Origin of the sequence: Bacillus sp. CGMCC 1.60114, assembly GCF_042676365.1 — a bacterium.
GTDB classification, from domain to species: domain Bacteria; phylum Bacillota; class Bacilli; order Bacillales; family Bacillaceae_G; genus Bacillus_A; species Bacillus_A rhizoplanae_A.
The window spans coordinates 57107-160290 of the sequence record NZ_JBHTHG010000014.1 but is presented as its reverse complement, the minus strand read 5'-3'; the positions used below and the strand labels follow the sequence as shown (position 1 = coordinate 160290).

At 35.6% G+C, this 103184-nt stretch carries 93 protein-coding genes, 3 pseudogenes, 1 riboswitch and 1 other annotated feature (1 of these 98 cut by a window edge); of the genes and pseudogenes, 19 read left to right on the top strand and 77 right to left on the bottom strand.

Translation table 11 applies throughout. The annotated features are described in order from the left end of the window. Nucleotides 1-345: 345 nt before the first annotated feature. Nucleotides 346-3687, bottom strand: coding sequence for a carbohydrate-binding protein (locus ACFQZ1_RS08400; RefSeq protein WP_377881674.1), 3342 nt, complete (start codon nt 3685-3687; stop codon nt 346-348). Between the two features lie 362 nt (nt 3688-4049). Beyond that, nucleotides 4050-7415, bottom strand: a complete 3366-nt coding sequence (locus tag ACFQZ1_RS08395) for a trifunctional glycoside hydrolase family 18/polysaccharide deacetylase/glycosyltransferase family 2 protein (RefSeq protein ID WP_483861717.1) — start codon at nt 7413-7415, stop codon at nt 4050-4052. Between the two features lie 893 nt (nt 7416-8308). On the opposite strand from ACFQZ1_RS08395, the gene ACFQZ1_RS08390 reads away from it, so the two are divergent. Continuing rightward, nucleotides 8309-8887 (top strand): DUF2087 domain-containing protein, encoded by a 579-nt coding sequence (locus tag ACFQZ1_RS08390; protein ID WP_377881671.1) that lies wholly within the window; start codon nt 8309-8311, stop codon nt 8885-8887. Between the two features lie 42 nt (nt 8888-8929). Then, nucleotides 8930-10135: an MFS transporter gene (locus ACFQZ1_RS08385; protein WP_377881686.1), complete on the top strand. Its 1206-nt coding sequence runs from the start codon at nt 8930-8932 to the stop codon at nt 10133-10135. Nucleotides 10136-10231: 96 nt separating this feature from the next. Here the strand turns inward: ACFQZ1_RS08385 and ACFQZ1_RS08380 are convergent, their stop codons facing one another. From ACFQZ1_RS08380 to gltB, 4 genes are all read right to left on the bottom strand, one after another. After that, on the bottom strand, nt 10232-12463 hold the full coding sequence (locus ACFQZ1_RS08380) for a transglycosylase domain-containing protein (protein ID WP_377881670.1): 2232 nt from the start codon (nt 12461-12463) through the stop codon (nt 10232-10234). Between the two features lie 95 nt (nt 12464-12558). Continuing rightward, nucleotides 12559-12783 carry a hypothetical protein gene (locus ACFQZ1_RS08375; RefSeq protein ID WP_377881669.1) on the bottom strand — a complete coding sequence of 75 codons (225 nt, stop codon included), beginning with the start codon at nt 12781-12783 and terminating at the stop codon, nt 12559-12561. Nucleotides 12784-13324: 541 nt separating this feature from the next. After that, a complete protein-coding gene (locus ACFQZ1_RS08370; protein WP_377881667.1) occupies nt 13325-14800 on the bottom strand; it encodes a glutamate synthase subunit beta in 1476 nt (491 codons plus the stop codon). Between the two features lie 12 nt (nt 14801-14812). Then, nucleotides 14813-19378, bottom strand: a complete 4566-nt coding sequence (gene gltB, locus ACFQZ1_RS08365) for a glutamate synthase large subunit (protein WP_377881666.1) — start codon at nt 19376-19378, stop codon at nt 14813-14815. Between the two features lie 130 nt (nt 19379-19508). Between gltB and gltC the strand changes: the two genes are divergently transcribed. Next, on the top strand, nt 19509-20426 hold the full coding sequence (gltC, locus tag ACFQZ1_RS08360) for a glutamate biosynthesis transcriptional regulator GltC (protein ID WP_377881665.1): 918 nt from the start codon (nt 19509-19511) through the stop codon (nt 20424-20426). A 96-nt stretch (nt 20427-20522) separates the two neighbouring features. On the opposite strand, the gene ACFQZ1_RS08355 is transcribed toward gltC, so the two are convergent. From ACFQZ1_RS08355 to ACFQZ1_RS08340, 4 genes and pseudogenes are all read right to left on the bottom strand, one after another. After that, nucleotides 20523-21836: an ammonium transporter gene (locus ACFQZ1_RS08355; RefSeq protein ID WP_377881664.1), complete on the bottom strand. Its 1314-nt coding sequence runs from the start codon at nt 21834-21836 to the stop codon at nt 20523-20525. A 1-nt stretch (nt 21837) separates the two neighbouring features. Continuing rightward, the gene (locus tag ACFQZ1_RS08350) at nt 21838-22200 is read right to left on the bottom strand and encodes a P-II family nitrogen regulator (RefSeq protein WP_377881663.1); all 363 of its coding nucleotides are present in this window, start codon (nt 22198-22200) and stop codon (nt 21838-21840) included. 720 nt (nt 22201-22920) lie between these two features. Then, nucleotides 22921-24318 carry an amino acid permease gene (locus ACFQZ1_RS08345; RefSeq protein ID WP_377881662.1) on the bottom strand — a complete coding sequence of 466 codons (1398 nt, stop codon included), beginning with the start codon at nt 24316-24318 and terminating at the stop codon, nt 22921-22923. Nucleotides 24319-24503: 185 nt separating this feature from the next. Further along, nucleotides 24504-25493, bottom strand: a pseudogene (locus ACFQZ1_RS08340) (beta-ketoacyl-ACP synthase 3). Between the two features lie 148 nt (nt 25494-25641). On the opposite strand from ACFQZ1_RS08340, the gene fabZ reads away from it, so the two are divergent. Then, entirely contained in the window at nt 25642-26073 is a 432-nt protein-coding gene (gene fabZ / locus ACFQZ1_RS08335) for a 3-hydroxyacyl-ACP dehydratase FabZ (RefSeq protein ID WP_377881661.1), read from the top strand. A gap of 231 nt (nt 26074-26304) precedes the next feature. Here fabZ and ACFQZ1_RS08330 read toward each other — a convergent pair whose 3' ends face one another. The 7 genes from ACFQZ1_RS08330 to ACFQZ1_RS08300 all read right to left on the bottom strand — a co-directional run bounded on the left by ACFQZ1_RS08330 (nt 26305) and on the right by ACFQZ1_RS08300 (nt 33978). Continuing rightward, nucleotides 26305-27699, bottom strand: a complete 1395-nt coding sequence (locus tag ACFQZ1_RS08330) for a PepSY-associated TM helix domain-containing protein (RefSeq protein ID WP_377881660.1) — start codon at nt 27697-27699, stop codon at nt 26305-26307. Nucleotides 27700-27911: 212 nt separating this feature from the next. Then, nucleotides 27912-28562, bottom strand: a complete 651-nt coding sequence (locus ACFQZ1_RS08325) for a CPBP family intramembrane glutamic endopeptidase (protein ID WP_377881659.1) — start codon at nt 28560-28562, stop codon at nt 27912-27914. Between the two features lie 378 nt (nt 28563-28940). Beyond that, entirely contained in the window at nt 28941-29231 is a 291-nt protein-coding gene (locus ACFQZ1_RS08320) for a GYD domain-containing protein (RefSeq protein ID WP_377881658.1), read from the bottom strand. A gap of 192 nt (nt 29232-29423) precedes the next feature. Beyond that, nucleotides 29424-30686, bottom strand: coding sequence for an MFS transporter (locus tag ACFQZ1_RS08315; protein WP_377881657.1), 1263 nt, complete (start codon nt 30684-30686; stop codon nt 29424-29426). Between the two features lie 133 nt (nt 30687-30819). After that, nucleotides 30820-32448: a YndJ family protein gene (locus ACFQZ1_RS08310; RefSeq protein WP_377881656.1), complete on the bottom strand. Its 1629-nt coding sequence runs from the start codon at nt 32446-32448 to the stop codon at nt 30820-30822. Beyond that, entirely contained in the window at nt 32436-33065 is a 630-nt protein-coding gene (locus ACFQZ1_RS08305) for a DUF4166 domain-containing protein (RefSeq protein WP_377881655.1), read from the bottom strand. The genes ACFQZ1_RS08310 and ACFQZ1_RS08305 overlap by 13 nt, the downstream gene beginning before the upstream one ends. A gap of 4 nt (nt 33066-33069) precedes the next feature. Continuing rightward, on the bottom strand, nt 33070-33978 hold the full coding sequence (locus ACFQZ1_RS08300) for a DoxX-like family protein (protein ID WP_377881654.1): 909 nt from the start codon (nt 33976-33978) through the stop codon (nt 33070-33072). Between the two features lie 217 nt (nt 33979-34195). Continuing rightward, nucleotides 34196-34383: riboswitch (Lysine riboswitch) on the top strand. Nucleotides 34384-34616: 233 nt separating this feature from the next. Here ACFQZ1_RS08300 and ACFQZ1_RS08295 point away from each other — a divergent pair. Next, nucleotides 34617-35846, top strand: coding sequence for an aspartate kinase (locus ACFQZ1_RS08295; RefSeq protein WP_377881685.1), 1230 nt, complete (start codon nt 34617-34619; stop codon nt 35844-35846). 797 nt (nt 35847-36643) lie between these two features. Here ACFQZ1_RS08295 and asnA read toward each other — a convergent pair. Next, a complete protein-coding gene (asnA, locus tag ACFQZ1_RS08290; RefSeq protein ID WP_377881652.1) occupies nt 36644-37627 on the bottom strand; it encodes an aspartate--ammonia ligase in 984 nt (327 codons plus the stop codon). Nucleotides 37628-37700: 73 nt separating this feature from the next. Then, nucleotides 37701-37961 (bottom strand) — a binding site (T-box leader). A 219-nt stretch (nt 37962-38180) separates the two neighbouring features. Between asnA and ACFQZ1_RS08285 the strand changes: the two genes are divergently transcribed. After that, nucleotides 38181-39377, top strand: a complete 1197-nt coding sequence (locus ACFQZ1_RS08285) for an MFS transporter (RefSeq protein ID WP_377881650.1) — start codon at nt 38181-38183, stop codon at nt 39375-39377. An 80-nt stretch (nt 39378-39457) separates the two neighbouring features. On the opposite strand, the gene ACFQZ1_RS08280 is transcribed toward ACFQZ1_RS08285, so the two are convergent. Beyond that, nucleotides 39458-40351, bottom strand: coding sequence for a sigma-70 family RNA polymerase sigma factor (locus ACFQZ1_RS08280; RefSeq protein WP_377881649.1), 894 nt, complete (start codon nt 40349-40351; stop codon nt 39458-39460). Nucleotides 40352-40509: 158 nt separating this feature from the next. After that, nucleotides 40510-41361 (bottom strand): NAD-dependent epimerase/dehydratase family protein, encoded by an 852-nt coding sequence (locus ACFQZ1_RS08275; RefSeq protein WP_377881648.1) that lies wholly within the window; start codon nt 41359-41361, stop codon nt 40510-40512. Nucleotides 41362-42028: 667 nt separating this feature from the next. Between ACFQZ1_RS08275 and ACFQZ1_RS08270 the strand changes: the two genes are divergently transcribed. The 4 genes from ACFQZ1_RS08270 (at nt 42029) to ACFQZ1_RS08255 (ending at nt 45984) form a co-directional block, all read left to right on the top strand. Beyond that, nucleotides 42029-42205 carry a DUF3934 family protein gene (locus ACFQZ1_RS08270; protein ID WP_020060606.1) on the top strand — a complete coding sequence of 59 codons (177 nt, stop codon included), beginning with the start codon at nt 42029-42031 and terminating at the stop codon, nt 42203-42205. 464 nt (nt 42206-42669) lie between these two features. After that, the gene (locus tag ACFQZ1_RS08265; protein WP_377881647.1) at nt 42670-44313 is read left to right on the top strand and encodes a peptide ABC transporter substrate-binding protein; all 1644 of its coding nucleotides are present in this window, start codon (nt 42670-42672) and stop codon (nt 44311-44313) included. A 195-nt stretch (nt 44314-44508) separates the two neighbouring features. Continuing rightward, nucleotides 44509-44934, top strand: a complete 426-nt coding sequence (locus ACFQZ1_RS08260) for a MarR family winged helix-turn-helix transcriptional regulator (protein WP_377881646.1) — start codon at nt 44509-44511, stop codon at nt 44932-44934. Nucleotides 44935-44937: 3 nt separating this feature from the next. Further along, nucleotides 44938-45984 carry a beta-carotene 15,15'-monooxygenase gene (locus ACFQZ1_RS08255; protein ID WP_377881645.1) on the top strand — a complete coding sequence of 349 codons (1047 nt, stop codon included), beginning with the start codon at nt 44938-44940 and terminating at the stop codon, nt 45982-45984. A gap of 257 nt (nt 45985-46241) precedes the next feature. Here ACFQZ1_RS08255 and ACFQZ1_RS08250 read toward each other — a convergent pair whose 3' ends face one another. The 5 genes from ACFQZ1_RS08250 to ACFQZ1_RS08230 form a co-directional block, all read right to left on the bottom strand. Beyond that, the gene (locus tag ACFQZ1_RS08250; RefSeq protein WP_377881644.1) at nt 46242-47174 is read right to left on the bottom strand and encodes a response regulator; all 933 of its coding nucleotides are present in this window, start codon (nt 47172-47174) and stop codon (nt 46242-46244) included. 5 nt (nt 47175-47179) lie between these two features. Next, nucleotides 47180-48490: a sensor histidine kinase gene (locus tag ACFQZ1_RS08245; protein WP_377881643.1), complete on the bottom strand. Its 1311-nt coding sequence runs from the start codon at nt 48488-48490 to the stop codon at nt 47180-47182. 95 nt (nt 48491-48585) lie between these two features. Further along, nucleotides 48586-50319 (bottom strand): oxaloacetate-decarboxylating malate dehydrogenase, encoded by a 1734-nt coding sequence (gene malS, locus ACFQZ1_RS08240; protein WP_377881684.1) that lies wholly within the window; start codon nt 50317-50319, stop codon nt 48586-48588. A 51-nt stretch (nt 50320-50370) separates the two neighbouring features. Further along, nucleotides 50371-51810: an aspartate ammonia-lyase gene (gene aspA / locus ACFQZ1_RS08235; protein WP_377881641.1), complete on the bottom strand. Its 1440-nt coding sequence runs from the start codon at nt 51808-51810 to the stop codon at nt 50371-50373. 176 nt (nt 51811-51986) lie between these two features. After that, nucleotides 51987-53258 carry a cation:dicarboxylate symporter family transporter gene (locus ACFQZ1_RS08230; RefSeq protein ID WP_377881640.1) on the bottom strand — a complete coding sequence of 424 codons (1272 nt, stop codon included), beginning with the start codon at nt 53256-53258 and terminating at the stop codon, nt 51987-51989. A 646-nt stretch (nt 53259-53904) separates the two neighbouring features. Here ACFQZ1_RS08230 and pyrH point away from each other — a divergent pair. Beyond that, nucleotides 53905-54648 carry a UMP kinase gene (pyrH, locus tag ACFQZ1_RS08225; RefSeq protein WP_377881639.1) on the top strand — a complete coding sequence of 248 codons (744 nt, stop codon included), beginning with the start codon at nt 53905-53907 and terminating at the stop codon, nt 54646-54648. A gap of 218 nt (nt 54649-54866) precedes the next feature. On the opposite strand, the gene ACFQZ1_RS08220 is transcribed toward pyrH, so the two are convergent. Further along, on the bottom strand, nt 54867-55535 hold the full coding sequence (locus tag ACFQZ1_RS08220) for a nucleoside/nucleotide kinase family protein (protein WP_377881638.1): 669 nt from the start codon (nt 55533-55535) through the stop codon (nt 54867-54869). Nucleotides 55536-55723: 188 nt separating this feature from the next. Next, nucleotides 55724-56935 (bottom strand): phospholipase D-like domain-containing protein, encoded by a 1212-nt coding sequence (locus tag ACFQZ1_RS08215; RefSeq protein ID WP_377881637.1) that lies wholly within the window; start codon nt 56933-56935, stop codon nt 55724-55726. 124 nt (nt 56936-57059) lie between these two features. On the opposite strand from ACFQZ1_RS08215, the gene ACFQZ1_RS08210 reads away from it, so the two are divergent. Next, complete coding sequence (locus ACFQZ1_RS08210; RefSeq protein ID WP_377881636.1) at nt 57060-58004, top strand: esterase/lipase family protein; 945 nt, start codon at nt 57060-57062, stop codon at nt 58002-58004. Between the two features lie 56 nt (nt 58005-58060). Here ACFQZ1_RS08210 and ACFQZ1_RS08205 read toward each other — a convergent pair whose 3' ends face one another. The 11 genes and pseudogenes from ACFQZ1_RS08205 to ACFQZ1_RS08155 all read right to left on the bottom strand — a co-directional run bounded on the left by ACFQZ1_RS08205 (nt 58061) and on the right by ACFQZ1_RS08155 (nt 69367). Beyond that, a complete protein-coding gene (locus ACFQZ1_RS08205; protein ID WP_377881635.1) occupies nt 58061-59206 on the bottom strand; it encodes an ABC transporter permease in 1146 nt (381 codons plus the stop codon). Between the two features lies 1 nt (nt 59207). Then, nucleotides 59208-60317, bottom strand: coding sequence for an ABC transporter permease (locus ACFQZ1_RS08200; RefSeq protein WP_377881634.1), 1110 nt, complete (start codon nt 60315-60317; stop codon nt 59208-59210). A 36-nt stretch (nt 60318-60353) separates the two neighbouring features. Further along, nucleotides 60354-61289: an ABC transporter ATP-binding protein gene (locus ACFQZ1_RS08195; protein ID WP_377881633.1), complete on the bottom strand. Its 936-nt coding sequence runs from the start codon at nt 61287-61289 to the stop codon at nt 60354-60356. A gap of 133 nt (nt 61290-61422) precedes the next feature. After that, nucleotides 61423-62526 carry a sensor histidine kinase gene (locus ACFQZ1_RS08190; RefSeq protein WP_377881632.1) on the bottom strand — a complete coding sequence of 368 codons (1104 nt, stop codon included), beginning with the start codon at nt 62524-62526 and terminating at the stop codon, nt 61423-61425. A gap of 4 nt (nt 62527-62530) precedes the next feature. Beyond that, nucleotides 62531-63169 carry a response regulator gene (locus ACFQZ1_RS08185; protein ID WP_377881683.1) on the bottom strand — a complete coding sequence of 213 codons (639 nt, stop codon included), beginning with the start codon at nt 63167-63169 and terminating at the stop codon, nt 62531-62533. Between the two features lie 421 nt (nt 63170-63590). Next, the gene (locus ACFQZ1_RS08180) at nt 63591-64478 is read right to left on the bottom strand and encodes a Vgb family protein (protein ID WP_377881631.1); all 888 of its coding nucleotides are present in this window, start codon (nt 64476-64478) and stop codon (nt 63591-63593) included. Between the two features lie 266 nt (nt 64479-64744). Then, the gene (locus tag ACFQZ1_RS08175; RefSeq protein WP_377881630.1) at nt 64745-65992 is read right to left on the bottom strand and encodes a DUF445 domain-containing protein; all 1248 of its coding nucleotides are present in this window, start codon (nt 65990-65992) and stop codon (nt 64745-64747) included. Between the two features lie 197 nt (nt 65993-66189). Continuing rightward, a pseudogene (locus tag ACFQZ1_RS08170) lies at nt 66190-66828 on the bottom strand (potassium-transporting ATPase subunit KdpA); the annotation flags it as partial. A gap of 17 nt (nt 66829-66845) precedes the next feature. After that, nucleotides 66846-68294, bottom strand: coding sequence for a recombinase family protein (locus ACFQZ1_RS08165; RefSeq protein WP_377881629.1), 1449 nt, complete (start codon nt 68292-68294; stop codon nt 66846-66848). Between the two features lie 71 nt (nt 68295-68365). After that, nucleotides 68366-69226 (bottom strand): helix-turn-helix domain-containing protein, encoded by an 861-nt coding sequence (locus ACFQZ1_RS08160; protein ID WP_377881628.1) that lies wholly within the window; start codon nt 69224-69226, stop codon nt 68366-68368. An 18-nt stretch (nt 69227-69244) separates the two neighbouring features. After that, the gene (locus ACFQZ1_RS08155; protein ID WP_377881627.1) at nt 69245-69367 is read right to left on the bottom strand and encodes a DUF3961 domain-containing protein; all 123 of its coding nucleotides are present in this window, start codon (nt 69365-69367) and stop codon (nt 69245-69247) included. A gap of 155 nt (nt 69368-69522) precedes the next feature. On the opposite strand from ACFQZ1_RS08155, the gene ACFQZ1_RS08150 reads away from it, so the two are divergent. Further along, nucleotides 69523-69759, top strand: a complete 237-nt coding sequence (locus tag ACFQZ1_RS08150; protein WP_377881626.1) for a helix-turn-helix domain-containing protein — start codon at nt 69523-69525, stop codon at nt 69757-69759. A 23-nt stretch (nt 69760-69782) separates the two neighbouring features. Here ACFQZ1_RS08150 and ACFQZ1_RS08145 read toward each other — a convergent pair. Then, nucleotides 69783-70019, bottom strand: a pseudogene (locus ACFQZ1_RS08145) (replication-relaxation family protein); the annotation flags it as partial. A 245-nt stretch (nt 70020-70264) separates the two neighbouring features. On the opposite strand from ACFQZ1_RS08145, the gene ACFQZ1_RS08140 reads away from it, so the two are divergent. Genes ACFQZ1_RS08140 through ACFQZ1_RS08130 form a run of 3 tightly spaced genes read left to right on the top strand, consistent with a single transcriptional unit; the run spans nt 70265 to nt 72331 of the window. Then, on the top strand, nt 70265-71041 hold the full coding sequence (locus ACFQZ1_RS08140; RefSeq protein WP_377881625.1) for an FRG domain-containing protein: 777 nt from the start codon (nt 70265-70267) through the stop codon (nt 71039-71041). A 13-nt stretch (nt 71042-71054) separates the two neighbouring features. Beyond that, nucleotides 71055-71927 carry a ParA family protein gene (locus ACFQZ1_RS08135; RefSeq protein WP_377881624.1) on the top strand — a complete coding sequence of 291 codons (873 nt, stop codon included), beginning with the start codon at nt 71055-71057 and terminating at the stop codon, nt 71925-71927. A gap of 17 nt (nt 71928-71944) precedes the next feature. Continuing rightward, entirely contained in the window at nt 71945-72331 is a 387-nt protein-coding gene (locus ACFQZ1_RS08130; RefSeq protein WP_377881623.1) for a hypothetical protein, read from the top strand. Nucleotides 72332-72502: 171 nt separating this feature from the next. Here ACFQZ1_RS08130 and ACFQZ1_RS08125 read toward each other — a convergent pair whose 3' ends face one another. The 28 genes from ACFQZ1_RS08125 to ACFQZ1_RS07990 form a co-directional block, all read right to left on the bottom strand. Continuing rightward, entirely contained in the window at nt 72503-73330 is an 828-nt protein-coding gene (locus tag ACFQZ1_RS08125; protein WP_377881622.1) for a M15 family metallopeptidase, read from the bottom strand. Then, nucleotides 73330-73536 carry a hypothetical protein gene (locus ACFQZ1_RS08120; protein WP_377881621.1) on the bottom strand — a complete coding sequence of 69 codons (207 nt, stop codon included), beginning with the start codon at nt 73534-73536 and terminating at the stop codon, nt 73330-73332. Before ACFQZ1_RS08120 ends, ACFQZ1_RS08125 begins: the two co-directional genes overlap by 1 nt. 73 nt (nt 73537-73609) lie before the next feature. Next, a complete protein-coding gene (locus tag ACFQZ1_RS08115) occupies nt 73610-74152 on the bottom strand; it encodes an NUMOD4 motif-containing HNH endonuclease (protein WP_377881620.1) in 543 nt (180 codons plus the stop codon). Between the two features lie 130 nt (nt 74153-74282). Continuing rightward, the gene (locus ACFQZ1_RS08110; protein ID WP_377881681.1) at nt 74283-74573 is read right to left on the bottom strand and encodes a hypothetical protein; all 291 of its coding nucleotides are present in this window, start codon (nt 74571-74573) and stop codon (nt 74283-74285) included. A 79-nt stretch (nt 74574-74652) separates the two neighbouring features. Beyond that, complete coding sequence (locus ACFQZ1_RS08105; protein WP_377881619.1) at nt 74653-74796, bottom strand: hypothetical protein; 144 nt, start codon at nt 74794-74796, stop codon at nt 74653-74655. Between the two features lie 27 nt (nt 74797-74823). Next, entirely contained in the window at nt 74824-75309 is a 486-nt protein-coding gene (locus ACFQZ1_RS08100; protein WP_377881618.1) for a hypothetical protein, read from the bottom strand. A 214-nt stretch (nt 75310-75523) separates the two neighbouring features. Further along, on the bottom strand, nt 75524-76258 hold the full coding sequence (locus ACFQZ1_RS08095; protein WP_377881616.1) for a hypothetical protein: 735 nt from the start codon (nt 76256-76258) through the stop codon (nt 75524-75526). Between the two features lie 252 nt (nt 76259-76510). Continuing rightward, on the bottom strand, nt 76511-79387 hold the full coding sequence (locus tag ACFQZ1_RS08090; protein WP_377881615.1) for an SGNH/GDSL hydrolase family protein: 2877 nt from the start codon (nt 79385-79387) through the stop codon (nt 76511-76513). Between the two features lie 45 nt (nt 79388-79432). Further along, on the bottom strand, nt 79433-80554 hold the full coding sequence (locus tag ACFQZ1_RS08085; protein WP_377881614.1) for a siphovirus ReqiPepy6 Gp37-like family protein: 1122 nt from the start codon (nt 80552-80554) through the stop codon (nt 79433-79435). Further along, on the bottom strand, nt 80551-81456 hold the full coding sequence (locus ACFQZ1_RS08080; RefSeq protein WP_377881613.1) for a hypothetical protein: 906 nt from the start codon (nt 81454-81456) through the stop codon (nt 80551-80553). Before ACFQZ1_RS08080 ends, ACFQZ1_RS08085 begins: the two co-directional genes overlap by 4 nt. Nucleotides 81457-81483: 27 nt before the next feature. Beyond that, entirely contained in the window at nt 81484-82350 is an 867-nt protein-coding gene (locus ACFQZ1_RS08075) for a phage distal tail protein (RefSeq protein WP_377881612.1), read from the bottom strand. Beyond that, nucleotides 82347-87047 carry a phage tail tape measure protein gene (locus ACFQZ1_RS08070; protein WP_377881611.1) on the bottom strand — a complete coding sequence of 1567 codons (4701 nt, stop codon included), beginning with the start codon at nt 87045-87047 and terminating at the stop codon, nt 82347-82349. The genes ACFQZ1_RS08075 and ACFQZ1_RS08070 overlap by 4 nt, the downstream gene beginning before the upstream one ends. 15 nt (nt 87048-87062) lie before the next feature. Beyond that, nucleotides 87063-87209 (bottom strand): hypothetical protein, encoded by a 147-nt coding sequence (locus ACFQZ1_RS08065; RefSeq protein WP_377881687.1) that lies wholly within the window; start codon nt 87207-87209, stop codon nt 87063-87065. A gap of 2 nt (nt 87210-87211) precedes the next feature. Next, a complete protein-coding gene (gene gpG, locus ACFQZ1_RS08060; RefSeq protein WP_377881610.1) occupies nt 87212-87580 on the bottom strand; it encodes a phage tail assembly chaperone G in 369 nt (122 codons plus the stop codon). 59 nt (nt 87581-87639) lie between these two features. After that, nucleotides 87640-88200 carry a major tail protein gene (locus tag ACFQZ1_RS08055; RefSeq protein WP_377881609.1) on the bottom strand — a complete coding sequence of 187 codons (561 nt, stop codon included), beginning with the start codon at nt 88198-88200 and terminating at the stop codon, nt 87640-87642. 13 nt (nt 88201-88213) lie between these two features. Continuing rightward, the gene (gene gp17, locus ACFQZ1_RS08050) at nt 88214-88576 is read right to left on the bottom strand and encodes a tail completion protein gp17 (RefSeq protein ID WP_377881607.1); all 363 of its coding nucleotides are present in this window, start codon (nt 88574-88576) and stop codon (nt 88214-88216) included. After that, nucleotides 88573-89007, bottom strand: a complete 435-nt coding sequence (locus ACFQZ1_RS08045) for an HK97-gp10 family putative phage morphogenesis protein (RefSeq protein ID WP_377881606.1) — start codon at nt 89005-89007, stop codon at nt 88573-88575. Before ACFQZ1_RS08045 ends, gp17 begins: the two co-directional genes overlap by 4 nt. Further along, nucleotides 88995-89342, bottom strand: coding sequence for a phage head closure protein (locus ACFQZ1_RS08040; protein ID WP_377881605.1), 348 nt, complete (start codon nt 89340-89342; stop codon nt 88995-88997). Before ACFQZ1_RS08040 ends, ACFQZ1_RS08045 begins: the two co-directional genes overlap by 13 nt. After that, nucleotides 89339-89587 (bottom strand): head-tail connector protein, encoded by a 249-nt coding sequence (locus ACFQZ1_RS08035; protein ID WP_377881604.1) that lies wholly within the window; start codon nt 89585-89587, stop codon nt 89339-89341. Before ACFQZ1_RS08035 ends, ACFQZ1_RS08040 begins: the two co-directional genes overlap by 4 nt. Before the next feature lie 13 nt (nt 89588-89600). Then, nucleotides 89601-89891 (bottom strand): fibronectin type III domain-containing protein, encoded by a 291-nt coding sequence (locus ACFQZ1_RS08030; protein WP_377881680.1) that lies wholly within the window; start codon nt 89889-89891, stop codon nt 89601-89603. Further along, nucleotides 89878-91071 (bottom strand): phage major capsid protein, encoded by a 1194-nt coding sequence (locus ACFQZ1_RS08025; RefSeq protein ID WP_377881603.1) that lies wholly within the window; start codon nt 91069-91071, stop codon nt 89878-89880. Before ACFQZ1_RS08025 ends, ACFQZ1_RS08030 begins: the two co-directional genes overlap by 14 nt. Next, entirely contained in the window at nt 91068-91823 is a 756-nt protein-coding gene (locus ACFQZ1_RS08020; RefSeq protein WP_377881602.1) for a head maturation protease, ClpP-related, read from the bottom strand. Before ACFQZ1_RS08020 ends, ACFQZ1_RS08025 begins: the two co-directional genes overlap by 4 nt. Then, the gene (locus tag ACFQZ1_RS08015; protein WP_377881601.1) at nt 91801-93015 is read right to left on the bottom strand and encodes a phage portal protein; all 1215 of its coding nucleotides are present in this window, start codon (nt 93013-93015) and stop codon (nt 91801-91803) included. The genes ACFQZ1_RS08020 and ACFQZ1_RS08015 overlap by 23 nt, the downstream gene beginning before the upstream one ends. 26 nt (nt 93016-93041) lie before the next feature. Further along, nucleotides 93042-94820, bottom strand: a complete 1779-nt coding sequence (locus ACFQZ1_RS08010; protein ID WP_377881600.1) for a terminase large subunit — start codon at nt 94818-94820, stop codon at nt 93042-93044. Then, a complete protein-coding gene (locus tag ACFQZ1_RS08005) occupies nt 94795-95121 on the bottom strand; it encodes a phage terminase small subunit P27 family (RefSeq protein ID WP_377881599.1) in 327 nt (108 codons plus the stop codon). Before ACFQZ1_RS08005 ends, ACFQZ1_RS08010 begins: the two co-directional genes overlap by 26 nt. 99 nt (nt 95122-95220) lie before the next feature. Next, nucleotides 95221-95565 carry an HNH endonuclease gene (locus tag ACFQZ1_RS08000; RefSeq protein ID WP_377881598.1) on the bottom strand — a complete coding sequence of 115 codons (345 nt, stop codon included), beginning with the start codon at nt 95563-95565 and terminating at the stop codon, nt 95221-95223. A 68-nt stretch (nt 95566-95633) separates the two neighbouring features. Further along, a complete protein-coding gene (locus ACFQZ1_RS07995; RefSeq protein ID WP_377881597.1) occupies nt 95634-95786 on the bottom strand; it encodes a hypothetical protein in 153 nt (50 codons plus the stop codon). 7 nt (nt 95787-95793) lie between these two features. Beyond that, nucleotides 95794-96021, bottom strand: coding sequence for a hypothetical protein (locus ACFQZ1_RS07990; RefSeq protein ID WP_377881596.1), 228 nt, complete (start codon nt 96019-96021; stop codon nt 95794-95796). 296 nt (nt 96022-96317) lie between these two features. On the opposite strand from ACFQZ1_RS07990, the gene ACFQZ1_RS07985 reads away from it, so the two are divergent. Next, complete coding sequence (locus ACFQZ1_RS07985; RefSeq protein ID WP_377881595.1) at nt 96318-96542, top strand: hypothetical protein; 225 nt, start codon at nt 96318-96320, stop codon at nt 96540-96542. 1325 nt (nt 96543-97867) lie between these two features. Further along, on the top strand, nt 97868-98047 hold the full coding sequence (locus tag ACFQZ1_RS07980; protein ID WP_377881593.1) for a DUF8096 family protein: 180 nt from the start codon (nt 97868-97870) through the stop codon (nt 98045-98047). Nucleotides 98048-98101: 54 nt separating this feature from the next. On the opposite strand, the gene ACFQZ1_RS07975 is transcribed toward ACFQZ1_RS07980, so the two are convergent. The 10 genes from ACFQZ1_RS07975 to ACFQZ1_RS07930 form a co-directional block, all read right to left on the bottom strand. Beyond that, nucleotides 98102-98536 carry a DUF3908 family protein gene (locus ACFQZ1_RS07975; protein WP_377881592.1) on the bottom strand — a complete coding sequence of 145 codons (435 nt, stop codon included), beginning with the start codon at nt 98534-98536 and terminating at the stop codon, nt 98102-98104. A gap of 529 nt (nt 98537-99065) precedes the next feature. Next, entirely contained in the window at nt 99066-99593 is a 528-nt protein-coding gene (locus tag ACFQZ1_RS07970; RefSeq protein ID WP_377881591.1) for a hypothetical protein, read from the bottom strand. A gap of 194 nt (nt 99594-99787) precedes the next feature. Next, entirely contained in the window at nt 99788-100330 is a 543-nt protein-coding gene (locus ACFQZ1_RS07965) for a site-specific integrase (protein ID WP_377881590.1), read from the bottom strand. Further along, nucleotides 100330-100812, bottom strand: a complete 483-nt coding sequence (locus ACFQZ1_RS07960; protein WP_377881589.1) for an ArpU family phage packaging/lysis transcriptional regulator — start codon at nt 100810-100812, stop codon at nt 100330-100332. The genes ACFQZ1_RS07965 and ACFQZ1_RS07960 overlap by 1 nt, the downstream gene beginning before the upstream one ends. Before the next feature lie 23 nt (nt 100813-100835). Next, nucleotides 100836-101006, bottom strand: a complete 171-nt coding sequence (locus tag ACFQZ1_RS07955; RefSeq protein ID WP_377881588.1) for a hypothetical protein — start codon at nt 101004-101006, stop codon at nt 100836-100838. A 115-nt stretch (nt 101007-101121) separates the two neighbouring features. Beyond that, a complete protein-coding gene (locus ACFQZ1_RS07950) occupies nt 101122-101244 on the bottom strand; it encodes a DUF3983 domain-containing protein (protein ID WP_377881679.1) in 123 nt (40 codons plus the stop codon). A gap of 40 nt (nt 101245-101284) precedes the next feature. Further along, nucleotides 101285-101449 carry a hypothetical protein gene (locus ACFQZ1_RS07945; protein ID WP_377881587.1) on the bottom strand — a complete coding sequence of 55 codons (165 nt, stop codon included), beginning with the start codon at nt 101447-101449 and terminating at the stop codon, nt 101285-101287. 110 nt (nt 101450-101559) lie between these two features. Next, nucleotides 101560-101850, bottom strand: a complete 291-nt coding sequence (locus tag ACFQZ1_RS07940; RefSeq protein ID WP_377881586.1) for a hypothetical protein — start codon at nt 101848-101850, stop codon at nt 101560-101562. Between the two features lie 137 nt (nt 101851-101987). Next, nucleotides 101988-102296: a hypothetical protein gene (locus ACFQZ1_RS07935; protein ID WP_377881585.1), complete on the bottom strand. Its 309-nt coding sequence runs from the start codon at nt 102294-102296 to the stop codon at nt 101988-101990. A gap of 273 nt (nt 102297-102569) precedes the next feature. Then, nucleotides 102570-102938 carry a spore protein H gene (locus ACFQZ1_RS07930; protein ID WP_377881584.1) on the bottom strand — a complete coding sequence of 123 codons (369 nt, stop codon included), beginning with the start codon at nt 102936-102938 and terminating at the stop codon, nt 102570-102572. A gap of 231 nt (nt 102939-103169) precedes the next feature. Here ACFQZ1_RS07930 and ACFQZ1_RS07925 point away from each other — a divergent pair, with 231 nt between their 5' ends. Then, nucleotides 103170-103184, top strand: the 5' end (the start) of a protein-coding gene (locus ACFQZ1_RS07925; RefSeq protein WP_377881583.1) for an undecaprenyl-diphosphatase. The gene runs 585 nt beyond the window's last position; the window shows 15 of its 600 coding nt (coding positions 1-15); the start codon lies at nt 103170-103172; the stop codon falls past the right edge of the window.

Here is a 103184-nt window from a genome sequence, read left to right as displayed (position 1 = left end):
AAATAGCCATCCCTTGTCCGAAGGCGATTCATCCCCCACCTACTCATTGGGCTACGCCCTTCACATTCCTTGAGGTGGGAGTATTCTCGCCTATTTTAGATAAATATTTTGTGTTAGTAATTAAGACCTTTTTAAGAGGGAAAGTTCTTTAGATATTTATTTAAAACTATCCCCTTTTAATTTTATAAATTATTCAGCAATGTATTTATTTGTAGAAAGGAACATAAAGGAAAACAGCAAAGCAAACAATCCAAATGTAATTGAACTATCCCCCACCTATCTTCTTTGCTTTTCTCCGAATCTTGAGGTGGGGATCTTACTGCCCGTTAATGCGGGATAAATGCGCTATTGTTGTGACAACACATATTGAGCGTCTCGCAGTAAATAGGTTGCAGCTTCACTTAAAATGTGTTTCCCGCTTTGTGCCTTCACTTCATTCACAAAGCTGTTCAAATCGTTGTTTGCCAATTTGGCCTGCAGGCTATTGGCAATTCCGGCATTATCGATCCATTTTGTATCAGCAAAGTGTGTCACCAATGCCTTTAAGGAATCGATGCTAGCCACTGTCTGAAACTGAACGGTTTTACTCCCCTTATTGCCGGCTAGGTCACTGTAGGATATAACAAGAGTATGCTGACCAAGCGGCAAGGTATACAGCGGGATCGTCGTTCCGATTTTGTAAGAATGTGTATCGATCGTCACCGTCGTCTTGCTGTTGTCGACACCCGAAAAGTTGTCGGTCAATGTAAACTGAGGAGTCAAATCCTCGGAATTTTCATGAATGCTTCCATCACCCGGTACAGATACCGCGATTGCCGGCGCCGTCTTATCGATACCAATAGCAAGATGTTTCACTGCTTCCACATTGCCGACGTTATCTATAGCACGATATTCAACGTTGTGCATACCTTCAGCAGTCAGCGTCAATTCGGTCTTATTTGTCCAATCGCCGCCGTCTACCCTTGTCTCGATACGATTTACACCAGTTCCGGTTGGATCGTCCTCTGCTGTGAACTTCACATTCACATCCTGTGTATTCCAAGCGCTGTCACCGGTAATCCCATCTGTCGTTACCGTTGTAACAGGCGGTTGAACATCGGCGCTTCGACCATAAACTTCAAATTCATAAATATTTGCAGTTCCCGTTTCATTAGCATTTTGCGGCGTAGTAATATAAAGCCTTACATACCTTACGTTGGTTTTTGGTATATACCTGCCCGTTACATTTGAAACGTTTCCTGTAACAGAATCCAGGTCAGTCCAAGTAGTCCCATCCAGACTTCCTTGAAGCTTATAATTTTTAGTATTTAGAGATAAAGTATCGCCGCCTTCTCCTGCATGCTTTACTACCCATCTGGATATGTCATAATTTTGTCCAAGATCAACCATTAACCATTTGTCCACAGTAGTATTTGAAGACCACTTACTGCCACTAGAAGCTGATCCATCTACTGCCTTAGACGGTTCGTAACCCACTATACTTCCGTTAGCTGTAACCGTCTTGTTCAGAGCCAGATTTACTGGAGCAGGATCGTAGCCTAAAGTGGTAACTTTTAATGGAATGCTAGACTCTGAAACATTTCCTGCTTCATCCTTAGCCTTTACAGTAAATTGATATGTCGTTTTTGGAGTCAATCCTGTTACTTTATAGTTCGTACGTCCTGTTGTTGACCCAATCAGAGTATCTCCATTATAAATATCGTAACCTGTAACCCCTACATTACCCTTAAAATTATCAGTAGCTACATCCCATGACAGATTTACCATCTTGTCTGTTACTACTTTCGTTGTGACATTAGTTGGTGCGATAGGCGCTTGCTTATCCGCCGCAAGTGCATCGGTTGTATAATTATTGATGGTCCAATTAGTTATCGTACTCTTTTTGTTGAAGTCTCTTCCGTTTATCACAACCCTATCGGCATAAACATCTACAATCAAGCCTTGACCTGAATCCTTAACAGCTCCATCTCTTACCATTGAAAAGTACTGTTTGTTATAAAAAGTACTCGGTAACGTGAGAGGATAATGAATATGTCCCGTTATAAAAACGCTTTGAGGATATTTCCCAATAATGTCCTCTAATTTTTGATCCTGTACCTCATCACTTTGATAAGGATCCCAAGGATATTCCTGATATACAGTATTATCTAGTGGCTGATGAAGGAATAAAAAGATCGGTTTATCTTTGCTTGCACCCTCTGCCAACTTATCATTTAACCACTGAAGTTGGGTATCTGAAAGATATGCACTGTCCTTATCATCAGTCTCTGTTGCCAAATAGATGAAGTGGTATCCGTTTATCCACTTATCATAATAAGCATCTGGCATACCTGTATGTGTCAAAAATCTGCTTTTAGCAGTATCATATCCTCCCGACAACCACCTTACATCATGGTTCCCTAAAACATAATTGCAATTAAGTTGAGGATATTTATTCATTGTGTTCATAAGTAAATTATATTGTGCATCTGTTCCGTAGCCGGTAAGATCTCCAGCAACGCTAACATTTTGCACATTATTACTAACTGCGTCCTGCAATGCATTGTTAAGTGAGACATTAGCGAAATCACCTGGTACATTTGCATGTGTATCAGAAATGGACATAAAACTGAATTTATAGCTAGTATCCTTCTCAGGTGTTGTTGAAGCAAGAACCGTAACATTGATGCTTGTTGACAATGCTACATTATTCGGATTTGTAACCTCTGCTGGCGGATCTACTGTTCCCGTTACCGTAAAACTCTGCTCGGTCTTTACAGCCGGATCGTAACCTGAAGCAGCTATATTCCATGTCACAGGTGCGTCGACATTTCCGCCATCGGTCACAAGTGCTACTTTACTTGGCAATCCAAGGGATACCGCTGTAGGCGCTGTTCCGTTTATCACTCCTGTAACCGCTGCAGGTGCTGTGATGCTTGTTAGCCTCTTTGGCTTTATCTCTATTGTATAAGTTGCTGTCTTACCGCGTACTGTAACGGTCAGTGTCTGGCTGGCCGCTGCAGTTGAACTGTTGAATCCGCTTACATCGGAAGGTCTGACTTCCTCCACCCTTGTCGAACCGTCGATGTATGTACCTGTAACTACCATACCCGTGATATCAAGACTCTCTCCGATACGGTAAACAGTCTTTGCTGGTGGTTTTGTAATGTCAATGCTGTTCAACGTTTTTGAAAACTGAAACCAGTTGAGGTTGGCTACATATGTTTTTCCCGCTGCTACCTTAAGTACAAGGTATACATCATGAACTCCGGTAACATTGGCGATATCGGTGGATTGAGTCTGATAGACATTCCAGTTGTCTGGTGCTGTAGCAGCAACAGTAAGCGTTCCTGCTAAAGGACCTGTCGGACTGTCAAGCCTGATTTCAATATTACCACCTGCATTTGATCCCTTTACTGAAAGTCTTGCACTAAATTTCGTAGCACCATTAACACCGCTACCAAAGTCAAAATTTTTATATGCTAAATACTGGTTATCATTCGTACCTCCCACACTTTGTCCACCATCTGGGCAAGATTCGACTTTAAGGTAGGCACCCGACTTGGAACTAAAGTTTTCTGCTTCTATCAAACTATATGCATCGCTTGCTGCATGCACCGGCGTATAGCCAACAATACCGCTGAGTAGAAATGAAACTATCAGGATGAATGAAAAGAATGATTTGTTAAACTTCATTAAGTTAACCATAAACATCTCCATTGATTTTTTATTACTATCGATAGTACTTCTATCGTAACAACCGATTGTAAAATTCAAGTCCGCGAACTGTAAACGTATTGTAAAATACGGATTGGCTCCCTTTATCTGCATTCTTTGGAACTCTTTTCATCACTTCTATTATGTCGGCTTATTTTCAGTAAAGCGTTAACAGTCGCATCTGCAATTCCTGAACCTTGTACTAGTAGATAGGTCAAATACTATTGATTCAATTGAGACATTTGTCTTTCAAGTTTTCCAAAACCTTCAGACAAATCAACGATTTCCTTTATTTACGTGGAGACAAGGTTAAATACAACTAACAACAAAAAGAGAGCAGATTATCTGCTCTCTTATGATGCCTCATTATGCCGAGGGGATTGCTCAACACTTCCCATTCGCTTAAGTTTATTCCACCCTACTGCTACTCCTCGAATAGAAGAAAGTATAGATTTAATAACAACATAAGTCATAAATTGACGATAAATAAGACGCTGTAAAATTAACCAGACTAATGGTTTAGGATTTTCCTTCTCTAATTTAAAGGCAAAGAGTGAAGCAAGAAGGTCAATTATAAAGAATAAAAGGTAAAATCCCAAAACTTTTAGGGGATGACTACTAAATATACCTATAACCATTAATAGATCTGCTAATGGAGAAATCGATTGCAGAATAAATTGGAATAGCCACATATTTGGTAATGCAATAAATCCTAATGTTTTATGTTTTACATTAAATAAAGCTTTTCGATGCTTCCAAAGACATTGGAGTGTTCCATACGACCAACGATATCGCTGTTTAATGAGACTTTTCACATCTTCAGGCGACTCCGTATAGGCATATGCTTTTTCTTCATACACAATTCGATATCCTTGACGCAAAAGCGTTAAAGTAAGATCTGTATCTTCCGCAAGTGTGTCTTCCTTTAAATATCCAGCTTTTTCCACCCGTTTTTTATGCCATGCTCCGATAGCTCCAGGAACTACAGTAATACAATTTAACTCATCAAAGGCTCTTCGCTCTAGATTAAACCCTGTAATGTATTCAACATGTTGCCATGTAGTCAACAGATTTCGCCTATTTCCTACTTTAACGTTACCTGAAACTGCCGCTACATTATGGTCTTCAAAATGTCTAACCATTAAAGAAATAGCATCTTGAGCAATAACGGTATCGGCATCTAAAGAAACAACAATTTCTCCTCGTGATTTTTGGATCCCTAGATTCATAGCAGATGCTTTACCGCCGTTTTCTTTTTGAATTAAACGAACTTTAGGGTGGTTATGAAATGCTTCTTTGATTGCTTTTGACGTACCATCTTTCGAGCCGTCATCAACAATAATGATTTCAAAATCTGGATAATCACTATCCATAATAGAACGAATCGTCTTAGCAATAACCTTTTCTTCATTATATGCTGCTATCACAACACTAACGAAAGGTTGATAAGCAGGATTAGTAAAGGAACGAGATGTAGTTTTCCTTTTTTGCTTAAACGCAAAATAAATTAAAAATAGAAACCGGAAAATACCTAATCCAATAGCAATATAAAAAATAGTCGTTAATGTGTGATTAAAATATCCCGCTCCTGAAAAAACAGCTCTATCGAAAGGTAAGTACGACTTATCATAAGAGGAAACAGAAGGCATAACATCATCCCGTTTTTTACCCATCAAATCTGAAATCGTCACAAAACTATATCCGTGTTTTTTAAGATCTTCAATAATAATTGGTAGTGCCTCTACCGTATGGATACGATTCCCACCTGCATCATGAAGGAGAATAACATGTCCCTCACCATTATAAATGGGTTTAAGAACACGTTTTACTAATTCATTCGTCGATGGTTGCGTCCAATCTTCAGGATCAACTTTTTCTCCGACCATTGTATAGTTCATATTTTGAGCACGCAAAATAGGTAGTATCTCATTTGGTAAATACGGCTCAGCATCTGCTTCGTATGGCGGCCTAAATAAAACCGTAGAGTGGCCAGTTATTTCTTGAATGAGTCGCTGAGTTGTATTCAACTCCACTTTTGTGCGTAACTGAGAAGTATCTGCTATATTTGGATGTGTGAAGGTATGATTGCCAATTTCACTTCCTTCATCGTATATCCTTTTAATAATACCGGTATTTAATTGTGCATTTTCACCAACCACAAAAAAATCCGCTTTAATTTTATACTTATTCAATATATCTAGAATTTCCGGCGTGTAATGAGGATCAGGCCCATCATCAAATGTTAGTACTACCTGTTTCCCTTTCGGTTGTCCATAACGCTGTACTTGATATGAAGCAGGAAGCGACTGATACTCCTCATCTGTAAGATAACTATCTTTGCCTACTTTAAAGTCTCTGTATCCATTTTGTCCAGCATTCGTAACCCTTAAGATTTCGCCTTGACCAGAATAATCTACTTGATTTATACTAGCGATTTTATGTAGTGTATCCGGATTACGTTGTACCCCCATAGGATCGTGTAATGCTTTCCATACAGAAGGATCTTCTGCTCCCAATCTCCAGAACGCAAATCCTTTTGCATCATTCTTCGATGCAATCTTCATTTGGTTGTAGAGGGTGACACCATCTAAAAACCAAACAACATGTTCATGTACTCCTTCTTTATATCGAAAATAAGGGTTTCCACTTGTCTTATCCCATTGAATTTTTAAGTTTGAATCATGAACCTTCTTCATGACGTCTGAGAAAGTTAAAGATTCAGCAGAATTTTTGCTATCCATTGCCCAATCATATCCATAGTTCCCGAAAGCGACTATAAGTTTTTCTGAGGGAATATCTAAATGATTAAGTGTATCCTCAAACCACTTATTTGAAGCAATTGGTCCAGGATTCCCCGCTTCATAGTGTTCATCATACATCATGACAATCATGCGATCTATTTCTTTAGCTAATGCTCTATAATCAAAGGTATTATCAGCAGCAGGGACATCTTCCGTCACAAGCAAATCATGCTGGTGAAACACGGTAGTAAGTTCTTTCATAAAATTTGTTAATTCATTTCGATCTTCCTCAGGTATTGACTCAAAGTCGATATTAACACCTGCAAATTGATTAGCTTCGATTTGTTTTTCTAAATCATTAATAAACTTTGTCTGTACATTAGCCGGAGCATGCAACAACTTATCAACCACTGCACCATCAGGACCAGAAGCTTTTTGCGTAAAATTATTGATTAGAGGCATAATTTTTACATGATTTGCTTTCGCTAACTGCACAATTTCAGGTTTAATCTCACTACTAATTGTTAAATCTTCATTTAAGTGATACCATTCCGGCACTAACATGGTTAATGAACGGATATTATCCTTTAAAGAGGTCGTGCTATTTTCATCCCAGTTTACATAAAAACCATAGACTTCTTTAGGCTGTTTACTATTAACCCCTGAACTTGGGGCGTATTTCGTGTTATCTTCTTGGGGATTAGAGTACTTAGATTCTTCATTTTTTAATTCTTTCTGTAACTGCTGATCACTGAGTTTTTCATTAATAGATACAATTTTTTCATTTTGATTTCCAAAAAGTTTCATATGCGGGAAATTCACAGTTGATAAAATACTTCGAAAGAAAAAATAAAAAACAATAATCATAATAATTATTGTGAGACATAGAAACCAATTGAAAAATATTTTTCTTCTTCCTTTCGCATCATAAAAAATAACTTTAGGCTGCTCTTTCTCTTGTTGCGTTTTTTTCTCTATCATTCTTTTAATATACTCCTTTTATTTCCTTCTCGTACAAACATTAAATATTTTACTAGTTGATGACTTCCAGCTTAACCGATTGCTACAAGTAATTATCATGCCAAAAAACAAACTAGAATGTTCTTGCTCATTGTACGTTGCAAGCATATATACTTTTTGAACAACCGCTAATAAGGATTAAATAGACTGAGGATGAATATCATATATCATGCATTACACTGATTCTCAATTCCTCTTATATATCATTCGAACCAATGAAACATTTTGTGGGGGTAGTTTTCTTGAATTTCATACATTCAATGGAATCAAAAAGGCTTAGAAATGTACTATAATTTCTTTAGTAAAAATATGAGGACGAGAACAGAAACGATACCTACAATACCCGCATGAAGTGAAACTTCCATCAGTGGGGGGCTTCATCCCACACTAATGGTTAGTTGAACCGATTGGGCTTTTACGAGCAACTATCCCCTACCTATCTTCTTCGCTTTTCTTTGAATCTTGAGGTGAGGGCTCTACTGCCCGTTAATGCGGGATAAAGATGTATTTTCAAATTCTCATATGCATGTGACGTACCACTTTCCCCCTCTGGTTCATTATTCTAAAATTTTTTCTATATTTTAGAGATACCTTTTTACTTCCCCATTTTTTCAATAAGTGGATTTTCGTAAGCCGAATAGCTAATGTTAGTCTCCCCCATCTTTTCCAAAAATTTCATTCTCACTACATCAAATGCTTTTTGACTAAGAGAGCCCTTCAAGACGTTACGCCATCATTTAATTATCTAAAATAATCTTACTATTTTGAATAAAAACTGTTTAACTACTTGAATATTAAAAGTGATTCAATTATTATCTAATTAGATAATAATCAAAGTAGGTGAGTTTTGAATGCAATTAAACAAAATTGTTGAGTTTCATAAGGCGTTAGGTGATCTTACACGGGTTCGTATTATTGCCCTGCTCCAACAAAGTCCTTTAAGTGGGCAAGAGATTGCTGGGAAGTTAGGGCTTAAGCCACCAACAATTACACACCATATTACGAAGCTCCGAGACATTGGACTTATAAAAGAACGCCGTGATAAAAATACTATCTTTTTTTCTCTTAATACGAAAATATTAGAGATGAATGCTAAGGCTATTTTTACTGTAGGAACAGGAGGCGGTTCAAACATGGAAATGTCGGTTACCGAAGAGGAACGTTCAGCTATTATCAATAATTTCTTCACAAAAGATGGAAAGCTGAAAAATTATCCTGCACAACGAAAGAAAAAGCTTGTCGTACTTTCGCATATGATCAAAGGATTAGAATTCGGGAAAGTTTATCAAGAGAAAGAAATCAATGAATATTTAAAGCAATTTCATGAGGATTATGCAACATTAAGACGCGAGCTCATTATGTGCCAATATATGTACCGAGAAAATAATCAATATGAATTAAATCCTGTTGAGCTATGGTGGTTGAAGTAAAGGGTGTCGCCCGACGCCCTTATTTTTTACCAAACTAATTAGATAGATATAAAATTAGATAAACATAAAATACAATATCGGAAGTTATTTCTAGCTGGAATTGTTAATGGTATTGGGGATCGCTTTAGTTCTGTAGCTGTGTTAGCAATGCTATTGCATTTAACAGGTTCAGGCTTGGCGGTAGGAATGACTTTAGCAATCCGATTGATACCCTCTTTATTCTTTGGACCAATCGGGGGAGTGCTGGCTGATCGATTTTCAAGAAAAACAATATTAGTTGGAACGGACCTTATAAGGATTGTATTTGCCTTGTCCTTCATATTCGTTCAAAGTAAAGAAGATATCTGGATTGTTTATTTTAGTTCATTTATTTTAGCTGCTGGTGAAGCTATATATGGACCAGCAAGAAAATCAGCAATACCTCGACTTGTTAATAAAAAACATCTTGTAAAAGTGAATAGTTTGGAACAAGTAATGATAGGACTTGTTTTAATCATCGGGGCATTTTCAGGTGGAATCGTTTCGTCTATTTTTGGACCTGATGTAACATATTGGTTAAATGCAGTATCATTTTTAGGAGCTGCAGCCATCAACTATACAATTAAATTTCCTGAGAGTGAAAACGTTAAAAAAGTAGAGAAGTCAAAAAATCTAATCTCCACCTTCAAAAAGGTAATCTGGATGTCCGTTTCGGTTCAAATTCTTTTTTTCTGTGAAATATTAATAGCTTCTATTAATGGAATCGATAATGTTTTAATCAGTGTGTATGCGATTAACGAGTTCCATCTTGGAAATGTAGGTGTAGGTCTTTTTTATGGTGCATTAGGTATTGGTTTAATGCTAAGCTTTTCTGTTGCAAATCGATTACGAAAAAATTTTCTTATTACAGGTTTAGTATGTCTATTACTTGAAGGGATATTTCAACTGTTATTAAGTCAAACACATTTAGTACTTTTTGCTTTTCTTATGTTTTGCGGGGCTGCATTTATGTCTGGGATTTGTAATGCGTGCTTTGATACCATTCTTATGAAGGAAATCCCTGAACAGCACCAAGGAACCACGTTTAGACTATTAGCAACAATCATAAATACCGTATTGGGAATATCTATGTTTGTTTCTGGATCCGCATTGCAATACATTACTCCACGTTCTTTAGGGTTGATTGGAGGTATCACCTATATTCTGATTGCCATTTCTCTAATTGTAATCATTTCGGCGAAAGCATATCAAAAAAGAGGTACCATTTGAGAGATACCTCTTTTCTTATGAAAACTTTCTCCTATTTCTTCAATTAACTAAAATTATTACATGTTATGACTAAGTTTCCCCTTTTCGGCACTTACCTTAGTCATGCTCATGCTCATGCTCATGTTTATGTTTATCTTTTTTCTCTTTATTTTTTTTCTCTTTATCTTTTTTATCTTTGTCTTTTTTCTCTTCATCTCCACCATGACCTGGGTTTTCATTATCATTTCCTTCACTATCGTCCTGTTCCGGATTTTGAGCTTCCGGTGAAACAACTGCGGATGGCGCCAAGGATGGAGCTGCTGCTGGTGGAACAGCGTCAGGACTAACTCCATTAATGTACAGCTCATTATTCATTTGATATACGCTGCCCGGCTGCTGAAATCTGGATGTGTCTGTTCCGAATGCTTGAATCATTGCTTTAAAAATAAGGTGTGAGATTTTTGTTGTATCTCCAAGCATATAATTACCCGCGCCATTCTTCGCATAGCCAGTCCAAACAGCCATCGTGTATTGTGGTGTATAGCCGGCAAACCAACTATCATTTGTCGCTTTAGATGGATAGCCGAACTGACTGAGTGTCTTGTCGTCAAAGTTTGTTGTTCCCGTTTTCCCTGCAATATCAAGACCTGGTACATTAGCTGCTGTACCTGTTCCGTTAGAGGCAGTCACTACACCACGAAGCATATCGGTAATCATATAAGCCGTATAGTCATGCATAACGCGTTTGCCTTTCGGCTTAAAACTTATTTCTTTACCGTCTGAGAAAACAACTTTTGTAACGAAATGCGGTTTTGTATACACACCATCGTTTGCAAATGCACCATATGCTCCTGCCATTTCAAGAGGAGACACAAGGTTACTTCCAATTGCGTAAGACTCATAAACCTGATTACCAGAAAACGTAATTCCAAGTGATTGTGCAAACTCTTTTGCTTTATTCAAACCAACTTTCTGTAATGTCTTCAAAGCTGGAATATTACGTGACTCTACTAAAGCGTTTCGCATAGACATAGGACCTTTATAATCCGTATAAGCGTTTCGAATGGGTTTTCCATTTGAGTAATGATACTGTTCGTCCACAAGTTGGTGGTACGTTGACCATTTTAAATTTTCAATCGCCGGACCATAATCAAAGATTGGTTTAAAAGTCGAACCTGGTTGACGGTTTAAATCAATTGCGAAATTATTTCCTCTAAATGTTGCTTTGTATTCATTGCGGCCACCTCCAATGGCACGCACTTCACCCGTTTTCGAATCCATAAACGTGAAAGCCGCCTGGAAACGGTCGTTCGGATAACTCACAATATCTTGCGTATTCATGATTTTATCCGCATACTGCTGCGCTTTCGGGTCAAGTGTCATATAAATTTGAAGACCATCCGTACCGATATTGACGTCTTTCAACTTGTCTTCAACTTCTTTTGTTGCAGCATCCAGAAACGCTTCATACGGCATACCTTCTTGATTGGTTTTCGGAACAATACCTTTTGTTACCGGAACCTTCATTGCATCCTGCATTTGTTGCTCTGTGATATAACCTTGTCTATGCATAGAGTTTAAGACAAGGTTACGGCGCTTTGTCGCTGCTTCTTCGTTTTCCGGTTTAGACGGATCGTAGTTATTCGGACTTTGTGGCAGCCCAGCTAACATGGCAGCCTGGGGAAGCGTCAATTTTTTTAAATCATTCGCTTCAATACCGTAGTAATTTTTCGCTGCGGCAGCAACGCCGTAAGAGCGGTTTCCAAGATTAATTTTGTTCAAGTACATTGTTAAAATATCATGTTTGGAATATTTTTGCTCCAATTTATACGCCAAGTACCATTCCTGTATTTTTCGTTTTAACGTTTTTTCAGGGGACAAAAATGAGTTTTTAATAACTTGCTGTGTAATGGTACTTCCGCCCTGAGATCCGAAGTTCCCAGTCAAGTTTTCGAAAATTGCTTTACCCGTTCGTTTTATGTCTATACCATGGTGTTCATAAAAATGAGAATCTTCTGTAGCAATAAATGCTTGTTCCAACACTTTTGGAACTTGATCATACGTGATTTTTGTTCGTTTTTCCTTTCCATATTCATAGATAAATTTTCCGTCTTTATCATAAAACTTCGTCGATAGTGGGTCCTCCAATTTTGAGGCCTCTATTTTAGGAGCGTCCTTAATCATATAAAAGAAAATAACAACTCCTGCTCCTACTAAACTGATACCAATCAACAAACAGACAAGTAAGATTTTTTTCAACAATGATCCTTTTTTGGAGGACTTTCCACTTTCTTGTTGTTTTTTCTTCGTTTGTTTTCGTTCTTCTCGAGAACGATACATTTCTGACATTATTCTTCTCTCCTACATTTAAGTTTACTTATCAAAGTTGAAGAACCGTTAAATAAGCCCCTTTTGTAAGCTTACTATCTACTAAATTATGTGTATTATATTTGTCCTAAAACTCTCTCATCTATAATACGTACATAACGTACTAAATAAGAATGGATTATATAATCCCCTTCGTCACTTTTCGCGACAAAAAACTTGCCATGTTCCATCTTTTTTAAAACTTCTTGTATAACCTCTTCCTTTTTAACATCTAACCCTTTTATTATTTTTTCCTTTTTAATATCATTATCCAAAGTATAGCAAACAGTAAATTCTTTCAAAGTGAATCTCCCTTTCTAGTACGGTTTCCATGGTTTTAAAGTGAATTTCAATTTATAAGACCAGTATAAGTGTAAAATTTATATACTACATACGCACGTAGTTATCACTCAGTTTTGTTTTCCATAGACTTCACACGTGAAATAAACGTCCATAACATACCCATCTGTGTTGTCTATAAATGTTTTATAAATAGCAACAATAAGACCTAAAAAAATAAATACAAAACCATTCGCAGGAACTCTAATTGTTCTCACTCCTATACGGCTTCCATCTATATTTATTTCGCAAGGAATTTCATTTTTAAGGGGGTCAAAAAAAATTTTTAAGAAAAACCTTTACAAATTCCCAAGAAATATAAAGTGAAACTTCCGTGAGTAGTGAGTCTTACTGCCCCTTAATGCGGGATAATTTAAGACCTGAACAAAAAAGACACTGGATATGTTCAGTGTCTTTTTTGTATATCATATTCATGTAAGGATTTCTGAGTAGAAATATTTTGGTATTTTTTAATTTAATTACTACAAACTATATAAGCTCCTTTTATGGTAAAACAGATGCCCCCATCAAATAACAATCCACTTCACGAGCAACCTCGCGTCCTTCATTAATCGCCCAAACGATGAGGCTTTGTCCCCTTCTTGCATCACCCGCTGCAAATACCCCTTGAACAGAAGCTGTATATTTTCCATACTCCGCTTTAATCATTCGTCCGTCTGTCTCTAGAGCGAATTGATTAACAACTGTCTGTCCTGTACCTTCAAAACCAATTGCAATTAATACAAGCTGCGTTGGCCATACTTTTTCAGTTCCCGGAATTTCTTGGAAAATACTCTTGCCGTTTTCATCCTTACACTTTTCCATTTGAATCGTATGAATTTCTTTTAAGCATCCTTGTTCATCTCCTACGAATTTCTTCGTTTGAATACAATATACGCGCGGATCTTCACCAAACTTCACCTCCGCTTCCTCGTACGCATACTCCACTGTATATGTTAACGGAAACTCAGGCCACGGATTATCACATGCACGCTCTTCTGGTAATTGCGGATGCTTCCCGAATTGCACGACACTGCGGCAATTTTGTCTTAACGCTGTCGCAACGCAGTCAGCTCCTGTATCTCCACCGCCAACTACAATAACATCCTTGTCCTTAGCATCAATGACATTAGTAAAATCGGGATCTAGCAAACTTTTTATAGACTTCGTTAAATATTCCATTGCAAAATGGACACCTTGCAATTCACGACCTTCAATAACTAAATCGCGTTGCTTTTGAGCGCCTGTACAAAGTACAACAGCATCAAATTCTGCTCTCAACTCCGCTGCTGTAATGTCTTTTCCAATTTCGATATTCGTAATAAAGCAGATGCCTTCTTGTTCTAGCAGCTTCACACGGCGCTCCACTACTTCTTTTTCTAATTTCATACTCGGAATCCCATACACGAGCAGACCGCCGATTCGATCAGCTCGTTCATATACAGTGACAGAATGCCCGGCTTGATTGAGTTGATCTGCGGCAGCAAGACCGCTCGGACCCGATCCGACGATAGCCACCTTTTTTCCAGTACGCGCTTTCGGAAGACGCGGTGTCACCCATCCTTCTTCAAAGCCTTTATCAATAATAGCTCGCTCGATGTTTTTAATGGAAACTGCCGGATCGTTAATTGCAACTGTACATGATCCTTCGCATGGTGCTGGACAAACACGTCCAGTAAATTCAGGAAAGTTATTTGTCTTCAATAATCGTCCTAATGCTTCCCTCCATCTGCCCCGGTATACAAGATCATTCCATTCTGGAATCAGATTGTGTACCGGACAGCCCGATGTTAATCCTCTCCTTTCTGTTCCCATTTGGCAGAAAGGAGTCCCGCAATCCATGCAGCGGGATCCTTGCGTACGTAACGGTTCATCTGATAATCGAACAGAAAATTCCTTCCAGTCTTGAATTCGTGCAAGAGGATCACGTTCTTGCGCGTCTTCTCGTACGTAGTCTATAAATCCTGTAGATTTTCCCATGATCTCTTCCTCCTACACTATAACCTTTTTTTCATTTCCTGTTATAGAAACCTTTACCTGACTCGTATTGGCTTCAAACGCCGCCTGAGTAGCTTCTTCCTCACTCATCCCTGCTTCCATTAAGCCTTTCATTGTTTCTACCACTCGTTTGTAATCACTTGGAATCACTTTTACAAAACAAGGTGCATATTCATCCCAGTTTGCTAGTATATGAGCCGCCCTCAAGCTTCCTGTGTAATGGAAGTGGTTTGAAATCAAATAAGCAACCTCTTTCATCTCTTTTTCATCTTTCAATTCTTCTAAAAGCACCATCTCAAGGTTACACTTTGCAGCAAATGCCTCTTTATCTTCTACCAGCACATAGGCAATACCGCCGGACATCCCTGCCGCAAAGTTTTTGCCGACAGAACCTAAAATAACAACGCGACCGCCTGTCATATATTCACAGCCATGATTGCCTACTCCTTCAACAACCGCCTGAACACCGCTATTTCTTACCGCAAAGCGTTCTCCAGCTCGGCCGTAAATATACGCTTCGCCAGAAGTTGCTCCGTAAAGCGCTACGTTTCCAATAATGACATTCTCTTCTGGAGAAAAGCTTGCTTTCGAATGCGGATGAACAATAATTTTCCCGCCAGATAATCCTTTACCAACAAAATCATTTGCATCGCCTTCTAACTGAAGCGAAATTCCTCTCGGCACAAATGCACCAAAACTTTGCCCCGCTGAACCGTTGAAATATAACTGGATTGTATCTTCAGGCAATCCTGCTTCCCCGCATTGCTTCGTCACTTCACTGCCAAGAATTGTTCCAACTACACGATCAACATTGCGGATCGACAATACAATCTCCACTGGTTTTTTCTCGCGAATTGCTGTTTCGCATAGCGGAAGAATTTCACGGACATCTAAAGACCGCTCCAGCTTATGCTGTTGCGGGCGTTTAAACGTCCGCACTGCTCCGTTAGGCGGCTGATACAACATTGCCGATAAATCTAGGTGCTTCGCTTTCCAGTGCGAAGCTGCCTGTTCGCTAGTAGTTAGTATATCTGTTCTTCCTACCATTTCCTCTACTGTTCTAAAGCCAAGTTGTGCCATAATCTCACGTACTTCTTGCGCGACAAATAGCATGAAATTAACGATATCATCCGGACTGCCCATAAACTTCTTGCGCAGCTCTGGATTTTGAGTCGCCACTCCGACTGGGCATGTATCCTTATGACAAGCACGCATCATTACACACCCTAATACAACTAGAGGAGCTGTAGCAAATCCAAACTCTTCTGCTCCAAGAAGTGCGGCCATAATGACATCATGCCCTGTCATCAACTTCCCGTCCGTTTCTATCACGACACGATCTCTCAGTTGATTGATTAACAACGTTTGATGAGCTTCCGCTAATCCAAGTTCCCAAGGCATTCCGGCATGTTTCACACTTGTCCGAGGAGACGCTCCTGTTCCTCCGTCATAACCACTAATTACAATTACATCTGCAACGGCTTTCGCTACACCTGCAGCAATTGTCCCAACCCCGGATTTTGACACGAGTTTTACGCTAATACGTGCGGATGGATTGGCGTTTTTCACATCGTGAATTAGTTGTGCCAAATCTTCAATGGAATAAATATCATGATGCGGCGGCGGAGAAATTAAACCAACACCTGGCGTAGCTCCCCGTACTTCTGCAACCCACGGATAAACTTTTTTACCCGGCAGCTGTCCGCCTTCCCCTGGTTTTGCTCCTTGCGCCATCTTAATTTGAATTTCATCCGCATTCACTAAATATTGACTCGTTACACCGAAACGTCCCGATGCAACCTGTTTAATTGCACTGCGGCGTAAATCTCCATTTGCGTCAGGAATATAACGCTTCGGATCTTCTCCGCCTTCACCGCTGTTGCTTCTTGCACCTAAACGATTCATAGCAATCGCGAGCACCTCATGCGCTTCCTGACTAAGAGCGCCATAAGACATCGCCCCTGTCTTGAATCTGCGAACGATAGATTCTACGGATTCTACTTCTTCTATTGAAATAGACTGTTGTTCATTCTTAAATGTAAAGAGATTACGTAAAAATGCCATCTGCTCTTTATTTGCCTGCTCGGAATATTTTTTAAATAATTCATAGTCTCCAGCTCGGCAAGCTTGTTGCAGCATGTGAATCGTTCCTGGGTTAAAGGCGTGATATTCACCATGCTTTCTCCATTGGAAATCACTTCCTATTTCTAACGTTTTATCTTCGTAAACTGCTTCTGAAAATGCTTTCTCGTGGCGCAATAACACTTCTTGCTCAATGACATCTAAGCCGATACCATCAATTTTTGAAGGCGTACCTTTGAAATAGTTCTCAATCACCGATAAGCCAATTCCAAGTGCTTCAAAGATTTGTGCCCCCCGGTAACTTTGCACTGTAGAAATTCCCATTTTAGACATTACCTTTATAACACCATCTGTTGCAGCGGCAATGAAATTCTTTTCCGCCTGCTGTTCATCCATGGAAAGGGATTCATCTTGAATCAATTGCTTTAATGTTTCGAAAACTAAATACGGATAAATAGCATCTGCCCCATAGCCGATCAGCATAGCGAAATGATGCACTTCTCTTGCTTCACCTGTTTCTAAAAGGATGCTCACTTTTGTGCGTGTTCCTTTTTCAACGAGATAGTGATGTAGGCCACTTACAGCTAATAACGTCGGAATCGCTGCAAATACTTTGTTTAATCCGCGATCAGACAAGATTAACAGCCTCGCGCCGGATTCAATTGCTTGATCCGCCGCTTGGAATAATTCGTTCAGTGCCTTTTCCAAATTGTTTTGAAACAACAGAGAAAGCGTCGCTACTTGAAATTCTGGATGTGTATTATTTGTAATCTTCCGAAAATTAATATTAGATAAAATCGGAGTTTCTAATCGAATTCTTTTCATCACCTGCGCATCCGGGTGCAAAAGATTTCCCTCTCCTCCTAGGAATGTTACCATTGAAGTTACCGCATACTCACGAATCGCATCGATTGGCGGATTCGTTACTTGCGCAAAGGATTGCTTAAAGTAATTGAACAGCAGTTGCGGACGATTAGATAACACAGCCAGCGGTGTATCAGTACCCATCGAGATAATTGGATCTTTTCCCTCTTCCACTGTAGGAATGATATGTTTTGTCACATCTTCATACGTATAACCAAACGCAATTTGCTGCGCGAATACATCTTCAACAGATGCTTCATTCTCTATTGCTTCTGGCAACTCATCAACTCTTATTAAATTCTCTTCTACCCATTGACGGTATGGCTGTTCTTTTGCTATCTGTTGTTTAATCTCCTCGTCCGAAACGATTCGGCCTTCTTCTATGTCAACTAGCAGCATTTTCCCTGGACTTAGTCGATCTTTGTAAGCGACTTGTTCAGGTTTCACATCAATAACCCCTACTTCAGAGGAAAGGATAATATAATCATCTTTTGTCACATAATACCGAATCGGACGAAGACCGTTACGGTCTAAAATCGCACCAATTTGTTTACCATCAGTGAAGGAAATCGCTGTCGGTCCATCCCACGGCTCCATCAAGCTGCTGTGATATTCATAAAAAGCTCTTTTTTCCTGATCCATCTCGTCCTCATAAACCCATGGCTCTGGAATCATCATCATCGCAACTTGAGCAGGCGTACGACCTGCCAATACAAAAAATTCAAAACTATTATCTAAAATAGAAGAATCACTTCCATTCATATCAATAACAGGTAATACCTTCTCCAATTCTTCTCCAAACACTTCCGAAACAAACTGCTTCTCCCTTGCTTTCATCCAATTAATATTTCCGCGCAGCGTATTAATTTCACCATTATGAACTAAATAGCGATTAGGATGGGCACGTTCCCAGCTTGGAAAAGTATTTGTACTAAAGCGTGAATGTACTAAAGCAAACGCAGAAGCAAACCTTTTATCCTGCAGGTCTAAGTAGAATGCACGAATTTGATCTGGAGTCAGCAAACCTTTGTACACGATTGTCCGGCTTGAGAAACTTACAACGTATAACCCGTTTTCTTCGCCTTGCTCTAACTTCTCCATTTTTTTACGAATGATATAAAGTTTACGTTCAAAAGCGATTGTGTCTTTCATATCGACACTCGCACCAACAATTACTTGTTGCATATAAGGCTGACTTGCTTGTGCCGTTTCTCCAATCGCATCTGGATTAACCGGTACGTCTCTCCATCCAAGCAAAATTTGTCCTTCCGCTTCAATGATGTCTTCTATCTTCTTCTGATAATCCACTCTTTCTTTTTCTTCTTGTGGAAAGAATATCATCCCTACACCGTAACGACCTTGTTCCGGAATCGACATATCGCATATTTCTTGTAAGTAAGCGTGCGGAATTTGGAGCATAATCCCAGCCCCATCTCCTGTTTTCGAATCGCTTCCCTGCCCGCCGCGATGTTCCATTTGGCAAAGCATATATAATCCTTTTTCAACTATATCGTGGGAGGCTTTTCCTTTCAGATGAGCATACAAACCAATACCGCACGCATCATGTTCAAGGCCCGGATGATATAATCCTTGAGGTTGAAAGTTTTTCTTCATCTCCGTATCCCCTTTTCTCTATATTTATCTCGTCTAAATTTATAATTTTATTTTAATTTCCAATATTCATATAAACAATATATAATTTAGATACAATTCATCTCATTTTGATATGAAAGGGGATACATATATGGAACTCAGACAGTTGAAATATTTTATCGAAGTCGCTAAACAGGAACATATATCAGACGCAGCCGAAACATTACATGTTGCACAATCCGCTGTCAGCCGCCAAATTGCAAATTTAGAAAGCGAATTAGGGGTTTCATTGTTAGAACGCGAGGGGCGTAATGTTAAACTCACTCCTATCGGCAAGATATTTGCTGAACATGCGATGATTGGATTAAAAGCCATTGATAATGCCAAACAACAAATTTACGAATATCTAGATCCAGAACGAGGCACGATTCGCGTAGGATTCCCTTCCAGCCTGGCAAGTCATACACTTCCAAATGTAATCTCAACATTTAAAAAGGAGTATCCTCATATTGGATTTCATTTACGACAAGGCTCTAATAACTTTCTCATAAACGCCATTAAACAACGAGATATAGACTTAGCTTTCATCGGTCCTGTTCCGACACGTGACCCAGATATTCACGGAGATATCCTATTTATGGAGAAAATCGTCGTGCTATTACCCGAAACACACCCTTTAGCTACCCAAACGCGACTTTCACTATATCAATTAGCCGGTGAGTCCTTTGTCTTTTTCCCCGAAGGGTTTATCCTTCGAGAAATTGCTGTAAACGCTTGTTTGCAAGCAGGATTCCGTCCGAATATCCCATTTGTAGGCGAAGATCTCGATGCAATAAAAGGCTTAGTTTCCGCAGGAATCGGCGTCACTTTATTACCCGAAATTACACTTTATGAAAATCTTCCAAAGAATACCGTGAAAATACAAATTCTCGACCCGGAAGTAAAGAGGACAGTCGGATTAATTTCTCCTCGAAATCGAGAACTTCCCCCCTCCGAAAAACTATTTTATGATTTTGTAAGACATTATTTCTCAATGCTTTCAAAGCATCAGTTTTCAGATTTTATATAAATTTCATATACAAAAGAAAGCCTTTGTGTACATACTCTCTTTGTACACAAAGGCTTTTTACATCCTTCATTTCAAACTTTTAATAGCCAAAGGCTACTATACAATTTCACCTGCAACTTCCTTACTATCAATTGGAGCGACACTAATCCCAGTCGTTTCTTCAAAATCATATAAACTCGTAGGCAAATCAACAAAGCGTTCCAATTCATTGTAGGCTGGTATACCATGATATGACATATCAAGCCCCTCTTCTTCCTCACGTTCACTTACTCGGAAGCCAACAGTTTTTTCAGATAGCTTCGCAATAAAGATACCACCTAAAATTCCCCAAGCACCAATTACTATCGCTCCTAATAATTGTACAGCCAGAAGTGAAAAATGACCGGTTGTTAGAAGACCGTCCGTCATATCAAATAACCCAACAGCAATCGTTCCAAATACACCATTGAATCCATGTACAGCAACCGCACCAACCGGATCATCGATTCTCCAATTATCAATCAGCAGTGTAGCATACATAACAATTAAACCACTTATAATTCCAATAATTACAGCACTCCACTGCGAAACATATGCTCCTCCCGCCGTAATTGCTACTAAGCCGGATAATACACCGTTAATCGTCATACTCGGATCAGCTTTACCATACTTTTTCAACGTCATAAATAAAGCAACCACACCACCGCTCGCTCCCGCCAACATAGTATTGATAGCTACCGGCGCAAGTATTGGACTAGAGGCATCAAGGGTACTCCCTGCATTAAAACCGAACCAACCAAACCATAAGATAAATGCTCCAGAAGAAGCCAAAGGAATATTACTAGGCGCAAAAACATTCGCGCTGCCGTCCGAATTAAATCTTCCTTTTCTTGGACCCAACAGCTTCGCCATCGCCAATGCAGTAAATCCACCTAAGGCGTGAATCGCAGCCGATCCAGCAAAATCTTTCATTCCTAATTTAGCCAACCAGCCGTCACTATTCCAAATCCAATGACCTGAAATTGGATAAACTAACAACGTTACTATAGCCACCGTCAAAATATACGCCTTAAAATTCATCCGTTCAGCTACCGCCCCCGAAATGATGGATACACACGCAATCGCAAAACCCATTTGAAATAACACAAAAGCAGCACTAGGCAATTGTATTCCTAGAGATATTTTTTCAGGACTACCAAATAAATTAATACCAATTATTCCGAAAGCATCTTTCCCAAACATAAGACCAAAACCAAGCATCCAAAAAACTAGGGCTCCCACTGTTAAATCCACAAAAATCTTCATCGTTACATTCACAGCATTTTTTGTTCGAACCAAACCCGCTTCTAGTAAACTAAAACCGCCTTCCATAAACAAAACCATTGCTGCGGCTATTACAACCCATACAGTATTTAGATACATTAACTTCAAGTCATTCCCCTCCTTCCTCAGCTAAGTCATCTATACTCAAATCCAACTTTCCTGTCCGTATGTTATAAGCTTCAAAAATAGGATAAACATAAATCTTACCATCACCATCTTCACCCGTTTGGGCAGAAGCAATAATAGTCTTTATCGTCCTTTCCACCATATAGTCTGAGAGAACGATTTCAAGTTTTATTTTCGGATGAAGCGTAACTTTATAATTCCTTCCACGATACACCCCTTGTGCATCCCTTTGCTTTCCTCTTCCTACCACCTGAGATACAGTAAATCCTGTAATCCCAATGTTTTTCAACTCTTTAATCGTATCCGTTAACCTTTCAGGCCTTATAATTGCTTCAATCTTCTTCATCCAGCACCCTCCTATGTAAGGTTTTCTAACATCGATTGAAATAAATTATAACAACAAAAGAACAGATGTCAATCCATTGTTAGAATATTTTTTAAATACCCTTATTGAACAAAGAGAAAAAAATAAGCCCATAGAAGAAGATGAATTTAACCATGAAAAGAAAATGCATTTAATTGTAGTAAGTAAAGATTTATCTTATTTCAATCACATCCAGCCGATTCAAAGACTATAGGATCCGATGTCATATTCCGCACATAATTTCCAACTAGCGACATCTATAAAATATGGGGGTAGTTCCAATATAAGGGAAAAGCATTTACAGTAACTTATGTCATCAATATCCTTGAAGTATATCGAATAAACATTATCAAACTTTCTCCCTCTTAATGTAAGTTGACTCACACTGTATCAAGCCTTGTCATATGAATTGCGCATAAATAGTTGCATAAGACAGAAAAAGAGAATACACAACATCGATGAGGTGTTTTCTTAAGTAGCAAATCATTCATCCCAATCAAATACTACTTGAATGACAAAAAGAGGTGCAATTCGCACCTCTTTTCTTTGTAATCCTCTACATATCGCATTGCTGATGTAATTACAGACAAGCCCTACTACTCAAACTCACTTTATTTAGTGAATCCCTACCAATCAACATTGTAACAAAACAATTAAAAGTAGTGATTGATTCAAACTACTCAAATTAACAAAGACTTACAATTATTTTTTATCTCCAGCCAAATTACTTTTATTTTTTCCGTATAACGTATATATAACTAGTCCAATCAACATCCAAACCACAAAACGAATCCAAGTAATTTCAGGAAGACTAGCAATAAGATACAGAGAAAAACAAATTCCGATTAATGGAATAAAAGGAACTAAAGGCGTCTTAAATTTCCTTTCTAAATCCGGTCGTTTTTTTCTTAACACAATTATAGATGAACAAATTAGAACAAACGCCGATAATGTACCAATATTAACTAATTCAGCCACTTCACTTATAGGAGTAAAACCCGATATAATCGCTGTAATAACCCCAATTATCACAGTCGGACGATGAGGTGTTTTGTATTTAGGATGCACTTTTGTAAACCATTTTGGTAATAATCCATCTCGACTCATTGCAAACCAAATTCGTGAACCTGCAAGTGTGAACGAAAATAAAACAGAAAGTATACCTGTAATAGCTGCAGCAGAAATAAATAAAGTAATCCATTTTAATCCTGCATCACTAAAAATCTTAGCTACTGGTGCAGCATTATTCAATGTATGGTATGGTGCCATACCTGTAATTACTAAAGACATCCCAATATATAGACATAACGCAATAACCAAAGAAATTACTACAGCTCTTGGTAAATCACGTTGTGGATTTTTTGCTTCTTCTGCCGCTGTAGTTAATGTGTCGTAACCAAATACAGCAAAAAATACAAGAGCAGCACCACTCATTACACCCTTGAATCCAAAAGGCATAAAAGGATGCCAATTAGTAGAATCAATATAGAAACTCCCTACAGCAATTACTACTAAAATAATACTTAACTTAATGATAACCATGAGGGTATTAAATTTAGATCCCCATTCCATACCTAATGTCAATAAACCGGCAATAGCAAGACTTATTATCATTGCAATTAAATCTACTCTATGCCCCGCACCTGTACCTGGAGCCCCTTGAGCCCAAACAGGAATATGAATTCCAATTTGTTGAAGGAGTTCTTGCATATAACCAGACCATCCAATAGCAACTACTCCAACTACTAAAATATACTCAAGTAAAAGATCCCATCCAATTAACCAAGCTACCCCTTCCCCGAGTACAGCATAACTGTAGGTATATGCACTTCCAGCAACGGGGATGAGTCCAGCAAATTCCGCATAACATAATGCAGCTGCTGCACTAGCTAATCCTGCAATGATAAAAGATAAAATAACTGCAGGTCCAGCATGTTTAGAAGCTGCTACTCCCGTTAATACAAAAATACCTACTCCAATTATACCGCCTAAACCAATTGCAGTAAGTTGCCACAACCCTAGAACTCGATTCAATCCATTGCTTTTTCGACCTTCTTCTTGTAAGTGGTCTATAGACTTTTTTCTAATAAATGCATTCACTTCATGTCCTCCTACTATGATGTCTAAAAATAAGATAAAATAATTAGAATTTTAATTATTTTATCATGATTAAACATTTTTGTTCAATTCTTTTATCAATAGATAAAAAAGTCTTTAAATTTTACAAATCTAAGGACTTTTAATGCAACAAAATACGTTTATATTACTACTAGATACATCATCCCCTATTCCTTTGTTAAATGCCACTTAATAATATGCCCAGCATGCGTAAGACCTCCCCCAAACCCATACAGTAAAAGAGTGTCTCCATTTTTCAGCTTTCCTGCGTTCATACCGATGTCCAATGCTAATGGAATGGAGACAGAAGAAGTATTCCCCCATGTATTCTACACTAGTTAAAGTTTTGTCCAGCGGGAAACCTGATCTTTCACATATAGATTCAATCATTCGTAAATTAGCACTATGTGGAACAAACCAATCCACTTCATCCAGTTGTAACTCTGCCTGATATAATAATTCTTTAATCCCAATCGGTAGCGTCCGTGCTGCCCACTTATATACTTCTCTTCCGTTTTGAACCATCTTTCCATGTGTTCTCAATGGATTTCCAAACATGGTGGTGGATAAATTCGTACGATATACATGCATGCCCCCTTCTCCATTTGTCCCAATATGGGTAGCTATAAAACTAGACAATTCTTCATCTTTCTCTACTAAGACAGCCGCAGCTGCATCTCCAAATAAGATACATGTAGTTCGATCGGTATAATCTGTTACTTTAGATAAGGTTTCTGTCGTTATAACTAGAATCTTACGATGAAGACCAGATGTAATCAAACCATTCGCCAGATGTAATCCATATGTAAAACCAGCACAAGTTGCATTGAGATCAACAGCGCCTGTATGTTGAATATTAAAATACTCTTGTATTTGGCAAGCTACACTTGGAAAAGCGTAGTCAGGCGTAGTTGTTGAAACTAGAATACAATCCACGTCAACAAGATTTTTATGATAACGTTCCACTAAATTTTCAATAGCTTTAAAAGCTAATGTAGAAGCATATTCGTTATCACCAGCAATTCTTCTTTCCTTCATTCCAGTTCTTTGTATAATCCATGCATCATTTGTGTCTACTATTTTTTCTAAATCATCATTGGTCAACTTTTTTCGGGTACATAGGTACCAATAGCTGTAATTCTTGCTTTTGATTTCATACATTTATCCCCCTTTACTATTTTTACACTTAGAATTATAATTAGATAATAGTACTAGGTGCTAATTATTGTCAATATTCAAACATGTAATTTTCGGAAATAAAATAACTAAAAATATGTGGTTATGGTATAAAGGAGAGAAGGATTTATGTTCAATACTCAACAAATTAAAGAAATTATTCCACATCGTTACCCCCTTTTATTAATTGATCGTATCATTGAAGTAGAAGAAGGAAAGCGTGCAGTTGGGATCAAAAATGTTGCGACTAATGAAAGATTTTTTAACGGTCACTTTCCTGGCTATTCAGTTATGCCGGGTGCCTTGATTGTAGAAGCTTTAGCACAAGTAAGTGCAGTTATTATGCTTATGAAAGAAGAGAACCATGGAAAGCTCGGTCTTTTTGCTGGTATTGACAATTGTCGCTTCAAAAAACAAGTTCGTCCTGGTGATCAGCTACGTTTAGAAGTGGAGATGACGCGTGTTCGTGGTTCAATTGCAAAGGCTCATGCTATTGCTACAGTAGATGGGGAAACCGCTTGCGAGGCAGAAGTTACATTTGCTCTTTACGATAAAAAATAAAAAACCCCTCTTGCAAATGCAAGTGGGCTTTCTTATTTTACTTAAAATGATTCACTATTTTTTGTACTCTACTTGTTGATATGACAAGGCGGCGTAGAAGTAACTTTTGTTTCATTCGTTTTATTATGATCTATATACAAATATATACCCATTATCAATAAAATACTTACTACTGCATATGAAAAGATTTTCTTTTTCATACTATTCTCCCTACGCTATAAATAATCTATATTAGCCAAACCATTTTTTTAAAACTGGAACTCTCTTTATTACTAACCAATCAAGCACCAAAGCTACAAACAGCGAAATGCCCACTAAAGGGAACAAAATCCCTAGTATCAGAATAAGAACTACTACACCTTTCATTAATTTGAAGTTCTTCGGCAAAGAAGGTGCTCCTAACGTACCAGACGGCTTACGTTTCCACCACATCATGCAACCTGTTACAGAAATCCCCAGCAACACAAGACAGATTACAAGATCCAATAACTGATTTGTTAATCCAAAATAACGCCCTTCATGCAGCGCAATCCCGATAGATATTGCCTTAGCCAATATTCCATAATCCGAAAAACGTAAATCTGCCAATATTTTGCCGCTGTACTGATCGATGCGCAACGTTGCTTCCCCTTTCGGATTATCAGGCTTAACAGATACCGTATACACACCTTTTTCTCCCTTAGGGAATGTGATTGAATATCCATCCTCTAAATGATTTTTTTCTACTATTTTCATAATGTCTGCCACCGCAAGAGAGGCTGCCTTATTTCCCATAGACTCCGGAACTGGTAATTTCTCTGCCGCCCAAGGTACATCCGCCACCGCTTTAGATGGAACAGTCGACTGCGGCAAATTACCATCCCATAGTCCTGTCGGGTATCCCGTTTTTGTAGCTGTTGCGATTTTATTAATATAATCTCCCCATAATCCGGACCAAGGAAGTCCCGTCATTATGAATATAAAAATGAACAGCGAGAACCAGAAAGCCGGAACAGAGTGTAAATCTCGTAACATCGTCCGCTTTCCTTTAGAGAATCTTGGAATTAATGTACCAAAAATTGATTTTTTATTGCGCGGCCACCATAAATATAAGCCAGTAATCAACAAAATCATCGCCCAACAGGCAGCCATCTCCACAATACGATCTCCTGTCGTTCCAATCATAAGCTCGCCATGCATCCGCTCCACTTTGCTCATGAATTTCTCGTCTTTCTTTAAATCCCCTAAAATCTTGCCATCATATGGATTTACGAATACCGTCATTGGCACTCCCTTATGTACAATTCCAACTTCTGCTGAATGATCTAATGCAAAGGAAGGCTTGTACTTTGTAATAGAAGCACCCGGATATGTTTTTTTAACTGCTTCTATTTGTTCTGTTGCAGTCAATTTTTCTTTTGCAGCTTGTACATAGTAATAATCTTTATATACGGTGTTTTCAATTTGCGGTTTAAATAAATAGATAATACCTGTTATTGTCAATAAGATTACAAAAGGCGCAAAAATGATACCGGCATAAAAATGCCAGCGCCATACAGCTCGATACAAAGATTGTGCTTTTGAGACTTCCAACTGAGCTGCATACTTTTCTGCAGAATGATTTACCGCTTGTCGTTTTGCAAACATATTCTGTTCCCCCCTAAATGATACTTGCTCTTCCCTTTTCGTATAAACATGTAAGTTTATAATTCCGATTTTTAATATATCGAACATATGTGAATATTTTGTGAGAATTTTTCAAACTTATTTGTAAATCTTTTATGAAACAATACAGCAAAACTTCCATTATGTATAAATACAAAAAGTCTGCCTAAAAGCTTCACTTTTAGGCAGACTCCTTATAAAAAGAATACTAAACATATGATTCCAATAACATCCGATGCCAAGTGCGGAATCCAAGAAGCAAATATATTTTTTGTTCGATGAAACAGAAGCCCATACAAGATACTATCAACAAACACCATTCCAATATCAATTGCGACGATTAAGGGATCCCCTTTTGCAAAGTGCATCAGTCCAAATACAAAAGAAGTACACAAAATAGCGAATGTAGGGGGTGTGAACCAACTTAACCGCTCTTGAAAAAAGGCACGATATATCATCTCTTCCACAAATGTTCCAACGATAATCCCAAAAAGCAATGGAATGAATAAAGCTGCGCTCATCATTGGCACACGCTCTTTTATATGCAGTGCGTATTCAGGCATCATATACTTTGCAAATAAAAAACACAAAATAGGAATAATAACTCCTACAAATAGCGCTAAGAACCAATGAGTTTTTAAATCTGAAGCAGTTTGTGAGAACCGAAACCCAATATCCCAAAATTTTCGTTTGCGAATTACTTTTTCAATGACTAAGTATATAATAGGCAAAAAAGTAAAAACTTGACCAATCCCCGGAACAAATAGAGTTATTCCAAGAGAAACTATCATAACGAGTAGCATTTCTAACATTATAAATTTTGTTTTACTTTTTGCAACTGACACAAAAACGCCTCCCCCCCCTTTTTATTTTATGAAAGGGAATAACTTTTTAATGACTTTTTTCTTGACCTAAAGACTGCTACACGGTCAATCAATAACAAGATTGCATTTATTTAAATATCATCTTGATAAAACTTAATGACAACTTGATCAATTATTCCTACACTTGAATCATTAAAATATAAGGCCGAGATAAATCCATTTTAATTCCTTTTCATCTATATTAATCAAATATATGTTTCTCTAAGCAATATAACTAGAAAAAGAGACATCTTGTCCACATGAAACAAAAAAGCTACCCTTCGATATCAAGGATAGCTAAAATTAATTCACAAGAAATCATGAAATCAATCACCAATAGAAAATACCGCACCTTATAACTTAAATTTCTGTTACTAGTTGCTGAAATTCGTCCATATCTAATAACGGGAAAATCTTTGTTTCTACCATTCCTGGTAATTTTCCTGCTAAATCAATTTTCTTTACTGCTAATATGTCAGGTGCTTCAAATGTGATAACCATATCGTATTCACCTACAATGGCATAAGCAGTTAAAATACGTCCACCGAATCGTTCATAGTTCTTATGTAAATTGGAAAAACGTTCACTAATATTTTTTATATTTACATTTCCTTCCCGATTAAACTTTGCTAGAAGTATATATTTTTGCATAAGAACCTCCTCTTATTTCATTAAGAATGAAAACAGATAAGACCCTATATTCATTACCCAATAAAAATATTAAATTATCATTCTTCTTAGGTGAATTCCTTCTACTTTACATACTTCCCATTAAAGGCACTAGATGATGATGCATTTCTTCTTTGTTAATCATTTTAATTAGAACGGGCATATAAACAAGCATCACTCAAACTGACGAATACTCGGAACAGATAAAGCGGTCAGGACCACTACAATAGCCGCAATCGCTAAAATGCTGATAGTCAAAATACCACCAATTATATTGGCCAACCATCCAACTATCAAATACCCTAACGGTAATAGCGCAAAGGATCCAAGCATATCGAGACTAACAACTCTACCAAACGCTTCTTCCGGCACAAGTTCTTGCAAACTCGTTTCCCAAATTAAACCGAAAATCATAATGCCAAACCCCTCAATAGCCATTAATCCAATTAATGCTGGTGCCCATGAGACAAAAGGCATTATTAAAAGCGCCATTCCACTAATTAAAACACCACCATAAGCCAATAAGCCACGTTTATGCCAGTTCTGTTTCCCTCCAAAAATAAGAGCAGCAACAACTGCACCCCCGCCAGAAAATGCCATTCCGAGGCCATAAACAAAAGGTTCAAAGTGATGATGGATATTAAATAACCAAGGAATTAAGACGACTACAATACCCGCGTGACAAATATTAATAAACGAAAATGCTAAAATTGTAATCCATAACCACGGATGGCTTTTTAATACTACAATTCCTTCAATGAAATCTTTTTTAAAGTTCACTTTATTATCTGCCCTGTCTTGCGCTTTTTTTGTTGTCAAATCCCTTAAAAATAGTAAACACATAAAAGAAAGCAAATAAGTCAATGCATCTAAACCAAAACCAATACCTGCTGATGCGATGGAAACAATGAGGCCCCCAAGTGCCGGACCAATTAAACGTACGCCTTGGTTGCTCATCTGAGTTAACGCGTTAGCCGCATTCCGAATTTCCGGCACAAACACCCTTGCTCGAACTGCTGAATAGGCTGGTTGAAATAACCCTTCCATAAGACCATACATCGCTACTAATACATATAAAATATGGATCGTTAAAGTATCAGTAAACATGAGTACTGCTAACGTTGTCATTAATATCCCTCGAACAATATCAGTAAATAACATCAATTTAACACGATTAACGCGATCTACAATTAATCCTGAAAATGGTAAAATAAGTACGTTTGGAAGCATATACATCGCCATTGTCATCCCCATAACGACTGTCGATCCTGTTAATGTATATACAACCACCGGAAGAATAACCATTGTAATAGAACTTCCAAGAACCGAAAAGAGCTGCCCGATCCATAAAAAAGTAAAATGACGTGATTTTGTAATAGGTAATAATAAATTACTTATATAATTCGAATTTTTTTGCTCTTGTATCTCTCCTTGCATATGTCCCCTCCTTACATAAAATAAAACAATACTGCATTTCATTATAACATTTAAATGTAATCATTTTCCAAAAATCAAACTTCATTGATTTTTGTATTTTATATCGTATTATTTAGCAATAAAAAAACGATTGCTATTTTCGAGCAATCGTTTTTTCTATTTCATAATCAATCTCTAGAAACTTCACACCAAACATCCACATTTGATGATGTGCTGTTAACGTGATTTTATCCTTCTCTCTTATCACAAACGTTTCAGCTAACGGTAAGCGAATCGTAAAGAAGCGGCTATGTAAATAAATCCCCTCATCCCCTTTTGTACTGTTCCGTAACCGACTCGTAATGATAAGATTTTTCTTATCATTGCGCAGCTTTAACATTCCAGTCATATTCGCATATGGTAATGGCAGCGCAATATTCATGTATGTTTCCCCATTATGTTCATTCTGAGAGTAAAGCGCTACAAAGATTGTTTCATTCTGTTCGTTTTTCCGAATCCATGCTCTGACATCATTTCTACCGTCTTTTTCATCTTTTATAGAAACAATCTCTCCATACATAACCTCTAACCGATTTCCCATTCCTAAATGAATTTGCTGCACGCGTCGACTTATTTTTTCATAAAGAAAGGCAAATGTTTGAAACCAACGTGACCAATAAATAGTTGCTTTTAATTCATAGTTTTTCGTGTTCTCATAAAAATCAATAATGAGCGGTGACACACTTTTTGGATTAAATTGTTTACTATGAAAATCTATCATTTTATTTATAAGACCTGTATATTCGTTCTTCTCTACTAGCTTATTTTCCAATAAAACATCCTCTCCAACTTTCATCTTTCCTTTAATACGACTCATCGTTTTTCCATAATGAATGTATTTCGGACCATTCTTTTCAATCATCCACCCCATACAAGCAGGTACTGCCACGCCAATTCCGTTTACAACCCCATGAATCCAAACCATTTGTACAATAGAAATAGTCATCATTCCTCTGAAATTCCCGTATGAGTATAAAAGTGAGAAAAGAATAGTCACCATAAGTGTACTAGACGAAATGATAAGAAGAACTTTCGCACTTATAGATGTAAACTTTGTTTTCCATACAAAAATGCCGTAAACATAGAGCGAAATAAGATAGAGTAGCACCGCAAAAAACTCAAATATTCTCGAATAGGTAATGCCAATTGCAACCGTCATCGGAGAAATGATGATAACAAACATAACAATCGTATATAATTGACTTTTCTTTTGTTGCTTTCTCCCTAACAAACCCGCAGATAAAGGGAGTAGAAAAGCAGAATAATGAAAATGAGCTGCTGTGAGTAAGACGATATCTGAACTAAATTGCATAATTGGTATGTTTGCTACAGAGACAAAGAACCAAAAGCCGCCTAAAAATAAATACATAAATCCACTATCAATCGCTGTTTCTTCTAGCGGTTTCCATCCTCTTTCTAATAATCTACTTACACCAAATAATGCTACAATGCCCGTATATATAAACCAAATTATCGCAAATAGAAAATGATTTGTTACAAAAGCAAGCATTGCACTTATCGCCGCAAGTGGATATATATATGCTGCAAGTTTGTAACAGAATAATTCATCTCCATCTCTTTTTCTCTTATCTACAATAGAAAACGCCATCGGGATAAATAGAAGAATTGACAATAATATAACCGATTCAACAGGATGTAACTTTGGCCACTCTAATATGAGAAAAATGACATAACAGATGAGACCGATTATTATATTTCGCATATAATTACACCACTTTCTCTAAACGTTCCCTTATAAGAGAAAAGCGGCCCTAATATCGGATTTTGCACTTGTACATAAATCCGATAACAATCTAATTCGTCATCATAACTTTCTATAATCTTTGCCTCTCCATATAAAAACCTTGGCAATGGAATTTTCATTCCACATAAGTAGAACCATTGTTTTTTTGATGAAATATGAATTGCTCCTTTTGCATCAACATGAAACGCAAGCGTCGATACGAGCAAATGTGGTTCACCGAAATAATCGACAATTTCATCTTGTTTATCATTCAAATACATAACAGCATTAAAATAACGCCTTTTTTCACCAAATAGAAACATCCGATTCCATGTTACAAATACCTCTCCTTTATTGTCTTTCTCTGCAGTATTTTGAATGATAAATGGTACTTCTTCCCCTCTTTCTGAAAAAAACATCCGGAATTTTGCTGCTACTTTTAAAAACATTCTTACAGCAACTGAGCCTTCTGTAATTTCATCCATCCTTCCTTCTCCTACAAAACTATATGTTTCTGTAATTGCATAACGTTTCTGTAATTTTGGATGTAACTGATGATAGGATTCTCCTAATAATGTTTCGTAAATGGAAGACAAATTTTTACCCCTTTCTGCTTCTTTTACAATGTTTTGCTTGCGGTAAGTTATTACTATTTACATAACCGATTATTGAAAATCCAATCAGCATAATGTTTAAAGTAATTGGATTAAAAGGTTGTATAAAACTTTCAATATTTGTGAATCCTGCCACAGCGGCCAATGCCAATAGTATAATAATATGAATGAAAAACAATTTCTTCTTTTGGAAAGGTATCAACCACACGATTCCAAATACGATTTCCAAAAAGCCAATCATTTTAATAATCCATGCAGCATTATCAGTTGCACCAATAAGACTAGCAAGCATTCGTACCTCTTCTGGATGAGTATATAAAACTTTCGGAATAAGTCCTTGATAAATCCACACAAAAGAAAGTAAAAAACAAACGAGATAATACGTAACAGCTCTTTTTAATAATAAACGTGGATGGAATCCTTTTTCTAACCACAATTTTAAAGCATCAAAACTCCATGCAGTTGCCCAACCTAATAACGGACGAAATATGAATGAATCTATAAACCTTCCTATATTTCCAAACCTCGTTTCATAATCATACTGCGTTTCAAAGCGAATCTCGTTCCCATTCGGTGTATACTTCCAATAGCCTCTTCCTACCGTAATCAACGAAAGCTTACTGTCTGTCCAAAATTTCAGTGAAGAGATTCGCCCCCCATCTTCTTTTTGTAGTTCCCCTATTGATTCTCCTTCTCCAGCAATTTCAAGTCCAAAACCAATTTTTGTTTTATATAAAAAACGCTGCGGTTCGCCTTCCTTTCTCTCTAAATACGATATTTCTGTAAACCGCGCATCCCATTCTGTATGTATCTTTGGATCTTGTGTATATCTCCAAAGTTCATTCATTGTTGTTTTTATTTCAGTTTGCACATAAATAGGTTTTTGTTTTTCCATTCACACTGCCCCATCCATATAATCTATATAATAAATACGTTTGTAAAATATTGTTATAAATTCTTCTTTTAAACATATTTTATATCATTTTCATTTTACCATTAAATAGATTTAATTTTCTGAATTTTTATAACCCACTTGATTTCTTCCAACATTTTGATTACTATGGAACAAATGTTACCAACAACTTCATACAACCAATCACTCTCGCCGAACGACGTGAGATAGAGGTTGCAACTTTTATGAGTATTCTAAAGGAGACACAGAGATTGTCAATGAGCTTAGATGAAAGGAAAAGTTGCCGAAATTTATATGTTTCTCTGAACATATAAATTGGGGCTGTTTTCGAATAGAAACAGAACTGTCATATATACAGTGGTGTATATATGAAGAGCTATCTACAAAAAAGGGAGATCATATTTCTTTATGATCGTCTTCTTTTTTGGCGGTTTTTTTATTAGCTCCGTTTTCTGTTTCCTTTTTCCTGTAACAGCACCATCCTCACCTATTTGAGATGGTGTTTTTTATTTGCTCTCGGTAACTTACAGGAATGAAAGGGATCTATATTTCCCATCTTATGTTTAACAACATTTTTCCTAATTTATTAACCAATATTAAATTGAAAGTGGGCTCTCATGATGGAAATTATTGTTCAAAAATTTGGCGGTACATCTGTTGGAAGTATCGAACGTATTCAACATGTTGCGGATTTAGTCATTGAAGAATATGAAAGAGGACACGGAATTGTAGCGGTTGTGTCCGCAATGGGACATAGCACAGATGAATTAGTATCTTTAGCTGCTAGTATTACGGAGCAGCCTAGTAAACGAGAAATGGACATGCTCCTTACAACAGGTGAACAAATTTCAATTTCTTTATTAACAATGGCTCTGCAAGCGAAAGGTTATGCTGCAATTTCACTAACAGGCTGGCAAGCTGGTATTACAACAGAATCTGTACACGGCAGCGCAAGAATTACTAATATTCATACAGAGCGTATTCAATCTCATTTACAAAAAGGAACAATTGTCGTTGTAGCTGGTTTCCAAGGATCAAGCGCAGAACAAGAAATTACAACACTTGGCCGCGGCGGTTCTGATACAACTGCAGTCGCATTAGCTGCAGCATTACAAGCAAAAAAATGTGATATTTATACGGATGTAACAGGTGTTTACACAACTGATCCACGCGTTGTAACAGACGCTTACAAATTAGATGAAATTTCCTATGATGAAATGTTAGAACTGGCTAACCTAGGTGCTGGTGTACTTCATCCAAGAGCAGTAGAATTTGCGAAAAATCATAATGTTATGTTAGAAGTTCGCTCAAGTATGGAACGAGAAAACGGAACAATCGTAAGGGGAGAATGTAGCATGGAACAACAATCAATCGTAAAAGGTATTGCATTTGAAGACAATATTACGCGCGTTACAATTAAAGGCTTACAAGCAGGAGGTCTTTCCACAATCTTCTCTACATTAGCAAGCGCTCATATTAATGTAGATATTATCATTCAAAGTATTACAAATGAAGGAACTGTACACTTATCCTTCTCTATTTATTCGAATGATTTAAAAGAAACACTAGCGGTATTAGAAGAAAATCGCGAGGCTATGCACTATGAATCTGTAGAATATGAAAATCATTTAGCGAAAGTATCAATTGTTGGATCAGGTATGGTATCTAATCCTGGTGTAGCTGCTAAAATGTTCTCAACGTTACAAGAAGAAAATATCCATATTAAAATGGTAAGTACATCTGAAATTAAAGTATCTGTAGTTATTGATCGTCTTAACTTAGTAAATGGTGTGGAAGCACTTCACGAATCATTTATGGCAAAAATTGAGCCTCTCGTATCAGTAAATTAAATGAAACAAGGGATGGATAGGTTGTCAAGACCTAAATCACAAATATCCCTACAAAAAAGAGAACACATATTAGTCATGTGAAATATGTGTTCTCCTTTTTTCTTTTTCTCAAACTCAAGCCTCCTTTAATGAAGAAAGACTGGATGTATCAGGTTAACTTTACCCATTGTCATTTATATCTTGATATAAAATTATTAGACATTAAGGTTATAGCATAATTGGTATATCCATTGTTGGGAAACCGCCCATGCCCATTCCTGGGAAGCCTATAATACATTGAGAATCTAATGTCATGTTTCCACCTACTTTTTATAAATATTTCATAGTCTTTTACATGCTATGCTTAAAAAAATAAAGGAGCTTATTCTCCTTTAAGGTTAGGCAGACTAACTACTAATAACAGATTTTCTTTGACTTGGAAAATTAATAAATCCTCCCTACATAATCATTTACAAGTACAAGCATTAAGAATAAACAGTACTTCTAATATTATTAATTTAACAACGGACAATTGATAAAGTGAAACTTCCATCAATGGGGGATGAAAACTAATGAGTTCTTATACACGAATAGACCTTCACTTCCTGATCCTTGTTACGCCTCCCATTGTGGCCTACGTCCCGTTCCTAACAAATGACCATTTGTTCCGTTCTCGTTATATACATGTTAGACTACATTTTCAATCTCTAGATATGTAGTATGAGATTTATGAAAAAAGAGGATACTATGCCCTCATATTGGACATAGTATCCTCTTCTAATTATAGTATATTTACCAATTGCACCCTTGTTTTCTTTTTAGAATAAGTGAATGTTTTGCTTTTTGCACTCTTCACGCATTTCATCCGGCCATACAGAAGTTTGAACTTCTCCAATATGTGCTTTGCGTAAGAAGTACATGCACATTCTTGATTGTCCAATGCCACCGCCAAGTGTAAGTGGAAGTACGTCCTCTAAAATACCTTTATGGAAATCATATTCACGTTTGAAATCTTCCCCTTTTATTGTTAATTGTTCATCAAGGGATTTGCTGTCAACACGAATACCCATGGATGATAATTCAAATGAAGACTGGAGTACTGGATTCCAGAATAAGATATCTCCGTTTAATTTCCAATCATCGTAGTCAGATGCACGTCCATCATGTTTTTCACCAGAGCGCAGCGCCCCCCCAATTTCGCTAATAAAGACTGCACCGTATTCTTTCGCAATCGCATGCTCACGATCTTTCGGTGTTAATTCTGGATATTTATCTTCAAGCTCTTGAGATGTGATAAATACGATATCTTCCGGTAAATACTTACCAAGGAACGGGTATTTTTCAAATAAATGCCCCTCTAAATCTTTGAATATTCCATAAATTGTTCGTACTGTTTCTTGTAAGTAATCTACTGTACGCCATTCTTCTTGAATAATTTTTTCCCAATCCCATTGATCAACGTAAATGGAATGCGTTGCATCAAGCTCTTCATCACGGCGAATTGCGTTCATGTTTGTATATAAACCCTCACCAGCTTCATATCCATATTCATGCAGAGCAAATCTTTTCCATTTTGCTAGTGAATGTACAATTTCTAACTCTTCTCCTGAATGCAGCATATCAAATTCAATTGGGCGCTCTACACCGTTTAAGTGATCGTTTAACCCTGATTTTTTCGTTACAAATAAAGGTGCAGATACACGGAATAATCCAAGACGTTTTGATAATTGCTCTTCAAAAAATGTTTTAACTTCCTTAATTGCGATTTGTGTTTCTCTTACTGTCATTAATGTTTGGTACATGTTGTTTTCCTCCTAAAATGTTTTGATGTAGTGAGGAAAGAAACCAATAAAAAAAAGCCCTTCTTTCCCAAAAAACTGGGACGAAAGACTTTGGTTCCGCGGTACCACCCAAATTAGCAACAGAGGTTGCTCACTTATTCAGTACGGAGATTAGAGATATCTCGATACTGTTCTTCTTGTAACGGCGAAGTTCCCGGCTAAGTCTACTTTCCTAAAAAGGATTTCGGTTAGCGACTCCAGGAGGTTCTTCATAACAGGCTTCGTATCAGGCTCACACCACCCCTGACTCGCTTGGACTACGTCCTATTACTACTCTTCCTTTCACAGTCGTTTTACTGTCACATCTCTGAAACATTTTATTAATGTTTATTCTATACAAAAAAATAAGAAAGTCAACAAAAAGTTTTAAAATATTTTTCAATTCTTTATTTTACGGTTTTTCAAATAGTGTGTGATGAGAAAATATTTGAACGCAGTTCTATAAATACAATGTGTCACATTTCAATAAATTATACTGTCTTTTTAGTACAGATAAAATATAAGGAGGATCTTCATGCGTAGCTTAACTAATAAAGCTCCTGAATGGTTATATGTATTTTTATTTTGCACGACTGGGATCAGCGTTGTTTCTCAAGGATTCATCATGATTCCAATCGAAAATGAACTTATATCACATTTTCAAATCCCTAAAGATACTGCATATCTCTCAAGCAGTATCTTTTCTATTTTCTACGCTATCGGTTTCTTAATTTTCGCTCCTCTTTCTAATCGGTTTGGTAAGAAGAACATACTAGTTCTCGGCCTATTCGCTTTGTCTTTCTGTACACTGACGATCAGTTTTTGTAAAATATATAACCTATTTTTGTTCCTTAGAGCTCTGCAAGGAATAGTAGCAGCTACATTTACGCCCTTGGCTCTTGCATATGTATTTGAATTATTTATTCCAAAACGTCAAGGCTATGTCATCGGAATCTTAAGTGCAGCTTTCACAACGTCTAGCATCTTAGGGCAAATACTCAGTAATTGGTTTATATCTCAATACACTTTTCCTATTCTTTTTTATCTTTTTGCTTTTATTCATCTTTTATGTGGAGCAATTTTATATTTCATTCTGCCTGCATCTATCAAAAGTGATCGTCCATTATCTATCGCCTACTGGTTTGATATGTTTACATTATTTCAAAATCGTTACTTGGCAATTTGTTTAGCAATTACCTTTACTCAATTTCTTTCATTCGTTGCAATTTATAGTTCTTTACATCATGTGTTAATAAGAACGTATCACCTTACAAGGCATGAAATTTTACTATTCCAATGCCTTGGAATAATTGGAATGTCTATTTCTCCTTTCATAAATAACTTTATAACACGTATTGAGGCCCAAAAAATGATTACACTAGGACTTATCATAACTTGCACGGGAATACTCTTGTTCTTGAAAGAGGATAACATGTACTTTCTCTCTATAACTACGATCGTATTTGCAGCAGGAATTTCAATTGTATTACCTTCTATCATTTTTCATATTGGACAAATAAGTGAAGAAAGAAAAGGAGTTGCGATAGCACTTTATACATTTACTTTATTTTTAGGGTCTAGTGTAGGTCCGTATATCGGGACAAAGATAATATTTAAATATGTCGTACTTATTATTTTCTCTATCTTATTCTTATCTATCCTAATGTCACTTTCTTTACGAAAAAAGCAACATTATTTCTACGAAAAGATACAAGTTAATCAAAATGATTAGTTTGCATACAATACATTTTTTATTCAAAATAAGAGTTGCTCTAACAGTCATCTCACAACTTTTAGAGCAACTCTATACTTTTAACGTATAGTAATATGCTTAAGTTTATCAGGATTCACAACATAAAATAGTTGCTCAATCTGATTCGTATTTTGCTTCCATGCGAAACTGAAAACACCAACCACCTCTTCATCCTTTAATATGAGAATCCCTGGCTGATTATTCACTGTCACCGCTTGTGCTTTTTTTCCTGTAAAAAATTTAGTAGCAATTGCCGACAGCAAGCTCAGAACACGTTTTTTACTAATAATTTGATTAATAGCCGTAGCGACATTCCCTCCCCCATCTGCAATAAGTGTTACATCGCTAGTAAGAATTTCTGAGATTTCTTGAACATTACCTCGCGATAAGGCCGAAATAAACCTAGTAATTTGATCTTGTTGAATTTCATATGGTGTATACTCCTCATCGAAAGATACATTCATTTTCTTCTTCGCACGGCTAAACACTTTACGGCAATTTATTTCCGTAATATTTAGTAAGTCAGCGATTTCATTATGTTTTAAATTTAATGCTTCTTTTAAGACATAAACGGATCGCTCTGTAGCAGAGAGTTTTTCCATAAGAACAACAAATGTATAATATAGTTGATCATCTTGAATGATTTTCTCCGAAGGGTCCCATTGTACGTCTTGCACAATAGGTTCTGGCAACCAAGTACCAACGTAAGTTTCTCTTTTTTTACGGCTGGATTTTAGTTCATTTATACAACGATTTACAATCATTCTACTTACATACGACTTTATATTATTACTATCTGTTAACTGCACTTCTTTCATTTGCAGTTTTATAAATGTATCATGAAGAATATCTTCAGCATCACTTATAGATCCGAGCATCTTGTACGCTATAGAAATAAAATAAAATCTGTACAGTTTGTATAATTCATTTACGTCCAAGCTATTTTGTCCCATGGTAGTCCCTCCTCAAAACCCTTTAATCAATAAATCTATCATAATATAAAATAAGAAATACCCTAGAAAAAACTTTCCAGGGTATACCTATGCAAATTTCTCAAAAAACACTCTTACCAAAATAGCTTTCTTATGACAAAAATTATATAAAAAAAATGCTACAAATTATGTTCAAACCCATTAGACCAAGAAGGATGAATGGGCTCCCACCCATATTCCTTTCGAGCTTTTGTATTGGATGCGCCGCGCTCACCACGATTATTACCAGCTTGATGAAGAGGTTGGGGCGCACCAATTGCAGAAGCATAAACAGGTAACCAAATATTTCCTGTTGCAGGATTATCATCGACAATGTTAACCGGGCCAGATGGCCACTCTAGTGCCAACAGCGCAGCTCTGGCTGCATCATCTACATGCACAAAAGAAGCTACGCCATCCGTTGCTACAATTTCTTGTCGTCGTACTTGATTAGCAATCATTCCGTCTTTCGCATACCAAGTTCCCGGACCATAAAGCGTTCCGTAACGAATGATAACAAATTCCGGCATTTGAGACACTTTTTCTTCTAACGCCGTAATGCCTTCTATCGTCGTTTTTCGTGGAAACGGAGCAGCAATGTCCAACATTTCTTCTTCTATAGCAGGCGTGTCTCCAGGTTCATATGCCCATGAAATACTTTGTGCAATTATTCGTCTAACTCCCACTGCTTTTGCAGCATCTACAAGATTTTCTGTTCCCTTAACTCTTATTTTTGCATTATCAATCAAGCTTCCTCCACTTAATGATGTAAGTTGATGAATCACTACATCTGGCTGACTTTTTTCCAGTGCAGCGAATACAGCATCTCGATTTAATGCATCTGCCATCACTGGCTTCGCACCCATTTTTATAATTGCACTTGCATGCGAGTCATTACGAATCATCCCAAATACTTCATGACCTTCTTTTACTAACATAGGAATTAAAGAACGTCCGATTACACCAGTTGCACCAGCAAGAAAAATTTTCATCTCTATACCTCCCTAATACGTTTTTTAAAATTTAATAATTCGGTACCTTCAGAATGAAAAAACGACTATAAAATGTACTTTTTTTTCACGTCCATATTTAAGACAAATTGATCATGTAATGTGTGACATAACTATAAATATAATCACAAATTTTTTCATATCTCGGACTTTTTTTTCTTTTTATGCAACGTAAAACTAAAAGATAACAATTCATATATATATTTTTTGAAAAACAATACTTAAATGTTTGTCACACACAAATGCATATAATAATCCTTATATAGTTAACTTTATAACTATTCTTTTATTCTTGCAGAATCTTTTTTTGAAATATTACCAAAAATCTATTTTCTAAAAAATATTGTATAATATTAATAAATTCAAGATTAAACACCTTTTACATAACACATTACTATCAGCAAAAATTAAAAGAGTCCTAACTGTGAAGGACTCTTTTTTCTACTTTAAAAGATTTCTATTAGCGGGATAAACCTGAGGATTTTGCGCATTACTGTCCATGTTATGATATACTATTATATCCTGCTGTTCATTTTTATGAGCAACTGTCGGAAAGGAAAAAGTCATAAACCCAAATTTTATTTTAAAGATTTATTGACTACTGTGGAAACAGATTTGCTATACAATAATAACGGAGTGATTATATTATATGAGTAAAGCTAAAGGTAAAGGTGGAACAGGTAGAGGAACAGGCAGTAAGGGCTGGAACCGATGGAAAGCCAGTGCCAACAAAAAAAAGAGTGCCAAACCTTATACAAGCAAAGGTGTTAAAAAAGCGGGTGGCGCAAAGACAAACAGTAATACAGGTGACAAATCCGAAAGATAGGGACTGCTATTTACGCTTGGTATCTTTCGTGTAAGTGTAATATAGATGTTGTGTGGGTTTATTTTGCGGAGAAAAGCAAAGATTTAAAACAACAAAACAAGTGGTTACTCATTGTAAAAAGACAACTTTTAAAATTCATTAATACGATAATCTATATTATGAAAAAAGCTATTCTTTTAGTAAGTACTTATACAAAAGAATAGCTTTTTTATGATGTGAATACAATTTTTTATTTACTCGATGACGATATGACAGAACCACTTATAGAAATTTTCAAGTTATATTTAAAGCACAATATCGTAATCCTTTATTTTAATCGTTTCTATATTTCATGTTCATTTCTTTTCCTCTGCACGAACTATATCACACAATTCCTATAAGCTTTTATTAATTCCGAGTTTATTTTATTGAATTTTCAGAAATATACATTTATACTTATGGACAAATAAAAAGGAGGGTGAAAAATGCAAGCTAAACCAAAAATAAAGCTTTCCATTGTTCTAATTCTTATACTTTCCATTATCTTATCAGCATGCAATCAAAACAAATCAAAAACAGCCACTACTAACACGAAAGAAGAAAGAAAACAAATTTTAAATATTGTAGAATCAGGTGAAATCTCCACTTTAGATTCTTCAATTGCATCGGATGGCTTATCCTTTGGCGCTCTCAATAACGTCATGGAAGGCTTATACATGCCTGGTCTTGAGGGAAAACCGGTACCTGGAGCTGCAGAATCTCATACATTAAGTAAAGATGGATTAACCTATACATTTAAATTGCGTGATACAAAATGGTCAAACGGCGATCCTGTAACAGCTCATGATTTTGTGTATGCATGGAAACGTGCTGTAAATCCTGAAACAGCTTCAGAATATGCACAAATTCTATTTGATATTAAAAATGCGAAAAAAATTAATAAAAAAGAACTTCCTTTAGATGAATTAGGTGTAAAAGCACTTGATAACAAAACATTAGAAGTTCAGCTTGAGCATCCTGTACCGTACTTCCTTGGGTTAATGGGATTTGCTACGTTTTATCCTTTAAATCAAAAATTCGTAGAATCACAAGGAAAAAATTTTGGATTAGAAGCGAAAAATGCAATCTATAACGGACCATTCGTACTAAGTGAATGGAAACATGAACAAGGATACAAAATGATGAAAAATCCAAATTACTGGGATAACAAAAACGTAAAACTAGAAGAAATTAATGCTCATATCGTCAAAGATATTTCAACAGCCGTCAATCTATTTGAAGCAAAACAAGTAGACCGAGCAACTATTAACGCTGAATTCGTAGATAAATACAAAGATAGTGATAGCTTAAAAAAATTAGCACGACCAACAACAGTTTTCTTCCGTTTCAATCAAAAAAATCAAGTTCTTGCAAATAAAAATGCGCGAAAAGCCATTAGCTTAGCTTTTGATAAAAAAGGCGTTGCTAATACAATTTTAAACAATGGTTCTATTCCAGCCAATGCACTCATTCCACAAGGATTTGTAAAAGGACCTGATAACAAAGATTTTCGCAGTACAAGTAATGTAAAAATAGAGACAAATGTTACAGAAGCAAAAAAATTATGGGAACTTGCTAAAAAGGAATTAAGTATCCAAACTATATCATTAGAAATTTTAAGCACTGATGATTCGAATGATAAAAAGATTAGCGAATTTTTAAAAGGCGAACTTGAAAAGAATTTACCAGGACTAAACATTACATTAACGCAACTTCCTGTTAAAGTATATTTAGAGCGTGAATCTAAAGGAGATTACGAGATTTCTCTGTCTGGATGGGGGGCTGATTATCCAGACCCAATGACATTCTTAGATATGTTTATAACAGGTAGCTCATTTAACCGGATGAACTATTCCAATCCAAAATACGACGAGCTTATCCATAATGCTGGTTCTTCCCTCCTAACAGATTTACCTGCTCGCTGGAAGGCTTTCCAAGATGCCGAAAAAATTCTCATAGAAGATGATACAGCCATTGCTCCCATTTATCAGGCTGGACTTGTGTATCTGGAACGACCATTTGTGAAAGATGTTTGTATTCGACCTTTTGCTGGAGTATATAGTTATAAATGGGCTTATATTAGTAACTAAATAACAAAGTTGTTAAAAATCTGAAACTTCTTTAAAAGCGGAAGTCGTCACTAAAATTTTACTAGTGCCGGCTTTTTCTAATTATCATAGAATTAATTTCAGAGTATTCGGGTTTTTATTGTTCATTCTATGTACTTTTAATTAAGTTTGTTTTATAATTAAGTTAACTTAATTATTAAGCGAGGTGGTTTAAGCATGAAAAACGATCTTATTCAACAAATTAATAGTTTACAAAATCATTTAAACGTTCAATTAGCAAGTAGATTTGAGCATAAAATTGATGATCAACTTACAGCTAAGCAAGTTTTATTATTAGAGCTAATCCAGATGGGTGTCACTTCACCGAAGGAGTTAGCTATCCAACTAAATATTTCAATGAGTGCAGTTAGTCAAATTCTTAATAAATTAGAAACAAAAGAATACATTACACGTAGTATTAATAAAGAAAACCGTCGTGAAATCATATTAAAATTGGCGATGAATGGCGAGCGGTATTTCGAAGAATTGCAAATGCTCGAAGATGAAATCAATCACAATGTTTATGGACAGCTGCCCTTAGAGGACTTGAAACATTTGGTCCGTATACTCGAAAAATTAAATACGATTGTAAAAGGGGGATAATCTATGTATGTGATTAAAAGAGGAAAGTATATTTGGTTATTATTGCTTTTCGCTATTTTATGTAGTAATTATATGCTCTATCACACGCACACAGGAAATAATCTTCTCCCATCAGAAACAAATATGGTAGTATTAGGGTCATTATTTGACCTAATTATTATGCTGCCTTTATTCTTTATGTTGTATAGCAAGAAGTTTTCTGTAAAAACAGCTATTATTTTATCAGCGGCAGGATGTATATTAGCTAGGTTTCTAATTCCCAATCATCTTTTAGAACCCTTTATAGTTATTACTTGGACTGGAATTGTAATAGAGGCTGCGCTAATCATCTTTGAAGTTATATTAATTGTTACATTTGTTCGTTACATGCCAAAAATCACGAGAAAGGTGAAAATGAGCGCATTATCGGTAGTTTTTTCGTTCCCACATGCAGTTGATGAATATGTACAGAAAAATTCAATTATTCATGTGATTTGTTCAGAGGCGATGATGTTTTATTATGCTTTCTTCAGTTGGAAAAAGACTCCTCTTACAGGTATAACACTGTATAAAAACTCAAGTTACATTGCATTTCAAATCATGATGATTCATGCAATTGTTATTGAAACATTAGGTTTCCATTGGTGGCTTCATGATAAATCGATAGTTATTTCGATCATCTTATTAGTTCTTAATATTTATTCTGTAATTTTTTTCTTAGCAGATATCCAAGCTATTCGATTAAATCCGATTTATATAAACAATAGATCTATGTTTCTCTCTCTTGGATTATTAAAACGTACAGAAATTCAATTTGAAAATATTGAGTGTATTATCGAAGATCCAGCGATTCTAGAAAATAAGTTATCAAAAGATACCATTGATTTTATTGTGCGAGATTTTGAAAAAGTTTACCCACATATGATTTTAAAAATGAAAAAACCTGTAAGAGTAACACTATTCATGGGAATTCAAAAAGAATATTCACAAATAGCTATTCGCTCTGACAATCCAACACAACTTAAAAAAATTATTTTAAATACAATGGAGAATAAAAACCTAGATGTTTAAAATAGTTTATTAATCTATCTATTTAAGCTGTTAGTCCTTCTTGAGTAAAACCAAAACAAAAAATCCCTATTTTCTTTTGGAGGGCTAACTTTAAAGAGCTTTGCTACATAAAAAATTGAAGGAAGGCTCTGACTTTTTCAGCTGAGAATTAAACGACTTTATTATCTCTATATAATTATTATGTATACACAAAGATGTTTGCTACAAACGAGCAAACATCTTTTCTTTCAGCGTTCTTTCTCAGAACAGTATTCATTTTAGTCTACTTCGGTCAACCGCTTCGCTTCAAAATATAACACTTGAATAAATTTTTTCGTGTTAATTCTCGTTTGTCCAGATGAGGCAATTTCATCCTTCGTCAGCTCTGTCATCCGTTTTCGTACAATTGTAAAATCAAAAAATTTTGGAGCATAGCTTTCAAACTTCGGATTTGAAAAATCTGTTAAACCGAGAGAAGCTAAGTGATTTAATGACTGATAAATCGCTCGGCGTACACGTTGTTCAGAAGCTTTTCTTTCTTTATCAATCTCCACTTCTGCAGCCATTTCTCCTAATTTTTTAACAGTAATATTGTGAAAAATATCTTTTAATGCTGGGAATCCATACTCAAAGGTTTCTTTCTTTTCTTGCGTAAATAAATATTCCAACATACTCAGTAAATCTTTACTTCCGTTTTCTCCGGCAATTCCGAGTTCCGATAATAAATATTGACCCGAATCAATAATTTTTTTCTCTTCTAACTGTGGTTCACTTCGTAATCCAGGCTTCTCCCACTGAAATACATTATTCAGTGATTTTTGAATATCTTGAATCGATCGTTCTAAACGAATACGCTCTATCACTTTTCGTACAACTGATACAACCTCAATTTTATTAAGAGGCTTTGTAATATAATATTCAACCCCAAGGGAATAGGCTTCACCTATTAATTGCTTCGATTCTACTTGAGAGATCATAATCACTTTCCCTGAAAACGACGGTATAATGTTGCGAACAGTTTCAATTCCATCTCGTATTGGCATTAATAAGTCAATAAATAATATATCTACTTTCTTAAAATTTAACTGATCTCCTTCTATGAAAGCACCATCTTCTTCCTCTCCCACTATTTCTCCAAGGTCTTCATCTTCAATGATTTGTGATAGCATAGAACGAAATACTTCGTCATCATCTATGATGTAATAAAACATCCCCCTCATCCTTCCTTAGTCAGACTAGATTCCGGCAGTCTCACAATAAACTTGCAACCTTTTTCATTGTCTCCGTCTTGTAGTATAACCTCTCCCTCAAGTTCCGTCACCATCTCTTTTATATAAGATAGCCCAATTCCTGTTGATGGCGTTCCTGTTTTATCATACTTCGAGGTAAAAGCAGGCTTAAACACTAGCTCCTTATATTTCGCCGGGATCCCCGGACCATTATCCATCACTTCAAATATGACGAATGCATCTCTCTTCTTTATATGAATCTTAATGGCACCAGTACCATCAATTGCTTCTACAGCATTAGCAACTAAATTATTTAAAATCGACAAAACAGTGTATACATGATACTGCGAATGTTCCCCTTCTAAATGTTTAGAAAATGATATTTCTTTCTCTAATAACTGTGCATACTTCTCGTTAATTCTTATAATCATTTCTACTAGTTCATTTCCATTTATGTACTCTGAAAGATTTTTATCTAAAAGAAGTTTGGATAATCCCGCAAAAATTCTTTGATTATCTTTTTTTATTTCGTGTACTTCCCCTGCAATTTTCAGCGCCCTTTTACTACACGCCTCTATATCATTTTCAGTATTTCCTACTTTTTTCTGTTGTAAGTTCCGATATAGTTGATACGCTTCTTGTGTAATCATTTCCGCATCTTGCAGTGTTTTCTTCAAATGAACAGATTCCACATATAAATTAGAAAGATGCATAAACATCTTTTCATTTTCTTTCCGAACCTGAGCTTCTTTTAATTTTGTTTCATATAAATTCATCATATTTAAAAAACCGAGAGCAAAAAAGCTCCGAAAAATAGCAATAATAATAATTTTATTAACTTCTGAAACAGTAATCATCGTACCAAGCACAAAAACGTGATAAAAAGCAAGTTCTGACATACTCGAAATAATTTCAATCGTTATCCCAAAACATCCAATGAGAAATGGTTTTTGATGAAATCTGTTTACTTTACATAATGAAAAAAGACTTCCATAAACGGAATAATAAAAAAATACTGGATAACGCATAGAAAAGGAGTCTGAAAAATGAAAAGAACCTTGTAACATCCAGTCAAGAACAATACGAAATGTTACAACAGCTGCGCCAACAATTATACCTGCTAAAGCAGCTGGAATTTTCCTTAAAAATAATAATAAAAAGAAAAAAAGCGGTGTTCCAAAGCTAACACGAAACGTATCATTAAATGGATGAAAATTCAGTTCTCCAGCTATCGGAACAATCAAAATTGCAATGATTAAAATTGAAATATCTTTCTTCCATAATTGACGCCAGTTCAAATATGCCACTTCCTACTATTTAGTATTCTTATCTTGACTGGTAATATTGAAACATAATAAGGAAAGCCCGCTTATTATATAAACGGGCTTTATTTCTATATTGTTACCTTTTCAGCTGCTTTTATTTGACGATAAACAGGTTGCCACATTGCAGCCTGAACAGCCTTCCTGATATCGTTATCATTTAATTCCTCACGAGCTACGCCTTCAGAAACTGCCGCTTTTGCCACTGCAATCGCAACTAGCTCTGAAATATTACGCAGTTCTTCTACTTCTGGAAGAATCGGTGCACCAGGCTGACTTGTATCTACCATACTCGCTACTGCTTCTGCCGCTGCCGCAAACATGCCATCCGTCATCACACGAGCACGAACAACATTTGTACCAAGGCCAAGACCTGGGAAAATAAGCGCATTGTTAGACTGTCCAATTACATAAGTAACACCATTATATACAACTGGTTCAAACGGACTTCCTGTCGCAACAAGTGCTCGTCCTTCTGTCCAAGAAATTAAATCTACTGGTTTCGCTTCTGCAAGAGGTGTCGGATTAGACATTGGTAAAATAATTGGTCGTTCTACATGAGCTGCCATCTCTTTTACAATTTCTTCTGTAAATGCCCCAGCAACTGTTGATGTACCAATTAAAATAGTCGGTTGTACATGTTTCACAACTTCAGCAAGACCAATCGTTTCAGCCTTCTTCCATTCTTTCACTTCTGATTCTTCGCGCGCATACGGACGTTGGAAATCAAGAAGATCCTCCATGTTATCTGTAAGTAAACCATAACGGTCAATACACCAAAAACGGCGACTTGCTTCTTCCTCTGATAAACCTAAGCGAACCATCGCATCACGTACTTGATCTGCAATTCCAATTCCAGCAGTACCCGCACCGAAGACAACAATGCGATGTTCACAAAGCGGAATACCAGAAGCTTTCACTGCTGATAACACTCCTGCAAGTGAAACAGCACCTGTTCCTTGTATATCATCATTAAATGTACACACATTATCGCGATATTTATCCAAAATTCTGCGTGCATTTCGTGAGCTAAAATCTTCCCAATGTAGTAATGCATTCGGAAACTTGTTACATACAGCCTTCACAAATAAGTCAATAAATGAATCATACGCTTCTCCAGTTACACGCGGATGGCGATTTCCAATATAAAACGGATTATTTAATAAATCTTCATTATTTGTACCAACATCTAAAATAACAGGTAATACACGGCTTGGATCGATACCAACTGCCGCTGTATAAACAGCTAGCTTACCAATGGCAATATTAATACCACCTACGCCCCAGTCACCAATTCCTAAAATACCTTCACCGTCTGTTACAACGACTAAATCGATATTTTCTGCGGTTGCACCCATGTTATCAAATGCTTCTTCAATGCCGCTTGGATCATCAATTGATAAATATACACCGCGTGGTTTACGATACTCATGACTATATCTTTGAATCGCTACACCAACAGTTGGTGTGTATACAATTGGAAGCATTTCTCGCAAATGATCTGTGAGCAAACGATAAAATAATACTTCATTACGATCATGCAATGCTGTTAAATATACGTTCTTTAACAAATCATCAGGTTGTGAACAAAACTGCTCATACGCACGACGCGCTTGTTCATCTAACGTCAACACAGCTGGTGGTAACAAGCCTTTTAATCCTAGTTCTTCTCTTTCTTCTGCTGTAAATGCGACACCCTTATTTAAAAGTGGTGTTGCTAATACTTCTACTCCTCGTAATGTCGTTTCTAACGTTCCATCTGAGGAAACCATAAACTTACTCATACAATCCCTACCTTTATTTATATAACATTTCTATATTGTAAACAAAAAAAGGGGGAAAGTCCCCCCCCTCTTTTAATTTTTCTTTAAAAGAGCTGCTCCCGCAATTCCTGGGTGCGTCATTTCATATGGATCTAAAATTAAATCTAATTCTTCTTGTGATAATACACCATTTTTCAAGCAAAGTTCACGAACAGATTCACCAGTTGCAATTGCTTCTTTTGCTAGACGGGCTGCTGCTTCATATCCAATATGTGGATTTACAGCTGTAATAATACCAACGCTTTTCTCAACATACTCTTTTAAGCGTCCTTCATTTGCTTCAATTCCTTTTAGACAGTTATCTGTAAAGGCACGGAATCCATTATTCATAATGCTGATAGATTGAAGTAAGTTAAAGACAAGTACTGGTTCCATTACGTTTAGCTCTAATTGACCCGCTTCTGAAGCAAGACAAATTGTATGATCGTTCCCAATTACTTGGAACGCAATTTGGTTAATCACTTCTGGCATTACAGGATTTACTTTTCCTGGCATAATAGAAGAACCAGGCTGACGAGCTGGAAGCATAATTTCACCTAATCCAACGCGTGGACCAGATGCCATTAAGCGCAAGTCATTTGCAATTTTAGACATATTCATCATACATACTTTCAGTGCAGCTGATACTTCTGTATAAGCGTCTGTATTTTGCGTTGCATCTACTAAATCTTCCGCTCCAACAAGAGGAAGTCCACTAATAGCTGCCAAGTGTTTTACTACAGCCTCAATATATTGTGGATCTGCATTTAACCCTGTACCAACAGCTGTTGCTCCCATATTTACTTCATATAAATGTTGACGAGATTGCTCGATACGCTTCATGTCACGACCAAGTACACGAGCATACGCTTTAAACTCTTGTCCAAGACGAATTGGTACAGCATCTTGCAAATGCGTGCGTCCCATTTTAATTACATGATCAAATTGTTCCGCTTTCAATTCAAATATATCATGCATATATCCCATTGTTTTTAATAATTCTTCTAACGAATTTAATGTTGCAATATGAATTGCTGTTGGGAATGCATCATTTGTTGATTGTGCCATATTTACATGACTATTTGGGCTAATATAATGATAGTCTCCCTTTTCCATTTCTAATAATTCAAGGGCACGATTGGCAATGACTTCATTTGCGTTCATATTCATAGAAGTCCCTGCTCCTCCTTGAATCGGATCAACGATGAAATGCTCATGCCATTTTCCTTCTAAAATCTCTTGTGCTGCTTGTGCAATTGCTGTACCTTTCTTTAACTCTAATCGTCCAATATCTGTATTCGCAAGTGCAGCCGCTTTTTTCACGACTGCCAATGCTTGAATTAATCCTTCATGAATTTTATAACCTGTAATCGGAAAGTTTTCAACCGCACGCATCGTTTGAACACCGTAATACGCATGCACCGGTACTTCTTTCTCACCTAAAAAGTCTTTTTCAATTCGTACATCTTTTGTAGCTTCAGTTATTGTTGCCATGTTTGTTCACTCCTCAATCTATTTTGTCCCTCATTAACCAACAATGATTCCTATGCCTCAAAACTTTGTAATAAATAAAAAATTGGGCAAGAGATATACTACTCATAAAGATCCGATTCGTTCAACGAATAATGAGCGAGAGATAAAAAATCCCTCACTGATTAAAATTTTGCTTTTTACGCTGCTTCTGTTGTGTTTACAGTTTCTAGATAATTCTTCGCTTTCTCTTGATCGAATTCACCTTCCCATTTCGACATGACAATCGCTGCTAATGCATTCCCTAATACATTGACAGTCGTGCGAATCATATCTAAAATGCGGTCAATACCAGCAATTAAAGCAATTCCTTCTACTGGAAGTCCCATAGAACCTAACGTTGCCAATACAACAACAAAGGAAGCACCAGGAACACCAGCCATTCCTTTAGATGTTAACATGAGAACAAATAACAATGTAATTTGCTCCGTCAATGACATGTGTACATTATACATTTGTGCTACAAATAGTGCTGCCAACGCTTGATAAATAGCTGATCCAGTTAAGTTAAATGTATAACCAGTTGGTATAACGAAAGAAGCAATAGCCTTCGGACAGCCGAACTCTTCCATTTTTCGCATAAGATTTGGTAAAACCGCTTCTGAACTTGCTGTTGTAAAGGAAAGAATTAATTCTTCTTTTAAAATTTTCATTAAGGTGAAGATATTTACTCCCACCATTTTTGCATTTATACCTAATACAACAATAACAAATAAAATAACTGTTGCATAAACGGCAAGCACTAATTTTCCTAGCGGAAGCAGCGTACCTACTCCAAATTTCGCAACCGTTACAGCAATAAGTGCAAATACGCCAACCGGAGCAAGTTTCATAACTTGATTTGTCACCCAAAACATCGCTTCTAATACACCTTCAAAGAAGTTAAAAACTGGTTTGCCTTTTTCCCCAATTGCAGCAACCCCTAAGCCGAATAAAACTGAGAAGAAAATAATCGGCAATAAATCCCCTTTCGCAAGCGAATCAAACACGTTTGTTGGCACAATATGAGTAATTGTATCTGCAAAGCCTTTTTTCTCCGTTGCCTCAGCCGATGCTTGGTATGATGAAATATCACTATGCTGCAAATGGCTCATATCAACGCCCGTTCCCGGATGGAACACGTTTGCTGCGATTAAACCCATTAAAATTGCAATCGTTGTAACAATTTCAAAATAGAGTATTGTCTTTCCGCCTAATTTGCCGAGCTTTTTCATATCGCCTACACCAGCTACTGCTACAACAAGTGCAGAAATAACAATTGGAACAACAATCATCTTAATTAAATGAATAAAAATATCTCCAAGCGGTTGAATATAAGAGATAGCGGTTTTATTACCAGAAAAGATTGCCCCTACTACAACCCCTAAAATAAGTGCTACCAAAATTTGTGTAGCTAATCCGAATTTTTTCATGTATTTCATCCCTTTCATGCGAACGCTTTCAATTTGAATGTATAAAAGCTTACTCACATAATATAGATGAACCTACAAAATCAGACAAAAATCTACAAGTTTGTCACAAAACTTTCGAAAATTTTTCTTAAAATGTTCATTGATGCCGTTTTCAGTATACAACTAAAAAATTAGTTTGATAAAATAGCAGATTATTTTGTATAATCTAAAAAGTACATCTATTAAAAACTGAAACGAAAAGGAGGAGATGTTATGAATAGACATACAATGACTTTCATTATAAACCTTTCTTTTCCGTTTCATTTTCTCTTAAAGGAGCAAAGGCATTCGCCTTCGCTCCTTTTTTAGTGTTATAAAGTGAAACTTCCATCAGTGGGGGTTTTCTTCATCCCCCACTGATGGAAAGCTCTCACCAATCGGGCTTTTACGGGCAGTTATCCCCCACCTATCTTCTGTAGAAAAGCGGAAGCGGCTCGCCCAGAATCGCAGGACGTTGGAGCACCCGACAGAGAGGCGCTTTTTGCCTCGTCCGAGGGGGCGAAACGACCGGAGATTCTAGCCGCTAGAGCTGGACAACGATCCTCTCTGCATCCTAAGGTGGGAGTCTTACTGCCCGCGAATAGCGGAATAAAAAGGAGGAACAAGGATGAAGCCATATAAGCGAGTACTGCTAAAACTAAGTGGAGGTGCTCTCGCCGATCAAGATGGAAACAGTTTTGGTTCTAAACATTTAGAGCATATCGCAACTGAAATTTTATCTATTGTCGATTTTGGAATTGAAGTTTCAATTGTCGTGGGTGGAGGTAACATTTTCAAAGGGAATTTGGCTGAAAACTGGGGAATTGATCGCGTAGAGGCAGACAATATAGGTACATTAGGAACAATTATTAATAGCTTAATGTTACGCGGTGTACTAAAAGGGAAAACAGATAAAGACGTTCGCGTCATGACATCTATTCCTATTACTACCGTCGCCGAACCCTACATTCATTTACGAGCTATCCATCATTTAGATAACGGATATATTGTTATTTTTGGAGGCGGAAATGGCCAGCCCTTTGTTACAACAGATTATCCAAGTGTACAACGAGCAATCGAAATGAATAGCGATGCGATTCTAGTCGCAAAGCAAGGCGTAGATGGTGTCTTCACAAGTGACCCCAAACGGAATAAATCAGCAAAAATGTATCACCATTTAAACTATAACGACGTCGTTCCAAATAATATAAAAGTAATGGACCAATCAGCATTGCTACTTGCTCGTGACTATCATTTACCCGTCCATATCTTTAACTTTGATGAACCAGGAGTGATGAAAAAAATTTGCTTAGGAGAACATATCGGCACTTTAATCAGCCATGAGTTAACAAAACTTGAGGATGAAGACTAACCCATTTCAGAAAAAATCCGAACGTAATTATGAACACATAATAAGGTGCAGTATTATGCCGCACCTTATACTTTCTATAATAAGAAACGAAAACATATATACATTTTGATTTTTCAACTTATAAGTCGCTTCTATGCATGGCCAGATGCTCTCGCTCACCTAAAAAGAAAGGGGATTTTATGTCAGTTTTTCAATTTCTATAGTTTATAACACTACAATCACAAATTGTTAAATACAACTACCGGTTCTTCTATATTATTATTGAACACAATTGAATCCGCACATTCCTTTGGTGCGTGCTCTTCTATGTACATGTGACAAGCAGCATGGTATCTCTGTAAAAACATTTCCTCAGCCTTCTCTTCACTTCCAAAAGCTTGCGCCTCTCGCTTAGAACCACGTTCTCTAGCAATCTGAAAATCTGTTTCTACAAATATTTTATAATCAAACAACTGTTTCAGCTCTTGCTTAAATAAAAATGTTCCATCTACTATAAATATCGTATCTTTTGAAGCCAATATTGGTTCTGAATGAATATACATATCCGTCTCTAAATCATGTGATTGTATTTCATAGCGCATCGTACCATTTGGCCCTAATGGCATTAATAATCGTTCAGAAATTGCTTTATAATCATGAGCATCCTCATAATATCCTTTCGCTGATTCCTTCCCTTGTGAATATCTAACTGCCCTTGGATGATGGAAATGATCTATACTTGTTCGAATTACTTTTCTTCCTTGATTTTGAATTTCTTTCGCCAATTCATTTGCAAATGTTGTTTTCCCTGAAGCTGTAATCCCGCTAACCCCTACTCTTACAGGATGATTGGGTTGAAGCATACATATATGCTCTGCAATCTCACGAATAACAGTTTGACGTTTCACTATAATTCCTCCCCACGAAATCTCACCACATATTTCCCTAAATTAACGGAAAATATTTCCTCTCTGCCGTTTTAGTTTATCACCTTAAATATATGTTGTAAAAATATGTTTTCATTACTCGAGTAATTATTATGAATGAGAAAAAATGCCGCATTACGCCGCATTTTTTCTCATCCATATTTCTGCTCCTATAAATAATAATTAAACAACCATGCTATTCGTTCTTTGCACCGATCTAAAAAGGATAACTTATTAAAGAATGATATCGTCATTTCTTTTGAATCTTGAAAATCTTGTGCTAATGTCTTATTTACTTGTTGAAGAATAGGACCACCCTTTATATAGAAATTCATCTCGTCATTAATACGAAAGCTACGCGAAGTAAAATTTGTTGTTCCTATAACGATTGTTTCATTATCAAATACCATAGCTTTTCCATGAAACATTCCTTTTTTATATCCGTATACAGAAATGCCATTCTCGATAGCTTTACGAATATAAGGATATGCCGCCTCTTTTATAAGAGGAATATCTGGCTTGAATGACCAAAGTACTTTAACGGAAACGCCACGCTGCCTCGCTTGAATTAAAGCATTCATAAGCTTTTCATCTTTTGGTATAAAATACGGTGTGGCAATAACGATAGATTGCTTTGCCTGCTTTATTAATTCGATGTACTTTTTTATCACATCATGACCATTATAACAAGACAGTGTATGTAACGTTTTTCCTGGGACATTCTGTTTAGAAATGCTTATTATTCCTTCAGAAGTATCTCGTTTCCAGTCTGATACAAACTGTTCTTCTAAATCTTTCACTCCTTCTCCTTGTATTCGTATATGATAATCTCGCCAATATCCAAAACGCTTGTCTTTTCCTAAGTATTCATCACCTATATTGAAACCACCGCTATATCCTATTTTCCCATCGATTGTTGTAATCCGGCGGTGATTCCGATGATGTAATGAATAAAAAAAGAATGGAAATTCAGGTTTTCTACTATATGTAAAATGAACACCACTCGCTTGTAATTCATTTTTCATTTTTCTTTCGAAAGATAAATCATTAATCCAATCAACTGATAGGTATACTTGTACACCTTCTTTTGCTTTTTCTTTTAACAAATTTAAAAAAGAATGACTACTTTTATCATCTGAAATAATATAAAAATAAGTGAAAATGGAATATTTCGCTTCTTTTATATCCGAAAATAGCTGCTCATATAAGGATTTCCCCTCATCATATAATTGGAAATCACTATAGTGAAGTTCATATTCTTTAGATTGATTTTTTTTTGCTTCGATTTTTCTTCCTAATGTTACATCAAAGTGCATCCAAATAAGAAGAAAAGCTAATATAGCAATAATAATAGAAATAATTCGAAGTATCTTTTTCACCATTTCGTTTTCCTTCCGCACAAAATAATTGTCTCTACGTAGTATTTCAACAGAAATTATTTTTAATGCTCGTTTACATGCAGTTTTATATTTTTTTACTATCATTTATACATACGAGGAGGGAAATATGAAAAATCTTAAAATACAAACACCTATCGTCTTTGTGCCAGGACTTTTTGGTTCTATGAGTAATATCATTATTCCCGGCACAGGCGATTGGAATTTTGGAATCTCCGCATTTGTATATGAGCCTTTTATTATGATGTTAGAAAGTATGGGGTATCAAAGAAATAAAAATCTATTTATTTCGTTCTATGATTGGCGGCAAAGAATGAAAGAATCTGCTCAAAATTATTTAACAAAAACCATTACTTTAGCTAAACAAATAACAGGAGCTAATAAAGTAAATTTGCTTTGTCATAGTATGGGTGGACTTGTTGCACGGGCTTATGTTCAAAGTAATATGTATCACAATGATGTTGATCAATTAATCATATTATGTACGCCAAACGCCGGATCACCTTCAAATTATAGTTACTGGACTGAAGGAATACTTCCTGTACATGTTTCATCCAAAATAAATATCGTTCATTTATTTATTGAGCAGTATATTAACTATTTAAGTTATATTTATAAAATGAATAAGGTCGAGGCAGTTCATACTTATTTTAAAGGGTTACAAGATATCATCCCTTGTAAATATTATGGAAATTATTTATTTATGAAAAACGAATCTTCTATCGAATTCATACCTTACAATCAAATGACAACACAAAATCACTTTCTCGATGAGTTAAATCAAAACAGAGATATAATAAATAGAAGACATATTCATATCACACTAATCTCAGGGGATGGAGAAGACACGATTAAATATTTACAAGTAACCTCATCTCATTCCAAAGTAAAATGGACGGACGGCAAAGTAATAGGAGACATAACTACAAAACGCGGTGATGGAAATGTCATTATGAATAGTGTTTTTCTTTTAGACGGAGACAAATATATTGTGCAAGGAGCTCACAATGAAGTCTTGTATAAAAGTATACCGATATTACAAAGGATACTTTAGCTAGCCTATGAATAAAAGGGATACAGCATCAAACTGTACCCCTTTTGTATCTTGAATTAAATAAAATTCCTCGCATCGTTATTACGCCCAAACTTATAAATTGCGATTAGGAAAAAGGCAATGGCAAAGGCAAATAAGATTAAAATGTTTAAATATAAATCTGCGAACTGCGTCCCTTGCTGTAATTTCGTGATTGTGTCTAATAACCAACGCTGTGGAAGAAATTCAGCAATGTTTTGCACAGACGCTGGCATAATTTCAAATGGAAAGAAGCATCCGGCAAGCAAACATGTTGGTGTAATAATAATATTTTGCATTGCATTCGCAGAAGTTGAGTTTTTCGCAAAAGATACAATCGCTAACGATAAACCAATTGCGACTAAGCCAAATAACATCAGTACTCCAATCATAACAATTAAAGGCATATTTATATCAATATGAAATACATTGATCATAAAAAATACTGTTACAACAATTTGCACGATTAAAATAAGCATATTAACAGCAACATTAGATAATATATATTTCTTTCCATCTATCGGTGTTGATAATAACCTGAAATACGTTCTGTTCTCTTTTTCTTTCAAAATTAATTCTGAGAAATTCACCGCTGAAAAAAGCATAAACATAATGAGATAACCAACTGTTTGATTCGTCATATCTTTATTTTTCGAAGTATCCTTAAGCGTATGAGCTGTTAACTTGAATGAGTTTTTTTGATAACTTGCATACATCTTCTCAAACTTACTTTGATCTTCTTGTGCTACTTTACTAATTGCAGTGATATTATCAATATAATTATACAAATACGATTTTATAAATCCTGTTACTTGAGCACCTTTAATTGAAGAAATTTGAATGTGACTCGGTTTACCATTTCGAACACTTTCTGAAAAACCCGAATCTAACGTAACCACTGCATCAAGTTTTTTCGAAGCAAGTTTCTCCTCGACTTCTGATTCCTTAATTTTACTCACTTTCACATGATTTAATCCTTCTATAAATTTCACGGTATCATTTGCTATATAATGATTTTCATTATTTACAACCCCAATGTTTAATGTCCCTTGTCCTGCATTTCCATACATTAGAAACGCAATGAGTGATCCCGCTATTGGTAATCCAATAATAATAAGTAACCCTTTTTTATTTTTTAAGAGCACAGATAATGTTTTTTGTATGAGCCATAAAATATCTTTCATATTATAGCCCCTCCCGTCTGCGTAATGCGATAATCGCAATCAATAAAAACAATGCTGAAATTCCAATATTTAAAGAAATTACCGGAAGTGCTGCCCCTAAATCATTCGCATAAATAATTTTCATAATCGCTGTATTTGTCCATGTTAATGGTGACATATTTGTAAGCACATTTTCTTCGACTACGAAATACGCCCCTCCAAAAATAGAAGCTAATTGTACAACAACCATAATGATCGCCTTAGATGCCTCACCTGTTTTCGTAATATATCCAATCCCTAATCCGAAGCTAATTGCAAGGAATACTTCTGTTAGTAAAATCAGAAAAACTACTCCAAGATGTTCCCCCCAATTTGCCCCATAAACAAATTTACTAAAGACAATGACAAGAAGAAGACAAAGTGCATTTACTACAAGACTACCGAGTATTTTCCCAACGAAGATTTCCGCTTTACTAACAGGTGCAGCAATTAAACGATCTCCCGTTTTTCGTAATCGCTCTCCGCGAATAAGATAACTCGCTCCCATCGCTCCATACAGGGCAATCATCGTCGTCATCACAACCGCATAATAATCCATAGAACTTGGTTTTTTAGCCGCTTGTAAAGATGTCTCTTTTATATAATCATCATGATTTCCACTCGAAATAACTGTACTAACTTTTCCAGGATCTACTTTCGCAACCTCTACTGCTACGTTATACTTATCGACAAATGTAGTAAGCATCCCCTCAACAATACTTCCTTCAATACTATTTCGATCACTCTCATATAACTTCACGCCATCTTGATTCATTTCTACATAGCCAGCATATTCATTTTGTTTCACTTCTTCTTTTCCATCTACATCGGTTGAAGCCTTTTTAAAGTGAATTCCAGATTTATCTGTTTCTTTTATAAATGCTTCAAAGGCCTGTGAAAACTGACTATTAGTTTCATCTTTATATAATACCTTTATATTTTTAATAGAAAGACTGTCACTATTAAATGCATTTGTTAAAGCTGTTCCCAAGACTAGCATAAGTACAATTGGGAATGCTAACATAAAAACTAATGTTCTTATATCTCGAAAATCTCTTTTAATTTGCATGATAGCAATATTGAAGATGTTCAAGCGATGAACCTCCTTTTCTATTCACTCTTAATCTTGTTAGTCTCGTAATTTTCTCCCCGTTAACGTCAGAAACACTGTTTCTAAGTTGGGTGCCTGTTCTTCTACTGATCGTATTTCTATATCATGACTAATAAAATATTGAATAATTTTATTTAAATTGTTCACTCCTGTATCGGAATTCACTTTAATTACGTTTTCTTCTATTTGAACAGCTTTAACCCCGCTAATTTCTTTTAGTTGGTTCACATCCATATTTTCAAGTGATTTTACTTCAATCCAAATATCTTTCGTATCAGTAATAATCGCTTTTAACTGTTCTTTCGTTCCTTCCGCAATAATCTTTCCGTGATCAACAATCGCAATTTTCGTACAAATCTCTTCTACTTCCTCCATATAGTGACTTGTATAAATGATCGTGCTACCCATTTCATTTAATTTTCGTACGGACTGGAGAATGTAGTTTCTTGACTGTGGATCAATCCCTACTGTCGGCTCATCCATAATAATTAATTTCGGACGATGCGCAATCGCACAAGCAATGTTGAGTCTTCGTTTCATTCCACCAGAAAAATTTTTCGGATAGCTTTTATACTTATCACTGAGGCCTACAAACTGGAGCGCTTCTTCTACTCTCGCTTTCAATTCAGCTCCTCGTAATCCATATAATCCCGCAAAGAATTTTACATTTTCATAGGCGGTTAACTCCTCGTAAATTGCTATATCTTGTGGGACAATACCGATGTTCATTTTTGCAAATCGGTTATGCTTCTTACTATTTTTCCCCAATATATTAATCTCACCTTCGTTACTTCTTAGCAATCCAGCAATCATATTAATTGTTGTACTTTTACCAGCACCATTTGAACCTAAAAATCCAAATATTTCTCCTTGTGCGACAGATAAAGACATATTATCAACTGCGATGAAATCACCAAATTTTTTCGTTAAGTTTTTTATTTCTAATGCGTTCATCATTTCACCCCTATTTCGGTTTCTCTGCTGTTATTATAAACAAAAAGAATGAACCTGCTCAGTGCAGAAGTTCATTCTTTTCACATGAGAATATTCACTTTTTTTCTGTGAGATCATTCATCTTATCTATTCCTTACTGTATCGGCAATAACATTGTTACCGAAAAACCATTTGTACCATCTACAATAATCGTTCCGTTAATCGATGCAGTACGTTCTTCCATGCCGATAATGCCAAGTCCTTTTTTTACTTGAGGTACACCTTTTCCGTTATCTTTCACTTGCACCTTCACAACAGTATTGAGAACATGTATATCGATTGAAATAACAGTTGCCTCTGCATATTTCATAGCATTCGTTAATGCTTCCGTTACATTTTCTCCAATGATTTTCCATTGAATTGGAGTAATAATATCCAAATTCCCTTTGTATAAAAACGAAATTTTCATATCATGTTTCGCCGCAAATTCATCTATGAATAATTTCATACGATGAATGCCAATTTGTTCAGTTGGTGGTTTCATATTCTTTAACGTAATTCTAATGCTTTCAATTCCATCTTTGGAAATATAAATGGCATTTTGAAGCAACTCTGCTGCTTTCTCCTTGTCGGTATCCATCAACCTTTTTGCCGCTTCCATTTGAATTAAGGCACCTGTCATAGAATGACCAATTTTATCATGAATTTCTTGGGATAATCGATTTCGTTCTTCTAGTTTAAATGTGTATTCAGATTGTCTGATGTATGCTTTATTTTCATTCAGATTTTTGGTGAGCCTTTGCATATCTTTCCGCATCATGTCATTTTGTGTTTCAAATTTTAATAACCTTTCCGTATATAGCTTTGCCATTGTGAAAATAACAAAACTAAATGTAGCGATTAAACCGTATGTCATACGTATATTTTCCTCAACAAACACAACCGGAAGAAGCATAATAAAAAACATCAGCCATTTTTCATATATGTAATAAGAAGTAAATTCATATAAGTTCAGGGGTAAAAATAAAAGTAATAACGGATGAATCTGTCCATATGAAACGACTGTACTGACAATTGATACAAATATAATCACTTTCTTCGCTGCTTCTTTTTTCAAAATATAAATCGTAACATTTATACAAAGATACAGAAGTAAAGCAAATACAATCCATGGTAGATTCGTAACGTTGGAATGAACATAACTGAACACAATATATAGGAAAACTATAAGCTTACTAATAATGATCCAAAACTCCATATTTCTAATCCACTGTTCCCGTTAAATAATAAATTGCGATTTGCGTACGATGCTCAAGCTCCGTTTTACTAAGAATTGACGTGATATAGTTTGCAATCGTTCCTTCTGATATAAAAAGCTGTTTTGAAATCTCTTTATTCGAAAAACCTTTTGCAATAAGAGCAATAATACTAAGTTCTCTTTCTGTAAAAAGACTCTTATCTATTTTCAGCTCTTCTTCTTTATTTTCTTGTAAGTTTGATTTAATTTTATCGAGGACTACATCTTGCATCACAGTATGTCCGTGATAAACACTTTTTATTGCATCTCGGATTCGCTCTGGATCATTATTTTTTAATAAATAACCTTTTGCCCCATTTTTCACTGCATCTAAAATGTATTCGTCATCATCAAATGTTGTTAAAATGAGCGGCTTTGTTTTTGTTTGTTCACAAATTAATTTCGTTGCTTCCACACCGTTCATATTTGGCATACGTACATCCAAAAGGACAATATCAACATCATATTTTTTGCAATACTCTAGAGCTTCTTGACCATCATTTACCGTTATTAACACTTCAAATTCCTCGTATGTACTTAAAATGATTTTCATGCCTTCTCTAATAAAAGAATTATCATCAGCTATTATCACTTTTATTTTCATAGTTATTAGTATAGGTGTTACCTTACTAACATTCACATCCTTTCAATATACAATTTTACTATTCTTCATTACATATTTCTTTAATCTATATAAATGCCAATTGAAAAACCGATAAAGATCTTTCTTTTTAGGTGGTAGGGAAGCCCTGACCATGCATAGAAGCGGTCAGGGCTCCCCTACCACATACAAGAGTTAAAATAAAAGGAGAAAACAAGTGCAGGTCCTGTTTTGTTCTGCATAACAGCGACTTATATGTTAGAAAATCAAAATGGATTTATATATTCATATCTTTATACGTGATATCTTCCATTTTACATCCTACTCTTCAGATACAGAGAAAATTTTTTCTTATCCTATTAAATTCACTTTTCTGGTACTCTTATTACTGCAATATTCATAGATTATTTAGAATCACACAGTTTTATAAACAAATTAACTGACCGATCTGATTACATTCTTCTGCAAACCATATCGCTCCGTCTGGCCCTAGTACAATCCCATGCGGTTCAGAGTTTTCCGTAGGAATTTGATATTCCGTAATTTCTCCATTCACCGTAATTCGTCCAATTTGATTACTTCCCCACTCAGTAAACCAAAGTGCTCCATCTCTCCCTGCAACAATAGCATGTGGCCTAGCGTTTATAGTTGGGATAGGATACTCAATAATTTGACCAGATGGAGTAATTCTCCCTATATTATTTCCGTTTATTTCTACAAACCATAGGGCACCATCAGGTCCATTCGTAATACCTACTGGAGCAGAATTCATTGTAGGTATAGAATACTCAGTAATTTGACCAGATGTAGTAATTCTTCCTATTTTATTGCTTTGATTCTCCGTAAACCAAAGCGCTCCGTCTGGTCCTGATACGATAAATGACGGAAAAGATTCCGAATTAGGTAATGTATACTCGGTAATCTCACCTAACAGCGAAATTCTCCCAATTTTATTACCTGTAAGTTCCGTAAACCAAATTGCTCCATCAGGTCCTTCCGTTATTCCATAAGGGGCTGATTTTGTAGTAGGTAGCATATATTCAGAAACCTCACCTTGCGTTGTAATCCTTCCAATCTTATCACTCTTATATTCTGTAAACCATAGATTCCCATTCGTCCCAGATACTATACATGAAAGCCCCGCATCTGATGTAGGAACGAAGAATTCTTGTATTTCACCGGTTACAGTCATTCTTCCTATTCTATTTCCCTTATGTTCCGTAAACCAAAGAGCTCTATCAACACCTACCGTAATTCCATATGGACCTGATTCAGCAGTAGGAAGACGATATTCATTAAATCTTATTTGCATTGTACTAAAACCTCCTTTTTGTTGACGCATGTACTTATCATATGAAAACAAATATTGTAAGTATTTCCGTGAATACAATTCATATCCCTTCATTAACTTAGAAGAAAAAACTATAAAAAAATTGCACTCAATAAAACATTGAAGACAAAACGCCATAAAAAAACCTTTCACGGCTACATTTCAAGCTGTGAAAGGTTTTAATTCCTATCTTTTCTATGTAGGAATATGATATATATTTTTCCTTATCACTATTCAAATTGTTTTTATTATATAACCGCTTTTAAGCCTTCCAAAACCAATCCAATCATAAATCCGCAAACAGCGCCATTTACACGAATCCACTGCAAATCTTTTCCTACGTTATTTTCAATCATCTCAATAAGTGTTTTATCATCTAATTTATCTAAATTTTCCTGTACGAGTTTTCCGATTTTAGAATGATTGCTTTCAACGACGTTTACAATTTGTTTTTGTAGCCAATCTTCCATACGTTGAACTGTTGCTGCATCTTCTTTTATTTTATTCATTTGTGTTGTCAGAAACGGCAGAAGATATTTGTCCATAAACTCATCTTTTTGAATAAAATCTATAAGTTTTTGCTTTGTTTGCTCCAGAAATTCTGTTATCTTCTCAGCTGCCTCCCAATTCACAATCCAATTTTCTTTCCAATTCTCCAGTTCTTTTAATACCGCTTCATTCTCCTTAATATGTAGGATTTCTTGGCGAATTTTCTTCAATAGGGCTTGTCTCGTGCTATTATCAACGTTTTGCAAACTACTAACATTATTAATAATAAACTTTTGCAGAATGCTACCAACCTTTTCTTCATCGACAATACTCATAAAGGATTTAAGCGTAAACTGTAAGAAACCATCTACTTTTATATTTTCCAGCGCCTTCATACCTAAACTACCAAGTTGATATCGTGCTGCATCTTGCGCTGTCCATTCTTTTGCTTTGACCAACAGATAATCTAACGCCTTTTCATCATATTCTTGTGTAACTATTTGATCGACAAGTACTTGAAGAATATTACCTACGTTAATTGTATGTAAATACGTTTTTAATTCTTTTTCCAAAACAATAGCTAACTGTTTTGTATTCACTTGCAGAATCGCCTTTTCAGCAATTGTAACAATCCCTTTCTTTAACGCATCAGAATGCAGCTCTTTTTCCGCAATATGTAATACCATTGCAGCCAACTTCATTTCTTTTATTTTATCGGTAATACTTTCCTTCGTAAGCCAATCATTTTCCAGCGTGGAAACAAGTCCTTTCGTAACCCGTTTCCGATTTTTGGGCAATAGAGCTGTATGCGGGATCGGTATCCCCATCGGATGACGAAACAGTGCTGTAACTGCAAACCAATCCGCGAGTCCCCCTACTAAACCAGCTTCAAATCCACCTTGTATAATATTCCCTGCTATCGTTCCTTGAAACGGCATTGTTACAGCAAAACCAACTCCCATTACCCCAAGTGAAATTCCTGCTAAATATTTTGACTGTAATGACATTGTATTTCCACATCCTCTTATTATGTAAAGTAAACTTTTCAATTTGTAAATTCATTGAATCATTTAGACCTTTATGTATAGATTCCAAATTTTCTTCAACAAAAGCATATATATATACTATAATAAACCACATTAAAAATAACAAAGAAATTCATAACAAAAACGAGAGACTTATATGCCTCTCTCGTTTTACAACTTTATAATATTGTTAAAAATTCAGCAATTGGCCCCAGTACAAGCACTGGTAAAAACGTTAACGCACCTATAATAAATATCGTACCAAGTAAGATTCCTCCAAACAAGCGATTGTCAGTTTGGAACGTGCTAATAGTTTCGGGTACAGTTTTTTTCTTTTTCAGTCCAACTGCGACGGCAAGCATCGTAATGATACTGAAATAACGGCCAATATACATAACGATTCCTGTTGAAATATTCCAAAATGGTGTATTATCATTTAACCCTTCAAATCCAGAGCCATTATTTACAGCAGACGATGTATATTCATATATGACTTGTGTTAGACCGTGAAAACTTGGATTCGAAATTGCATCTGTTCCGAAATGTGTTGAAAAGGCAATTGCTGCGGCTCCAAGAATGAGTAACGGCTGAGACACAATCGTAATAGCAACTAATTTCATCTCTTTTCCTTCTAATTTTTTATTAAGAAACTCCGGTGTACGTCCTATCATTAAACTAGCTAAAAATACTGCAATCATCGCATACATGATTACATTCATAAATCCAACTCCAATCCCGCCAAATACAGTTCCTAGAAGCATATTTACAAGCGGAACCATTCCACCAATTGGCGTTAACGTATCATGTGTTATTTGTACTAATAACTAGAAAATACCTAAATATCAAATGTATACTCTATATCAAGTCTACCGTTCTCATGTAAGATCATACGATTGATTAATTTTTTAAAAGCTGCATGTAAATCCTGTTCTTCATGTAAAAGATTGAATGCATTTTTAAACTGATGTTGTTCTTCAATTTGTGATTTAATATCACTTAATTTCATTATTTGTAATTCTTTGTCCTTTATTTCATTTTCAAATTTAATATCACGTTTTGAAAATGCTTCTTTGTCTATTAATCCGTCGATGTACAGTTCTATAAGCTTTTCTTTTTTTTCCTGTAATTGCCTTATGTCCTTCTTGAGATTTTTTATTTTTTCTTGCTGCTTGTCCATTTTTTGTGGATTTAATTGAGATTCTATTTCTAATTCCTTTTCTTTTAACCTCATAATAGTTCTTTCACGAATTTGATAATATTGTATTGGCTTATGATTTACGCACGTGCCATATCTTTTATGTTTGGCACATTTCATGTATACCCATTCTTTTTTTTCGCCTCTGCTAAACTTCCCTGAATATACTGCTCGAATGGCTCCTCCACAATGCGCGCAAAATATAATACTTCGAAATTCGTTACGCTTATCAACTTTCGTTTTTTCCGGTTTAGGTTTACCTATATTATTTACTCGATCCCATTGTTCTTTAGAAATAATTGCTGGATGATGGTCTTCTAAAATAGTCCATTTCTCTGGTGGAGTTTGTATTCGTTTTTTTCTACCATCAATTTTTACAGTACTATAACGATTCATAATGTGTTGACCTTTATACAATGAGTTCACTATTGTTGCTTTTATTGTGGGTTTAGACCACAGATTTCCTGTTTTGGTTCTATGCCCTTGATCATTTAAATAATTGCTAATCGTTTTATAACCATTTCCTTCTTCATATAAGTCAAATATTTTTTTTACAATTTCGGATTCTTCTTTATTAATGACTAGCTTTTTATCAATCCTATCATAGCCAAATGGAATATTACCTGTATATTCCCCCCTACGAACTTTTGCTGCTAATGCTGCTGAAATTGAAACAGAAATTGTTTTAGGCATTTGAGAAGCAAACATCGCATACATTTCAAATTTCATATCATTTTTACCTTCGTACAAACTATCGTAATTTTCTTCTATTGTCACAAGTCTAATACCATGTCCAAGAAGTATCTCTTTAATCTTTAATGCATCTCCAAGGTCACGTGCCAACCGATGAATTGATTTGAAAACTACCATATCTAATTCCTTTTTTCTAGCCTTTTCTAGAATAAGTTGCATTGCATGACGCTCTAGCCACGCTGTACCTGAAATACCATCATCAAAATATATAGCATTTGCATTCCATTCGAATCCATTCTTCTCTAACCAGTACCTACAAATATCAATCTGGTTTTCTACAGATGATTCTTGTTCATCTTTGTCTGTAGAAACACGAACATATACTGCATATTTCAATTTAATCACCAACCTTACAACAATTTGATGATTAAATTATACGAAATGGCTCACTAATGGACAATTTTTATTTAGTCATCTAACCAATTATATAGTGTATTACATTCTTTTCTTCGCTCTATAACAAACCTGGATTCCACTATGCGGTAAAAATATCCTTCAAAAGTGTTATGAATTCGTTTGGCTTTTTCTGCAAATACAGTTTCTTTAAATGCTTGAACAGCATGTTCAATTACATCTGCAATCGGTTTGTCTAACTTGGATCGTTTATAGGCAACTAATACCCGGCCATACAATTTGTATATCTTTTCTGCTGAATTGAAAAATGGGGCAACAGCTGCTTTAAATTTCCGTGGTACATTTTCTGGTGTGAATGTTCCGTCTAAGTCTTCAAGTTTAACTTCTTCATAATCCCCTGTGGACTGTTCTCTTACGTTTAATTCGTTTTTTAATTCTTCTAGAGGGTGTGATTCAACAAGCTCAGCTTCCTCTTCCGCTTTCGGCTCTGAAACCTTTGATTCTGTAGATGTTTCACCATCTTGCCGCTGTGACATTTCCGGTAGGACATCCGGTAGGACACTATTATTTTTTTGAAGAACATATACATTGTGGCCGTTTCCACCTTTTAATTTCCCTTCCGTTCTAACCGTTTTGTGACGCATTACAACCATGTACTCCTCTAATATTTTCAGTACACGCCTTACAGTACGATCACTAATTCCTAATGCTTCTGCAATTGTTGAAACTTTTAGGAAAGAAACACCTGGAATTTTACAAGAATGCCTTGCTAAAAACTTTAATACTTTAATAGCTGATTCCGATAATTCATGTGTATGCTTGTACAAAAAATAACGAATCGTTTCATTCATTTCTTCCACAGATGTAAATGACTGCAGCTTTTTATACTGTGAATAGCTCGCTGTGCTTAGCATTGTATCTATCTCCTTTCTTTACAAGATGTAAGCAATAAACATATCTATCAAAAATAATATTGTTGATACTGAGAAGAAACCATAAAACCATACACAATCTGACTTACTTTCTAATCCAAAGTAATCATTTAATTGTTGCATTGCCGATCTCCTTTCAACTTTTAATGTTCAACTATTTAAGTTGAATTATACAACCTTAAAAGTTAAACTTCAATAGTTGAACATAAATAGTTTCACTATTTCTAAAAATGGTGTACAATAGAAAACAAGATAATAGGTATATCGGAGGAATCTATATGGAATTTACACTTGGTCAATCTTTAGAAGATCTAGGGATATCCAAAAATAAATTATCCGTAGAAGCGAAAGTAAGATCGAATACAGTTGGGGATTTAGTTAATGGTGATGCGAGTTCTATACGATTCGATACTTTAGAAGCAATTCTTGACGCTTTAAATAATATTGCTAAAGAAAAAGGCATCGATAAGACTTACGTAATTGATGATGTAATAAAATACACAAAAAAGAGCTGACATGAATCCAGCTCTTTTTTTCTTTATTGAAATTCCGGTACAACGTATGTTTTCATATACACATTATACTTCATTGCAAATTGTTCCAAAATTTTCTTTCTATACTCTGTAACCGTAAAAAAATTAATGATAGGTACTCTCCCGTTGTATTTACTTTTATAATACCTCGTAAATTCACCATATCTATTCAACTTTTCACTGTTTATGTTCATCATCTGCTTGCGATCTATCTCTACAGCATTTAATATTCCATCATCATCTTAAATTTTAACAATCAAATGTAAAGTAGATTTAAAATTAGAGTTATATTTTATCTATAAACAAACCTTATTAACTTCCAATCATATGAGTCTCTCATCATTTTGCTTAATGTATAACTAAAAATAAAATTATTATATCTTACTATTTTAGAAAAAGTATTTTAAGTGGAAAGTTTTTCTTGTAATATTATTATGAAGTAATAACATAGCCTAAAATGTTTTATAAACCATTGGAGGAATGCTTTTTGCAAGATATTATTAATCAAGTAAGAGAAATCTCAAAGCAACATCAGACTTTATGGTTCAGAGGACATACATCTTCTTCTTACAAACTTAACAGCGGCCTATATCGAATAAGTAAAGAACCTGATAAGATAGCAACCGCTGAAAATAATATTTACAATGCTTTCTTAAACTTAGGAGATTTTTTCACTGGACAGTTTCATGAACATAAAGAATGGAACACATTATTTATGATGCAGCATTATGGTTTATACACTCGCCTTCTTGACTGGACTTCTAGTTTTGTTACAGCATTATATTTTGCAAATTTAAACAGAAAACAAGATGATAATGCTTGCATATGGGTTCTTGATCCCATTGAATTAAATAAAAGATGCCATAATCTATACGAAAGACAAATAGATACTGCCTACGATTCAATAGGATTAATTACGATAGATACCCTTCCAAAAAGAATTCAGAACTATACAAGTTATTTTAATGAACATATGCACATCAAATCTTTTGCCATGATGCCAAGAAGAAGTAATGATAGGTTGATTTCTCAAAATGGATATTTTACTGTTCAAGGTACTGATGGCATTCCTTTGGAAGAAGAGTATCAACAGTATTTAAATCAATGTATATACAAGATTGATTTACCTCCTAATACATATGATGAATCTATGGAATACCTAAAATTCAATGGAATCAATTATTATTCTATTTACGGCGGAATTGATGGTTTATGTAAATATATAAAAGAAGAACTCTTGCAAATAAAATTAGAAAATATATAAGGGGTAATGTAACATGGCCATAATTTCATTTATGAATATGAAGGGTGGAGTTGGCAAAACTACGCTTTGCGTAAATATAGCTAATACGCTAGCAACCCACTTTAAAAAAAAGGTATTGATTATTGATTTGGATCCTCAATTTAATGCTAGTCAATATATTTTACGAGTAGTCCATGGAGAAAATCATACCAATGTATATGAACAACAAAGAACAGCCGGAAAGACTATTTATCATTTATATGCTAAACCACAAACGCCTTCATCAACTCCAAATGAAGAAGTTAATAGTATCTTTAACTCAAAAAGAATAGATGATAGCCATTTAAAAAGAGACTACTCAACTAATGTGAAAGAAAATCTAGATATTCTACTAGGTGATATAAAATTAATCGAGTTACAAATCACCCAAAAATCAGGTATAGAGAAAGTACTCGAACGATATATAGATTTAAACAATTTACGAGATAAATATGAATATATCTTAATTGATAGTCCACCTACCTATTCTTTTTTCTTTATTAGTTCTTATCTAAGTTGTGATACCTATGTTTTACCAGTTAAACCTGATTATCTATCCTCTACAGGTATTGCATTGTTAGGTAGAGCTGAAGAATCGATTATTGATACTCATGGCAGAAAGGTCAATCCTTTAGGTATCATTTATACCTTAATTGATCCTAGAAATAATTTACATGTACCTGTAAAGGAAAATATAGGTGAAAGAATTGGAGAACAGAATATTTTCCAAACCGAAATGCGCTATTTAAAAGCAGTTCCTGAAGGATTAAACGAAAAAAGATTCATGCTTGATATTCAGGATAATGATATATCTAAAGAAATTATCTCCTTGACAGAAGAATTTATTGCGAGATTAAATAGTATATAAATAAAGGGGGGATTGAAATGAATAAACAAGATGAAAAATTAATTAAAACATTTTTATACGAAATTGAAAATTTAACTGAGACAAATATTGAATTATTTTGGATTCTACCACCCCTTCTATATTCTAAAAAAACATTAAAAAATCGCAAAGATGTTGAAAACTTTGTAGTTAATGTATTAGATATGAAACTTAGTAACTATGTTTTTAAATCAAGATCAATTTTAGTAGGAAGAGTGCTTAGAAATATTCATAAAATGGATCTCGAAACCTCTGTAAAATTAAGAAATAATCTTATATATTTTTTCAGAGAAAAGGTAGATAATACAGAAAAAAATCTCGAAAAATCTAATTCTAATGATGCCTTTTTCAGTGATTGGGCTCAAATTTTAGAAAAAAAGGAATAATTTACGTCTCATTATAAAGCAATGTAAACACAACCTTTTCATCTGAAAAGGTTGTGTTTACATTTTAAAATTTATTTTCCTATCTTTTCTTTCCTTTTTTAATATCTTTCTAAAAAACAAACGATCCCGACCCCATCTTTCTTGACTTGAGTAAAGGAAACTAGTTGTTTATTACTTGATATTAAAATGTTCTTCTGAAACCCATCGATTTTGACCAATATCAATATATCCATCTTTACGTGCATAAATCCCATATGGTACTGAACCGTCAACTTTTCCAGTATAATTCCCGTTTGGTGCGTCATATGTGTTGATGCCATATCCCACTGGGTATTTAGAATAAGCATAAAACCACTGTACATCGAAATGCTCTTGTTTCGCCCACTGTTGCCAGCCTAAACAAAGCCTGTTTTCATTTCCGCCTTTCCAATAACCTTCAAGGATTAGATACGGTGTTTTATCTGTAATTTTGCCTGTATACCAACCATCCACAGGCTTACTGTAATAATTCACGCCCCAACCTTCAGGGTATTTTGAAGTAGCTATACCGATTCCTTGAGTTTGAAGTGGTTTATCTTGTGATTGCTCTACACTTATATCACCACTGCCAACTATATCTGTTCCATAGCCGCTATAGTTGTATTGCAAATGAGGGCTATCGCAAAATCCTTTCCAGTCTCCACCCCATTCGAATCCGATTTGTTTTGCATATTGAATAGCGCTATACCAAGGTTGTTTCCAGTATCCATTCCAATCTTCTTTCCCAGTAGAAGTGATTGGTACAAAATCAAGCGCTTGTCCCACAAGATGATAACTTTTCATTGTTTGAGAGGCACCACTTGCTACATTTTGTTTTTGTTTCTCGTAGCTGCGTAGTGTTTCATAAATGAGAACTTCCACGCCATTATCAAGACAATGTTGATACCACTGCTTCGCTTTTTGGCGGGTGTGTGGAGCAAGTTTTTCCAAGTTTTCCATATTACGAGTATGATATCTCATTATTCAACATCTCCTTTTGGATTTTCTTCGTGATCTGACCAAATACCAAGTGCAATACCTAACAAGTAAACTGCTTGCTGCACTTTTTCTAAATCACCTTCAAAACCTTTAACACCAAAAACAGGTAACATTAATCCAATGCATGAAAAAACCGCAACCCATGTTTTCCAGTTGCGGAATCGTTTTGTAATATTTTGTTTGTTCATATTTAATTCGTCTCCTTTTCTAGGTTATCGAGGCGTTAAAATAAAAAAACTATCCGAAAATGGATAGTTCGTTTTAATAATTCCAATTTTTTCTCAAGACTACTAAATTAATCGTTGAAACAGATACGCCAAACTTTCTTGCTAATGCTCCTCCGCCAAACTTTCTATCATATGGAATATAGTGTTTTCTAATATATTCTATATCTTCCTTTCTTAATTTCGCTGACGGGTTACTCTCACCTTTAACTCTTAATAATTGTTTGTCTCTAGCATGTCTCAAATTTTCTTTATGTGTGCACCATTCCAAGTTATCAATACAATTATTGGATTTGTTACCATCAATGTGATTAACAAAATTCTTACCTTCTTCTTTTGGAATAAATGCTTCTGCCACTAAACGGTGGACATAATGATGTTTTGCATCACTCAAATTTACATATTTATACCCGTTAATATGGTCAATTAATTTTAAAACCTTACTTCTTTTTCTAACTTTGATTATTTTCTCATCTCGTTTTCTATCAAAAACCCCTGCGATAGTTCTTGTATTCCCAAAATTAGATACTTCATATTTTTCTTCGAAATTTTTAATCGGTTTCCAAATTTCCCTGTCCAAATATATCCTCTCCTTATTAATATTATACCAGTAACTACATGTAGTTACTGGTAATTAATGGATGTTATATAATTAATTTGAGGTGATATAAATGTCTGAAAAACGCGGAACTCATTAAGAATTCCTTTTTTTAATTAAGCTCATTCCTATCACGTTCTAACAAATTGATTCTATGATGTGCCTGTTTTGAACTTTCTTCAATCCTTGTAACCCTCTCACCAAGTTGTTGCATTTGCTTTTCACTTGCTTTTAAATCGATTCGAATATCATCTACTCCTTTTCTGATGTATCCTAATTCAGCTTTCATCTCAGCACTCTGTTGGCCATCTGATTTTATTGCTTTTGTTCTATTCAATGAGTATCCGAAATAACCAATAACTGCTGATGCTATTGCAATAAGAACTCCGATTTCAATTGTCAATGTTACATCTCCTTTCAAAATAAAAAGAGCAGCCGTAGCCACTCTTTTGTTATTTAAGCCATATTTTGTTAAAAATATATTACTCAATTTCTAAAATAACCTTATTATCTTCCTGTTTAATCGTTATTTCATTATCAACTACACAACCACCTTCACAGGAGATAAAAACCTCACTTCCTTGATCTAATTCCATTAAATATGCAATTAAGTCTTTTACAGTCAAATTAACACCTCCTATGAAATAGATTGCTTACCCGTATACCGGAACACCGCCGATATAAGGAGGCAATCCGTTCGGGTATCTTTTAAACGAATTGGCATGATTACGGATAAAATTTTCATCATTTTTAACAACTTTCAGCCATTGTCTTGCTGATGTGATCAAATCATTACAAAATATCTTAACATCAATATTTAAAGCATCATTTATAACGTTGTTGTGAAAAACATTCGGACCTGGCTCTGCAAATATTATTCGTTTATAATTCGATTTTTCATGCTGCGTGCTTCCTTGATGTAAGAAAGAACATCTGAAATAGTAGCAATCATCAGCGGACATCATTAATTTATTTCCTACATAATTGTTATACCACTCTTTATACTTTCTTCCACTTGTTTTTCCGTCTTCTGACTGTAAAGCGGCACAAATATCAGGTATACATAAAGCTATACCTAATGACAAATGATACACTCCTGCATCTAATCCTCTTTCGATTTCATTAAATAAATCTTCCATAATTAGAACTCCTCCTTTTCCCTTATTTAGCTATTATTCTTTATAAAAAGAAGTAATCCTCTATGATAAAAGTTTTAGTTTATTGACAGGTTAGTTATATATAAATACCACTTCGTAATAAAAAGAGAGACTACTTGTCCCTCTTTGTTCTAAAAGCCGTATTTTATATAGAAAAACACCAAGCTAAATTTACCGAAATGAATTTATATGATGTTTATTTTGGTAACTCATATAAATTTGAATGAATTGCTTGTTTATTCACTTCGTACCTTTTCATAACATCATTCACAAGTTCACAAAACCAAGATGGAGCATCAGGACATACGTACACTTTTTCTATTAACTTATTAATATCAATTTTTATGTTTTTTCCTTCTTTAAAAGGAGATGGCATATCTAGTTCTGGAAAAACCGAATGTATTGCCCTTATCTCATTTTCATGTTTAAATGAGATTCTTTTGTGAACGAATGGATAAAATGCATTTCCTTCACTCATCCACTCTCTATCGAAATCAATGTAACGAACTTTTCCGATGTAAATATTTTCTTCAGTTTCTTGGAAGCTTTCGCATAGTCTCTTAAATGTTGTTTGTATAGCAATACCTTCATTTGTTTTTAAGTATAAATCCCACATCGCTGCCGATTCATATTCATTCATATGCCAACAACTTATTATAGTTCTTTCTCTTAAATTTTTACTCATAAGTTCTTTATCTCTTATGAAATTTTGAATTTGATCTTGATCTAAATGATTACCGTACACTTGGTGGGCATGGAGCCGATTAAAAATCGAATAAGCACCCTCAAATTTATCTCTAAACTTGTCTGCACGTGTAAAAAATAAAGATTTATTAGCTAATACACTTACAAACTTTGTAAAATCCATATAACGCCATACTTTAGCATCTTCATTAGTTGGTATTTCAAAAATAGAATGACTTTCGTACATAATTTTACCTCCTCTTCAAGTTTAAAGGTACTGGAGAGGGCAGTTAAAGTCAATTAAATCCCTATTTTTTACAAGTTATCAGAACAGGTTCTAATGTAACATTTAGTATCACTTTAAGTTGCTTAATTTCTAGTCATATAAGAGATTAATTCTTTTCAAATAAAATAAAAAGAGAAGCATTTCTGCTCCCCTTAATCAACTAAATTTACTTAAAGCCGTATTTCATTCAAAAGTTATATAAGACTATTCATGTCAAATCACGTTCATGTACCAACTAGCCATTGCCTTTACATATTCCATTTTCCCACTTAACCCATAATGAACAGTATCTGTTACAGTCGCTTTTTGCTCTGAACTTGTGCTTGAAACATCGGTATTACTATAATTCCAGCTCCAATCTCGACTCATATGGCACCAAATTGGTACAACGTAAATATTTGAGTATAATCCTTGGTAAGTCGCTATGTCTTTTAGTGCAACATCTAACCAATCCAAACTTTTACGCCATAATGCGTTTGATTTAGCTGCATTTGCTCGCGGTGTAATAGGTACAATACCGATTGTAACATTTGGCAAAGCTGCTTTTATTTGTTTTATCATAATTTCTAAACCTAATCTGCAGTTTGGAATAGGGTTAGCTTGAAGAGAAATGTCATTAGTACTTAATGCAATTGTGACGACATCAGGAGCTGCTATACTGTGATTCGATAAATAAGACGCGAAATCGAAAATGTAAAAGTCACCTGTTTTATCAGTATCTTGTGCATAAGATTTTTCAACAAAAGCACCTGTATTCCTAAAACACCAATCTGGATGCGCAGAATAATCACTAGAAGTCGCCAAACGTAAAAATGGATTTTGCTGGCGTGTGGTCGTTTTTCCACTTGTTGAAGGTGTTATAACAAGAGTGCTGTCAATTAAGTTACTAGCCCCAATAAATGTGCTAAACTGCCAACTACTACGTCCTTCTCCTAGTTCGCCCCCAACTTGAGAAAACGTTCCGACCATTGTTGGTTTTGTCCCAAATTCTGTTAATTTTTGACGTAATAAACTCAGTGTATCGTAGTTAGTGAGACTGTCACCAATGCCCAGTACATTAAATGTTTTCCCAACATTTTTCTCTTTTGCAACTGAATGTTTATTTATTTGTTTATAGTAAAAATTGTCCGTATCAATCTTTGGCTTTACCCCAACTTTGAAATCAGATTGTAATTCCTCTGGTTTTAATATGACATGATCTTGGAAATATCGATAATTCGGCAATCCTGTTGAATCCACATTTATTAGTGTTGTTCTAAATGACTGTTCATTTGAAATAACCGGCATTATGCTTCCTTTGTATAACGGCAAGGTTTCTCCCTCAACAAAATACATATCAGATGGTAAACACAATCTATTTTTCACTTCATCATATGTGTTTGTTTCGTCTGAAATTGAATCTACCAATTTATTAGAAAATGGTTCAAAAGCAGTTAACGCATTTCCTTTTTCTAATTGGAAAGAATCTAATAATGTATCAGGCATAGATGTTCTTAAATAACTACAGTTTGCAGGAGTTGTAAATGCACCCGTTTTTGTAGAGTCTAATCCAGAAATAAATGTTTTATTCGCGTCATAAAAAGCTAATCTATGATCAAAACTTCTGATATATTGTGTATTTGGCGAAACCGGAATATAATCACTTGCTGAGTACCCTGCATATGTTCCAAGTGTACCATTGGTATCAAGAACGTAATAACCTGCTTTCACCTTCTTTTTATTAAAAAGGTTTTTACCGGTTGTTATAAAATCCACTTTTTCTATGGTGATGCTGTTGTCTTTTAAAACCGAACCTACAATTGATGCATCTGGTATTTTTGTAGTATCAGGAGCTATGCCAGACATTTTTAGGCTATACGGCACATATGATGTAATCGTTGCTCCTTGTTCAAGTTGAAATGTATTGAGTGACGCGTTAGATATAGATGTTCTTAAATAACTACAGTTTGCAGGGGTTGTAAATGCACCCGTTTTTGTAGAGTCTAATCCAGAAATAAATGTTTTATTCGCGTCATAAAAAGCTAATCTATGATCGAAACTTCTAATGTATTGTGTATTTGCTGAAACTGGAATATAATCACTTGCCCAATATCCTGAATACGCTGTAAGCGTACCATTTGTATCACTTACATAGTAACCACTTGTCGCTGTATCTTTATTGAAAAGGTTCTTGCCTTTTATGATAAAGCTTGTTCTATCTGGCGTTACACTTCCAACCGCTGGAATAGTTCCTGTTGGGCTCTGTCCATTCATAGCATTGATTACTTCAGACTTCAAGTTTGCTAAACCTATCTTATCCCCATCATTTAATATTTTTAATAAATTTGATGGAATAGAGTTTGGCAAAATTTGAGCTACAGGATTATTGGCTTTCGATTGCGCATCGGCAGCTTGTGATTTCGCTTCATTTATAGCGGGAACAATTATTTTTGCCGTAGTTTGAAGTGCTGTAACATCTCCCAAATTAGTTTTGTTCGTTTGAGATTGGTCATAAACTTCATTGATTGAATCTGTTAACCTCAATTTTTCAGTAGTCTTTAATCCTGGCAAATTCCCAAGTTTAGAAGCAGTATCATTAGCTTTTGCTTGTGCTGATTCTGCTGTTGTTTTCGATGCAATCAGTGCTGGTACGTCTACATCTTTAAGTTGTTCCCCTGCATCAATTGCTTTTTGAATAACTCCATATTCATTTTTTGATTCGATTGTTTCATCATTCATAAGTGATTCATCAACAATAAACGTAAATGTCTGTGTAAATAATTTTTTGTTATTAGGAAATTCAATACAAACTTGTGCTACTACTGCTCCTAAACTTGCTAATGTTTGACTAGTAAGTAAAACTTGATATTTACCATTCAAAACGTTGATTGGTTGACAATCTTGAAAAACATCATTTCTATCACTTTTCCTAAAACAAATACGTACAGCTGTGGCTTCCGATAAATCGATTTCAGCTCCATTGTGTTTGATATTAATAAGTAACTTTGCACTATTCATATCACTCTGTGAATATCTTATTGCATGATAAGAACTAGAATCATTCATTGTATCTACAGTTACTTCATACGTTTTAAATATATTGTTTGCCATCGCGTATCACTCCTTTTTAAATAAAAAAAGACCTACAAAATGGTCTTAGTTTCGAATAATATTTTTCACTTGTGCAAGTTCTCTTTGTAAAAGTCTTGTTATATCCATACGTTTTGTTCCAAATGTAACTTTTAATTTTCGTTCGTTATTTTGATACGTTTCTTCCACATCAGTGACACGCGCATCCATTAAGATGCCGTTTTTGTCATCTTCACAAGTGACAATATCACCAATTGACCAGTCTTTTTCGTATTCCATTCCAGGTTTTTCAACCACGAAACAAGAAAATGACACTACTTTAGCATAATCGCTCTCAAGCTTTTGCTTCCCGCGTTCTGTAAGCATTTTTACGATTTCAGCTTCTGGTTTATCAGTCTTATCTTCTTTTTGATTACTCAAATCACGAGCGTCAATAAACACTTCTTTTCGCGCTAAACCAGTTGCTGATTCTGCTGAAACTTCGACAATTCGTCTATCATCACCCTCACCTTGACCACCAACATAAGCCGTATTTTTAAAATTTGTTGCATCTTTTTCAAATTCACGTTTAAGTACATTATCTAATTCAACAGAGAACACAATAGGTGGATATGTTGACTGATTTCGAGTTAAATTTTTACCATCGAATACTTCAAAAACAAAATGTCTTGCTTCCTCATCTAACCAAACATCCCACCCTAAGTTGGAAGCAAGAGAAATATTTTTTTGCTCTTCAGCAAGATTCTTTAAACGGCTTTCCCATTGCAAGACTGGACCACGCTTTTGATTAGCTTTCATTACGAAATTTGGGATAATACGTTCAGAATTAGCCGGATACATAATGTGCCTATCTACATAATGTTTCATAACTGTCTCGGCATCTGCATATCTTCTGTCATGAGTTGTATTTGATGGTGGTGTAATAATGCGATTCCCTAATATCTGTTTTAACTGAAACCCTTTTACAATCCTTATATCGTTTTCGTTAATACTATAGTTTATAATAATTCCTACTCTTTTTTCATCTATCAAAATAAACATATCATCAAACAATGATGTTGCATATTGAGCTGTATTAGGTACATGAAGCTCGAACTTGCCAATATCACTCCATGATCTTTCAAATGTTAGTGATTCATAATTATCAATTTCACCTATTTTTTCAAGTTGTGGTGTATATATAATCATTGTCCTGCCACCTCATTTGCCCCAACACCAACATAACTCGCGGGTATAATATGGACATTACCTGTTTTTGGTGTAATTCCTGTTTGACGTAAGTTTCCAGTCGGTTCAAGATACCAATATCCCCATGATCCATCAGCTCCGATTACCGTCAATGGAATAGTTTTGTTAGGACGAGCCCAATAATTGAAGGCAGCAACATAACGATCTGCTCCTAAATTTCCACCCATAACTTGTCCACCGATTGTACACATTCCGTTATATTGTCTAATCACACGAAGTTGCTCCCAAGGCGAATTACCTACTGTATACCAACCGTCTGAAGTAGATGCATTATATGTGTATAATGTCTTTGCATCATCTTGCTTCAAGTACATTCCCGATATCGACATCAAATCAATATATATACCTGTTGAATGCTGATTAGCAATTTGAGAGTTATCGATATACGACTTACCTGGTGTAATTGTGATAATAGCCAAAGGTATTTCAAATATTAGCCCTCCTGAAAAAACGTCATCTTCTTGTAAAAGTGGAGGTACATTCGCTCCTAATGCTCCTTTTTTAACCACTACATTTATTGACCTTTTTCCTTTTGATAAATCTAGTCGCAATACCACTTCATCGACTCGTGTCTTAGTTGCATCCGCTGGATCGTGAGTTAATACGATATTTGCATCATTGCTATACGGACGTCCCTCCACAAATGCCGCCCCAGGTTGGACAACGGTCTTCATACCACTACCTTGCGCAATTACTTTGAGCTCGTCTTTAAAACCTTTTATAATTCCACTTCCTAAAAACCAATTAAAAACACGCGCAAAATCAGTTGAATTCATGGCCCTGTCAGGTTTTCCTGTTGCTGGATCAAATTCCGAATCAAATAAAAAAGAACGCTCAGTCAAGCGTCCTCACCTCCATTTTTTATTTTTTTAAAGTCCTACAAATCTTTCTCTGAAACGAATCACCACTGTTGCACTGTCTTTTCCAGCATCAGATTCATAGTTTAATATGTTCAACCCTCTACTCAACTTAAATAATGTTGAACCTGTAGCAATCCAATTATAGGCATTTTGCTTTGTTCCATTTTCTAAAATAATTTCTACGGTTTTTTTACCATATGCCGTATTTATTACAAGCTTTTGTCCTGGTTTTAGTTCTCGTTTAACCTTAATAGATTCTTGTATTGTTTCGTTTTTAACAACTGGATTTGTACAAGGTCCATAGATTTCTATAATGCATGGAGCTTCTACATCACCATTATTAACTACTTGCTTTTTCTCGCCTTTTACTCCAAAAATAACGTCTGGAGGATAAGAAAAAGGAAAAACAAATTTAGGTTCCCAAGCTAAAAGGGGAACTTCTATATCTTTTTCGCCCTTCCAATATGGATCTGGTGTGAAAATATGAAACATTCCTTGTTGTATCGTAAGTAAATTTTCATCTTCCAACCTGTACCTCGGTAAAGATTCGATCATAATCTGATTTTGAAATGTACCATGTGGTAGGGTTACTGTAAAAGTAAACGGCCCTAATTTTGGATTCAAAATCCGATTCATATTCTTGCGTAACTGATATATCCCTTGTAATCCTGTACTCTCCATATAGAATTCAATAGGATATTGCATAGCTTTCATTGTAACAGCTCCAGTCGAAACTCCATCCTGCATATATCCCTGTGTCTGAACAATATCAGCTTGGCTGCCAGAAGGGTCAAAAGAAACTAGTACGTAAGGTGGTTGTGGCCCTATTTCAATTTTCTCTCCTAAACGATTTTCAATAACTATATTTTTGCTCACATCAATGCCCCTCCTAACATGAATGTCACTTCTTCCATTAATTTTCGCTGTTGTCTTATGACCTCAGAATTATCGCTTGTATTGAAGTTATTAATAATTTGAATAGGCTGGGACTTATTTTTTTGCATGCTACTTACTTCATTAGCTGGTGCTGCTTGACGTGTATTTGAATTGTCCAACAGTATTTTTCTCCATTGCCCTAAGTCCACATCAGCTTTTGAAAATCCATCAAAACTAGCTAATTGTTTTTTGATACTTTGCATCTTATCCTGTAAATTACGAATAAGATTGTCATCTGTTAAAGCTGAACCAAAATACTTTGATAATGGATCGTCACCTTTAAAATTAAACATTTCACTAGCCTTAATTGTGCGAATTCCACCCATTGCTTCTGAAACAGTATCTTGTACAGCATCTTTTACAACAGAAAGTTGACTCTTGATTCCTGTCGCAAGACCTTGCGCCATACGAACTCCTGCAAATGTGTGCTCGTTTGTATTTAACGTATCAACAAGAGCATCATTAGCTTGTAACGCAAGTGAACGACTCTCTTTTTCAGACATAAACGCTGATTTTTTTATACCTAAAGCAAAACCTTCACCGAATGGTAAACCAGCTTGATCTCGTGTCAAACGAGATGGTGAGTTTACATTTAAAGCGTCTTTTAAAGCATTAAATGCTGTTTGTGCTAGTGAAGCCGCCCTTGCACGTACAGCATCCCAAGCCTGATCCATTCCACTAGCAAACCCTTTACCGAATGCTGTACCTACAGAATCGGCTGTAATAGCTGCAAGACCGTCTTTACCACCGCCAGCAACATAAGAACCGCTTCCCTGTGCTGCACTGTATTTAGAATTTAAACCACTTGCAAATTGACCACCAGCTTTTGCACCGCCGCCTCCATCTGTAGCACTACCAAGTACGCCTTCAACCCCAAATTTCACGCCACTTGCTGCGCCTTCTGCACTGCCCCTATTACCTTCTATTTTCTGTTTAAATAATGAAATAGAATTTGATCCGCCATTTCCATCAGTAGTTGAGCCTAGTTTGTTTTCTATATTCTGTTTTACTTCACCTGCGGCTTGAACTGGCTGATCTCCTGTTTGACGAATTCCGGACGCTGCAGTACTTGGAATTTGTGCACCTTGCTGTGTAGCATCAACGTTTGTTTTTTGTACAACCATCTGTCGAATTACTTCAAGTGCTGTATCTATGTTGATTTGACCATTTTGCAAACCTTGTACAAGAGAGTTTGCTGTATACTGTCCATTGGCTCCTAAATCATATTTTGTTTGATCATCAAGTGTTATTCCTAACTTATTGAATACATCCTGTACACCGATGAACCCCATCTCCATACCCGTTTTCAACGTAGACATGATTTTGGTTCCATCTTGAGATAAATCGGTTGCTGTTAATTTCGATAAATGTTGCTGAAAGAAAATAAACACAGCGTCAATTCCAACTGTGCCTTCTTTTAAACCATTTACAAATTGCGTTGTGGTCATTTTACCGATTGGTCCTAAATCAATCTCTAAATTCTTCTTGAGATCAAGATTTAGTTTTGCGGCAATATCCGTAACATTTAGTTGTTTCAATCCTTCCGCAAAAGAAGTCATTACCTGAATACCTTCTGTGGTCAGTGGTTTATTTCCCATTTCTACACGCATTGTATTGATAAGAGCAACTGCTACATCTTGCACCTTATATTTACCTGACTTAATGCCATCCACAAATTCATCGACTTTAACAACGCCTTTTTCACCAAGGTTAACCGCTTTTGTACCATCTTCAAGCGCATAAGCAATATCAGTACCGACTTGTACAGCTTTGTCCCGTGTGGACTGGAATAATGTTTCATACACACTTGATGAATTGGCGATAAGGGATTCACCATATTCTTTTACTTGATCGGCACTCTTTTTACGTATATCTGATTCTTTTTGAGCCCTTTCTTCAAATCGCTTAAATAAATTTTCATTTTTGCCTTCGATAATTTCGGAATTCTTAACATACTCACTAAAGCCTCTACCTTGCACTGTGATCTTTTCAGCTTCGGCTTTCGTCATTCCGGTTGTTAAATCCATTTCAATGCCTTTTGCTTTTAGCACTTCTTGTGCTTGTTGCATCTGCTGTTTATAACCTTCTGTAAGAAGTACAGACTGCTCAGAGTATTTTTTATTAATCTGAGCAATAGCAATCTTTTGTCCTTCTGTATCAGTTATCTTACTTTTTGCAAACTCTATTTCTTTTTGTCTAGCTTTATCCAACTCATTTGTGAGATTTGTATACTCTGAACCTAAATCTTTTACTTTCCCTTGAATCGTTTCAACAGAAGTGTTTTTGTTGAAATTGTCCATTGCCTTGCCGATTTTTTGGATTTCTTCCACACTTTTCGAAGCTGCTTTTCCAATTTCACCGTCAATAGATTTTAAAGCTGTAAGGAATACGGATTTATCAGCTGCACTCATTTTATAGATTTGGCCGTTATATTGTGTTAAAAGACTCTGTATCTTCTCATTTGCCTTAATAACAGCTTCTTCTTGCGCCTTGAAGACTTCCATTTGGTCATTAACGATTTTATCTTTTGCGCGTAATACAGCTGGGTCTGATTCACCAGCAAACCAACTATCCAGGTGCGCTTGGAATTTACCTTTATCCGCGTTAATCGCTTTAATTGCTTCATCAGCAAGCTTTCCAAATTCCTCATGAGCACGTTGCACAGCTTCTTTTGCTTTTTCACCTGTCATAACAGGTATTTCATCTAAAGTTTTAAATGCTTGTTCTTTTAAAGTTACATATCCATCAAGCGCTTTTTTAGTGCTTTCACTTACACCGTCGCCAAAACGTTTGTTATCTTGCTCTGCCTTCTCCATTTTCTTGCCTAGATCAGTGACCGCGATTCCTAAAGCACCAACACCAATTACTGCTGCTCCAATTGTCGCAACAAGTGGATTTGCAAGGATTGCTCCAATACCCATAGCAACAAAACCTAATGCGCTGGCCAACCCTAAGGCTACTGGAGTTAATAACAAGGCTGTACCGTATACCTTTTTACTTCCGTCATCTAAATTGTTAAACCAATCAGCTGCACCTTTAACCGATTCCTTCAGCTCTGGTATTACTTGTTTAGCGATATCGATTATGACCTTACCAAGTGGCTCTAAAGCAAGTTGCATTTCACGAGTGATGGATTTCCATTCTTTTGCACTTGTATCATATCCATCAACCATTTTATCCATTGCACCGCTATAATCTCCAAGACCTGTTTCCATATTGTTTAAGGAAAGCATGGTGGTCTTTTCAAGGTCTTCCCATTTCGTGCCGAAAAGTCCTACCCCAACTTGGTTTACCTTGATTTGGTCATCGGTTGTCTTTAATTCATTCAGAACAGCATTGAAAACATCCTTTACCGTCCCTTTTCCTTCTAAGAAATTCTTCCAAACTTTTTGAGTGCCTTCTGATAATTGACTCATGGCATCATTCGTGCTCTTACTACCATCTTTCACGCGAATCTGGAACTCTTTCACAACATCGTTCACGTAATCAAGATTATAGGCGCCATTCTGAGAGCCATTTATGAGAATGGTAAACATCTCTTCTGCGCTAAATCCCATCTCGTTGAATAAAGGCCCATATTCACTCAGGTTATCAAATAACTCGTTTGAATAGTTCAATCCTTTAGCTGATCCCTGCGCCAACAAGTCAAATGCTTCTTTACTTGATAGGCCGAATCGCCCCATTAATTGATTCGCGCCACGTGTAACTTCATTCACATCAGATTCCATTGTTTCAGCTAAAATCTGACTATCTCTTGTTACTTGTTTTAATGTTTCATCATCGTTAATATCTTTTATATTGCGCTTTACTTTAACTAAAGAGTCACTCACGCTTTCTAAGTCTTCGCCGTATCCTTCGCGCCATACCTCTTTTGCTACAGCACTAACCTTTAGGCTCTCTTCCTTCGTCAAACCAAGACCTGACTGGACTTTCTTATTCGCTTCTTCGAACTGGGCTGCATTAACGGCAATTAGTCCAATACCAGCTGCTACTCCTGCTGCCGCTGCACCAAATCCTTGTCCAATTTTAGCGCCCTTGTCTTGCAAAGTATCGCCAATCTCGGTCATTCTTTCACGCAAGCGCTCAGAAACATTATTTAACTCAACGATTCGTTCTTGTGTGTCTCCTAACTCATTCCGAAAGCGATGAAGGCTAGCTTGTGCATTATTATAAGCAATTGTATTTCGTTCAACTGTGGCATTTAATCGCTGCAATGCTTGTGATCCTTGTGCATATTCTTGTTGCAATTGTTTATATTTTTCTTTCAACTGCTGAGTTTCTTGTGAATTTTGACCATATGTTTGCGTACTTTGCTGGATTTCTTGTTCTAATTGTTGCATCGATGTAGCTAAGCTTTCGCACGATTGGCGCATTTCTTGTTGTTTTTGCTTCGATGAAGCTAACTTTTGCTCATACTGTTGTACTTTTTTACCCTGTAACTCTATTTTTTCGCTGAGATGTGATGCTTTATTCTGTAATTGATCCATCTCAGATCCAACACCTTTTAATTGCTCTGAGGTATTTCTAAACTCAGAATCAAGCATGCGCAAACTTCTATTTACACCAGCAATACCATTTTCAAATCCATCTGTCTCTAATACGACTCTTCCACCAATTGTGCCTTCACCCATTGTCACGTCTCTCACCTACCTTTATAGCCAGCTTGGCGCTTGGTTTGCTGTTGTAATTCGATTCGCTTTTTCTTTCCTTGTTAAACAGGTAAAGTAAAACGCAATATCCATTTCATTTATTTCTGTTTGTGTCATACCTGCATCCATTAATAGATTATAAAAATCCATAACTATTTCACTGTAGCTGATTTCTTCCTTTTGGGATTTCTTATTTGTTCCATCATCTTTTTTTTGGATTCTTCAACCTTATTCATCATCTTTAATGCTTCTTCTAACCGCCCTAAAACAGTAGCGCATACAGAATAAATTGTGATTGTTAAAAACCATACGTGCGTTCCATCGATAAATTCATCAACCGTAAATTTATTTCCGTACAAACGACAAACAAAGTCAGCTGCCTTTTTAATCATATCTTCGGGAACAAAATCTTTTTCTAATTCAGGAATCAGCCTAGATGCTTCAAATGTCATAGAACCTGGAATATGTTCTGGTAAAAAGAAATCCTTTTCACATTCTGGTGTTTGTAATGTAATTTTCATAACGTTCTCCTCCTAGCATTAAAATAGGGACGGCGATATGCCATCCCTTACTCTCTCTATTAAACTGCTACTGGTGGGCTTGGTACAGTTTTAAACCAGTTTGCTGCAACTGCTGCATCAAAGCCTGGTTCCGTTTCATCTAGTCGATGTCTCCAATTACCATCAGCACGTTGAAGTGCTTTTCCTTTGATTTTTGCTGATTGGAAGTTCGGTTTATCCTCTGCTGTTTTATGCTCATCGGACGGAATCTCAAACTTCATTTTGTAATAGCAAACATATAAATTTTTACCGTCATCGTATGGCAAACGATATAATAAAGCTACATATGGAGCGATATCATTTACATTATCAACGACTTGCCCTTTCACAACTTTCTTACCTAATAATTCAGCGTAAGTAGATAAAGAAAGATTGTCTGTTTCTAACTCAATCTCTACTCCACCGAACGCGGAAGCTGTTGCTCTTGGTCCACCTTCCGCGTAAAAAGTTACCGAATCAGATTTCGGAGATGCTTTACCACTGACCGTTAAACCAAGTCGTTTAATTGGCCCGTATGAATATTTACCATCTGGTGTTTCAGTTAATGTCGCATAATGCAAATCTCTAAAATCGATAATCATCTTTTTTCCTCCTTTATGTGGTGGTTTCCGTTACAAAGCGAAAGCCATATCGATAAATTTTTGTATCCTGTTCGTAATCCGGAAATGTACTTAAACGCTGAAAAGACAGCTTTTTCATAGCTGCCTGCACTGCATTTTTTAATTGATGTTTAATAGGTGACATGGACCATATATCCACTTGATACATAATAACGGATGTTTTTTCCGTGTTTTCGACATAAAAGCCTGGTGTATCACCTAATTCCGAAAAAGTGATCCATATATTTGTTTGGTCATTTCCTTTCACAAACTGATAGATGAACTCCCCACCAAGTTCTGTTTTAATAACTTGATTTGTTCGTAAAATATCGAATACCTCTTTATTAAAATTCCTCATCTTGTTATCGCATCCATGAAAGCCCTATTCATTGCGGCCAACACCTCTTTTTCAACCTCAAGGATTGTTTTTTCCACAAATCCTTTATGTGGTGGGTTTGGTTTTTTACTAGTTCCCCAGTTTTGGAACTTCATATAAAAATGCGGAGAACGATCAGCTTTATCCCAACCAACTTCGATAGAATACATACTGCCCTTTTTCACAATCTTCCCTTTTTTTATTGCATCTTTTGCGTGTTTTCCATCTCGCCACGATTGGTTTATTGTTGGTTGTTGCGGTTCTGGACCAACAGGAGAATTTGCTTCTAACCTATCATCAAAAACTTCTGCTCCTGCTTGTAATGCATCCTTTGTAATTTTATTTACATTTTTCCCTAAGTCTTCTAATTGCCTAATCCACTGATCAACCCCGAAAACCTCTATTCCTGCCAATTAGATCGCTCCTCACAGATAAGGCAAATTTCTTTATGCTGTTCATCGATATCAATAGCCGACTTAATTTCAAATAGTCGCCCTTTATATCGTACACGCATTGCAGAAGTGATTCCTTCTCTGTATCGAATAGTGAAATTTATTAGTTTAATAACAAACTCCGCATTTCCTTGAAATGTTTCTGATCTAAAACCGGAACCGAATGGTGTTTGAGGTTTAGCCCAAACTGTAGCAAATTCTTTCCATTCGGCAGGAATTGTATTTGCTTCTTCGTCTTTTGTCTCGGATGTTTTATGTTCAATTACAATACGTTTATTCCACTTGGCTAGAGTCATGATTCTTCACCTTTGTATTTCATTTGTAAGATATTAGTTTGTAAAGTGTTTTCTAGTTTGGCGTATGAATCTGGATCATACTGTAGGGCTACATAAATCAGTACAGACAAGCGATATAGAGCAGAATCTCTTTCTTGGACCCCAGCACCTTTAAGAGATTCTTTTGCAGAATCAATTAAAAGAGTGAGGTTTATATCATCCTCACTCCCATCAATTCGCAAAAATCCTTTTACCTGTTCTAACATCTCAACACCTCACCTACGTTCCAGATGCAGACGTTGTTGCTGATAATTCAGCGCTTAATGATGATTCTAAACTATTATTTCCAACGGCTTTTACTTGATATTTATAAGTTGTACTTCCGGTTAATCCAGTATCCTTATAAGTTGCTGTTGTTGATGTTCCTACTTTGTTTCCATTTCTGAATATCTGATATTCTTTAATACCCCCATCATATACAACAGGAGACCAACTAATGTTAGTGGTTGTTACTGTAGTAGAGTCAGCTTTTAATCCTGTTGGTGCTTGGGGAGGATTAGGGTGTAGCAACTTTCGCAATACGGAACGCTGATTTTAGCTTAATTTGATGATCTAACCAAGCTGTCACAACAAATTGTTCGATACCTGTTTTTACATCTTTGTCGCGATCATAGAGCGCATCTAGATCATAGTTAAAATGAGAATAATAAAAATCACCAACTACTGGGTCAACTGCTGAATCACAAAACTCTACTGGTTTACCAAGCACTTGTTCAGGTTGAGCTGCATATAGAGTTGCATTTCCATTTGCAAGAACTTCAATAATATCTGAGTAATCAATATAGCGCATATAAATTACTGCATTTTCTCGGTAATCTTCATGCAAATCAGCAATAGCTGCTTTAATTGCTTTATATTTATTTTCTGCCTTTACTTCTTTTACTCCAGCTTTATAAAAAGACATATGCTCTTCTCCAGTTTTTGGAGTAGTAGTAAATGCCACTTTCTTTTCTTTCGCTGCTACACCAGATTGCAACGCATTTTCAACATAGGATACAAGGTTTGCATCTGAACCATTCAGAACTGTTTCAGAAATCCCTGCAAATACTTTAAATTTATATCGGCCGAATGAAACAACATCTCCAGTCGCCTTCAATTCTTTTGCTGTATCTGTATCAGCAATAAAATCATCATCATCTAATGTGAAATTTAATTTTGGAATTTCTAGGTTGGTGATTTGTGTAATTACTGAACGATTTCTCAATGGATTTTTTACAGTTGGTTCAACTAAAATATCTGTCGATACTGTTTTCGGTAAGAATTTGTTACCACCAGTTGCATTGTTGTCACCTAATACTTGACGTACATCTGATGTGATTGCTTTTTGTCGCATAGTTGCACGAATTAATTCTGCCTTTGCTGCAACTACTTTTTGGTTTGGATCTTCAATACCGTTAATTCCTTGTTGAGAATGAAATTTCGCCTTTTGCTCTGCTTCCATAGCATCGTGTTGCTCTCTGATTACATTAAAACGCATTTGTAAATCTTGTTTTGATTTTTGTAAAGCTTGAATATCCTCCATTGTAGCCGTTGTATCAATGGCCTTCTGGGCAAGTTCTCCCTCTACTTTTTGTAATTGTTGACCAATAGTAGATAAATTTTGTTTTAGTTCAAATAAAGTGTTACTTGAAAAATACTGAAAATTACCGATAGATAATCTAAATGGTTTTGCTTGTTTTTCAAATTTCATGAGTGAATTCCTCCTAAAATAGAATTTATATACTCCGCATTAGCTCTCGCTTCTTCAGCAATTTTTTGACGTTTAGCCATTTCTTCAGCGGAAAGTGCTTGTTGCGTTCCAGTAATGAATTGTTGGGGAATGTTTTTATATTCCTTCAACAGATTTTCACTAATAGAAGCAACTGCTTGATTTGCCTCAATCACTTCATCACAAAGTCCATAAGAAAGAGCTTCCTCAGCCGACAACCATGTTTCAGCGTCAAGAAGCTCATTTAATTTTTCTTCTGTTAACTTATCACCAGCACGATCTAAATAAATCATACAGCTAGATTTACTGATTTTTTCCACATCATCAGCGGCTTTTCTTAATTGCTGTGCATTTCCAGATGCATATGTCCAAGCATGATGAATCATCAGCATTGAATTCTTATGCATATAAATTTTGTCCCCACACATGGCAATTACAGATGCAATTGAAGCTGCTAAAGCATCAATATATACGATGACTTTTGCTTTATGCATTTTAAGCATGTTTGAAATAGTGATACCTTCAAACACACTTCCACCAGGAGAATTAATGTGGAGGTTAATTGTATCCACATTTTCTAAATCGTCTAGTTCCTGCTTGAATAGTGTTGAAGATATCTCCCCATACTCTTCCCAAGCATATTTAGTAACTTCTCCATAAATAAAAATATCCGCTGAGCTATTATTTGCGGCCATTTTCATTTCCCAAAATTTATTCTTTTGTTTGTTTCCCACTATCACTCACCCCCTTTCGTTGAGCTGGGTCCATATCAATTGGATATAAATCACCACTCACCCAAAGTTTCGAAGCGTTACCACCTACAGGTGGCTCATCTTCTTTTTGACGAACATCGTCTTGTGATAACCATCCACTTCTAATTGCTGCTTGATAATATGCAGTTCTTGAAGCCATATCACCTCTTAATAGACCGCCAAGATTAAACTTAAAGTAATAACCATCTTTTCTTTCTGCTGGATTTAGCAATTTCCTATTCAATTCTTGTTCATATTGCCTTACTATAGGTGTCAAAGTCATTTGAACAAATTGAATCATCAGTTGCTCATTACTCCCATAGCTTTGTCCTTCTGTATCGTTTAAAAAAGAAACAGGGACATTAAAAACGTTGGCCACCCTTGAACGAGTAATCCGTTCTGATGCCAACGTATCTGATGCAAAATATTTTCTTTCAATATCCGTAACCGTTACACCCGGTTCTTGGAACAAAATACCGCCATTTTCTGCATAAAACCTTTTAAAATCATCAATAATTCGCTGTCTTTGATCACCGTCCACATTTGCACCGTATTGTAAAATGAAACTATCTTTCTTTTTCATTTCTGACAAACTAAATTCTTGTACTGCCTTATCGTATTCTAATGTATTTTTCAACACATTTATCGGACTAATTCCTGACCATCTTGAAACTCCTGTGATGTGCTTAACATGGAACATGTTCATGTTGTGTATATAATATGTGCCATCAATTCCGCGAACTTCATACCACAAATTGTTGTCGTCTGTGTTTAAAAAAGGCGTTACATAAGTTGAATCAATAGGAACTAATGCTTCTGGTTGCATACGAATATCACGCATAATTGCCGCATATCCATTTCCAGTTTCATTTCTAGAAACTTCAATTTTGTTTATCCATTCAAATCCTGTCATGTTTGAATTCGGATTGTTAATTATAACGTCAGCTGCTTGATTTAGGACCATATCATAATTTTTATAAAGTTTTAATGGTAAAGAAGACATTGTATTCGCTAATCGACTAATTACACTAAATATTGTTTCATTTGTAGTTAATTTTGTATTGTCAATACCCCAAAAATTCCTGCCAAACCATGAAGAAAAGTCGAATCCAGCACCTTTCCATCCAGCTGCCGCGCCTTTTGCTGCTGCTCTAATGCGATTTAACCATTTCAATTTCTCACCACCTCTCTATTTCCAATTTAATTAAATAAATCATTTACAGATATAAATTTAATATTCCCATTACCTTTTGGTTGAGATAATAAAGGAATTACCTCTGTATGAGCATTCAAAAACGCTGCAAAACCATCGATTTTTCGATATTTGCTTTGTTTTGACGGCAAAAAATTACCATTTCTGTCTTCAACAAGCTTCACGTTATTCATATACCAGCGTAAAAGACGATTCTTATTACTAATCACTTTTCCATCCAGTAATAGTTCTTTTATGTCTTTAAGCGCTGGGCTTAATGTTAAATGCCCTTGACGAACTGCCTCTGTTTCAAATCCATATGTTTTTAAATCTTCGTTTAAACGATAAGCATTTGCTGGATCATAGGTGATTTTCTTTATAAAATATTGCTTAGATTTCTCTACAAACCAGTCATACACATACTCATATTTCACATATTCACCTGGAATGATTGTCAGCCACCCTTTTTTCACAAATTCTTTAAAATCGATACTCTCATTGTCCCTATCCACTTTTGCTTGTGGAACCCAACTATGAGATAAAACGAAAACATTTCCATCTTCCAAAGGAAATTCCAAGCAAGCGCTAGTAAAATCCTCTGTAGCTGACAAATCATATCCTGCCACACATTCTTTCCCTTTTAATAACTCAATATCAATGTCTTTTTCGTTTCTCTTCAATATTTCAATTCCTACAAATGACATTTCGTCATTGTCTACGAAAATATTAAACTGTTTAGTAATCCAGTCATTCTTTTCTGCTTCTGTATGTTTGTCTGTATTCCAATCATCAATAAGAGATGGAAGATCCAATGAAACCCCAACATTAGGGTTTGCTTTAATCCACAATTCCGGATTCTCAATTTCATCCACACTGTCCATTTCAGCCATGAAATAGAACTTTCTGTCTTGATCAATAACACCTTCCAAAACATCAGTTGCAACTTCATAGTATTGTACAAGTGGTCCCTCAAGTTGATATCCAGCTGTCGTAATATATACAATAAGTGGCTGCTTTCTTGCGCCACGCGATTTCTTAATAACATTTATCAACTTAAAGTTCTTAAATTCATGTATTTCATCAAAAATACCAAGATGTGTGTTTAATCCATCTAACTTTTTACTATCAGATGCCCGTGGTTCAATTTTAGATTGTGTTTTATCGTAGAAAATGCCTTTTTGATTTTCTCGTAAATGCTTTCTAAGCTGCGGTGATTTTTGAACCATAGCTCGACTCTCATCAAAAAGCTCTCCTGCTTGTTGCTTTGTATTTGCTAAAACATAAACACGAGCACCTGGTTCATTATCTTTAGAAACTGAAAAGTTAGATAAACCCGAAATCATCGTTGTTTTTCCGTTTTTACGACTAATAAAAATAAGGCCCTCACGAAAGCGCCTGTATCCAGTATCTTTATGAACCCAACCATATAATGAGCCAATAACAAAATGCTGCCACGGTTGAAGTACTAAACTTTGATAATCCCCTTTAGATGGCCGACAAAATTTTTCGATATATCGGATTGGTCGATGAGCCTTTTCCTCATCAAATATCCACGGAAAATCTTCAGTTCCTTGCTTTTTTAAATCATCAAAGTGCCGTTGACAAGCTAAAATGTTTTTCTTACTTGCTATAATGTTTCCTTTCACAACTTGTTCAGCATACCAAGTTGTTAGTAAATCAGACGAAGAATTTTCAAGAATAAAACCATTTCTCACCTGATCTGAGCGCCATTTTTTATACCATTTTGCTATTTCTGAAGGCTTAGAATTCGTCGAAATCGTCGTCATCATTACCTGTAGTATTACTATTTAATTTTTTTCTTTGTGCTGGCGTCAGACCTAAAGATTTAAGTAAATTATTTAAAGTTTGTACCGTCTTAGTTAGTTCAATAGAGAGGGGATTCTTCACAAGATTTGTAGCCCCAGCTTTATTTGTATACTCAAACATCAAATCTGTAGTCTTAATTTCCTTTTGTAAACGGCGGTAAAATTGGTGCGTTTCCACATAAAGTTTTATCAACTCTTCATCTGATCCTTTGTAATCTTCACCTAAGTATTCCCTTAAAATTTTTGCTGTTGGAACTGCCATTTTGAGTTACCCCCCTTTCATGAAAAAATTACTCGCGGTACAAACGAAGGACCCCGCCGGTCTTCCGGCCCCTAACAAAAAACTTTGAGGATAGGGGGGCTATATCATTTCCTTGTTAGCCATCGACTTAATAACTGGAATCCTTTGTTTTTTCTTTTTCTTATTCTTTCCACTACCCTTTTCAGGATGTTCTTTGTTATGACATGCATTACACAAGCTGATTAAGTTATCTAATACTAATGATAGCTCTGGATGATCTTCACGTTCTTTTATGTGATGAACCATGACCGCTGAAGTAATGTCATCTCGTTTAAAACATTCTTGGCAAAGGTGGTTGTCCCTTATTAACGCTAGACTCCTACATCTTTTCCAAGCATCACTATTATAAAAACGTTTTGCTTCTTTGTTACGCTGGTACTTGTCGTATTGTTTATGGTTTGTCATTTGTATTCATCCTTTTTATTAAACAACTTAGCAATATAAAATGAAGCAAGGATACTCCAGAAAGGTGTTTAGCAAACAATAATTACAAGCGACATCATGAATGTAGCTATTAGATGTTCATCATCATCCTTATTCTGTTGTGCAACCTTTCTTGCATTTGGATACATAGTAATAGAAACATAGATCATACCTACAATAAGATACGAAAATATCCATAACATCTATAGATCACCCCCAAGTAAAAGTCACACATTCTTTTATTCTATCTAGTAGTTCATTATGAGTAAGCTCTTTATATTCATCGAACTTTAAATTCAAAACACCAGATAGTACATTGCTCTTTTTATGCAATGTATATTTAATACCAACATTAGTAGGCTGTCCTTCACCAATTGAACATCCATCAGAATAGAGTTCCACATGTTCAAACAATATACTATCCATCTGAATAAACATCTTCCGTTCACTCCCCACTTCCTTCACTTAATCTCATCATAATGAATAAACCAATTATTATAATGAATGTAGAAATTATAGCGCCAACGCTATAACCAATGAAGAAGCTTAACCAACCCATCCCCTCACTCCTTATCTTTCATTAACAGAAAATAAGACGCTGTACTGATAACAGCAGCGCTTAAAACAGTCATTCCTATATGCACCCCCTTTACCACTTTTAAATAATTTCCATATTTTAGAAGGATTCAGAACACTAAAAGTCGAATTATGTAAAGTTGAAGGAGGTGAGACACATGTCAAAAACAACAAACATAACAAACATAGAAATTCAATGCACTAACTGCAACACTTGGTTCCAATCTCCTATATACTTTGGTGCTATGGATTCATTTGATATTAGCATGTTGGTCGATAATGTCACAAACTGTCCTTCTTGCGGTCAATTTGTGAGCTATAACAAAGAAAATATGCGTATTAGATCAGAAGATGGTGGTTTTAAAGGTAATGAAACTAACTAAACCAAGGAATGTGTGGCTCTAGCCAAGCTGCACATTCTTTATATATCTCTAAATATATTTTGTTTAATAAGCATCTTGTTATGTTTTATTCCGCATGATACCCCCTCTATTCAAATGTCCATTTTATTAAATAGTCAATCATAATACTAAATCCAGCAGTATCCTTCTACACATGGCAGATGAGCATTGATATACAATTTCTTCACAACTAAAAGAAGAGCACCCGTTTCCGCGAGCACCCTTCTTTGGGATTTGGATTACGATATTCCTTTTAACGAAAGTTAAGAGGTACAAGCAGTATATGCTCGTCCATCTTAAAATGTGAAAAAGCACCCGTATTGGATGCTTTCAATGTGATAGAGTAGAGGCGATAGTTGAATAGGATAGCAGTTAGCTTGTCCTATACTCCAATATATGCTTGTCCTTCTGAAATGTGAAAGCTACTTCTACTTATTTCGCCATCATATATTTGGTAATATTTAAAATTCTCACGCCACCTATGAACTCACACCTCGTATAGGCTCAACAAGAAGCATAAGATTGGAGTGCTTTTAACCCCATCCCCCTCAACAGCATCCTGCGCAAACAAGTGCATGGTGACCTATTAGAAGCGTCACTGTACGAAAACCGCGGGTACATCATTGATAAGGGACAGATGCTTCTCCCAGGGCTTGCCCTAAGAAAAGCTTAATACCTATCTCGTTTTGAAAAATCCCCGAAAATGTCCCCAAAAATATCCCCCATTTTGTCCCTGTTTTTGTCGGGAAATGTACCGTTTCCATTATAACGATAGTGAAAAGTATCTATACTAAACATTGTTAATCTTCCGTACATTATTTCTCAATTCACCAAACATTCCATAATATGTTAAATTAAATTTGAAAAGGCTATCTTTTTCATTAGCCCTTCTCAAACCTCATATGCAAGTTGATGGCGACACCCGTTAGTGGGTGTCCTTTTTTTGAATAAAAAAAGAAAACATACTAAGATTAGTATGTTTTACTTAATTATTATCCTACTGTATATATCCATTGTAATCAAAGTAATATGTTGTTCCATTCTATATAAACAGCGCAAAACGCAAAAATTCAATTTTATATCGTGCATTTTCAAATAATCTCCAATACAGTTGCTATTAATCGAATCGCATTCCTTTACCTTTCTTTACTTCTTCAAATGCATGTCCAAAATTCATTTGTATTCCTCCTTTTCTTTTTAGAAGACCGGTTCGACCGATGATAAAAGAAAAAAGCATCCAATATGTGAATACTTCGTATTATTATGATCAAGTTATGTTAACTCAGATTGATATGTAGGTGAAACAAATGGAAAATAAAGAACTTAAGCAAGAATACGATCTAAACAAAATATATGACCACAAAGAATTCCCAGATAAAATTAGCGGTCGCTGTGATAATTGCGACAACACCTTATTCAAGAGTTCCGTTAAAAATTTCATCTTCATAAGAGAATGTCGTCAATGCGGTATGAAGAAAAGCATATAGCCCTATTCAGTGCTTTTTTCTTTGCATAATAAAAAGCACCCGTATTGGATGCTTTTAAATATACATTTTAAAAATAGTCTTAATTAACTTACTATGCCACGGATACCAATTAGAGTTAGAATCAGCAAAACTATCAAATTCCATTTTTACTCCATTAAGAAATTCAATGTTTAATTTAAGAAGTTCTTCATTACCGTTAACAATAGTCAAATTGATATCTTTAATCTTTGGTTCTTTGACGACTTGTATTTTAATGTCTGAATCAACAGCACTAATAATATAAATACTGTCCTGAGCGAAAAAATAAAATTCCCTTTCCGCCTCATCATCTTTGTATAGGTTCTTAACATAAATACATTCTACATTTTCTAATGGAACTAAATTCTCTGCGTATTTTATCATATTTCGAACTACAGTATGTTTACTTCCGGCAATAGTAAAAATAAAATCTTTAATGTTTGAAAAATGCTCTCTAGTTTCTACTGTCATTTTTTTCTCCTCCCTTTCCTTTTCTTAATTCGACAGAAAAGAAGAAAATCCTACATAATAAAAGAGCAACCATACATCTGCTGCTCCTACTATAAATACGGTAAATGAAGTTTTTACTCTCAATCAAATAAAGTAAAAAACCGCTATCTCGATTGGATAACGTTTTTTTTCAAATAGACAAGTCATGTGTGCTTCATATTACATTAATTTTTGGTAAGGAGTTTTCACGCCTCTTTCAATCGCCAACTGCATATATGTTTCCCTGTTAGTACATACAATGTGATCTCGGTGTTAGCGACTGAAAGAAGAGCAAAAGCTCTCCTATTAGCGTGATCATTCAATCTGCACCATTAAAGCTGGATTCGGATTTAATTATGCCGCTAATATGGAACCGTTTAGAATTATAAAGTTATTCTTATTAAGAAGTGTTTTTCCGCCACTTCTCACAATACAAATATAACACGCTGACTCCAAATAAACCGGCACATTTGCGGTCAAAAATCGGTCACGACTCTGCCACTTATTTTATTTAATTGGTTTTTAATTTTTTAGCTTCTTTTCTTTTTCTATTTCTCATGAATGCATCTAAATGTACTTTTAACTTAATATCAAAACTAACTTCTGCATAATCATAAGGAAGATTCATTTCTTTTCGTAGATTGTTGTATTGATATTGTACATAATTAAGAAATTTTTTGTCCTGATCTACTTGAACCCATTCACCTTTAGGGTGATTCTGATTAAGATAACACTCTTCTTTTAAAATCCAAATAAACTCTTCAAGGATAGGATCTATTAACTCAACTTTCTCTTCAAATATTTGATCTATTTCTTTAAATGATTTAACAGTAATACCTTCATACCCATCAAATGGATGAATATTCTTTACTAGAATACGATATATAGGTGCATACACTTCTTTAAGAATTTTAATCTTATACTCGAACGTTTTAGAAAACTTCTCCTTCTTAATAGTAAAATAATGAGTTAATATCGCTGTAATAATCACACCACCTGTTGAAACTACTAATGTAAATGTTTTTATATCACTTAGCATAAAAGCACCCCCTTAATTACTAATGTATATAAATTGTACATCATTCTCTCTCACTTACCTATATCTTATATTTTGTGTAACTGAGCGAAACGCTCAACCCATTGCTATCACTAACTTTATTAGACTTTCTATTTTGAGTTACACAACACAATAAAAATGGATAACTGTAAGAAAGAAAAAAGAAAAAGCAATAATTAGATTTTAAATCTAGTCATCGCTCTATCCATTGCATCTTGGTTTACACCTATATATCGAAGCGTTACCCTTTCTGATGAATGATTGAAAATCTCCATTAGCAACGCTATATTCTTTGTCTGCATGTACATATGATAACCGAATGTCTTACGTAATGTATGTGTGCCTATCTCATCTAAACCAAACTCTGCTGCCGCTGCTCTAAGTATCTTATATGCCATACTCCTGCCAATCGGTCTGTTACTGCCTTGTCTGCTCTTAATTAAATACTCGTTATCTTCTCTTCCATCAATAAACCATTTTAATTCTTTTCTTAATGCTGAGGTGATTTGGATGCGCTTCTGCTTTCCTGTCTTCATTTCACGCATTGAGATGTGACTTCCTTTTAAATCACCAACCTTTAGCTTCAAGATATCACTAATGCGTAGACCTGTATTGATTCCCATAACAAACAGAATGTAGTTACGTTCATTCTTTTCTTTCAAGTATTCTTTTATTTGTTGTATTTGCTCTGGATCACGTATTGGCTGTACAAAATTCATTATTCATCCCCTCCGACTTCTTCTGTCTCGTAAACCTCTAATCCAAGAGCAAAGGCAAGTTTATAAAACGCTTTAGATTTCCATCGGCGATAAGTACGCTCAGCCATTCCTATTTCGCTATAAACCATGTAATCACATACATCCTCGTCTTCTAAATAACGTTTATATATAATGTCCCTTTGAATACTTCCAGCGCGTCCATTCCCTAGTCGATTAAGGAATTGATCAATACGTAATGACATCCTTTCAAGCCATTCTTCTCGCTTGCTTTGTTGAATGTTTGCTGTGGCTATATCTTCTAATGGCTTACCAACTGCATGTGTAGGACCATGTTCTCGAATTTCATAAGAAGGAGTGACTTTCATTTCTTTACGCATCATCCCAAACTGTCTATATATACGTACACTTTCTAACATACCTTCTAATTTCTCTTGTGTTGCTGCTCTATCGATTTTTGGCAAGAAAGATAATTGTTTAGTCATGTAAGACCACTCCTTTTTATTTTTTACTTTTGTCTTAGTGCACCGCGTCTTCTTTCATATCGAGGTCCACGAATCCCCATTAATTCCTCTATATCCCGTTTACTTAACTGTTCCTTACGCTTTTTCTCATTTTTCTTTTTCATCTGCTGCGATTGTTTTTTCCACTCACGTAATTGGTCTTTTAGTGACTTCATTCTCCCCATCTCCCTTTCGTAAAATAAAAAGGACACCAACCACTATGCAGCCAATAAGCTACTTTAATGATTTGGTGTCCTCTAGTTTTCTAGCCAGACCATATTCTTTTTTCCTTTACTTTAAAATACCGGCCCTAACGAAGATATTCCGCCAAGCTGTTTGAACCGTATATTTCTCCACTGACTTAGCGCGGCGTTGAATAGCTTTTCTTGTCTTCTTTTTCTTTAAATTAGCCATTTCTCTCACTCTCGCTTTCACTACCAAAGGATTATTTTGTTCAGTTTTCTGTATGTCCAAGTATTTCTCTTACATATACTATTAACTGCTCACGATCCATCTTTGCATAACCTTTTATTTTATTGCGCCGACAGACTGACTTTAGATCCCTTAATGTCCACTTTTCGACTGTTGGAATATTAATAGTGATTGTTTGTCCTTCCATGTTCCTCATCCCTCCGCATAATATTTCACCATCTGCACATACTACAAACAGGCTAGACCACAGCCTATTTCTCCTTTTGGATGAGCAGTTAGCTTTTGCTAGCTGCTCTTTTAAATTAGCGCTCCACTAACCAACATAGGACCATCTTCATATTCATTAAATTCCTTTACAAATTCCGATATTTTTTTATTCGGACAAATTTCCGCTACAGCATTCACATACTTTGTAAGTGCCTGATTTCTTGTGATTTCAGTAGGTAATGCCTCTGCCTTAACCTCTTCTGCATTTTCACCAGCTACAATTTCCACATACAAGTCAATCGCTTTTTCTAATCCACCATCTTTAACAGCCATCAAAGCATAATACTCATGCTTATCAAACTCGAAGTATCTCATATCCATTTCCATCTTCCTCCCTGAATAAAACTCAATATTCCGTCAATACTGTAGATATGCTGGTAACCAACATGCAGCATTCTTTCAGCGTTTTTATAAGCAACCCATAATTGTCTCCTTCAAGACTGAGCAGTTAGCTTTTGCTAGCTGCTCTTTTTAACATCAGCCTGTCCCTTGCATTTTTCACAGTAGACCATGTAGCCAATAACAATTGCAGTTTCTTTGTATTGTGGTGTTCCACATCGACATTCCCACCACCAGCCATTATCTAAATAAGCTTCTTTCGGAATTAAGTGTTCGCATTTATACCGATCTGCCCATTTAGCTCTTCTAACTTCAACCTTTATAAAATCTATTCCAAACTCATCCATTCCACATTGCTTTGCTTGACCAGGTGTTTCAGTAAAAACAATCCGTGAATACTCACCATCACTGACTTGATATGCCTTCATATCCATTCCCCTTTTCAATTGGACACATTTACCAATATTATTTCTATATAATTCATGTTATGGTAATTTAGTCTAGTAATTCGTTACTTGACAAAATACCTTTAGAGACCTCGTGATAAACGGGGTTTCTTTTGTATAAAATGAAATTTTTATAATCATTATTAAATAAAACCACATATACTTTAATGAGATTGGGTATTTATTAGCGAGCGATTGGGAGCGCCTTGGTCAGGCGCCCCATTTTTCTTGTAAAATAGCGTTTTTGTTCAAAAATTAATAAATGTTATTTTTATAGTTTTCTACTGCTTTAAGCACCTTATTTGTTACTTTTTCATCAGAATAGAACCGCATGTCTTTGTACTGTCTTGGATTTTGATTGTCTGGCTCATCTGACTGACAACCCTCACGATTTAACAAATGTTGAAACCTTTCTTCTTTGCACCATTTCAATCCACCAAACGATATCCATTCATTATCAGAAACGGTTACTTGTTCAACATCATCAAGTTCATCGTTTTGTTTTAATAACCATAAGTATTCATCGAACTGCATTTCCCAAGGTTTATATGAATTACCGAACATCATTACATGTCCTTCATTAAATTGAACTCGTACGATTTTACCGTTTTGTTTTCTAGCCATCTTTCATTCCCCTTTTCTATTCAAATAACTATTTTATTAAAAATCTTTAATGAGCTAATCCTTACAGTTTTGTAATACTAATGTCACTAAAATCAATTTTTTCACTATAAACTCTTTACTATAATTTTCCTTATACACAAACAAGAATTGTTAAGAAATAACTAAGAATTAATTAAGAAACCGTTAAGCCTCAGTTAAAAAAAATTTCACATAATAAGGAGCAATTTAAAAATGTCTTTTTCTCAA

Excerpts from the sequence above, each read along its gene's own strand:
- ACFQZ1_RS07990 (WP_377881596.1), bottom strand. The coding sequence starts at position 96,021 with ATGTTTATTCAGATGGATAGTATATTGTTTGAACATGTGGAACTCTAT.
- ACFQZ1_RS08095 (WP_377881616.1), bottom strand. The coding sequence starts at position 76,258 with ATGTACGAAAGTCATTCTATTTTTGAAATACCAACTAATGAAGATGCT.
- ACFQZ1_RS08370 (WP_377881667.1), bottom strand. The coding sequence starts at position 14,800 with ATGGGAAAATCTACAGGATTTATAGACTACGTACGAGAAGACGCGCAA.
- ACFQZ1_RS07970 (WP_377881591.1), bottom strand. The coding sequence starts at position 99,593 with ATGCTAAGTGATATAAAAACATTTACATTAGTAGTTTCAACAGGTGGT.
- ACFQZ1_RS08055 (WP_377881609.1), bottom strand. The coding sequence starts at position 88,200 with ATGATTATCGATTTTAGAGATTTGCATTATGCGACATTAACTGAAACA.
- ACFQZ1_RS08005 (WP_377881599.1), bottom strand. The coding sequence starts at position 95,121 with ATGGCAGTTCCAACAGCAAAAATTTTAAGGGAATACTTAGGTGAAGAT.
- ACFQZ1_RS08000 (WP_377881598.1), bottom strand. The coding sequence starts at position 95,565 with ATGACAAACCATAAACAATACGACAAGTACCAGCGTAACAAAGAAGCA.
- ACFQZ1_RS08100 (WP_377881618.1), bottom strand. The coding sequence starts at position 75,309 with ATGGAAGATTTATTTAATGAAATCGAAAGAGGATTAGATGCAGGAGTG.
- ACFQZ1_RS07950 (WP_377881679.1), bottom strand. The coding sequence starts at position 101,244 with ATGGCTAATTTAAAGAAAAAGAAGACAAGAAAAGCTATTCAACGCCGC.
- ACFQZ1_RS08330 (WP_377881660.1), bottom strand. The coding sequence starts at position 27,699 with ATGTTTGCAAAACGACAAGCGGTAAATCATTCTGCAGAAAAGTATGCA.
- ACFQZ1_RS08285 (WP_377881650.1), top strand. The coding sequence starts at position 38,181 with ATGCGTAGCTTAACTAATAAAGCTCCTGAATGGTTATATGTATTTTTA.
- aspA (WP_377881641.1), bottom strand. The coding sequence starts at position 51,810 with ATGGCAACAATAACTGAAGCTACAAAAGATGTACGAATTGAAAAAGAC.
- ACFQZ1_RS07995 (WP_377881597.1), bottom strand. The coding sequence starts at position 95,786 with ATGTTATGGATATTTTCGTATCTTATTGTAGGTATGATCTATGTTTCT.
- ACFQZ1_RS08320 (WP_377881658.1), bottom strand. The coding sequence starts at position 29,231 with ATGCAAAAATATATACTTCTAGCAAAGTTTAATCGGGAAGGAAATGTA.
- ACFQZ1_RS08230 (WP_377881640.1), bottom strand. The coding sequence starts at position 53,258 with ATGAAAAAATTCGGATTAGCTACACAAATTTTGGTAGCACTTATTTTA.
- ACFQZ1_RS08025 (WP_377881603.1), bottom strand. The coding sequence starts at position 91,071 with ATGAAATTTGAAAAACAAGCAAAACCATTTAGATTATCTATCGGTAAT.
- ACFQZ1_RS08380 (WP_377881670.1), bottom strand. The coding sequence starts at position 12,463 with ATGTCAGAAATGTATCGTTCTCGAGAAGAACGAAAACAAACGAAGAAA.
- ACFQZ1_RS08130 (WP_377881623.1), top strand. The coding sequence starts at position 71,945 with ATGAATAAACAAGATGAAAAATTAATTAAAACATTTTTATACGAAATT.
- ACFQZ1_RS08265 (WP_377881647.1), top strand. The coding sequence starts at position 42,670 with ATGCAAGCTAAACCAAAAATAAAGCTTTCCATTGTTCTAATTCTTATA.
- ACFQZ1_RS08315 (WP_377881657.1), bottom strand. The coding sequence starts at position 30,686 with ATGCAAGGAGAGATACAAGAGCAAAAAAATTCGAATTATATAAGTAAT.
- gpG (WP_377881610.1), bottom strand. The coding sequence starts at position 87,580 with ATGAAAATTACATTACAAACACCAGAATGTGAAAAGGATTTCTTTTTA.
- ACFQZ1_RS08210 (WP_377881636.1), top strand. The coding sequence starts at position 57,060 with ATGAAAAATCTTAAAATACAAACACCTATCGTCTTTGTGCCAGGACTT.
- ACFQZ1_RS08270 (WP_020060606.1), top strand. The coding sequence starts at position 42,029 with ATGAGTAAAGCTAAAGGTAAAGGTGGAACAGGTAGAGGAACAGGCAGT.
- ACFQZ1_RS08205 (WP_377881635.1), bottom strand. The coding sequence starts at position 59,206 with ATGAAAGATATTTTATGGCTCATACAAAAAACATTATCTGTGCTCTTA.
- ACFQZ1_RS08250 (WP_377881644.1), bottom strand. The coding sequence starts at position 47,174 with ATGTTTTATTACATCATAGATGATGACGAAGTATTTCGTTCTATGCTA.
- gltC (WP_377881665.1), top strand. The coding sequence starts at position 19,509 with ATGGAACTCAGACAGTTGAAATATTTTATCGAAGTCGCTAAACAGGAA.
- ACFQZ1_RS08185 (WP_377881683.1), bottom strand. The coding sequence starts at position 63,169 with ATGAAAATAAAAGTGATAATAGCTGATGATAATTCTTTTATTAGAGAA.
- ACFQZ1_RS08175 (WP_377881630.1), bottom strand. The coding sequence starts at position 65,992 with ATGTCATTACAGTCAAAATATTTAGCAGGAATTTCACTTGGGGTAATG.
- ACFQZ1_RS07980 (WP_377881593.1), top strand. The coding sequence starts at position 97,868 with ATGGAAAATAAAGAACTTAAGCAAGAATACGATCTAAACAAAATATAT.
- ACFQZ1_RS07940 (WP_377881586.1), bottom strand. The coding sequence starts at position 101,850 with ATGGATATGAGATACTTCGAGTTTGATAAGCATGAGTATTATGCTTTG.
- ACFQZ1_RS08125 (WP_377881622.1), bottom strand. The coding sequence starts at position 73,330 with ATGAGATATCATACTCGTAATATGGAAAACTTGGAAAAACTTGCTCCA.
- ACFQZ1_RS08010 (WP_377881600.1), bottom strand. The coding sequence starts at position 94,820 with ATGACGACGATTTCGACGAATTCTAAGCCTTCAGAAATAGCAAAATGG.
- gp17 (WP_377881607.1), bottom strand. The coding sequence starts at position 88,576 with ATGAGGAATTTTAATAAAGAGGTATTCGATATTTTACGAACAAATCAA.
- ACFQZ1_RS08260 (WP_377881646.1), top strand. The coding sequence starts at position 44,509 with ATGAAAAACGATCTTATTCAACAAATTAATAGTTTACAAAATCATTTA.
- ACFQZ1_RS08135 (WP_377881624.1), top strand. The coding sequence starts at position 71,055 with ATGGCCATAATTTCATTTATGAATATGAAGGGTGGAGTTGGCAAAACT.
- ACFQZ1_RS08085 (WP_377881614.1), bottom strand. The coding sequence starts at position 80,554 with ATGATTATATATACACCACAACTTGAAAAAATAGGTGAAATTGATAAT.
- ACFQZ1_RS08390 (WP_377881671.1), top strand. The coding sequence starts at position 8,309 with ATGCAATTAAACAAAATTGTTGAGTTTCATAAGGCGTTAGGTGATCTT.
- ACFQZ1_RS08035 (WP_377881604.1), bottom strand. The coding sequence starts at position 89,587 with ATGTTAGAACAGGTAAAAGGATTTTTGCGAATTGATGGGAGTGAGGAT.
- ACFQZ1_RS08195 (WP_377881633.1), bottom strand. The coding sequence starts at position 61,289 with ATGAACGCATTAGAAATAAAAAACTTAACGAAAAAATTTGGTGATTTC.
- ACFQZ1_RS08180 (WP_377881631.1), bottom strand. The coding sequence starts at position 64,478 with ATGCAAATAAGATTTAATGAATATCGTCTTCCTACTGCTGAATCAGGT.
- ACFQZ1_RS08400 (WP_377881674.1), bottom strand. The coding sequence starts at position 3,687 with ATGGTTAACTTAATGAAGTTTAACAAATCATTCTTTTCATTCATCCTG.
- ACFQZ1_RS07930 (WP_377881584.1), bottom strand. The coding sequence starts at position 102,938 with ATGGCTAGAAAACAAAACGGTAAAATCGTACGAGTTCAATTTAATGAA.
- ACFQZ1_RS08160 (WP_377881628.1), bottom strand. The coding sequence starts at position 69,226 with ATGCTAAGCACAGCGAGCTATTCACAGTATAAAAAGCTGCAGTCATTT.
- ACFQZ1_RS08120 (WP_377881621.1), bottom strand. The coding sequence starts at position 73,536 with ATGAACAAACAAAATATTACAAAACGATTCCGCAACTGGAAAACATGG.
- ACFQZ1_RS08090 (WP_377881615.1), bottom strand. The coding sequence starts at position 79,387 with ATGGCAAACAATATATTTAAAACGTATGAAGTAACTGTAGATACAATG.
- ACFQZ1_RS08155 (WP_377881627.1), bottom strand. The coding sequence starts at position 69,367 with ATGCAACAATTAAATGATTACTTTGGATTAGAAAGTAAGTCAGATTGT.
- ACFQZ1_RS08280 (WP_377881649.1), bottom strand. The coding sequence starts at position 40,351 with ATGGGACAAAATAGCTTGGACGTAAATGAATTATACAAACTGTACAGA.
- ACFQZ1_RS07935 (WP_377881585.1), bottom strand. The coding sequence starts at position 102,296 with ATGAAGGCATATCAAGTCAGTGATGGTGAGTATTCACGGATTGTTTTT.
- ACFQZ1_RS07960 (WP_377881589.1), bottom strand. The coding sequence starts at position 100,812 with ATGACTAAACAATTATCTTTCTTGCCAAAAATCGATAGAGCAGCAACA.
- ACFQZ1_RS08150 (WP_377881626.1), top strand. The coding sequence starts at position 69,523 with ATGGAATTTACACTTGGTCAATCTTTAGAAGATCTAGGGATATCCAAA.
- pyrH (WP_377881639.1), top strand. The coding sequence starts at position 53,905 with ATGAAGCCATATAAGCGAGTACTGCTAAAACTAAGTGGAGGTGCTCTC.
- ACFQZ1_RS07945 (WP_377881587.1), bottom strand. The coding sequence starts at position 101,449 with ATGGAAGGACAAACAATCACTATTAATATTCCAACAGTCGAAAAGTGG.
- ACFQZ1_RS08350 (WP_377881663.1), bottom strand. The coding sequence starts at position 22,200 with ATGAAGAAGATTGAAGCAATTATAAGGCCTGAAAGGTTAACGGATACG.
- fabZ (WP_377881661.1), top strand. The coding sequence starts at position 25,642 with ATGTTCAATACTCAACAAATTAAAGAAATTATTCCACATCGTTACCCC.
- ACFQZ1_RS07985 (WP_377881595.1), top strand. The coding sequence starts at position 96,318 with ATGTCAAAAACAACAAACATAACAAACATAGAAATTCAATGCACTAAC.
- ACFQZ1_RS07975 (WP_377881592.1), bottom strand. The coding sequence starts at position 98,536 with ATGACAGTAGAAACTAGAGAGCATTTTTCAAACATTAAAGATTTTATT.
- ACFQZ1_RS08310 (WP_377881656.1), bottom strand. The coding sequence starts at position 32,448 with ATGCGAAATATAATAATCGGTCTCATCTGTTATGTCATTTTTCTCATA.
- gltB (WP_377881666.1), bottom strand. The coding sequence starts at position 19,378 with ATGAAGAAAAACTTTCAACCTCAAGGATTATATCATCCGGGCCTTGAA.
- ACFQZ1_RS07965 (WP_377881590.1), bottom strand. The coding sequence starts at position 100,330 with ATGAATTTTGTACAGCCAATACGTGATCCAGAGCAAATACAACAAATA.
- ACFQZ1_RS08065 (WP_377881687.1), bottom strand. The coding sequence starts at position 87,209 with ATGGATTTTTATAATCTATTAATGGATGCAGGTATGACACAAACAGAA.
- ACFQZ1_RS08215 (WP_377881637.1), bottom strand. The coding sequence starts at position 56,935 with ATGGTGAAAAAGATACTTCGAATTATTTCTATTATTATTGCTATATTA.
- ACFQZ1_RS08275 (WP_377881648.1), bottom strand. The coding sequence starts at position 41,361 with ATGAAAATTTTTCTTGCTGGTGCAACTGGTGTAATCGGACGTTCTTTA.
- ACFQZ1_RS08300 (WP_377881654.1), bottom strand. The coding sequence starts at position 33,978 with ATGGAAAAACAAAAACCTATTTATGTGCAAACTGAAATAAAAACAACA.
- ACFQZ1_RS08040 (WP_377881605.1), bottom strand. The coding sequence starts at position 89,342 with ATGACTCTAGCCAAGTGGAATAAACGTATTGTAATTGAACATAAAACA.
- ACFQZ1_RS08190 (WP_377881632.1), bottom strand. The coding sequence starts at position 62,526 with ATGGAGTTTTGGATCATTATTAGTAAGCTTATAGTTTTCCTATATATT.
- ACFQZ1_RS08295 (WP_377881685.1), top strand. The coding sequence starts at position 34,617 with ATGGAAATTATTGTTCAAAAATTTGGCGGTACATCTGTTGGAAGTATC.
- asnA (WP_377881652.1), bottom strand. The coding sequence starts at position 37,627 with ATGTACCAAACATTAATGACAGTAAGAGAAACACAAATCGCAATTAAG.
- ACFQZ1_RS07955 (WP_377881588.1), bottom strand. The coding sequence starts at position 101,006 with ATGAAGTCACTAAAAGACCAATTACGTGAGTGGAAAAAACAATCGCAG.
- ACFQZ1_RS08255 (WP_377881645.1), top strand. The coding sequence starts at position 44,938 with ATGTATGTGATTAAAAGAGGAAAGTATATTTGGTTATTATTGCTTTTC.